The following is a 115343-nucleotide window of genomic DNA, read 5'->3' on the forward strand; positions in this document are numbered from 1 at the left end:
GTTTCGCCTTGTTCCGAAGACCAACGCGTGCGCATCGACAGCGAATCCTTGCCCACGGGGATGGACACGCCCAAGGCCGGGCACAACTCCATGCCCACGGCGCGCACGGTTTCGTACAAGGCGGCGTCTTCACCGGCCTCGCCACACGCGGCCATCCAGTTCGCCGACAGCTTGACGCGGCCCAGTTCGATGGGCGCGGCCAGCAGGTTGGTGATGGCCTCGGCCACGGCCATGCGCCCCGATGCCGGCGCGTTGACGGCGGCCAACGGTGTGCGCTCGCCCATGCTCATGGCTTCGCCGGCGAAGCCCTTGAAGTCGGCCAGCGTGACGGCGCAATCGGCCACGGGCACTTGCCAAGGGCCGACCATCTGGTCGCGGTGGTTCAGGCCACCCACGGTGCGGTCACCGATGGTGATCAGGAAGCGCTTGCTGGCCACGGTGGGGTGGCGCAGCACGTCGAACGCCAGCTTGTCGAGCGACAGGCCGGTCAATTCGACCAGGCCGCCATCGCGCTTCACGCTCTTGACATCGCGGTGCATCTTGGGCGGCTTGCCCAGCAGCACGTCCATCGGCATGTCGATGGGGCGGTCGGCATCGGGGTTGGCCAGGGCCGTGTCTTCCAGCACCAACTGGGGCTCGTCCGTGGTCACGCCCACCACGCCGAAGGGGCAGCGTTCGCGCTCGCACATGGCGCTGAAGATGGGCAGGCTTTCAGGCGCGATGGCCAGGACGTAACGCTCCTGGCTTTCATTGCACCAAATCTCTTTGGGGGCCAGGCCGGACTCTTCCAGCGGTACCTTGCTCAAATCAAAACGCGCGCCTTTGCCCGCGCCATCGACCAGTTCAGGGAAGGCATTGGAGATGCCGCCCGCACCCACGTCGTGGATGGCCAGGATGGGGTTGCTCGCCCCCAGGTTCCAGCAATGGTTGATGACCTCTTGCGCGCGGCGCTGGATCTCGGGGTTGCCACGCTGCACCGAGTCGAAGTCCAGGTCAGCAGCATTGGTGCCCGCCGCCATCGAACTGGCCGCGCTGCCGCCCATGCCGATGCGCATGCCCGGCCCGCTCAACTGGATCAGCAAGGTGCCCGCTGGAAACTGAACCTTGTGCGTCTGCGTGGACGCGATCGTGCCCAGGCCGCCCGCGATCATGATGGGCTTGTGGTAACCACGGCGGATGGCGTCGGCGCCCTCGCCCACGGTCTGCTCGTACACGCGGAAATAGCCCGCCAGGTTGGGCCGGCCGAACTCGTTGTTGAAGGCGGCGCCACCCAGGGGGCCGTCGATCATGATCTGCAGCGGACTGGCGATGTGCTCGGGCTTGCCGACCGGGTTCTGCTCCCAGGGTTCGTTGGTGCCTGGCAGGTGCAGGTTGGACACCGAGAAGCCCGTCAGGCCCGCCTTCGGACGCGAGCCGCGGCCCGTGGCGCCTTCGTCGCGGATCTCGCCACCCGCGCCCGTTGATGCACCAGGGTAAGGCGAAATTGCCGTGGGATGGTTGTGCGTCTCGACCTTCATCAGCACGTGCGCCAATTCAGGCTTGGCCTGGTACTGCGGCGCGTTGGTGTAGCCCGCGGGCATCCAGCGTTCGATCTCGTGGCCTTCCATCACCGAGGCATTGTCGGAATAGGCCACCACCGTGTGCTGTGGATTGAGCTTTTCGGTGTTGCGGATCATGCCAAACATCGACAGGTCTTGCGCCTGACCATCGATGGTGAACTGGGCGTTGAAAATCTTGTGGCGGCAGTGCTCGCTGTTGGCCTGCGCGAACATCATCAGCTCGACATCGGTCGGGTTGCGCTTGAGGCCCGTGAAGGCGTTGACCAGGTAGTCGATTTCGTCATCCGACAAGGCCAGGCCGAAGGTCTTGTTGGCGGATTCCAGCGCGCCACGGCCTTGGCCCAGCACGTCCACATGCGCCATGGGCTGGCCGGGCTTTTCGTCGAACAGGTGTTGTGCCTCGTCGCGCGACAGGGCCACACTTTCGGTCATGCGGTCGTGCAGCAGCGCCGCGGCGGCGCTCAACTCGACCGGTGTCAGGGGCTTGGTGCCCCCGGTGATGGCACCCAGCAAGCCGGCCTTCAAAGTCAGGCGGTACTCGGTGACGCGCTCGACCCGGCGAATCTTCAGCCCGCAGTTGTGCGCAATGTCCGTGGCCTTCGAGGCCCAGGGCGAGACCGTTCCCAGGCGGGGCATGACCACGATCAGATCACCGTCCGTCGTGCCTTGGTAGGGATCGCCGTAAGTCAGCAGGCCCGACAGTGTGTCCGATTCTCCAGCGACCAGTGCGTGGTCGGCAGAAACCCAGTGCACATGGCGGGCGTGCACGCCGGTGATCTTGGGATTGATGGCCTGCAGTTTGGGCAGCAAGGCCTGGACTTGGTGGGGGGCCAGGGCGTTGCCGCCCTCGAAATGCATCAGGTGGTGGGTGCGATCGGTCACGGCGTGGGGCCCTTTGCGGGGCTTTCGGGGCTGTCGTTGGGCGGGCGTGCGAGGAAACCCGGCATTTTAAGCGGCTATGTGCACCCTGCGGCCGGTTTTCTGATGCCCTTGGCTTTTCGAGAGCCCCCTGAAACCGGGATAATCCTGCCCCATGAGCATCACCATCAAAACAGGCGCCGAAATCGACGCCATGCGCCTCGCCGGCCGCCTCGCCTCCGAGGTGCTGGACTACCTCACCCCCCACGTCAAGCCGGGCGTGACCACCGAAGCGCTGGACAAGCTGGCCCACGACTACATGGTCAATGTGCAGGGCACCATCCCCGCGCCGCTGAACTACGCGCCGGGCGGACATTCGCCCTACCCCAAGTCCATCTGCACCTCGGTCAACCACACGATCTGCCACGGCATCCCCAACGACCGGGCCCTCAAAAACGGTGACATCGTCAACCTCGACATCACCGTCATCAAGGACGGCTGGCACGGCGACACCAGCCGCATGTTCGTGGTGGGCGAAGGCTCGATCGCGGCCAAGCGTCTGTGCAACCTCACCTACGAAGCCATGTGGCGCGGCATTGCCAAGGTCAAGCCGGGCGTGCGCCTGGGCGACATCGGCAACGCCATCCAGTTGTTCGTCGAGAACCAGGGCTTCTCGGTGGTGCGCGAATACTGCGGCCATGGCATCGGCCAGCGCTTCCACGAAGAACCGCAGGTGCTGCACTATGGCCGTCCCGGCACGCTGGAAGAATTGAAACCCGGCATGACCTTCACCATCGAACCCATGGTGAATGCCGGCAAGCGCGACATCAAGGCCCTGCCCGACGGCTGGACCATCGTCACCAAGGACCACTCCCTGTCGGCCCAATGGGAGCACACCGTGCTGGTCACCGAGACCGGCTACGAGGTGCTGACCCTGTCTGCCGGCAGCCCGCCGCCGCCTGCGTTCATCACGGCACAAGCCTGACGGGGGCCGCAGTACCCATGGCCCTGGACATCCCGGCGTTACGCACGCAACTTCGCACGGCCAAGACCGATCTGCTGACCCAGTTCGCCAACGCCCGCCCCATCGCGGCCTCGGCCACGCGGCTGCTGCACAACACGGCCAAGGCTGTGGACCGCAGCCTCACACAATTGTGGGAAGCCAGCGCCATGCCCAAGGGCGCCACCCTGGTGGCCGTGGGCGGCTATGGCCGTGGCGAGTTGTTCCCTCACTCTGACATCGACGTGCTGGTGCTGCTGCCAGTGTCACCGTCGGTGGCCGGCGATGAAGGCCTGTCGCAAAGCGTCGAAAGCTTCATCAGCGCTTGCTGGGACATCGGCCTGGAGATCGGCTCCAGCGTGCGCAGCGTCGAGGAGTGCAGCGAAGAGGCCCAGCGCGACGTGACGGTGCAAACGTCCCTGCTGGAAGCCCGCTTCCTGTGCGGCTCCAAAGCCCGGTTCGAGGAGCTGAAAGATGCCACGTACAAGCACCTCGACCCCGCCGCCTTCATGCGCGCCAAGACGCTGGAACTGCGCCAGCGCCACCACAAGTACGAAGACACGCCTTACGCCCTCGAACCCAATTGCAAGGAGAGCCCCGGGGGCTTGCGCGACCTGCAGGTCGTGCTGTGGGTGGCCCGCGCGGGCGGCCTCGGCAAGAACTGGCACGAACTGGCCACCAAGGGCCTGCTGACGTCTTTCGAGGCGCGCCAACTGCACCGCAACGAAGGCCTGCTCAAGCTGATCCGCGCCCGCCTGCACCAGGTGGCCGGCCGGCGAGAAGACCGCCTGGTGTTCGACCTGCAGGCCGGCGTCGCCGAGACCTTCGGCTACACCAACACGCCCGCCTTGCGCGCCAGCGAAGCCCTGATGCGGCGCTATTACTGGGCGGCCAAGGCGGTCACCCAGCTCAACCAGATCCTGATGCTGAACATCGAGGAGCGCCTGCTCGGCTCGCAGGATGCGCCCATGCGCCCCATCAACGACAAGTTCCTGGACCGGGGCGGTTTTCTGGAAGTGGTCAGCGACGACCTGTACCAGCGCGACCGCCACGCCATCCTCGAAACCTTCCTGGTGCTGCAACACGACAACACGATGAAGGGCCTGTCGGCCCGCACCTTGCGCGCCCTGTACAACGGCCGCGACCTGATGGACGCCGACTTCCGCCGCGACCCAGTCAACCGCCAGACCTTCATGGCCATCCTGAAGGAGCCGCACGGCCTGACCCGCGTCATGCGCCTGCTGAACCAGACCTCGGTGCTGGGCCGCTACCTGTGGGTGTTCCGCCGCATCGTCGGGCAGATGCAGCACGACCTGTTCCACGTCTACACGGTCGACCAGCACATCCTGATGGTGGTGCGCAATGTGCGCCGCTTCTTCATCCCCGAGCACGCCCACGAGTACCCCTTTTGCACGCAACTGGCGGCCGAATGGGACAAGCCCTGGATCCTCTACATCGCCGCGCTCTTCCACGACGTGGCCAAGGGCCGTGGCGGCGACCACTCCGAGCTGGGCGTCAAGGAAGTGCACCGCTTCTGCAAGGAGCACGGCATCAGCCCCGAAGACACCAAGCTGATCCAGTTCCTGGTGGGCGAGCACCTGACCCTGTCCCGCGTGGCCCAGAAGGAAGACCTGAGCGATCCCGAGGTCATCATGGCCTTCGCCAAGCGCATGGGCAGCGAACGCGCCCTGACCGCGCTGTACCTGCTGACCGTGGCCGACATCCGCGGCACCAGCCCCAAGGTCTGGAATGCCTGGAAAGGCAAGCTGCTCGAAGACCTGTACAAGCTCACCTTGCGGGCTCTGGGCGGCGCCCGGCCGCACATGGACGCCGAGATCGAAGCCCGCAAGCAGCAGGCCCGCCATTCGCTGGCCCTGTCTTACCTGCCCGACGAGATCGAGAAGGCCTTGTGGAAGACGCTGGACATGAGCTATTTCGCGCGCCACGATGCGCCCGACATCGCCTGGCACACCCGCAGCCTCTGGCAGTCCGTGGAGACCACCACGCCCATCGTGCGGGCCCGCCTGTCGCCCGCGGGTGAAGGCCTGCAGGTGCTGGTGTATTCGCCCGACCGCGCCGACCTGTTCGCCCGCATCTGCGGCTACTTCGACCGCGCCGGCTTCACCATCCAGGACGCGCGCATCCACACGGCGCTGAGCGGTTATGCCCTGGACACCTTCCAGATCATGTCGGCGCCCAATTCCTCGCAGGAAGGCGTGCACTACCGCGACCTGATCGCCCTGGTCGAGCACCAATTGGCCGAGGCCTGCGCCTCCGACCTGCCGCTGCACGAGCCCAGCAGGGGCCGCCTGTCACGCCGGGTCAAGTCCTTCCCCGTGCCGCCACGCGTCAGCCTGCGCCCGGACGAACGGGCTCAGCGGTGGCTGCTCAGCGTGTCGGCCAGCGACCGCTCAGGCTTGCTGTATGTGATCGCGCGCGTGCTGGCGCGCAATCAGGTCAATGTGCAACTGGCCAAGGTCAGCACCTTGGGCGAACGGGTGGAAGACACCTTCCTGGTCACCGGCCCGGGCCTGCGTCAGGACCGCTCTCAGTTGCGGCTGGAAACCGAATTGCTGGAAGCCATCGCCCCCACCAACGCCTAGGCCGGCTCTTTGGGATCGAGCAATCGCTCAAGGCGGGCGATGCGGTCGCGCAGCAACAACCGGCGCTTCTTGAGCCGACGCAAGGTCAACTCGTCCACAGGGGCCTGTTCGGCGGCACGATCGATGAGGCTGTCGAGGTCGGCATGCTCCATGCGCAACTCGATCAACTGGCGATGAGGGGAATGCAGGTTTTCTTGCATCGGGAACGCAACAGTACTCGCTGACAGGCGCCTAAACAAGGGATGACCCGAAGACTCGCCGCCCCTCGGACCCCATCATTTAGGGATTATAGTTTTCCAATGACTCCCACACCGTCCAGTTACCGCCTCGTGGCCGCCACAGGCATCCACAAAGGTGATCGGCCTTACCAGCAAGACCAGGTCGAGATCCTGCCCCACCCGCGGGCATCCGGCTGTCTGCTGGCGGTGGTGGCCGACGGCATGGGCGGCAAAAGCGGGGGCCGCAAGGCGGCCGACCAGGTCATCATGACCTCGCGCCAGGTTTTTGACCGCTACGTGCCCTCCAAGGACGAAGCCGGCCAGAACCTGCAACAGCTGGTCGAGGAATCCCACCTCATGATCAAGCTGACCGCCATCGCCTTCGAGGAAGAGCCCCACAGCACCGTGGCCGCTTTCATCGTCAACCCCGACCTGTCGGCCGTGATGGTGCACGCGGGCGATTCACGCGTCTACCACTTCCGGGGGCCCGAGCTGGTGCACCGCACGATGGACCACTCCTTCGTGCAACGGCTGGTCAACGAAGGCCAGATCAGCGAGGAAGAGGCGAATGTGCACCCGCAGTCCAACCTGTTGACGGGTTGCCTGGGCACGCAGCAGGATCCGCCGACCACCATCCACCACGTGCACCAGATGGAAGTGGGCGATTCACTGCTGGCCTGCAGCGATGGGCTTTGGCACTACTTCACCCCCAAGGAACTCGGCGCCATCGTCCACACCCTGCCCCCGCGTGAGGCCGCCGAAATGCTGGTAGGCAAGGCAAGGCACCGTGCGCGCTCAGGTGGCGACAACCTGTCGTTGGCCCTGGTCAGGGTCGAATCCACTGCCTGACAGAATCAGGTCAGCGAGGTGTCCACCGTGCGTTTTTCTTCGCTCAGGTATTCCTTGGACTGCATCTCGTTCAGGCGCGACACCGTGCGTGGGAACTCGTGCGCCAAGGGACCTTCGGTGTAAAGCGCTTCGGGCGGCACCGCTGCCGAGATCACCAGCTTGACGCGACGGTCGTACAGCACGTCCACCAACCAGGTGAAGCGCCGCGCTTCGGAAGCCAGCCGCACCGGCATGAGCGGCACCTCGCTCAGCACGATGGTGTGAAAGCGCGTGGCCAGCTCCAGGTAATCGTTCTGAGAGCGCGGGCCGCCGCACAGAGTCTGGAAATCGAACCAGACCACGCCACCCGCCTTGCGGCGTGCCTTCAACACGCGGTGCTCGATGTTCAGCGACGGGTCTTCATCCGCCGATTCGGCCAGCTGGTTGAAGATGCCGGTCATTTCCGCCTCGGTCTCCGGGCCCAGGGGCGTCAGGTACAGGTTGGCGAGTTCGAGCGTGCGTTGGCGGTAGTCGGTGCCGTTGTCCACGTTGACCACCTCCAGCTGGCTCTTCAGCAACTCGATGGCCGGCAGGATGCGGTCACGGTGCAGGCCATTGGGGTAGAGCTGGTCGGGGTGGAAGTTCGACGTGGTGATGATGCTCATGCGGTTGCGGAACATCGCGTCCAACAGCCGGTGCAGGATCATCGCATCGGTCACGTCGGCCACGTGGAACTCGTCGAAGCACACGATGCGGTGCCTGCGGCCCATGCGCTTGGCCAGGATCTCCAGCGGGTCGGCCTGGCCTTTCAGCTCCAGCAGTTGCCGGTGCACCTCGCGCATGAACTCGTGGAAATGCAGGCGCGTCTTGCGCTCCAGCGGCACGGCCTGGAAGAAGCAATCCATGATGAAGCTCTTGCCCCGCCCCACCCCGCCGTACAGGTACACGCCCTTGGGCAGATTGGGGTAGCGCAGCATCTTCGTCAGCGCGTTCGAGCGCTGCGACTTGTACACCGCCCACTCGTCCTGGCAACGCTGCAAGGCGGCAATGCCCTTGAGCTGGGCCGCGTCGGCCTGGTAGCCGCGCTCCTTCAGGCTCCGGTAATACAGGTCGGTGACGGTGGTGTTGGATTGCTGCTGCGCTGCCATGAAATGAAGAGGGGCGACCTCGGCCGCCCCTGTCTGTGCTGATCCGCGAGATCAGAAGTTTAAGGTGCGCTTGTCGACGGCCAGGGCGGCCTCCTTGGTGGCCTCACTCAGCGACGGGTGGGCGTGGCAGATTCGGGCGATGTCTTCGGCGCTGGCCTTGAATTCCATGGCCACCACGGCCTCCGAGATCAGTTCGCTGGCCTGCGGACCGATGATGTGCACGCCCAGGATTTCGTCGGTCTTCTCATCCGCGATGAATTTGACGAAACCGGTGGTGTCCCCCAGCGCGCGCGCGCGGCCATTGGCGGCAAAGGGGAAGGAACCGGCCTTGTAGGGCCGGCCCTCCGCTTTCAACGCCTGTTCGGTTTTGCCGACCCAGGCGATCTCCGGGCTGGTGTAAATCACCCAGGGAATCGTGTTGAAGTTGACGTGGCCATGCTGGCCCGCGATGCGCTCGGCCACCGCCACGCCCTCTTCCTCTGCCTTGTGCGCCAGCATCGGGCCACGCACCACATCGCCAATCGCCCACACATTGGGCAGGTTGGTCTTGCAGTCGTCGTCCACCACGATGGCACCGCGTTCATCCAGCTTCAGGCCCACGGCCTCGGCGTTCAAGCCGTTGGTGTTGGGCACCCGGCCGATCGAGACGATCAGCTTGTCCACGTCCAGCTTCTGAGCGGCACCGGCAGCATCGGTGTAAGCCACGGACACGCCCTTCTTGCCGGCCTTGACCTCGGTGATCTTCACGCCGAACTGGAACTTCAAACCTTGCTTGGTGAAGGCCTTCTGGGCCTCCTTGGCCACTTGCTCGTCGACCGCACTCAGGAAACCCGGCAGCGCCTCCAGGATGGTGACTTCGGCCCCCAGGCGGCGCCAGACCGAGCCCATCTCCAGGCCGATCACGCCCGAGCCGACCACGCCCAGCCTCGAAGGTACTTCGCCGACGCGCAACGCGCCATCGTTCGACAGGATCTGCGTTTCATCGAACGGCGCACCCGGCAACTGGCGGGCGTTCGAGCCCGTGGCGATGATGATGTGCTTGCCCTTCAAGGTGTCGGGCTTGTCGCCGGCCACCTCGATTTCATAGCCACCATCGGCCGCTTTGGTGAACGAGCCACGGCCATGGAAGAAGGTGATCTTGTTCTTCTTGAACAGGTAGAGGATGCCGTCATTGTTCTGCTTGACGACGGTGTCCTTGCGGCCCAGCAGCTTGGCCAGATCAAGGCTCAGGCCTTCAACATTGATGCCATGCTCGGCAAAGTGCTTGCCAGCATGCTCGTAATGCTCGGACGATTGCAGCAGCGCCTTGGACGGGATGCAACCCACGTTCGTGCAGGTGCCGCCGGGCGCGGGGCCACCCTTGGCGTTCTTCCACTCATCAAGGCAAGCGACCTTGAAGCCGAGTTGGGCCGCTCGGATGGCGGCGATGTAGCCGCCAGGGCCACCGCCGATGACGATGACGTCGAATTCTTGGGACATGGAATCTCCTGGGTTTGCAAGTCCGGAGCGCGCCCTTGTGAGGCGCGCCCGGCCGCAAAAACAATGGGTGGGTCAGATGTCGAACAGCAAGCGAGCCGGGTCTTCCAGCGCTTCCTTCATGGCCACCAGGCCCAGCACGGCTTCGCGGCCGTCGATGATGCGGTGGTCGTACGACATGGCCAGGTAGTTGATCGGACGGATCACGATCTGACCGTTCTCGACCACCGCGCGGTCCTTGGTGGCATGGACACCCAGGATGGCCGATTGCGGCGGATTGATGATCGGGGTCGACAGCATCGAGCCGAACACACCGCCATTCGAGATGGAGAAGGTGCCGCCGGTCAACTCTTCCAGGCCCAGCTTGCCATCACGCGCCTTCACGCCGAACTCGGCGATCTTCTTTTCGATCTCGGCGAAGGTCATCTGGTCGACGTTGCGCAGCACCGGCACCACCAGGCCACGGGGCGAACCCACGGCCACGCCGATGTCGAAGTAGCCGTGGTACACGATGTCGTTGCCATCGATCGAGGCATTGATGACGGGGTACTTCTTGAGCGCATGCACCGCCGCCTTGACGAAGAAGCTCATGAAGCCCAGCTTGACGCCGTGTTCCTTCTCGAACTTCTCCTGGAACTTCTTGCGCATCTCCATCACGGGCGCCATGTTCACTTCATTGAACGTGGTCAGGATGGCGTTGGTGGCTTGCGATTGCAGCAGGCGCTCGGCGACGCGGGCGCGCAGGCGGCTCATGGGCACGCGCTGTTCGGGGCGATCGGACAGGTTGGGCAGACCAGGCACCTGCACGGCGGGCAGCGAGGTGCTGGGCACGCCGGTGGGGATGGCCTTCGTCGCAGCGGCAGGCGTGGCAGCAGCCGGTGCAGGCGCGGCGGCGGCACCGCCGGCGACGGCTTGCAGCACATCGCCCTTGGTCACGCGGCCGTCCTTGCCGGTGCCCTGCACTTGCGAGGTGCTCAGGTTGTTGTCGGCCAACAGCTTGGCGGCGGCCGGCATGGCCACATCACCCTTGGCGCCACCGGTGGCAGGTGCCTCCGCAGCCGGGGCCGGTGCGGCCACTTCGGGCGGCAGCGCCTTGACCGGCAAGGGGCTGACGGCTTCCGAGCCTTCGGTGTCGATGCGCGCGATCACCTCTTCGCTGGCGACCGTGTCGCCATCGTTGCGGACCAGTTGGACCATCACGCCAGCGGCCGGCGCCGGCACCTCGAGCACGACCTTGTCGGTCTCGATCTCGATCAGGATTTCATCGACCGCGACGGCTTCGCCGGGCTTCTTCTTCCAGTTCAGCAAAGTGGCTTCGGCCACGGATTCCGACAGTTGGGGGACTTTGACTTCAACGAGTGCCATGAATTTTTCTCCAGACGCGGGGGCTGCCTTCGCTCACCTGGCACATCGAACGCGGTGGTTCGACGTGCCCAGCTGTTGCGGTGCACAGGGCCCGCAAAGACTTATTTGGTGAGGACGAAGCCCTTGAGCTTGGCGAAGGCTTGATCGAGCAGCGCCTTGAGCTGCTCCTGGTGCAGGTGCGCGTACCCCACGGCGGGCGAGGCGGACGCCGGCCGACCGGCATAACCCAGTCGCTGGCCTTCCGTCATGTTCTCGTGGATGTAGTGCTGCACGAAGAACCACGAGCCCTGGTTTTGCGGCTCGTCCTGGCACCAGACCAGGTCGGTCAGGTTCGGGTACTTCTTCAACTCGGCCGCGAAAGCTTTGTGCGGGAAGGGATAGAGCTGCTCGACCCGGATGATCACCGTGTCGGTGCTCTTCTTCTCGGCGCGTTTCTTGACCAGGTCGTAATAAACCTTGCCGGAGCAGGCGATCAGGCGCTTGACGTTGGCGTTCTCGATCGTCGCGTCGGTGTCCGGGATCACGGTGCGGAATTCACCGCGCGTGAACTCGGTCAGCGGCGAGGTCGCGTCCTTCATGCGCAGCAGCGACTTGGGCGTCATGATGACCAAGGGCTTGCGGAACATGCGGACCATCTGACGGCGCAACAGGTGGAAGATCTGGCTGGCCGAGGTCGGCTGGCAGATCTGCATGTTGTTGTCGGCGGCCAGCTGCATGAAGCGCTCCAGGCGGGCCGAGCTGTGCTCGGGGCCCTGGCCTTCGTAGCCGTGCGGCAGCATCAGGGTCAGGCCATTGGCGCGGCCCCACTTCACTTCGCCGGAGGCGATGAACTGGTCGATCACCACTTGCGCACCATTGGCGAAGTCGCCGAACTGCGCTTCCCAGATCACCAGGGTGTTGGGGTCGGCGCTGGCGTAACCGTATTCGAAGCCCAGCACCGCCTCTTCCGACAGGATGGAGTCGATGACGACGTACGGAGCCTGGTTGTCGGCCACATGTTGCAGCGGGATGTAGGTGCCGGTGTCCCACTTTTCGCGGTTCTGGTCGTGCAGCACCGAGTGGCGGTGGGTGAACGTGCCACGTCCGCAGTCTTCGCCCGACAGCCGCACCGGGTAGCCCGAGGCCACCAGCGAGGCGAAGGCCATGTGCTCCCCCATGCCCCAGTCGACGTTGATCTCGCCCCGGCCCATGGCCGCGCGGTCGTCGATGACCTTTTGCACCAGCGGGTGCGGCTTGAAGTTGGCGGGCACGGTGGTGATGCGTTCGGCCAGGCGGCGGAACTCGGCCAGCGGCAGCGCGGTGTCGGCGGCGTCGGTCCACTTCTTGTTCAGGTAAGGCGTCCAGTCGACGGCGTACTTGCTCTTGAAATTGGTCAGCACCGGGTCGACCGTGTGCTTGCCGGCTTCCATGGCGGCGCGGTAATCCTTGACCATCTGGTCTGGCACCTCGGCCGCGATCGTGCCCTGGGCCACCAGCTTGTCGCCGTAGACCTTGCGCGTGCCAGGATGCTGGCCGATCTTCTTGTACATCAGCGGCTGGGTCATCGACGGCGTGTCTTGCTCGTTGTGGCCCAGCTTGCGGAAGCAGACGATGTCCACGACCACGTCCTTGTTGAACTCCTGGCGGTAGTCCAGGGCCAACTGCGTGCAGAGCACCACGGCTTCGGCATCGTCGCCATTGACGTGCAGCACCGGCGCTTCGATCATCTTCACCACGTCAGTGCAGTACAGCGTGGAGCGGCTGTCGCGCGGGTCGGAGGTCGTGAAACCGATCTGGTTGTTGATGACCACGTGCACCGTGCCGCCTGTGTAGTAACCACGGGTCTGGGCCAATGCCAAGGTTTCCATCACGACGCCCTGGCCTGCGAAGGCGGCATCGCCGTGCACCTGCACGGGCAGGACCTGGTCACCGGAGGTGTCGCCACGGCGATCCTGGCGAGCCTTCACCGACCCTTCGATCACCGGGTTGACGATCTCCAGGTGCGAAGGGTTGAAGGACAGGGACAAGTGGACCGGACCACCATCGGTGCTCACGTCGCTCGAGAAACCCTGGTGGTACTTCACGTCGCCGGAGGGCAGGTTTTCAGGGGCGGTGTGGTCGAACTCCGAGAACAACTCGGCGGGCTGCTTGCCCAGGGTGTTGACCAGCACGTTCAGGCGGCCGCGGTGGGCCATGCCGATGATGATCTCTTGCACGCCCTTTTCGCCGCCGCGCTGGATCAGTTCGTCCATGCAGGCGATGAAGCTTTCGCCGCCTTCAAGCGAGAAACGCTTTTGACCAACGTACTTGGTGTGCAGGAAACGCTCAAGACCTTCAGAGGCGGTGAGGCGCTCCAGGATGTTCTTCTTCTTCTCGACGCTGAACGAGGGCTTGGATCGGATGCTTTCCAGCTTCTCCTGCCACCAGCGTTTTTCGGTCGGCTCGGTGATGTGCATGAACTCTGCACCGATGGAGCCGCAATACGTTTCGCGCAGGGCCTGCAGGATGTCACGCAAGGACATCTGCTCGGCCTTGGTGAAGTAGGTGTTCGTGGCGCTGAACGTGATGTCCATGTCGGACTCGGTCAGGTCGTAGAACGCGGGCTCCAGTTCGGGCAGCTTGGGGCGCTCCTGGCGCTTCAGGGGATCGAGGTCGGCCCAACGGGAGCCGAGGAAACGATAGGCAGCAATCAACGATTGCACATGGACTTGCTTGCGGGCGACGGCCAGATCAGCACTGCTGGTCTTGACCATGAAGGCGTTGGCCTTGGCGCGCTGGGCAAACGATTCGACGACGGGCGCGTGGGCCACATCTCGGTGATCGGAGCCGTCCGTGGCTGGGACGTTGGACAAGGCGTCGAAGTACGACCGCCAGTTGTCGGGCACGGAGCCCGGGTTGTCGAGATAGGCCTCGTACAACTCTTCGACGTACGGGGCGTTTCCCCCGAACAGGTACGAGTTCGACCTGAACTGCTGCATCATTTCGCTGACCTCACTCCCAGGTTTGCTGGGTTATGGCTGGTTGAAAACCTTCCGCGACACGGCTTGACCGGTTGGCGGATTGCGACCCGCCTTGCTGACTTCTGAGATCCAGAAAGGCGACGGGAAGGGCCTGATAAAAACCGAAGACGACTGTACCACCGCTCAAGCCGCGAAGCGGTATTTGGCACAAAAGCATTTCAATACCAAATATGGCAAAAGGGTATTGAAGTCTTTTCATCAAAACTCGGTCAACAAAAAAGCCGGGCATTGCCCGGCTTGATGACACGCCATCGCTTCAGCGATTCAAGCAAAGTTCTGGGCCGCGAAATCCCAGTTGACCAGGGAGTTCAGGAAGGTCTCGACGAACTTGGGACGCGCGTTGCGGTAGTCGATGTAGTAGGCATGTTCCCACACGTCGATGGTCAGCAGGGCCTTGTCGGCGGTGGTCAGCGGCGTGCCGGCGGCGCCCGTGTTGACGATGTCCACGGTGCCATCGGGCTTCTTGACCAGCCAGGTCCAGCCGGAACCGAAGTTGCCCACGGCGGACTTGGTGAAAGCTTCCTTGAACGCGGCATAGCTGCCGAACTTGGCGTTGATGGCATCGGCCAAGGCACCGGTGGGTTCACCGCCACCATTGGGCTTCATGCAGCTCCAGAAGAAGGTGTGGTTCCAGATCTGGGCCGAGTTGTTGTAGATGCCGCCGCTGGACTTCTTGACCGTGTCCTCGAGCGAGAGGTTCTCGAACTCGGTGCCCGGGATCAGGTTGTTCAGGTTGGTGACGTAAGCCTGGTGGTGCTTGCCGTAGTGGTACTCGAAGGTTTCCTTCGACAGGTGGGGAGCCAGTGCGTCTTGCGCGTAAGGCAGGGGGGGAAGCGTGTGAGCCATGGTGCTTGATCCTCTTCGAGTCGAGTTGAAACGTGAACAACTTTGATTGTAGGCAAACTCAGTCGGCGGCCGTGTCGATCGATCGACTGGACACCTCGACTTGCAGGCGGCCATCGGCCAGGACGACGTCGAGCGCCGATCCTATCGCGGCCTGCGAAGCCTTGGTGATGGCATGACCATTGGCATCGCTGAGCCAGGCATAGCCGCGTTCAAGCACGCGTTGCGGGTCGAGCGCGTGCAGGCGGTTCTGCAAGGCGTCGACGCGGTGATGCGCCTGGGTTTGCCGCTGAGCCACTGCGCGGGTCAACCTTGATTGCCAGGCAGGCCAAGCCTGGGCCGCCAGGCCCAATCGGCGGTGGCCAGCGCTCTGCATGCGCTGCGCCAGCAAGGCCAGGTCATGGCGCTCCCGGCCCAAGGCCTGCGCTGGGCGAGACAAGCGCATCGCGGCCTGGTCAAGGCGCTGCGCCAGGCCATCGAGCCTTTGGCCAATGCGCTGACCCATCACTCGGCCGACCGTGTCCAGGTCGCCCAGGGCCTGCACTTGCGCACGGGCCGCCAGTTCGGCGGCGGCAGTGGGCGTGGGGGCACGCAGGTCGGCGGCGAAGTCGGCCAGCGTGACATCGGTCTCGTGGCCCACACCGCTGATGACCGGGATGGGGCATTGCGCGATGGCCCGCACCACGCGCTCGTCGTTAAAAGCCCACAGGTCTTCGAGCGAGCCGCCGCCGCGGCACACGATGACGGTGTCGAAACATGTGCCGGTGTGGTGGGCCAGCACCACTTGGGCCAAGGCCGACACGATCTGGGGCGGTGCTTCGACGCCTTGCACTGCGCAAGGTGCCACCACGACTTCGACGTGAGGCGCGCGGCGCTGCAAGGCGGTGAGCACGTCCCGCAAAGCCGCGGCTGCCAGCGAGGTGACCACCGCCACCCGGCGGGGAAAATCGCCAATGGGACGCTTGCGCGAGGGGTCGAACAAGCCCTCGGCTTCGAGCTTGGCCTTCAAGCGCAGGAATTGCTCGTACAGGGCGCCAGCACCGGCCCGCTGCATGCCTTCGACCACCATCTGCAATTCGCCGCGGGCTTCGTACACCGACAAGTTGCCGCGCACCTCGACCAGCGTCCCTTCGCCAGGGGTGAAATCGACCTGGGACAAGGCCCGGCGGAAGATGGCGCAGCGCAGGCTGGCCCCGCCATGTTCGTCCTTGAGGGTGAAATAGCCATGGCCACTGGCGGCCCGCGTGAAGCCACTGATCTCACCCCGAACCACGCACTGGGCAAAGCGCGCCGCCAAGGTGTCGCTGATGGCGTTGATCAGCGCGGCCACGCCCCAGACGCGCGCCGTCATGGATTACCCCGAGGACGCAGCGCAAATTCAAACGCCGGGTGGGGGCCGCATCCCCAGCAGACAAGGGCCTCGGGAAGTCCACAACCGCGCCGAACATGGCCCTGAGGACCTAAAACACTGTCACAGAGCCTTAACAATGTCATAAGCATATGATTTACAACGATTTTTATCTGCTTAAAAAAGTGGCAATCTGTCGCGCACCGCGAATTTTCGCGGTTTGGCGGGCCGCCCAACCCGCTTACCCACAAAGTTATCCACAGCTTCGGTGGATGACTGCCGGGTCTCATCGAGATCCGGGCACCGGCCGGAAAGCGCAAAATTCGGCGCCATAATCTGCGGCTTAGCGTGACCTCTGGAGTCTCCGTTGCTGTCGATCTTACAAGCTGCTGGCTGGCCGATCTGGCCCCTTGTGTTGTGCTCCATCGTGGCTTTGGCCCTGATCATCGAACGTTTCCTCAGCCTGCGGGCCTCCCGGGTGGCGCCCGCCCGCCTGGTCGATGAGGTCATGGCCGTGACGCGGGCCAGCCTGCCCACCGTCGACACGGTCAACAAGCTGGCCGAAAACTCTTCGCTGGGACTCGTGCTGGCGCAAGGCCTGCGGACGGCCATGGCCGAGCCCCGCATCACCGACGCCAACCTGCGGGCCTCGTTCGAGACCGCCGGCCGCCAGGCGGTGCATGACATGGAACGCAACCTCAGTGCCCTGGGCACCATCGCCAGTGCCGCCCCCCTGCTGGGCCTGCTGGGCACCGTGGTCGGCATGATCGAGATCTTCGGCGCTTCGGGTGCTTCGTCAGGCACCGCTGGCGCCAACCCCTTGGAGCTGGCCCATGGCATTTCCGTGGCCCTGTACAACACCGCCTTCGGCTTGATCGTGGCCATCCCTGCGCTGGCGTTCTACCGGCATTTCCGCGCCCGGGTCGACTCCTACACGCTGGACCTGGAACAGGCGGCCGAACGCATGGTGCCGCACATCCTGCGGCTGACCTCGAACCGCCGCTGAACGGGTGCCGCCATGTCGATGAATTTTCGAACGCGCCACCGTGAAGATCCCGAGATCAACCTCATCCCCTTCATCGACGTGTTGCTGGTGATCCTCATCTTCGTGATGCTGACGACCACCTACGCCAAGTTCACCGAGCTCAAGATCAACCTGCCGGTGGCCAATGCCCAGTCCACCAAGCCTCGGCCCAAGGAACTGGTCGTGGTGGTCACGGCCGATGGCCGCTATTCGGTGGACAACCGCCTGGTCGAAGGCCGCAGCGTTGAATTGCTGGCGGCCGCCTTGACGGCCAGCACGGGCGCGAGCCGCGACACCGTGGTCGTGCTCACCGCCGATGCCTCGGCCACGCACCAGAGCGTGATCAACGTGATGGACGCCGCGCGCCGCGCAGGCCTCTCGCAACTGACCTTCGCCACCCAGGGCCAGCCGGGCGCGGCCGCCGCCCAGCCTTGATCCGCAGGCCGGCGACGCACTCCCCGCTGATGTCTCCGATCGCGCAGCAGATTGTTCGCAGTTGGTCGTCGCGCGGGCCTTTGCCGCGCTTGCTGTGGCCACTGGCCGCCTTGATGGGCGTGGTGCTCGGTTTTCGCAGGCGGGCCTACCACCGCGGCTGGCTGAAGAGCGAATCCCCTGGCCTGCCGGTGCTCGTGGTCGGCAATCGGATCGCTGGCGGCGCTGGCAAGACCCCGGCCACCATCGCCATCGTCCAGCACCTGCAACAGCGGGGCTGGCACCCCGGCGTGCTGACGCGTGGCTACAAGCGATCAGCTCCGTCCGCCGCCGCACTCACCCTGATCGACCTGTCGTCGGCCGCCTCTCTGAACGCCACCGACGTGGGCGACGAGCCTTTGTTGATCTGGCGCCGGACCCAGGTGCCCGTGATGGTGGGCCGCGACCGCGTGGCTGGCGGACAAGCCCTGCGCCAAGCCCATCCCGGCATCGACATCCTGGTTTGCGACGACGGATTGCAGCACCTTCGCCTTGAACGCCAGATCGAAGTGGTCGTGTTCGACGAACGTGGTGCGGGCAATGGCTGGCTCCTGCCCGCCGGGCCCTTGCGTGAGCCTTTGTCGCCCGCGGCGCCAGCCACCTTGGTGGCGGCTCCCATCGTGCTCTACAACGCCGCCCAGGCCAGCACGCCATTGGCGGGCCACCTGGCACGGCGCGGCATGTCGGCACCGCGCCCGCTGGCCGAATGGTGGTCAGGCCAAGTGGAAGGCGATGCGGTGCAAGCCCCGAAGCGTGGCGCCTGGGCCGTGGCCGGCATCGCCCACCCACCCAAGTTTTTCGCACAACTGGCCCAGTTGGGATTCGACACCCACCACGTCGCCTGCGATGACCACGAGCCCTACACCACCTTGCCCTGGCCCCCCGAGGTCGCCGACGTCATCGTGACCGAGAAGGATGCCGTCAAAATGGACCCTGAACGCCTGCGCCGCGAGCGCCCTGACACGCGGGTCTGGGTGGCGGCACTAGACTTCAGGCCTGACACCGGCTTCTGGCAAGCCCTCGACTCGGCGCTGGCACGGCTGCCCCGCCCTCACCTTTAACGGAATTCACCCGATGGACACTCGACTCATCGAACTGCTGGTCTGCCCTCTGTGCAAAGGCCCCTTGCACCGCAAGCCCCAGGGCCAGGCCCTGATCTGCGCGGCCGACCGGCTGGCCTACCCCATCCGCGACGGCATCCCCGTCATGCTGGAAAGCGAGGCGCAGGCGGTGGAAGAAAACGACGACCCCATCCCCAACGCCGCGCTGCTGACCGGCAAGCCTGGCCACTCGCCAGACGCCGGGGCCGCCTGACATGGGCTTTTCAGTCCTGATCCCTGCGCGGCTGGCCTCCACCCGCCTGCCCAACAAACCGCTGGCCGACATCGCCGGCCTGCCGATGATCGTGCGCGTGGCCCAGCGTGCTGCCTTGAGCCGCGCCCGCCAGGTCGTGGTGGCCACCGATTCGCCGGAAGTCGCCGCGGCCTGCGAAGCCCACGGCGTGCGCGTCGTGCTCACGCGAGCCGATCACCCGACCGGCAGCGATCGGCTGGCCGAGGCCTGTGTGCAATTGGGGCTGGATGGCGACGACGCCGTGGTCAATGTGCAGGGCGACGAACCCCTGATCGACCCCGAACTGATCAACGCCTGCGCCGACCAGTTGGACCAGCGCCCCGATTGCGTGGTCAGCACGGCGGCCCATGCCATCGAGGACGCCAGCCAGTTCGGCAACCCGAACGTGGTCAAGGTCGTGACCGATGCCCTCGGGCGGGCCCTTTATTTTTCGCGCGCCGCCATCCCCTGGTGGCGGGACGCGCCCACGCCCGGGCAAGCCGCCACAGGCGCGGGCACACCGCTGCGCCACATCGGCATCTATGGTTACCGGGCCGGTTTCCTGCGCCGCTACCCACAACTGCCGCCCAGCCCGTTGGAAGCCGTGGAATCGCTCGAACAATTGCGCGTGTTGTGGCACGGTGAGCGCATCGCGGTGCATGTCGCACTTCATCCCCCTGGGCCTGGCGTCGACACCCCCGAGGATCTTGCCCGGGTTCGTGCCCTCTTCTAGGGTTGAACTTGAGGGTTGAATGAACGCCGCGTGCTATCCTGCGCGGCTTGCACGGGCATTTTCGGCGCGAGCCGGCAGGCCCTATCGGAGACACCGAGGAGAACCATGAGACTCATCCTGTTGGGTGCGCCTGGCGCCGGCAAAGGCACGCAGGCCACTTTCTTGTGCCAGAAGTACGGCATCCCGCAAATTTCGACGGGCGACATGTTGCGCGCTGCCGTCAAGGCGGGCACCGACATGGGCCTGGCCGCCAAGAAGGTCATGGACGCTGGCGGCTTGGTGGGTGACGACATCATCATCGGCCTCGTCAAGGAACGCATCGCCCAGCCCGATTGCGCCAAGGGTTTCCTGTTCGACGGATTCCCACGCACCATTCCCCAAGCCGACGCCATGAAGGCCGCCAACGTCAACCTGGACATCGTCCTGGAAATCGACGTGCCTGATTCGTCCATCATCGACCGCATGAGTGGCCGTCGCGTGCACCCCGCTTCGGGCCGCACCTATCATGTCAAGTTCAATCCGCCCAAGGTCGAAGGCAAGGACGACGCCACCGGCGAAGACCTGATCCAGCGCGACGACGACAAGGAAGAAACCGTGCGCAAGCGCCTGGAGGTCTACCACCAGCAGACTCGCCCCTTGGTGGACTACTATTCGCAATGGGCCGCCACCGGCGACAAGGCAGCCCCCCGTTACGCCAAGATCAGCGGCGTGGGTTCGGTGGACGAAATCACCGCCCGCGCCCTGCAAGCCCTGGGGGCCTGACCAGGCACCGTCACAGCCCGTTCGGCTTGACCCGCGGCCCCCTCGCTTTCAAGGCGTCGGGGCCGTTGTTTTTCCTCAGCAGCACCCGCCCGTGATCCCACCGTCATTCATCCAAGACCTGCTGGCCCGCACCGACATCGTCGAGGTGGTGGGCCGCCACGTCACGCTGAAAAAGGCCGGGATCAACTTCAAGGGCCTGTGCCCTTTCCATGGCGAGAAATCGCCCAGCTTCATCGTCAGCCCCAGCCGCCAGACCTACCACTGCTTCGGCTGTGGCGTGCATGGCAATGCCGTTGGCTTCCTGATGGAAAACGAAGGCCTGGGCTTCGTCGAAGCCGTGAAGGACCTGGCCCAGATCCAGGGCATGCTGGTGCCCGACGACGACAGCAAACCCGAAGACCGCGAAAAAGCCAAGGCCCAGAAGGAAAAGCAGACCTCGATCACCGATGTGCAGGCGAAGGCCATGCAGCATTGGCGCCAGCAGCTCAAGGCCACACCGCGCGCCGTGGCCTACCTCAAGGGACGCGGCCTGACCGGTGAGATCGCCGCGCGCTTCGGCATGGGCTACGCGCCCGACAACTGGCGCGGCCTGGCCAGCGTCTACCCCAAGTACGACGATCCCTTGCTGGTCGAGGCCGGCCTGGTCATCACACCGGACGACGGTGAAACCCGCGCCGATGGCGAAGCCAAGCGATACGACCGCTTCCGTGACCGGATCATGTTCCCGATCCGCAACCCGCAGGGCGAGGTGATTGGCTTTGGCGGCCGGGTGCTGGACAAGGGCGAGCCCAAGTACCTGAACTCGCCCGAGACCCCGGTCTTCATCAAAGGCCGCGAGCTTTACGGACTGTACGAAGGCCGCAGCGCCTTGCGCACCAAGGGCTATGCCCTGGTCACCGAAGGCTACATGGACGTGGTGGCGCTGGCCCAATGGGGCTTCGGCAACGCGGTGGCCACCCTGGGCACGGCCTGCTCGGCCGAGCACGTGCAAAAGCTGTTCCGCTTCACCGAACAGATCGTGTTCAGCTTCGACGGCGACGGCGCCGGCCGCCGCGCTGCCGGCCGCGCACTGGAAGCCTCCCTGGCCTTCGCCAGCGACACGCGCCGCATCAGCTTTCTTTTCCTGCCCAGCGAGCATGACCCGGACTCCTACATCCGCGAGTTCGGCCCCGAGGCGTTCGAGGCCTGCGTGCAGCAAGCCATCCCGCTGTCACGGCAGCTGCTGGAGCACGCCAAGGGCGACTGCAATCTGGACACCGCCGAAGGCCGTGCCCGACTGCTGGCCCAGGCCCTGCCCTTGATCGGCCAGTTGCCCGATGGCGCCCTGCGCGGACAGATCGCCGACGAATTGGCCGCCATGGCCCGCACCGCCCCGGAAGAGGTGCGGCGCCGCCTCACGGCCCAGGCCGAGCCCAAATCCAAAGGCGGCGGGGGCGGCCAACGCAGCCGCCACGAAGACCAGGGCCAGCCTTGGGACGATGGCGGTTATTCGGCCATCTCGCATGGCGACGAAGGCAGCTACGGCAGCAGTCAGGATCATTTCGGCGGCACCCAGCAGCCCCGCCGCAGCGGTGGCAAGCGCGAGTGGAAAAGCGATTGGAAGGGCGAAGGAAAAAAGCCCTGGGACGGCAACAGCCGCTGGCAGCGCAAAGGCAGCCCGGTGTTCGACCGCCGCCCCCTGCCACAAGCCGCGCACCGCCTTGATCGCATCGTCTGGCTGATCATCGCCCGCAGCGATTTGTGGGAACAACTCTCGCCCGCCGCGCACGACCTGCTCTGCGAGCAATCCGCCGTCTACGGCCATTTTTTCCGCTGGCTGGACCGCCTGGTGCACGACCAGGGCGCCCTGGCCTCACCGGAGTTGCTGGAACGCATGCGCCACGCCACCTTGGGCGACGACGGCAACCAGCCCGACTCCGACGAGCCAGACCCGGGGTTTTCGGCCCTGGCCAAGCGCATCACCGACTTCCACGATGTCATGACCGGCCAGGAATCGCTCGACGACCTCCTGGGCCAGGTCAAGTTCCTCGAACTCCAGGCCCTTCAAGACGAGCTGGAACTGCTCACCCAGTCCGGGGAACTCTCCGACGCGGCGGAGGCTCGAAAAATGGAGCTGATCCGCCAATCCCTGGCGCTCAAGCTTGAAATCAGCCGGATGCGCCCCACTTCTGCGTCCTAGCCGCCGAATTCGCCCGTCCTGCGGCACAACGCCGTCATGACTATTTTTGACGCAACCCTCTCCATGAAGGATAATGGAGGGTTCGACAAGCCCCCAGCCCATCTTTCGAGGATCCGCATGACCGCGAAGAAGACCGCGAAGACAGAAACCGCGAAAGCCACCCCTGCATCGCAGGCCGCAGAGATGACCGAGAAGAAGGTCGCCAAGACACGCGTGCCTGACAAAGCTGAAAAGAAAGCCGACGCAGCCGAGGGTGCCACCGCGAGCGAGCCCAAGAAGCGCGGACGCAAGCCCAAGGCCGCCGCTGAAGCCGCGCCCGCAGCCGCCAAGAAGGATCCCAAGAAGGCCGCCTTTGAAGAAGAAGACATTGGCGACATCGAAGCTGAGCTCGAAGGCGAGCCCGAGGCCGTAGAAGCCGAGGTCACCGACGGTGGAGAGGGCGACAAGCCCAAGGCCAAGCCCCTGCGCATGAAGGTGTCGCGGGCGAAAGAACGCGCCCTGATGCGCGAGTTCGGCATCGACGAAACCGCCCTGTCCGAAGAAGAAGTCGCCAAGCGCCGTCAGGAATTGAAAACCCTGATCAAGATGGGCAAGACCCGTGGTTTCCTGACCCATCAGGAAATCAACGACCACTTGCCTGAAAAGCTGATCGAGGCCGAAATCCTCGAGGCCATCATCTCCATGTTGAACGACATGGGCGTGGCGGTCTACGAGCAGGCGCCCGACGCCGCCACGCTGTTGCTGGCCAGCGCCACCACCAGCACCGCCACCGAAGAAGAAGCCGAGGAAGAAGCCGAAGCCGCTTTGTCCACGGTCGATTCCGAGTTCGGCCGCACGACCGACCCCGTCCGCATGTACATGCGTGAAATGGGCACCGTCGAGTTGCTGACGCGCGAAGGCGAAATCGAAATCGCCAAGCGCATCGAAGGTGGCCTGCAGGCCATGATGCTGGCCATCTCGGCGTCGCCCACCACCATCGCCGAAATCCTGTCGCTGTCCGACAAGATCCGCTCTGGCGAGATGAAAATCTCCGAAGTGGTCGACGGTTTTGTCTCCGTGGGCGAAGCCGATGACTACGTCGCCGAAGAAGACTTCGACGAGTTCGACGAAGAAGACGACGACGATGGCAATGGCGGCTCCAAGGCCCTGACCAAGAAGCTCGAAGAGCTGAAGAACCAGGCCCTGGAACGCTTCGACACGCTGCGCACCAACTTCGAGAAGATGGCCAAGGCCTTCGAGAAGGACGGCTACAAGTCCTCGCCTTACAACAAGGCGCAGGACGGCATCAGCCAAGGCCTGATGACCATCCGCTTCACGGTCAAGACCATCGAACGCCTGTGCGACGTGCTGCGCTCGCAGGTCGATGACGTGCGCCGCTACGAGCGCGAACTGCGCAAGATCGTGGTGGACAAGTGCGGCCTGCCGCAAGAGCATTTCATCAAGTCCTTCCCGCCCAACATCCTGAACCTGAAGTGGGCCGAAAAGGAAATCGCAACTGGCAAGCCTTACGCCGCCGTGATGCAGCGCAACCTGCCTGCCATTCAAGAACTGCAGCAGAAGCTGATCGACCTGCAGGCCAAGGCGGTCGTGCCGATCGATGACCTGAAGACGATCAACAAGCGCATGAACGAGGGCGAAAAGGCCTCGCGCGATGCCAAAAAGGAAATGATCGAGGCCAACCTGCGCCTGGTCATCTCGATCGCCAAGAAGTACACCAACCGTGGTCTGCAGTTCCTGGACCTGATCCAGGAAGGCAACATCGGCTTGATGAAGGCGGTGGACAAGTTCGAATACCGCCGTGGCTACAAGTTCTCGACCTATGCGACGTGGTGGATCCGCCAGGCCATCACCCGCTCGATCGCCGACCAGGCCCGCACCATCCGCATCCCGGTTCACATGATCGAAACGATCAACAAGATGAACCGCATCTCGCGCCAGCATTTGCAAGAGTTCGGCTTCGAGCCCGATGCGCCCACGCTGGCCGCCAAGATGGAAATGCCGGAGGACAAGGTCCGCAAGATCATGAAGATCGCCAAAGAGCCGATCTCCATGGAAACGCCGATCGGGGACGACGACGACAGCCACCTGGGCGATTTCATCGAGGACACCAACAACACGGCGCCCATCGAAGCGGCCATGCAGGCCGGTTTGCGCGACGTGGTCAAGGACATCCTCGACAGCCTGACGCCCCGCGAAGCCAAGGTGCTGCGCATGCGTTTCGGCATCGAGATGTCCACGGACCACACGCTGGAGGAAGTCGGCAAGCAGTTCGACGTCACCCGCGAGCGCATCCGCCAGATCGAGGCCAAGGCCATCCGCAAGCTGAAGCACCCCAGCCGTTCGGACAAGCTCAGGACTTACCTGGACAATCTCTGACCAGCTTGAGTTTCAAGCCCTTGCAGTGACACAATGCCCGGCACAGCCCGGGCATTTTTCATGGTGCCCTCACTTCCAAAGGTTCCTCTCGGATGACGACCTGGCAAGACGTCCTGCGCCCCGGCGATGCCAACGACTTCTTCACCCGCGTGGCGATGCCCGCCTTCAATCCGGCCACCAGCGAGTACGTCGAAGGCAATGCACTGTGGCTGGCAGAGCTGAGCCGGCTGGTCTACCGCCACGACATCGAGGAAAGCGCCTCGCCACCCCTGCCCACCCGCAGCAGCTTCCTCGACAAAGTTGGCCTGAAACAGCGGCGTTTTTTCCTGTGCGCCGAGACCGACACGCAGGCCATGCTGGTGACCTCAGGTTCGCCGCCTCATTTCGCGGTGCTGGTGTTCCGCGGCACCGACACCCACCGCGACCGCGTCACCGACATCACGCTGGGCCTGCAATTCCTGGCTTTCCACAAACCTGGGCTGCACCGTGGCTTTCGGCGTGCGCTGGATTCGGTCTGGCCCGAGATCGACGCCGAGCTCGCCACGCTGGACTGCCCCATCTTCTACACCGGCCACAGCCTGGGCGGCGCCCTGGCGACCCTGGCAGCCGCGCGCCGCGCGCCCAAGGTGGTCTACAACTTCGGCGCACCGCGTGTGGGCAACTTGGCTTTTGCCCGGTCGGTGCGCCACTTGACCATTCACCGGGTGGTCGACGACATCGACCTCGTGGCCATGGTGCCGCCCGCGCTGTTGGGCTTTGCCCACGTCGGCCAGGCCGTGCGTTTGCGCGCCCCCCCGGGCAACAGCACCCTCAATCCCTTGGGTTGGCGCGCCAACCCACCTGCCCTGCTGGCGGATCACGCGCCAGTCAACTACATTGACCGGATGCCAAACGCAAGCCATGCCTTTGAATTGGCCTCGAAAACCGTGTGATTTTTAACGCCAACGCTTCACAAGCTGAGCCAACATAGCAAGCCATGGGAACCACCAAGGAATGTGCCGTCATGTTCGCCGACCTGCGCGGCAGCACAGCCCTGTACCTGCGGCTGGGCAACAAGGAAGCGGCCACGGTGGTCACCCACAGCCTGGCCATGCTGGGACAAATCGTGGCCAAGGGCGGCGGCCGGGTCGTCAAGACCCTGGGCGATGGCCTGATGGCGGTGTTCGACGACGCCGAGCGCTCGGTCGAGGCCGCAGCCAGCGCGCAGGATTCGCTGGAACGCCTGGCCCCCCTGCCACGCGACGGCTTGCCCAGCAAAGCCACTGCCCTGAAGATGAAGGTGGCCCTGGCCTGGGGCGAGATCGTCGAGGTTGACAGTGATTGCTTCGGCGATGCCGTCAACGTGGCTGCCCGACTGATCGACCTTGCTGGCGACAACGAGACGCTGGCCACCGGCCCCTTGATCCGTGAACTGCCTTCGGATCAACAGGAGCGCTTCCGAAGCATCGACCGCCTGCACCTGCGTGGCCGCAAGGAACCAGTGCCGGTGCTGCGCATGGAAAGCCGCAAGTTCGGCGACACCGAATCCACCATGATGATGGGCGCCGAGAGCACCGACATGCCCGACGGCGTGCGCCTGACCTGGCTCGGCACCGAACGCATCTTCTCCACCGCCAGCATGCCGCTGACCCTGGGCCGCAGTCCACAGGCCTCGTTCTGCGTCAGCGATGCGCGGGTGTCTCGTTCGCATGTGCGCATCGAATCGCACAGTGGCCACATCTACCTGAGCGACTTGAGCTACAACGGCACGCACGTCAAGTTCGACCACGACGAGCAAATCCTGACCCTGCGGCGTGGCACCTGCACCTTGCACGGCAGCGGCGTGATCTGCATGGGGTCGCCCCCCACCGATGCCACCGCCACCCAAATTCATTTTGAAGTGTTGAGCTTTTCTGACACTTTGCCTCAGTGCTGACGCTTAGACACACCAAGTCACGCATGGGTTAGAGTGATTCGTTGCCGTCCCACCCATGACGACCGCATGACCTCCAATGCAGTTCCACCCGATGAGTCCGCGCGACTAGCGCTTTTGAGCGCCAGCAAATTGCTGGACTCCGAGGTCGATCCCGCGTTCGACGCCTTGATGCGCCTCCTGGTCGCGCAGTTGGACTGCCCCGTGGCGATGATCAACCTGATCGACAGCCACCGCGTGTGGGCCATGGCCCGGGTCGGCATCGAACAACGCCAGTTCTCCCGGCTGGACGCCTTTTGCGCGGAAGTCATCGGGCAAGGCGAGGCCCTGATCGTCCACGACGCCTTGATGGACCAGCGCTTCAAGCACAACGCCTGGGTCACCGGGCCGCCCCACGCCCGCTTCTACGCGGGCGTGCCTTTGATGGTGCAGGGCCAAGCCTTGGGCACGGTCTGCGTGCTGGCTCCCACGCCGATCGATTGGTCGGCGCCACGGTTGCAGAACCTCCAGGACATCGCGCTGACCGCCGCGGCCCTGGTTGAGGCCCGCCTCCACACACAGCGCTTCCGCAAGCTGGAAGCCCGGGTGCGCACCGCCAGTCTGGCCGGCAGCGACTGGTTGTGGGAGACCAATGACCAGGGCGTCATCCAATGGGTCTCGGCCAGCCTGATGCAGCACACCGGCCTGAACCCCTCGACCGAGATCGGCCTCAAGGCGCGCGACCTCTACATCCCGCGCGACGATGACACCCGCGCCTCCTGGGATCGCTTCCTGGCCGCCCGTGCCCGACGCGAACCCTTCAGCCAAGCCATCGCCGACCGCGTGACGCCACGCGGCACCATCACCGTCAGCATCAGTGGCACCCCAGTCTTCAACCAGGCCGGGCGTTTCATGGGCTACCGGGGCGCCAGCAGCAACATCACCCGCCAGATCAACGAGGAGCAGCAGAGCCGCCAAGCCGACCTGCTGCTGAGGCAGGCCATCGAATCCTTCAATGCCGGCGTGATGATCAGTGGCCGTGACGGCCGAATCCTCTTGAGCAACAGCAGTTGGCGCCGACGCATGGGCGCCGACGCGGTCGAAGGCAGCTTGTGGCCCGACCTGCTGCGCAGGCGAATCGCCGATGGCATCTACCCCGATGCGGTGGGGCGCGAAGACGCTTTTTTCGAATGGCGCATGGGCATGGTCGACTTGGCCGAGCCGCAGGAAATCCGCTTGAACAACGCCTGGGTGCTGTCGAACGACCAGCGCCTGCCCGATGGCAGCATCGTCCACTTCTCCATCGGCATCAGCGAAACCAAGCGCCACGCCGCCGCCCTGGCCATCCAGCAAAAAGCGCTGGAGGAATCGCAGGCCCGCCTGACCTCGGTGCTGCGCGCCCTGCCTGACCTCTGGTTCGTCATCGATGGGGAAGGCCGCTACGAGGCCGCTCACGAAGGCCATCCCATGCTGGTGCGCCCGTTCACGGAACTCAAGGGCAGGCCCTTTGGCGCGGGCGTGCCGCCCGACCTGGCCGAACGCGAGTCGCAGGCCATTGCCAAGGCCCATGCCACCGGCCAACCACAGCGGCTGGATTACAGCCTTGACATGGATGGCAGCCTCAAGCATTTCGAGGCGCGGCTGACGCCGATGCCCGACAAGCACACCTTGTTCATCACCCGGGACATGACCGAGCGCATGGTGGCCGCCGAGAAGCTGCGCGTCAGTGAAGAGCTTTACCGCTCGGTGGCCTCGTCCATCAGCGATGGCCTGATCGTGGTGCAGCTCGATGGGCGTGTCGTGGCCATCAACCAGGCGGGCTGCCGCATCCTGGGGGTGCAGTCCGCGGAGCTGGTCAACGTCAGCACCCAGGGGCCGCTGGCTTACCAACTGCTGACCGACGACCTGCAATCGGTGCTGCCACGCGAGCAATGGCCCGTCATCGCCACCATCCTGACCGGCGAGCGGCAGGTCGCCAAGGTGCACCCCTTGCGCCGGCGCGATGGCGAGATCGCCTGGGTCCAGATCAGCAGCCACATGCTGCGCGTCAACACGCAGGCCCAACCTTTCGCGGTGGTGGCCACCTTCCGCGACATCACGCAGGAGCGCCAGGCCGCCCAGGCCCTGGCCCTGAGCGAAGAACGCTGGAAGTTCGCGCTGGATGGCGCAGGCGACGGGGTGTGGGACTGGGATGCCGCCGCCAACCGCACCTTCTATTCGCACCGCTGGAAGGCCATGCTGGGATACGAAGACCAGGACATCAGCGACCAGGTGTCCGAGTTGACCGAGCGCATCCATGCCGACGACCGTGCCCCCGTGGTCGCCGCCCTGAGTGCTTACCTGGAACAAGACCAGGGCCTGTTCCAGGCCGAGTTCCGCATGCGCCACAAGCTGGGCCACGATGTGTGGATCCTGTCGAGGGGCAAGATCGTCAGCCGCGATGCCCAGGGACACCCGGTGCGCGTCGTGGGCACCCATTCGGACATCACCCCCATCAAGCGAGCCGAACAGGCGCTGCGCGAAAAACAATCGGCCGAAGCCGCCAGCGCGGCCAAGAGTGAATTCCTTTCACGCATGAGCCACGAAATCCGCACGCCCTTGAACGCGGTGAACGGCTTCGCCCAGTTGCTCAAACTGCAACTGTCCAACACCCCCGGGGCTTCTCAGCACATCAGCTTCGTCGACCAGATCCTGCACGGCAGCCAGCACCTCATGGCCCTGGTCAACGACGTGCTCGACCTGCAAAAGGTGGAAGCCGGCATCCTGACGCTGAAGACCGAAGCACTGCCATTGCTGGGCGAGGTGCAGCAGTGCGTCGCCATGTTGGGGCCACTGGCCTCGCAGCGCGGCATCGCCCTGCAGGTCAATGTGGACCCGGCCTACCAGGTCAACGCCGACCGCCAACGCCTGCGCCAGATCCTGATGAACATCGGCTCCAATGCCATCAAGTACAACCAGGCCGGCGGCACGGTTTGGTTCGACTCCGACCTGCGGGAGGACGGCAGCATGGCCCTGACCATTCGCGACACCGGTCCCGGCATGAGCCCCCAGCAATTGGGGCGCCTGTTCCAGCCCTTCGAACGACTCGGTCGAGAAACCTCATCGATTGAAGGTTCCGGACTTGGACTTATCATCACGCGCTCGCTGATCGAAGCCATGGGGGGAAGCATGGAAATTCGAAGTCAACCAGGCTCGGGGACACGGGTCAACATCGTCATGCCGGCGGCAGCCAATGGCCACATGCCAGAAACCGGTGACACACTGAACACACACATGGACAAACCCGATGGCGGCAACCATGCCGCCAAACAGCACCGCGAGACATCCCGCGCGGAACAGACACCACTTCACGTGCTCTACGTCGAAGACAACCGCATCAACGCGATGTTGTTCGAAGAAGCCCTGCGCCCCTATCCGCAACTCAGCCTCGAAATCGCCGAAGACGGTCAGATGGCCTTGTCCATGGCCCGGGACAAGGCGCCCGATGTGCTGGTGCTCGATGCCCACTTGCCCGGCATGTCCGGATTTGACGTGTTGCGGGCCTTGCGCACCTTGCCTTTGCTGGAAAACACCCCGGCCTTCATGTGCTCGGCCGACGCCATGCCCGACGACGTGGCCCGCGCCACGGCCGCCGGCTTCGCGGGTTACTGGACCAAGCCGATCGACATCCAGCAGGTGACCTCCGTTTTGTGCAAGCTGGCCGACAGGGGTGACAATGCAGCCCCATGACCTTTGCCACTGAACCCCGTTTCGAACACGGACAAGCCAGCCCCAGCACCGGCGTTCTGCTGGTCAACCTGGGCACCCCCGAATCGCCCACGCCAGCGGCATTGCGCCGCTACCTCGGCCAGTTCCTGAGCGACCCGCGCGTGGTGGAAATTCCCCGCGCGGTCTGGTGGCTCATCCTGCATGGCATCGTGCTGCGGGTGCGCCCCGCCAAGTCGGCCGCCAAGTACGCGAGCATCTGGATGAAGGAAGGTTCACCGCTGCGCGTGTGGACCGAAAAGCAGACGACATTGCTGCAAGGCTTTCTGGGTGAACAGGGCCACCGCTTGATCGTCAGGCACGCGATGCGCTATGGCCAGCCCAGCATCGCCCACCAGCTGGATGCCTTGAAGCAGGAAGGCGCCACCCGCATCCTGATCGTGCCGCTGTACCCTCAGTACTCGGGCGCGACCACGGCCAGCGTGATGGACGATGTTTTCAGCTGGGGCCAAGGCATCCGCCACCTGCCCGAACTGCGCAGCATCGCGCGCTTCCACGACGACGCCGGCTACATCGAGGCACTGGCCCACAGCGTGCGCGCCCACTGGGCCAGCCATGGCCGTGCCGGCAGGCTCGTGATGAGCTTCCATGGCATGCCCGAGCGCACCCTGCATCTGGGCGACCCTTATCACTGCGAGTGCCTCAAGACCGGCCGCCTGCTGGCGGAACGCCTGGACCTGAAGTCCGACGAGTACGTGGTCACCTTCCAGAGCCGTTTCGGCAAGGCCAAGTGGATCGAGCCCTACACCGAGCCCACCTTGCGCGCTTTGGCCAAGGCCGGCACCCAACGGGTCGATGTGATCTGCCCGGGCTTCGTGGGGGACTGCATCGAGACCCTGGAAGAGATCGCCATGGAAGGCAAGCAAGCCTTCCTGAGCAGCGGCGGCCAGGAGTTCAACTACATCCCCTGCCTGAACGATCGCTTGGAATGGATCCGGGCCTTGAGCACGCTGGTGGCCAAGCACCTGCAAGGTTGGCCCACCCAAGTCGCCGAGCAACCCTCACCTGCGGCCTTGGCCGCGCAGCGGGAGCGTGCCAAGGCCTCAGGCGCTCAACGCTGAGCGCTGCCGCCGGAAGTGCAGCATGCGGCCCCGGTAGGGACCGGCGCCGGGCACCACGGTGTCCAGGTTGGTCATGCGGTAGTCGAAGCCCAGGGCCTGCATGTGCTGGGTGAAGCGTGAGCGGTGGCCCCGGTTGGGGTCGACGATGACGATCTCGACCGCCTCGGCGGAATGCCGGTCGATGAAGTCCGACAACTGCTGAGGATGGCTGCGCTCGTACAGCACATCGCTGCCGATGATGAGGTCGAACTGGCCCAGGCCAGCGTTGGCGGTGGTCCATTGCCCGGTGAGGTACTTCATCAGGGGCAAGGCGTTGAGCAGCAGGTTGGCGCGCAAAAAAGTTTCGGCCAAAGGGTGGCAATCGCTGGCGGTGACATCGGCCAGGCGGCGGTGGGCCACCAGGCTGGCCAAACCCAGGCCACAGCCGATTTCAAGGATGCGTTTGCCGGCCAGGTCATCGCGCTGCTGCATCGCGCCGGCCAGGTGCTGGGCCGAAGGCCAAAGCATGCCGAACAAGGGCCAGGTGGCCGCCGAGATGCCCTGGGCCAGCGCCGCCCCGTCCGGGTCGTGGAACTGCTGGCGGTCCAGCAGCGAACGGATCTGCAGATCGTCTCCCCCCGCGATGGCGACGGACTGGAACTTGACCTGGTAACCCAGGTCGGGGGCGGCGGCGGTCATGCAAGGCTCCTGGCGCGGCACGGTGGCCGCTGACGTCGGAAACCAATCGTTCGAATCGAACAGGCACGACGCCGTGAACGGGCAATGCAGGACGAGGCGTAAGAGAGGGAAGTAGGAAGAAAGAGGCCCGACTCTACACCCGGCGTTGACGTTGCCGGTAAGCCGCCGGCGTCATGCCCGTGACTTTCTTGAACAAACGGCCAAATGCCACCCGGTCCTGGTAGCCGACTTGCGCGGCGATCTCCTGCACCGGCAGGTGGTCGGACTCCAGCAGGTCCTTGCCACGCTCGATGCGCACGGCTTGCTGGTACTGGATGGGCGTCAGGCCCGTGGCCGCCAGGAAGCGCCGTTGCAGCGTCCGCACACTGACGTGGATTTGGGCCGCGAGTTCATCCAGCGTGAAGCTGTCGGCGTGGTGGTCGGCGATGTAGGTTTCCAGTTTGCGCACCTCGGCATCGCCGTGCTGGCGCCAGCCCTGCGGTGGGGCGTACAAGGCCTGTGGGCCACGCTGCACATCGGTCACCAGCATGCGGGCCAGTTCGCGGGCCGTGTCGCGCCCAGCCATCAACTGCACGACGTACAGGCAGGCGTCGACCGCCGCCAGAGATCCACCCGAGCAGATGAAGTTGCCATCGTGCGTGAGGTTCTCGGCGGGCTGCAATTGCACTTCCGGAAAGCGCGCGTGAAAGCCATCGGCCAGCATCCAGTGCGTGGTGGCGCGGCGTTGGTTCAAGCGTCCGCTGGCGGCCAGCAGGTAGGCCCCAGTGCACATGGTGGCCACCAGCACCCGGGGCGGCAATGCCCGCAGCGCGTCGATCAGCAAGGGTTGGTCGGCCACCGCCGCATCGCCATGGGCCCACAGCGAAGGGATGACCACCAAGGCCATGCGGGCCAGGTCGGCCAAGCCCCCATCGACCGCCAGCAGGCCGTCGGGATGCGGCACGGGCTGGCCATCCTGGCTGATGCGGGACAGCGCGAAACGGTGCGTGCCAGGCAGTTGATTTGCCATGCGGAAGGTGTCGAACACCAAGCCCACGCTCGCCAGACTGTGGTGCCGACACAGCACCACCCCGATTTGGTGGACCTGCCTGGCTGGTTTGACCATATCAGCCTCAAAGATGTCCAAAACGACAATTCTACAGAGGACAGGGACACGGGACAATGCGCGCAAATCGACGAAAGGCCTTCATGAGCGACCTCGTTCTGCACCACTACAACGAATCTCCCTACGCTGAAAAGATCCGGGCCTTGCTGGGCTACAAGGGTTTGAACTGGCGCTCGGTCATCGTGCCGCGCATTGCACCCAAGCCCGACCTGGTCGCCCTGACCGCCGGCTACCGCAAGGTGCCCGTGCTGCAGATCGGCGCTGATGTGTTTTGCGACACGCGCATGATTGCGCTGGAGTTGGAGCGATTGGCGCCTTCGCCCGCCACCCAAGGCTGCGGCTGGAACGACATCGTCGAACACTGGGTGGACCTGACCCTGTTTGGCAAAGCCGTGGCCTACACCTTCGGCAAGAACGTCGATCACCTGCCCGATGAATTTTTGGCCGACCGCGCCGCTTTGCGTGGCGCCCCCTTGAACCGTGAAGCGCTCAAGCGCGCGGTGCCACTGGCCGAGCAGGAACTGGCCATCAATGTGGCCTGGGTGGAAAGCGGCCTGGCCGCGCAGCCTTTCGTCAACGGCGGCACACCGGGCACCGGCGATTTCACCTTGTATTCGACCCTGTGGTTCGCCCGCAATGGCCGCTTCGACTTCACACGCTTTCCCAAGACCGCCGCGTGGATGGAACGCATGAAAGCCTTCGGCCATGGCGAACGCACGGACATGACGGCCGAGGAGGCCATCGCATTGGCCGCAGCCAACCAGCCCGCGCCGCTCACCTACCAAAGCGTGTCGCCCGACGTGTCGGGCCTGGCCTTGGGACAGCTCGTCAGCGTCACGCCCGAATCACTGGGACACGGCACCACGGTCGAAGGCGAACTGGTGGGCATCAATGCCGAACGGCTGACCCTGGAACAGCACAATGAGCGTGTGGGCCACGTCCGCGTGCATTTCCCCCGACTCGGCTACCGCGTTCGGGAGGTCAAGGCATCATGAGCTGGACGCTTTACACCTTTGCCATGTCCCACTACAGCGAGAAGATCCGCTGGACCCTGGAGGTCGCCAACATCGACTACCGCGAAGTGCGCATGACGCCGGTGTTCCACATCGCGCCTGCGCTGATCATGGGCATGCGCGGCAAAACCACCCTGCCCGTCTTGAAGACACCCCGGGCCACCATCCAGGACAGCAGCCGCATCCTGTTGTGGCTTGAAGAAACGCACGCGCCCTTCACCTTGATCCCCAAGGCTCTGAGCCAGGACATCCACGCCGTCGAACGCCGGTTCGATGCCATCGGCAAGGACGTGGCCCGTGCGCTGTACGCGGCCAGCTTCGGCCAGGGGGACGCGCACATCCTCAAGCTGTGGACCGACCACGCCACGCCCTGGCAAGCGGTCTTCGTGCGCCAGGCCTACGGCTTCATCCGCTGGGCTTTCCGGCGCAAACTCAACATCACCGAGCGAGGGGCCGCGCGGGCCCACCAACGCATCACCGAAGTGATCGATTGGCTGGAAGGCCAGCTGAGCGAAGGCCGCACATACCTGGTGGGCCACCAATTCACGGCGGCCGACATCACGGCGGCGTCCTTGCTGGCGCCCATCGCCTGCCCGCGCCAGCACCCAGTCTATGGTGACCCGGTCTACCAGCAGACCATGGTGGATGCCACAGCGCCATGGCGTGACCGGCGTGCGCTGCAATGGGTGCGATCGATGTACGACCTGCACCGCGGACAGTTCCAGGCCGACAGCCAGGTCAGGCAAGCGGCCTGATCAACAAGGTTCAGGCCAGGACGGCTTGCTGCGCCTGAAGCCACTGCCTGGCCACCTGGGCCTCCAGCGGCCGGCTGAACACGAAGCCCTGGATCACGTCGCAGCCGTGCAGGGTCAGCCAGTCCACGCTGTCCTCCTGCTCGACGCCCTCGATGGTCACGGTCAGACCCAGGCGGTGGCCCACGTCGATCATGGCCTTGAGCACCTCCTGCTTGCGCTGTGACTCTTTCAGGTCGGTCACGAAGCTGCGGTCCACCTTCACCTCGTCCAGCGGAAGCTCCTGCAGGATGGCCAGCGAGGAATAGCCGGTGCCGAAGTCGTCCAGCGCGATCTGCACACCGGCGCGCCGCAAGGCCGACAGGATGCCCAAGGCGCGCTCGCGGTCGCTCAGCGCGGCCGACTCGGTCACCTCGAGGATCAGCCGCTCGGGCGGGCAATGCTCTTCGCGCAGAATGGCCAGCACCTGCTCCACGAAACGGGGCGTGGCCAAATCAAACGCCGAGATGTTGACTGACACGCGCACGTCGGGATCGGGCAAGGTCAGCAGGAAACGCGCCGTCTCGCGGATGGCCCACATGGTCAGGCGGTTGATCGCGCCCGTGGCCTCGGCTTCGGCGATGAAGGCGCCGGGCGGGATCATGCCCCGCACCGGGTGACGCCAGCGCACCAGGGCTTCGAAGGACTTGGTCTGGCGCGAAGGCAGGTCGACCTTGGGCTGGTAATGCAGCACCAGTTCGCCGCGCACGATGGCGCCTTCCAGGTCCAGCGTCAGGCCATAGGACAGCTGCTCGCGCTTCATGCGTTCGGCATCGAACATGACCACGCGCTGGTGGGCGTTGCTCCACTGCAAGGCCACCCGCGCTTCATCGATCATGTCGTGGGCCTGGTTCTGCTCGGAAGGCGTGCAGGACACCCCCACGTGCGGGTCCCAGGCGATGAACAGGCCATCTTGCTCGTAGCGGTGCGTGAGGAAAGCCGTGAGCTCCACCATGGCCGCCTTGGGCGGCTGGCCCACCGAGGCAAAAGCCAGGGTGCCGTCATCGAGCGCGACCACGTACAAAGCGTTTTCCACCGTCAACAGGCGCAGGTCGTCCCGCCCCTGCAGCCACTCGGCAATGGTGCTGGCATAGCCTTCCACCAGTTTGGCCAGGCGCTCACGCGGCAGGATGGATTCGAGGAAAGACAAGCGGTTGAGCCTGATCACCCACAGTGACAACACCAAGGGCCTTGGTGTGAGCGTGGCCCGCCGAAGCGCCTCGTCCAGCAAGGCCTGGTTGGGCAAGCCGTAGCGCAGGTGGTGGGTGGCCACGTGCCGCAGTTGCGATTCGTAGGCCAGACGTTGCTCCAGCTCACGGGTGTGCGCCTGCTGCGCTTGAAGCCCCTGCTCACGCTCGACGCGCATGCGGTAGGCCAGCGCCACGGCCAGGCTCATGGCCTTGACCACGCTGGCGAACAAGGCCGACAAGCGGGCCGCGGGGCCCAGCACGCCCAACACCCCTAGCAGCACGCCGACCAGGCCCAAGGCCTGTGCACCCACGCCCACCGCGAGGATGCGCGGCAAGTGGCCGCCGCGCCAATGCCTCAGACACAAGGCCACCAGCAGCAGCAGGTAGCCCAAGGGCAGGACATTGACAGCGGCCCCTAGCGGCTGGCTCATGGGAATCGCCACCGCCAGCAGCATCAAACTCAAGGCGGTGGCCACGACCAGCTTGACCAAGAACTTCTCGATGCGCGCCAGCGGCAGGATGCGATTGACCACCACGGTGCCCGCCATGCAGGCCGTCAAGGTCCACATGAAAGGTGGCAGGTTGAAGGCGGGATGCGCTGGCCACAAGAACTCGAAAGCATCGCCTTCGCCGGCCAGCGTGCCCATCAACAGGGGCACCAGTTCGATCACGAGCAACATGGCCGCGGGGATGCGGTTGACCAGCAGGCCCAGCACACCGCAGCAGATCACCAGCAGCACCGCGCCATAGCCCAGGAACTTGGCCATGGCCATCTTGCGCTCGACGGCCCAGAAATTGGCCGGCTGCCAATACTCGAAAGCCACCAACATGGCGCCTTGGTTGCGGATGTAGCAGCGCACTTCCAAGGTCTCGCCCGAACGCCAGGTCAAGGGCAGGATGAAGCGGGGATGCGGGATCGGGCGCTCGGCGTAAGGCCGGTGGTCGCCCATCCGGTAGGTGGTGGTCTCGCCCCTCGGTGAAGTGACCACGCAATCCACCCAGTCGGCGAAAGGCTCGGTCACCACCAGCCAGCCGGACATCGCCTGCCGGCCCGGATTGGCGAGCCGCGCTCGGGTCCAGACACCTTCATCGCTGAAGCCCAGGGGCCGGATGCCCAAGGCTTGGGGTGCCCAAGGGGCGGCGTCGTCGGGCGGCTCGACGGCCTCGGTGGCGGAGGCCGCCTTGGCAGGGCGCAACATGGCCATGGGCACCTGTTCGCCGCGACCCGGCAACGCCGAGACATCGGCGACGCCAAAGCCAGGCGGGCTGGCCTGGGCCACCGCCATGCCGAACCACAGGAAAACCATCCACAGTATCCGCGCCACCGAGCACCTTGTTGGTTGAAGGCAACCCTTGGTATCGGCAGCCCGGCGGGGAACTTGATCAGGGCAACTCGGGGGTGCCCTCGTCGGCGTCCAGCGGGTTCTCGGTGGGCAGCAAGGCCTGGGCTTGCGCATCGGGCATGGACTCGACGCCCTTGAGCGCGCGCCCCATCATGCGGGTGCGCGTTTCGACCGATGAAATCGTGTTGCCCGCCTCTTCCAGCTTCTTCTTGGTCTTGGCCAACACGTCGCCGAACTTGGCGAACTCGGTCTTGACCGCACCCAGCACCTGCCAGACCTCGGACGAACGCTGCTCCAGCGCCAGGGTGCGGAAACCCATCTGCAGGCTGTTGAGCGTGGCGAGCAAGGTGGTGGGGCCGGCCAGCATCACCCGGTGTTCGCGCTGCAGGGCTTCAAAAAGGCCGGGACGGCGCAGCGCTTCGGCGTAGAGGCCTTCGGTGGGCAGGAAAAGGATGGCGAAGTCGGCGGTGTGCGGCGGCGCCAGGTATTTTTCAGCGATGGTGCGGGCCTCCGCGCGCAGGCGCTGCTCGATGGCCTTGCCGGCCGCCTCGACCGCCGCCACATCGGCACGGTCTTGCGCTTCCAGCAGGCGCTCGTAGTCTTCGCGCGGAAACTTGGCGTCCAGCGGCAGCCACAAGGGGGCCGAGCCTGGTGCGCCACGGCCCGGCAAGCGGATCGCGAACTCGACCCGGGCACCGCTGCCGGGCACAGTCTCGACGTTGACGGCGTATTGCTCGGGCGTGAAGACCTGCTCCAGCAAACCGGCCAGCTGCACCTCGCCGAAGATGCCGCGCGTCTTGACGTTGTTCAGCACCCGGTTGAGCGAGCCCACGTCACTGGCCAGGCGCTGCATCTCGCCCAGGCCGCGGTGCACCAGCTCAAGCCGGTCGGCCACCTGCTTGAAGCTTTCACCCAAGCGGGCTTCTAACGTCGCGTGCAGCTTCTCGTCCACGGTCTGGCGCATCTGCTCCAGCTTCTTCTCGTTGTCGGCCTGCAAGGCTTGCAAGCGCGTGTCGACGGTGGTCCGAACTTCGATCAGGCGGCGCTCGTTGGTGTCGGACAACTGCCTCAGTTGCTCATTCAAGGTGTCGGAAAAGCGCTTGAAAGCGGAATCCTGCGTCTCGCGCGTGGCTTGTGCCTGTTCAGCCAAGGTGGTGGTGGTCTGGCGCAGGGTGTCGCTCAGCGACTGCTGCATCTGAGCCAGCTGCACGCGGAAGCTGTCGAGTTGCTCGTTCTGCGTGCGGACCACGTCGCCCTGCTGCGCGAGCAAGGTCTGCTGGAAATGGGCCAGGGTGGAGCCCAACTCCTGGCGCGTGCCGGCGGCACTGCGGGCCACCTCGTCGCGCAGGTTGCGGTCGAGTTGTTCGCTTTGGCTGCGCAGGTCGTGTTTCAGCTCGTCGGCCACGCGCTTCAAGGGCGCATCATCGCCACGCCGCGTGGCCAGCCACAGCAGCAAGGCCAGGTTCAAGGCCAGCAAAATCCAGGTGATCCAGTTCATGGCCGGCATTGTCTCAGACAGCGACATGCGCGCATGAGAAAGGCCGCCCGCAGGCGGCCTGGTTCAAGGGGCAATGCTCCCCAGCTTTTCAGTCGGCCAACACTGGCGCGCCAGTCTTCTCGCGCACCTGCTCCAGCGTCACATCGGGTGCCAACTCCACGCACTTGAAACCCGCGGGCGTCACGTCCAGCACGCACAGCTCGGTGATGATGCGGTTGACCACGCCCACGCCCGTCAAGGGCAAGCTGCAGGCCTTGAGGAGCTTGTGTTCGTTCCCCTTGGCGGTGTGTTCCATCAGCACGATCACGCGCTTGACGCCGGCCACCAAATCCATGGCGCCGCCCATGCCCTTGACCATCTTGCCGGGGATCATCCAGTTGGCCAGGTCGCCATGTTCGCTGACCTGCATCGCGCCCAGGATGGACAAGTTGATCTTGCCGCCGCGGATCATGGCAAAGCTGTCGTGCGAGCCAAAGATGGACGAGCCGGGGATGGTGGTCACGGTTTGCTTGCCGGCGTTGATCAGGTCGGCGTCGACCTGGTCTTCGGTCGGGAAAGGGCCGATGCCCAGCATGCCGTTTTCGCTCTGCAACCAGACATCGATGTCGGGCGACACGTGGTTGGCCACCAGCGTGGGCAGGCCGATGCCGAGGTTGACGTAGAAGCCATCCTGCAATTCAGCCGCCGCCTTGGCGGCCATTTGGTCGTGGGTCCAAGGCATGGTCAGGCTCCTGCTTTTTCGGTGATGGTGCGCTTTTCGATGCGCTTTTCGGGGTGGGCATTCACCACGATGCGGCTCACGTAGATGCCAGGCAGGTGCACGCTGTCCGGGTCCAGCTCGCCGATCTCGAGCAAGTGCTCGACCTCGACGATGGTGACCTTGCCGGCCATGGCCACCGCCGGGTTGAAGTTGCGCGCCGTGCGGCGGAACACCAGATTGCCCGACTTGTCGGCCTTGTAGGCCTTGACCAGCGACACTTCGGGCAGCAGGGCCCGTTCCATCACGTAGGTGCTGCCATCGAAGTCGCGCGTTTCCTTGCCTTCGGCCACCAGGGTGCCCACACCGGTCTTGGTGAAGAAGGCCGGGATGCCCGCACCACCGGCCCGCAGCTTCTCGGCCAGTGTGCCCTGGGGGGTGAATTCAAGCTCCAACTCCCCGGCCAGGTACTGGCGCTCGAACTCCTTGTTCTCGCCCACATAGCTCGAAATCATCTTCTTGATCTGACGGCTGTTGAGCAACTTGCCCAGGCCAAAACCATCGACGCCAGCGTTGTTGGAAATCACCGTGAGGTCTTTGACGCCGGACGCCGCCAGGGCGTCGATCAAGGCCTCGGGAATGCCACACAGGCCGAAGCCGCCGACCGCCATCAACTGACCGTCCTTGACGATGCCGGCCAGGGCGCTGGCTGCATCGGGATAGACCTTGTTCATCCAATCACTCCTTGTGCATGGGACACGCGGCGCAGCACCGGCGAGCCGGGTTTCGCTGCACTGCAACATTGCCAGCGTACACCGGCTGGCCGTCAAAAATCCAGCGAATTGGACGAAAAACCACCCGCAGAGTTGCTTACCCCGGCAAAGCGGGCGGTGCCTCGGTGCCAGGCAGCGCAGGCACGGGCCCGACAATGGCACGCAGGAAAGGCGGCAGCGGGATGGGCCGCCTTTCCGCCGAGCTGACCCACACCAGGGTGGCCCCGCCTGCCGCGCAGACCTCGCCGGGCTGATCGGTGCGCTCAATGGTCACGAAAGTGTCGAAGCTGGTGCGACCCGGGTTGGCGACGTAGAGTTTGACCAACACCTGCGCGGGGAACTCCAGCTCGCGGTAGAAATTGCAGAAGGTGTTCGCGATCACCGGGCCATCGACCCCGCTGGCAACCGGACCGCTGAGGCTGGCAATCCAGGCCACCCGCACTTGCTCCATGTACCGGAAATAGACCACGTTGTTGACGTGGCCCAAGGCGTCCATGTCGCCCCAGTAAACAGGCAGGGTGACGTGGTGAACGAGGATCTTGTCTTCGGGGATGTCCAGTCGCATGGTTTCTCAGGCGGTCAGGCGGCGGTCATGCCGTCGTCGGCGGAAATGATGGCACCGTTGATGAAATCACTCTGCGGCGCGCACAGCGTGACCAACAAGGCATCCAGGTCTTTGGCTTGGCCCAGGCGCTTGCGCGGCAGCATGTTGATCAACTTCTTCCCGGCTTCGCTGTTGAAGTGCCGCGAGTTCAGCTCGGTCTCGATGTAGCCGGGGCAGATGGCGTTGGTGGTGATGCCGAAACGGCCCCATTCAGCCGCCATGACCTTGGTCATGTGCACCACGGCGGCCTTGCTCATGCAGTACACGCCGATCATCGGCATGGTGCGCAAGCCACCAGCCGACGCGATGTTGACGATGCGGCCACCAGTGAAGGTGCCAGGCGCCGAGCCCTGGGCACGGGCCAGCATGCGCTTGGCCACTTCCTGCGCGGTGAAAAAGGCGCCGCGGGTGTTGGTGTCGAAGATGAAATCGTAGCTTTCGGCGGTCACGTCTTGCAGGCGTTCGGTGGTGCTGACACCCGAGTTGTTGATCAGGATGTCGATCGCACCGACCTCGGTCTCGGCGTGGGCCACGGCGGCGCGGATGCTGTCGATGTCGGTCACGTCCATGCCAACCACGTGCGCATCGCCACCGGCGGCTTCGATCTCGGCGCGCAAGGTCTTGAGGCGCTCGACACGGCGTCCGGCGAGCACGACGGCGGCGCCAGCCTGGGCCAGGGTCAGGGCGAACTGGGTGCCCAGTCCGCTGGAAGCACCGGTGATCAGGGCCACGCGGCCGGCCAAGTCAATGTTGTAGCTCATGCTGGGGCAATTCCTCTGCGAATCTCTCAGGGGGGTTTTATAAGGTGGATGGTTTGAACCTTAGCACGGGGCACCGCATTTGGCCCCGATGCGCAGATTTTCGAACGATCGTGCTTTTTTCCGGCAAAATATGAAACACAGCCCGTTTTAGAATCGCTGGTTCAGTCCAGAACACAACAACATTCATCCGCCCAGTAGAAGGAAGCACGATGACGCCCCAGGAAATCCTTGCCCAGTTTGGCCCACGTGAATCGATGGAATACGACGTGGTCGTCATCGGCGCCGGCCCGGGTGGTCTGGCCACGGCCATCCGCCTGAAGCAACTGGCCGCCGCCGCTGGCAAAGAAGTGTCGGTTTGCGTGCTGGAAAAAGGCTCCGAACCGGGCGCTCACATCTTGTCGGGCGCCGTGATGGACCCGCGCGCCATCACCGAACTCTTCCCCAACTGGAAAGAACTCGGCGCGCCGCTGAACCAGCCCGTCACGGCCGACGAGGTGCTGTTCATGACCAGCGAAACCAGCGTCTTCAAGACCCCGCAGGCCCTGATCCCCAACAACTTCCACAACGAAGGCAATTACGTCATCAGCCTGGGCAACGTGGTGCGCTGGCTGGGCCAGCAGGCCGAGGGCCTGGGCGTCGAAATCTTCCCCGGTTTCGCCGCCGCCGAAGTGCTCTACAACGATGACGGCAGCGTCAAGGGCGTGGCCACCGGCAACCTGGGTGTCGACAAGTCCGGCGAGCCCACCGACAACTTCCAGCTGGGCATGGAACTGCTGGCCAAGTACACCATCTTCGCCGAAGGCGCGCGTGGTCACCTGGGCAAGCAACTGATCAGCAAGTTCAAACTGGACGATGGCAAGGCGCCTCCCAGCTTCGGCATCGGCATCAAGGAACTCTGGGAAATCGACCCGGCCAAGGCACAACCGGGCTTGGTGGTGCACACCGCTGGCTGGCCCATGGACTCCGAAACCTTCGGTGGCGGTTTTCTGTACCACCTGGAAGACAACAAGGTCACCTTGGGCCTGGTGGTCGGCCTCGATTACAAGAACCCTTGGCTGAGCCCGTTCGAAGAGATGCAGCGCTGGAAGAAGCACCCGAGCATCCTCAAGCACATCGAAGGCGGCAAGCGCATCAGCTATGGCGCTCGCGCCATCAACAACGGCAGCCTGCCCAGCCTGCCCAAGACCGTGTTCCCTGGTGGCGCCCTGGTCGGTTGCGACGCTGGCTACATGAACGCCTCGCGCATCAAGGGCAGCCACGCGGCCATCAAGTCGGGCATGCTGTGCGCTGAAGCGGCCTTCGCCGCCGTGACCGCGGGCCGCCAGTACGACGAGTTGAACGCCTACCCCGTGGCCTTCGAGAAGAGCTGGCTGCACGACGAGCTGAACGGCGCCAAGAACTTCAAGACCTGGTTCAAGAAGGGCCTGTACGTGGGCTCGATCATGACCGGCGTCGAACACTGGCTGCTGCCTCGCTTGGGCATCAAGTCGCCGCCGTGGACCCTGCCCAATCCCGCCGCGGACCACACCTTCCTCAAGCCGGCGGCCGAGTGCGCCAAGATCGATTACCCCAAGCCCGATGGCAAGATCACCTTCGATCGCCTGAGCTCGGTGTTCGTGTCCAACACGAACCACGAGGAACACCAGCCGGCCCACCTGACCTTGAAGAACGCTTCGGTGCCGGTGGACATCAACCTGGCCAAGTACGCGGGCCCCGAGTCGCGCTACTGCCCGGCGGGCGTGTACGAATTCGTCAAGAACGAAGACAACACGGACCGGCTGCAGATCAACGCGCAAAACTGCGTGCACTGCAAGACCTGCGACATCAAGGACCCCACCCAGAACATCGTCTGGGTCACGCCTGAAGGTGGCGGCGGGCCGAACTACGCAGGCATGTAAACAGTCGCCGCTCCAGGAAGCCCACCATCATGACCAAAGTAGTAATCAGCGGAACCGGCTTGTTCAAGCCTTCCCAGACCATCACCAACGCTGAGCTGGTGGAGTCCTTCAACGCCTACGTCGAGCTGCAGAACGCCAAGTTCGCCGACCAGATCGCCGCCGGAGAACGCGAGCCGCTCGCGCCTTCCAGCGTCGAGTTCATCGAGCGTGCCTCAGGCATCAAGCAGCGCTACGTGATGGACAAGAGCGGCGTGCTGGACCCGCACCGCATGTTTCCCCGTCTGGCCCCACGTGCTGATGACGAACTGTCCTTGATGGCGGAGATCGCGGTCCACGCCTCCCGCCAGGCCATGGAACAGGCCGGCAAGCAGGGCAAGGACATCGATGGCGTGATCTGCGCGGCCTCCAACATGCAGCGCGGCTACCCCGCCATGGCCGTCGAGATCCAGCAGGCGCTGGGCGCTGGCGGCTATGGCTTCGACATGAACGTGGCCTGCTCTTCGGCCACCTTTGGCATCGAGCAGGCCGTCAATGCGATCCGCGCGGGCACCGCCCGTTGCGTGCTGGTGATCAATCCCGAGATCACCTCGGGCCACCAGGAATGGCGCGACCGCGATTGCCATTTCATCTTTGGCGATGCCTGCACGGCCGTCATCGTGGAACGCGCGGACACCGCCACCAGCAACGACCAATGGGAAGTGCTGGGCACCAAGCTGGCCACGCAGTTTTCCAACGCCATCCGCAACAACTTCGGCTACATGAACCGTTGCGAGGACACCGACCCCAACGCCCGCGACAAAACTTTCCGCCAGGAAGGCCGCAAGGTGTTCAAGGAAGTGGTGCCCATGGCCGCCGCCCACATCGAGGCGCACCTCAAGGACCTGTCTTTGCAGCCCGTGGACGTGCGCCGCTTCTGGCTGCACCAGGCCAACCTGAGCATGAACCAGCTGGTGATCAAGAAGCTGGTGGGTGGCGAAGTCACCCCCGACATCGCACCGCTCATCCTGGATGAGTTCGCCAACACCTCGTCGGCCGGTTCGGTGATCGCTTTCCACGTTCACCATGGCGACCTGAATCGAGGCGCCCTCGGCGTGATCTGCTCGTTCGGGGCAGGCTATTCGATCGGCAGCGTGGTGGTGCGCAAGCTGTAAAACTCAGCGGTCCTCGCCGCCACTGTCGCCGTGGTCGGGCATTTCAATGACTTGGCCGACGGGAATGGGCTCGTCATCCGCGAGCGCCCTGGCCGCATCGCGTTCGGCCTTCAGCTGAGCGCGACGCTCTGCAAAAAATGACTTGAGCAGCCTGGACGCCGGCTCGGCCAGCAAGCCCCCGACAATCTGCGTGTGGTGGTTCAACTGCCGGTTGGCGAACAAATCGAGCACCGAACCGGCCACGCCGGTTTTGGGGTCGGGCGCGGCGAACACCACACGTTTGAAGCGCGCGTGCATCAGGGCCATGGCGCACATGGCACAGGGCTCCAAGGTGACGTAGAGCTCGCAATCCGGCAGGCGGTAGTTTTCCAGCAATTGCGAGGCGTGGCGCAAAGCCACGATCTCTGCGTGCGCGGTGGGGTCGTGCGTGGTGATGGGGCGGTTGTAGCCAGTGGCGATCACCTGCCCTTCCCGCATGATGACGGCACCCACGGGCACCTCGCCCGCCAGCCAGGCGTTGTGGGCCTGGTCGAGGGCGATGCGCATGGCGCTGTCATCGGCGGGGGTGAACCCGCTGTCGGTCTTGTCGTCGTTCACGGCTTGGGGTCGGCTTGCTGTTCGAGGTCCGAGGCACGGTTCTGCATCGCCCGGTTGACATCATCTTGCACCTGCTTTTGCAGTTGCTGGCCTTGCTGGACGGTGTCGACTTGAGGCGCCTTGCCATTCACGGCATCGCTGACCGGAGACGACGAGGCGGTGGCCGCCTTGTGGCTGCCCGAGCCGCTCAACTGGTGCTTGGCGATCAACCCCACGATGGCCAGCACGACCAACAGGCCCACCAATGAAAACAAACCACGCATGTCGGCGTCATCCTTCGGCGTTGTTCGCCGCGCTGGTCCCCGGCTCGGGTATGCGCAGATTATGGCCCGTAGCCCACCCCTACCCGGCGGCTGGCGCCCTTTCGGCGATCAAGGCCCGCAACAAGGCATCGATGTCACTGGGATCAACGGGCTTGGTGAGGTGCCCGGCAAAACCGGCCTGGCGGGAGGCATTCAGGTCGTCGTCCGACCCATAGCCTGACAAGGCGATGCAGGGCATTCGGGGCGCCAGGGCCCGCGCAACTTCTCGGCCACTGCCATCAGGCAAGCCCAGGTCGCTCACCACGGCGTCGAAACCATGCTGCCCCGCTTTGTGCAAGGCGTCCTTGATGCTCATCGCGTGGGTCACTTCGTAGCCCTGCATGTCCAAGGCCATGGACAGCGCCTCGGCGGAATCGAGGTTGTCCTCCACCAACAGCACCGAACGACGCACTGCAACCGATGGCGCGGGCACACTGCCCCGCCCGGATGGCGCGCTGTCGACCTGGTCTTGCACTGCCGGCAATGACAGGGTGAAGGTCGCGCCATGGCCCGGCCCCTCGCTGTCGGCCCGCAGTTCCCCGCCATGGGCCTGGGCCAGGCCATGCGCGATGGCCAGGCCCAGGCCCAAGCCACCAAACTGCCGGGCAATTTGGGGATCAACCTGCTCGAAGGGCATGAACAGGCGTTGCAAGGCGTCGGGCTGGATGCCGATGCCCGTGTCCTGGCAACTGACCTCGACACGCCCGGCGTTCAGGCGGCTGCGCACCGTCAAGCTGCCACTGGGCGGGGTGAACTTGATGGCATTGCGGATCACGTTCCAGAGGATTTGCTGCAGGCGGCTCGCATCACCAGCCACCACCAGCGAGCCGAGCGCGAGGTCTTTGTGGAGCCACAGCTTCTTGCCTCGGATGTCATCGCCCAGCATTTCCAGCACGGCCGAGATCAGCAATTGGATGTCCACTGGTTTTGATTGCAAGTTGAGCTTGCCGTGGTCGATGCTGGTGAGGTCGAGCAGATCGTCGATCAGGCGAGCTTCCAGCGCCACATTGCGCCGGATCATGGTGACGAGGCTCTTCAGGTCGTCGGGCAAAGCCAGGCGACGTTCAAGCACCTCGGCGGCGGCCGAGATGGGCATGAGCGGTGTGCGCAATTCGTGGGACAACACGGCCAGAAAGCGGTCCTTGGCGCGGTTGGCGCGCTCGGCCTCGTCCTTGGCACTCTGCAGGGCCTGCGCGGCCGCCTGCGCTTGCGTCCCATCGCGCACGATCTTCGAGAAACCAATCAGCCGCCCATCATCGCCGTGCACGAGGGTGGTCACGCCAGTGGCAAAAAAAGTGTCGCCGTTCTTGCGCTGCAACCATCGGTCATCGCTGCTGCGTCCCGAGACGGTAGCGTGGTGAAGTTCTTGCTCGAACACCTCCGACTTGCGGTCCTCCTCGCGGAAAAGAAAGCCAGCATGCCGGCCCATCACCTCTTCACGGCGCCAACCGAAGATGGTCTCGGACGCGTTGTTCCAGGCGCGGATGCAGCCACTCGGGTCGATGAGCAGCACGGCGTAGTCGCGCAGCGACTCAACCAGGCGGCTGTACACCGTGTTGGATTCGCGCAGGGCCTGCTCGACGCTGAGCCGCTGGCGACGCTCGCTCACTTCGCGCATGGCGCGCCGCAGCACATAGGGCAAACGCTGCAACCTGGACTTGAGCAGGTAATCGGTGGCCCCGGCCTTCAGCATTTCAACCGCGATCTCCTCGCCCATCACGCCCGACACGATGATGAACGGGATGTTGGGCGACAGTCGCAAGGCCAGTTCGAGCGCTTCCCCGCCCGAAAAGCTGGGCAATGAAAAGTCGGACAGGACCACATCGTGGCCGCCGTTTTCCAGCGCCCGCGTGTAGGCCGCTTCGTCGCTGACCCAGTCAACGGTCACGTCGAGCTCGGCCGAACGCCGCAAGGCTTCGGTCAGGAGCTCCGCATCCATGGGATCGTCCTCCAGCAGGAGGACACGAAGCGACAGCAAGTCGGAAGGCGGTGTCAGCTTGGCCATCGATCAGTCGTGCTTGCGGGCCACGCGCAGGGAGCCCGGCGGGGGCTCATTGAGCACGGCCCAAAAGACGCCCAGGTCGGAAATGGCCGCCACGAACTGCTTGAAATCAACAGGCTTGACGACGTAGGCGTTCACGCCCAGTTCGTAGCTGCGGAGGAGGTCCGACTCTTCCTGAGACGAGGTGAGCATGACCACGGGCATGCTTTTGAGCAAGGACGAGGCACGCACCGCCTCCAGCACTTCGAGGCCACTGACCTTGGGCAGCTTCAAGTCCAGCAAGACCACGGCCGGGTTGCCCTGGGGGCGGCCTGAGTGCTCGCCCTCTTGCAACAGATAGTCCAGGGCCTGCGCGCCATCGCGCACGATGACCACTTCGTTGGCCAATTGGCTGCGCTCCAGCGCCAGCAGGGTCAATTCAAGATCGCGAGGATCGTCTTCAACAAGCAAGATCGGTTTGAGCATGGTCAGTGAGATGTGGCCTCGGGCCGCTCCTTGGGCAAGGTGAACGAAAAGGTGGCCCCCCGGCCGGGCTCGCCGTGGGCGGACACCGTGCCCCCATGGCGCTCGATGACACGCCTGACGTTGGCCAAGCCAATGCCGGTTCCTTCGAATTGCTCCGCGGCATGCAGCCGCTGGAACACCCCGAACAATTTGTTGACGTATTTCATGTTGAAACCCACGCCGTTGTCGGCCACCTTGATCAGGTATTCATCTGGCGATTCCTCGCAAGTGACGGACACATAAGCAGGATCCTTGCCTTGCGTGTACTTCACGGCATTGCCAATGAGGTTGCGCATCGCGATGTGCACGAACACCACGTCGGCCTGAACAACGGGCAAGGGGCCGATGTCCCATTGAATCGAGCGTTCAGGATGGTCGAAGGAAATTTCCTTGACGAAGTCGCGCACCACTTCGTTCAGATCGACGGGGACTTTGCGCAAAGCCGTGCGCCCCATCTTTGAAAAACTCAAAAGCGCATCGACCAGCTCACCTGCAAATCGTGCGGCATCTTTTACATGCGCCAAATGCCGCTTGCCCCGTTCGCTGAGAGCCTCGTGCTCGTTGTCGATGAGCATGTCGGCATAGCCCGAAATGTGGCGCAAGGGTGCCCTCAAATCATGCGAGACCGAATAGGAAAATGCCTCCAGCTCTTTGTTGATGCGGCCAAGTTCGCCGGCCAGTTCGGCCATCTCTTCGGCACGCCTCAGCACAATGGCAAGCAAGGCATGCCGGAGTTGCTCGGCCGCGTCCAGCTCTCCAGGCTGCCACGGAAGGCTGCGGCCACGAACGATCTGCCGCCAGGTGTCGAAACTTTGCCTCGGATGCAGCCGGCCCGTGGACGCGGCCACGACGACGCCCTTGCGGGGATCGCCCGCCCAGTCGATGGTCTGGGCCACCTCCTGGCGGAACCAGATCACCAAATGGCGGTGCACCTGCGAGATCGACACGCTGAGCACGCCACAAGCCACGTCGGCGAACGCCTCGGCGGCCGGGTAGACATCCACCAGCGAATCGCAACTGAACACGCTCTTGCCGTGGTTCAGCAACCAGGTCGCCAGCAACTGCAATTTCTCCGTGTCGGGGACGCGTCCGATGGTGCGGCACTCGTCGTTGTGGACGATGGCCGCGCCGTCGGCATTGGCAAAGCGCAGCAGATCGACCCCCGAGTCCAACAGGCCACCCAGGCTGCCCTTGTCATCGCTCAAGGCTGCCAGCAAAGACACGAGGATGCTGCGCAACTCCAGCCGGTGGCGGATGGCCTGACGCTCCTGTTTGGCCTCGACCTGCAAGGACAGGATCTGCCCCAGGTGCTCGCAAGCCGTCCGCACCTCGAAGCCCACATTGCGCGGCTGGGCGTCGTGGCAAGAGATCAAGCCCCACAGTTCACCTCGGACCACGATCGACACCGACATGGAGGCCAGCGTGCCCATGTTGCGCATGTACTCCAGGTGCACCGGCGACACGCTGCGCAGCACGGCGTGGCTCAGGTCGATGGGCCGGTCATCGGCCACCCCGTTGGCCGGCGAGAGCAAAGGCACTGGTTCGTAGGACGCGCTGGGAATGACCCGGATGCGGTTGAGCAGGTACAACTCGCGGGCCTGGCGCGGGATGTCGCCGGCCGGAAACCACTGGCCCAGGTGCGAGGTGTAGGCCTCGTCCCGGTCCTCGCCCAGCACCTCGCCATGGCCAGCCGCGTCGAAGCGGTACACCATGGTTCGCCCAAAGCCCGTGATGCGGCGCATTTCCTCGGCGGCCAATTGGCACAGCTCCTTGACACTGTCTGCATCCTGCAGACGCGAGACAAAGACCCGCATCATGGGGTAGATCATTGGAAAGCGCCGCGGATCCGCATTGTCCGAAGCCTCCAGCTCGAGGATCAGGCGGCCATCGTGTTGATGGACCAGTGCATTGAAGCGAGGGCCAACCGCCTCAACTTGTCCGACCAGGTAGTTGCCCACCAGATAAGGCGTTTCAGTGACGATGCCGGTTTGCAGGGCATGTGCAAGGTCTTGCACCAGGGCTTCACCGACATGCCGCGCCAGGGGCAGCCGCACCAGGTCTTCCGCGGGGACCTGGAACAGTCGCGGCAGGTTGGCGCTGTATTGAAGGATGCGCAAATCGGCCCTGTCCAGACACATCAGGTAGCCGTGCGGCTGAATGCTGCCTGGGATGCGGATGGGCTCCCGGTCGCAGTCGGTCAAATCGGTCGTGTTGTTTGAGTCATCCATGGCGCAACGCGATCTTGAACCACCGGTTCAAGGCCGAAAAGGTTTGGGTGGCGGCCAGCACGGCCTGGTCCTGCTCAGATTCGGTGGGCAGGTGCTCGCTCAGCAGCGCCTTGAAGCGCAGCCACAAATGGCCGGTCTGGTCACCATGGCCCGCGAAGAAAGAGGCGCCCGACGAGGCGTCCATGCCGAGACGTTCGTTCAGATGGCGGCTGATGTGTCTGGCACCGAGCGTGGAGCCTTCGGTCACGTACAAGGCGCCCAAAGCGGCCGCTGGACTGTCGATGCAGGGCCAGTCGGCGCAGACGGGCAAGCCACGGATGTCGGCAGACGAGAGACCCAGCCGCGCCAGGTCGTGGCTCAGGCGTGGGGCGCGCCAACGGGGCGCCAGTTCCGCGCGGAGCGCCGCCGACAAGGCATGGTCGATGCGTGCCTCGATGCCTGGCCAGAAGCCCTGGAAGGCGCCCAGCACGGTCAGGTAACGCGCGGTCGTGTCGATGCCCATCAACTGCACGACGTCTTCCACCTCGGCATGATCGGCCGCGGTTTCGCGCTTCAAGCGTTCGGGCAAGCTGCAGGGCACGAGGGCCTCCTGGGCGGCTTTGGGAGGGGCTGTGGCAATCATTTTTCAAGTATGCCCGCAAGCCAATTTCAGGGCGTCCTCACGGGACAAAGGAGGCGGCTCCCCACATCAAGCCGGCAGCGGCCAACGCCCGATCACGGTGTACTGGGCCCGGCCCATCAGACTGCGCACGAGCACGAACTCCCGCGCAGACCAGGCGATGGGATCGATGAGTCGCTCGTCCACGGGACGGTCCCCGTACAGCAGGGTCAGGTGCGGCGTGTAGGCCGCCCGCGGGCCTTTGACCAGCCCCGCCTTGATCAGGCCCATCTCCAGGGCCGATTGCAAGGCCATCACGCCGGCCAGGCTTTCATCGCCCCGCAAGACCAGAGGCAGGCGGCCCGGCTTGCCAGAGAAGGTCGCCACGCGGTCGAACCCAAGGACGAAAGAAGGCACCACCAAGCGCGCAGCCACATCGGACGCGGCAACCACGATGTGGGCGGGCAAGCCAACATAGTCGCCCAGGTGGTGCAAGGTGACATGAAGCCGTTCGGCGGGAATCGGCTTGGCGACCAGCCCATGGTCGCCTCGCAAGCGCCGCGTCAGCGAGGCGACGCGGTCCCTGGCAGCGGCCTCGGGCAGCAGCGCGAAGAACAGGCGATCGGTGGGCTCGCTGGGTGCATCGAAGCCATCGAGTGAAATCTGATCCGCCATGGCGCTGCGTGTCCGTTTGTTAAAGAGGTTTACCCGACCACGGGTTGATCAACCACCAAGGGGCGCGTGATGCGCCTGAGGCCGGGATCGAGCGAGAGCTCACGCACAGCCTCATGGCGTTCCTGCGGGGTCATGGCCACGAGCGTCTCGACCTCGCCCCCAACCATCGTGGCCACGGGCACCCCGTCGCGGTACAGCACCCGCGATCCGGCCGTGCGGGGCAGCTTCGGGCCTGGCAGCACCGTGCCGAGCAGGTTGGCTGGGTCGGCTGCAGCCAGGCAGACCAGCCCCGCATCAGGGGGCTGACGCCGCACTTCGCGCATCCGCGCCACGGCTTCGGGCAGCGCGAACTGTTCGCCCGACAGACCGGCGATGAAACGCCCGCCACGCAGTTCGCCCCGTGCCTCCAAACGGCGGCAGACCCGCACCAGCTCACGCCACTTGGGCAGCCAAGCGGCCTCGCGTTCGAGCAAGCGCCAGGCCAGGACACCATGTCGGCGCAACAAGGTGCGCACCAGGTGCTCGAGGTCTTCGGGAGCCGGCACGAGCGCCCCACCCTCCCCGTCCGGCCTTGGCTGCTGGCGCACCAGGGACCAACGCCCGGCATCCTCGATGCCAAACAGCGGCCGATGGCGGTGCCTTGAGCGGCCGGACGAATGGTTGGAGGGCCGTTTCGAGGCGGGCACCATCAGGGCACGCAAGCCGGCGAAGCTGTCGCAGCTGACGCGTCCACGCGCCACCAACTCGGCCAGGGCATCTTCCAGTTCGGACTGCAGCAGGCGGGTCCCTTGCAGCATCTCGTCGAAGAAGGACGCCCCGTGTGCCGACAAGTAGTCGGCCAGGCGTTGCGCGCGCGAGCCCAATTCACCCTCATCGGCAGGCAGTGGCGCCATCCGAGCCCACAAGGCGGCCTGGCGACGGGGAAGCAGCAGCACAGGCGTGAGCCGCAAGGACGCGCCGCCGCCCTTCCCCAGGCCAGCCGCCGCCGTGGATGGGCGCAGCCGCGTCCACATCGTTCGGCCGGCGGTGCACAGGTCGTCCAGCCAGGCGCTTGAATAATCGCGCAGCCGGGCGGGCAGGATCTCGGCCTCCCATTGGCCCGCAGGCGCCTCGTAACCTTCGAGCAAGGCCAGCACCGCCGGCAAGGCCTCGGGCCCCTCGACTTGGCTGTTCGGCCCCACCTGTTGCCAATCGAAAAGGAAGCGCATGAAATCGCGCGGCTCGACCGGCTCGATCTCCTGCCGCAAGCGCTTCAAGGTGTAGCGGTGGATGCGCGCCAGAAGATGGCGTTCGCACCATTCGACGCCCTGTGCGCCTGGCGTGAACCGCCCCTGCAAAACCGCGCCTTCGGTCTGCAGGCCCAGCAAGGCCTGCTCAACCTCGTCGCGCGCCAGCTGAAGCTGCGACATCAAGGCCTCGACCGACACCGGTCCCAGCCCACCCAGCCGCGAGCGCAGCAGATCGCGCAGCAACTCCTCACGGCCACCAACTGGCAAGGCGTATTCGGCCGGCGGCTCGATGGCCGGCTGAGCACGGGCTTCGGGGTACAGCACCCGGGCCTCGGCCAGGCGCTCCGCCGCCGACCACAGCCCATGGGACAAGCGCGTGGCGCGCCCAGAGCGGGCCAGGTCCTGAAGCCAGTCCAGCCAACCTTCGTGATCAGCCGCTTCCTGGTCGGTGAGCACCCCCAGCATGACCAAGGCCTCGTGCATTTCGTCGGCATCGCGCACGCGCGGCCAGGCCTCTTCGCGCACGCTCGCGATGGCCTCAGGATCAAGTTGACCCAGGTCGTCGGCGCTGTCGGGGTCGGCGTAACGGCGGCTTTGCACGGCCAGGGTGCGCCGCTCTTCCAGCGGTGCGTCGTCCAGGAAGGCGTAAGGTCGCGCGTTCAAGGCCTCGGCGGCGATGGGCGACGGGGCGGCCAAGTCACGCGCGATGATGTCAACCTCGCCAGCTTCCATGCGGCGCAGCAGTGCGAGCCAGCCTTCGGCGTCCATGGCTTCGTGCAGGCAGTCGTCCAGCGTCTGTGCCACCAGTGGGTGGTCGGGGATCTCGCGCTCGCCCACGATGTTCTCCAGGCAGGCCACCTGGTCGGGGAACACCGCCGCCAGCAGGTCTTCCGACTTCATGCGCTGCAATTGCGGCGCCACCTTGCGCCCGCCACGGAAGCGCGGCAAGGCCAAGGCGGTGGTGGCGTTCCAGCGCCAGCGCACACCGAACAGGGGCGCATCCAGCAAGGCCTGGATCAGCACACCCAGGGCCGAGTTGCTGTGCAGGTAGCGGGCCACTTCGTCCAGCGGAAAACTGTGGCTCGTGGAGAGCGACAGCACGATCGCGTCTTCGGTCGCGGCCGCCTGCAGCTCAAAGTTGAACTGGCGGCAGAAGCGCTTGCGCAAGGCCAGGCCCCAGGCGCGGTTCAGTCGGCTGCCCCGTGGCGAATGGATCACCAGCTGCATGCCACCCGACTCATCGAAGAAGCGCTCGAGCACGACCCGCTCTTGCGTCGGCAGGACGCCCAAGGCGGCCACGGTGCGCCCCAGGTAGTCGATCAATTGCCGCGCCGCCGACTCGTCCAGCGCCAAGGTGTGGCGGGCCCAGGCCACAGCCTCATCGGGCGTGCCGGCCCGCCATTGCCGTTCGACATCGGCCCGAAGGCGCGACACCGCGAAAGACAACTCGTCGGTGCGGCCCGGCGCCTCGCCCAGCCAGAAAGGGATGTTGGGCGCGGCCCCCTGTGCATCTTCGACGCGCACCTTGCCCGGTTCGATGCGCAGGATGCGGTAACTGGTGTTGCCCAACTGGAAAACATCACCCGCGATGCTCTCGACCGCGAAATCCTCATTGACGGTGCCGATCTTGTCCGCTTGAGGCTCCAGCATGACGGTGTAGTCGCCCGCCTCGGGGATGGTGCCGCCGGACGTCAAGGCCGTCAGCCGCGAGCCCTTGCGCTCCCGCAGTCGATGGTGCACGGCATCACGGTGCACGTGGCCAGCGCGCGGCCCCTGACGGGTGGTGAAGCCCTCGGACACCATGCGCACCACCTCGGCATAGCGCTCGGCCTTCAAGTCGCGATACGGCCAGGCGCGCTTCACCAGGTCGAACAACTCGTCTTCGTTCCACTCCTGGCAAGCCACCTCGGCGATGATTTGCTGGGCCAGCACATCAAGCGGCGCGGGCAGGATGTGCAAGGCATCCAGTTCGCCGCGGCGCACGCTGTCGAGCAAGGCCGTGCACTCCACCAGCTCATCGCGCGATTGCGGGAACAGGCGTGCCTTGGGCGTGCCGCCGACCTGGTGGCCCGACCGCCCTGCCCGCTGCAGGAAGGTGGCGATGGACCGGGGCGAGCCCAGCTGGCACACCAAATCCACATCGCCGATGTCCAGGCCCAGTTCCAGCGACGCCGTGGCCACCAGCACTTTCAGCTCACCGCGCTTGAGGCGCTGCTCGGCCAGCAAGCGCGCCTCCTTCGACAGGCTGCCGTGGTGCGCCGCCACGGCTTCGCGGCCCAGCCGTTCCGCCAAATGCCGCGCCGCCCGTTCGGCCATGCGCCGCGTGTTCACGAACACCAGCGTCGTGCGGTGCGACAGCACCAGTTCAGCCACCCGGCCGTACACCTGCTCCCACTGATCGTTCGACATCACCACGCTCAGCGGGGTGGGCGGCACCTCCAGCGCCAAATCGCGTTGCCGTGTGTAGCCGATGTCGATGATTTCGCAAGGCGCGCCCCCGGTCAGGAAACGGGCCACTTCGTCGATCGGCTTTTGCGTGGCCGACAGACCAATCCTGACGACCGGCTCCACGCACAAGGCCTGCAGACGCTCCAGCGTCAGCGCGAGGTGGCTGCCGCGCTTGCTGGCCGCCAGCGCGTGGATTTCATCGACGATCACCGTGCGGACGGTCGACAGCATGCGCCGGCCAGACACCGAGCCCATCAACACGTACAAGGATTCGGGGGTGGTGACGATGATGTGCGGCGGCCTGCGCAGCACCTGCTGCCGTTCGGCGGCGGGCGTGTCCCCCGTTCGCACCGCGGTGCGGATCGCCACATCGGGCAGGCCAAGCGCGGCCAGTTCAGCCCGGATGCCTTCGAGCGGGGTCTCCAGGTTCAGGCGGATGTCATTGGACAGCGCCTTGAGCGGCGACACGTAGACCACCACCGTTTCATCGGGCAGGCCGCCGGGCGCCAGGCCACGCCTCACCAGCCCATCCAGCGCCGCCAGGAAAGCGGTCAGCGTCTTGCCCGCCCCCGTGGGCGCCGCCACCAGGGTGTGGCTGCCGCGCTGGACGGCAGGCCACGCCGCGACTTGCGCAGGCGTCGGCGCGGGAAAGGCCTGGTTGAACCAGGCCTGGACAGCCGGGTGGAAGGTGTGGAGTGGCACGGGGAAAAGATCGGGACGGACTGCGCGATATCAAGGCATGGTCGCCCATCCTAAATGCACCAATTGAGCGCATCGACGCGCTCATCATCCCTCATCCGGTGCATCGCATGCACCTTCTGTGGGGCATCTAGGGTGGTTTGCCCCTGGAAAATTCTGGCACACCTATTGCATCAATGGCCTCGTGGGCTCGAAGGTACTGTCGCCAGCGCGCACACACATGGTCTCCGCTAACGACGGCGGAAATCAGCCGGATCCCGTGATTGTCATGGAGTTCATCCGGCTGCTTATCCCAAATTGGTTTTGGGCAATCCCGGTGGCTCGGCCACCTGCTTGCCCGCCACCTACTTATCCGTCGGAGTACACATGAAGATCGTCATCGTTGGCCATGGCATGGTTGGCCACAAGTTCCTCGAAAGCCTGGCCGAGACCGGCATCCAGAACGCCGAAGTCACGGTGTTGTGCGAAGAGCCCCGCGCCGCCTACGACCGCGTTCACCTCTCCGAATTCTTCTCTGGCAAAACGGCCGAAGACCTGTCCCTGGTCGAAGATGGCTTCTTCGAACGCACAGGTTTCACGCTCCGACTGGCCGCCCGTGCCGCCTCCATCGACCGCCGCGCCCACACCGTCACCACGGCCGATGGCGAAGTGCTGCCCTATGACAAGCTGGTGCTGGCCACCGGCTCCAGCCCCTTCGTGCCGCCCGTCCCGGGCCGCGACCGCCCCAACTGCTTCGTCTACCGCACCATCGAAGACCTGGAAGCCATGACCGAATGCGGCGCGCGCTCCAAGAGCGGCGTGGTGGTCGGCGGCGGCCTGCTGGGCCTGGAATGCGGCAAGGCCCTGGTGGACCTGGGCCTGAAAACCCACGTGGTGGAATTCGCCCCGCGCCTGATGACCGTGCAGGTCGACGATGGCGGCGGCCGCGTGCTGCGCAACAAGATCGAAGCCTTGGGCGTTCAGGTGCACACCAGCCGCAACACGGTCGAGATCACCGATGGCGCCACCGCCCGCCACCGCATGGTCTTCGCCGACGGCACCTGGCTCGAGACCGACATGATCGTGTTCTCCGCCGGCATCCGCCCACGTGACGAACTGGCCCGCCAATGCGTGCTGGCCATCGGCCCGCGCGGTGGCGTGGTGATCGACAGCGAATGCCGCACCAGCGACCACAACATCTACGCCATCGGCGAGTGCGCCTCCTGGAACGAGCAGACTTTCGGCCTGGTCGCGCCCGGCTACGACATGGCCCGCGTGGCCGCCAGGCACATCGCCGGTCAAACCGACGTCGCCTTCGTCGGCGCCGACATGAGCACCAAGCTCAAGCTGATGGGCGTGGACGTGGCCAGCATCGGCGATGCCCAGGGCAAGACCCCCAACTGCCGCTCTTTCCAGTACGTGGACGAGATCAAGCAGATCTACAAGAAGATCGTGGTGAGCGGCGATGGCAAGCAGTTGCTGGGCGCCGTGCTGGTGGGCAATGCCGATGAATACGGCACCCTGCTGCAGATGGCTCTGAACGGCATCACCCTGCCCGAGTCGCCCGAGTTCCTGATCCTGCCTTCCAGCGATGGCCAGGCCAAGCCCGGCCTGGGCGTCGATGCCCTGCCCGACAGCGCCCAGATCTGCTCGTGCAACAACGTCACCAAGGGCCAGATCTGCGCCGCCGTGTGCGATGGCGCCACCGACATCGGCAAGCTCAAGGCCTGCACCAAGGCCGGCGCCACCTGCGGTGGCTGCGTGCCCCTCGTCACGCAAGTGATGAAGTTCGAGATGAAGAAGCAAGGCATGGAGGTCAACAACCATGTCTGCGAGCACTTCGCCTATTCGCGCCAGGAGATGTACCACCTGATCCGCGTCGGCGAGATCCGCACCTTCGACGACCTGATCGCCAAGCACGGCAAGGGCCTGGGCTGCGATGTCTGCAAGCCCGTGGCGGCGTCGATCTTCGCCTCCTGCTGGAACGACTTCGTGCTGAAGAAAGACCTGGCCGGTCTGCAGGACAGCAACGACTACTACCTCGGCAACATCCAGAAGGACGGCACCTACTCGGTCGTGCCCCGCATGGCGGGCGGTGAAGTCACGCCCGACGGTCTGATCGCTGTGGGCCAGGTCGCCAAGAAGTACGGCCTGTACACCAAGATCACCGGCGGCCAACGCGTGGACCTGTTCGGTGCCCGCGTCGAAGAGCTGCCCTTCATCTGGGAGGAACTCATTGCCGCCGGCTTCGAATCCGGCCACGCTTATGGCAAGTCGCTGCGCACGGTCAAGAGCTGCGTGGGCTCGACCTGGTGCCGCTATGGCGTCGGCGACAGCGTCGGCCTGGCGGTCGAATTGGAGAACCGCTACAAGGGCCTGCGCTCGCCGCACAAGATCAAGTTCGGTGTCTCGGGCTGCACACGTGAATGCGCCGAAGCGCAGGGCAAGGACGTCGGCATCATCGCGACCGAGAAGGGCTGGAACCTGTATGTGTGCGGCAACGGCGGCATGAAGCCCCGCCACGCCGAACTCATCGCCTCCGACCTGAACAAGGAAGAACTCATCAGCCTGATCGACCGCTTCCTGATGTTCTACGTGCGCACCGCCGACCGCCTGCAACGCACCAGCACCTGGCGCGACAACATGGAAGGCGGCCTGGGCTACCTGAAGGACGTGCTGCTCAACGACAGCCTGGGCCTGAATGCCGAGCTCGAAGCGCAGATGCAGCACGTGGTCAACACCTACCAGTGCGAATGGAAGACCGCGGTCACCGATCCCGATGTGCGCAAGCGCTTCCGCTCATTCGTGAACAGCGACAAGAAGGATGAGCACGTGATGTTCGTGCAGGAGCGCGGCCAGATCCGCCCGGCCCGCCCGGAAGAGCAGGCCATCGCCGCGCCGAGCTTCGCACCCACCGAACTCGCCTGATCGATCTTTCAAGGACTTCACCATGACCACCGACACCTTGAACTGGACCGCCGTGTGCGCGGTCGATGACATCCTCCCCAACACCGGCGTTTGCGCGCTGGTCGAGGGCCGGCACGTGGCGGTCTTCCGCGTCGGGCAAAGCCAGTTCTTCGCCATCGACAACGTGGACCCCAAGTCGAACGCCAGCATCAACGCCCGCGGCCTGCTGGGCAACCTGGGCGAGCGCACCGTCGTCGCCTCGCCCATGTACAAGCACCATTTCGACCTGCGAACTGGTGAATGCATCGAATCGCCCGAATACTCGGTGCGCGCCCACGAGGTGCGCGTCGAGGATGGCCGGGTGCTGGTCGCCGTCGAATGAAAATTTGAGGGCTGCCAGCGGGCCGCCGGCACGATGCCGGCAGGGAAATTGCGGACAATGGCGGCTGTGATCCAGCCCCCGCTGTTCGTGAATTTTCCGCCCGCCCATGCAACTGACCGTTTCCCACCTCGTCCTGCGCGCCAAACAACTCGACCTTGAGGCCGTGCAGCATCTGGCCGGGCGCGTCGAATTGGCCGGTGTCATCGGGCAGTTGATCCACACCCTGCAGACCGAGCGTGGCGCGAGCAGCATCTACCTGGCCTCGGGTGGACAGCGTTTTGCCGCCGAGCGACAGGCGGCCGTGGACGAAGCCCGACCCATCGAAGCCACCTTGCGCACCTTGCTGGCCACGCAGTTGGCGCCCGCCCAAGGCGCCACGGCCCGCATGCTCTCCCTGATGGCCTGGGTGCTGCTCGACCTGGACGCCCTGGCCGACCTGCGCCAGCGCATCGACCAACACACCCTCACTGCGCACGATGCCGTGGCCGCCTTCAGCCGGGTGATCGCCGGGCTGCTGGAACTGATCTTCCACGTGGCCGACGCCGCCCTGCACCCCGAGGTCTCGCGCCTGCTGGTGGCCTTTGTTCACCTGCTGCAAGGCAAGGAGGCCGCGGGCCAGGAGCGGGCCGTCGGTGCGCCCATGTTCGCTTCAGGCAGTTGCAGCGAGGCGCAGCAACAGCGCATCGTCCACTTGATCGACGCACAGGAGCGCAGCCTGCAGGTCTTCGAGGAGTTCGCAGAAGCCGCCTTGCGCGCACGCTGGCAGCAGCACCAGTTGACGCCCAAGGTGGCCCACCTGGAACGACTGCGCCGAACCCTGTGCACGGCCAAGCCCGGGGCCTCGCTTGACAAAGCGCTCAGCGACTCCTGGTTCGAGGTCACCAGCGAACGCATCAAAGAAATGTGGCAGCTTCAGAACGAGTTGGTGCAATGCCTTCGTCAGTCCTGCGAGGCCCGCATCCATGCGACCCAGCAAGACCTGCTGGACTCCGAAGGCCTGCTGCGCCAATTGCGCGACAATCCCCCGCCCCACACCAACGCCGTCGACCGCTTCTTCAACGCCACCGAGCAGCCGGAGGCCGCCCCCGTCCTGGGCGCCATCTCAGACGGTTCGGACGCCACCATGTCGTCCTTGGTGGGCCTGCTCGAAACGCAGTCGGCCCGCTTGGCCAGCATGGAGGTCGAGCTGGACGCCGCGAGGCGGGCCTTGCACGAACGCAAGGTGATCGAGCGCGCCAAAGGCGCCTTGATGTCCCGCTTGGGCCTCACCGAGGAAGCCGCATTCAGGGCGCTCCAGAAAACTTCCATGGACCACAACCGCCGCTTGCTGGACGTGGCCGAGGCCACGCTGTCCTTGCCCGACCTTGCTTTTGCAGCCCAGACGCCCAAGACGCACCAGAATTGACCATCGCGCACCAGTTCAGCCCACCAAAGCGACCTTGAGCGCTGAATTCCGGGCACAGAACGTGCATACCCTGTGTCGTCGGGCTAAAGGCGGCTCGGCAACGCACCACGGTGACACACCGTGGTCGCTTTTCTACTCGTGGATAACGGCGTCCCCGTCCCGCATCGCTTCGGCAGATGTGAGGTGGGCACGCCGTTTTTGCTTTTTCGCTCTTCATTTTCCAAAGGAAGTCCCATGGCCTACCTCGCCCCCGCCGAGTTCGTGACCAAGATGGTCGATGCCGGTGAGTCCAAGCTGCTGATGTCCACCCGCGACACGCTGATCCGCTCCTTCATGGCCGGTGCCATGCTGGCACTCGGTGCGGCCTTCGCGGTGAGCATCACGGTGAACACCGGCAATCCGCTGCTGGGCGCCCTGCTCTTTCCTGGCTGCTTCATCCTCCTTTACCTGCTGGGTTACGACCTGCTGACTGGCGTGTTCACCCTGGCCCCGCTGGCCGTGTTGGACAAACGCCCCGGCGCCACCTGGGGTGGCGTGTTCCGCAACTGGACGCTGGTGTTCTGTGGCAACTTCGCGGGCGCCTTCATGGTGGCCGTGTTCATGGCCATCATCTTCACCTTCGGCTTCACCGAGGCGCCCAACGCCATCGGCGTGAAGATCGGCCACATCGGCGAGGGCCGCACGGTGGGTTATGCCGCGCACGGCGCCGCCGGCATGCTGACGCTGTTCATCCGCGGCGTGATGTGCAACTGGATGGTGTCCACCGGCGTGGTGGCGGCCATGATGTCCACCTCGGTGTCGGGCAAGGCCATCGGCATGTGGATTCCCATCGCCCTGTTCTTCTACATGGGCTTCGAGCACAGCATCGTCAACATGTTCCTGTTCCCCTCGGGCCTGTTGCTGGGCGGCAATTTCACGCTCATGGACTACCTGGTCTGGAACGAGATCCCCACCGTGATCGGCAACCTGGTTGGTGGCCTGACTTTCGTGGGCGCCACCTTGTACTCCACGCACTACAAGACCGCGCCCAAGCGCGTCGCCTGAAGACGATGAGCCCACTGGTGGCCTCATGAGCGCACGGTTGCGCGTCACGCTCGGCCAGCATTCGCAGGCCGGGCGCAAGCCCGCCAACCAGGATTTCCACGGGGCGGCAACGCCCTCGGAGCCGCACCTCGGCACCAAGGGCATCGTGGTCGCCCTGGCCGATGGCATCAGCAGCAGCGCCGTCAGCCAGATCGCCAGCGCCGCCGCGGTGCGGGGCTTCCTGGACGACTACTACTGCACGTCGGAAGCCTGGTCGGTGCGGCGGGCGGGCCAACGCGTTCTGCAAGCCACCAATTCCTGGCTCCACGCACAGACCCAACGCAGCGATGCCCGCTTCGACAAGGACCGGGGATATGTCTGCACTTTCAGCGCCCTGATCTTCAAAGGGCGGCAGGCCCACCTTCTGCACGTGGGCGACACCCGCGTCTACAGGCTGCACGCGCAAGCGCTGGAACAGCTCAGCGAAGACCACCGCGTCCGCGTTTCCTCCGTCGAGACCTACCTGGGCCGCGCGCTGGGCGCCGGCCCTGCTGTCGAGATCGACTACCGGAGCTGGGACACCGAGGTGGGCGAGGTCTACCTCCTGGCCACCGACGGCGCCTACGAGTACCTTGACGCGCCCACGGTCCACACGGCCCTGGCGCAGCATCCCGACGACCTGAACGAGGCCGCCAGGTCGCTCACGACCACCGCCCTGGCGCGCGGCAGCCAGGACAACCTCACCGTGCAACTGGTGCGCATCGATGCGCTGCCAGAAACTTCGCCCCAGAACCTGCCGGCCCAGAGAGAGGGCTTGAAGCTCCCGCCCGCCCTTCGCCCGCGCGCCCACTTCGAGGGCTACACCATCGTGCGCGAACTGCACGCCAGCTCACGCAGCCACGTCCACCTGGCCGTGGACCACGCCAGCGGCCAACAAGTGGCCCTGAAAACACCCTCCGTGGACCTGCGGGAAGACCCCGCCTACCTGGACCGTTTCCTCCTGGAGGAATGGATCGCGCGGCGCATCGACAGCGCCCACGTCATCAAGGCCTTCGACACGCCCCGCCCGCGCGAACACCTGTACGTGGCCATGGAGTACATCGAAGGCCAGACATTGGCCCAGTGGATGACCGACCATCCCCGGCCGGACCTGGACACCGTGCGCGGGCTCATCGAACAAGCGGCCAAGGGTCTGCAGGCGTTTCACCGCAAGGAGATGCTCCACCAGGACCTGCGCCCCGAAAACCTGATGATCGACCGGACCGGCACCGTCAAGATCATCGATGTGGGCTCGGCCCACGTGGCCGGCCTGACCGAAGGCACCGCGGAGGCTTTGCCACAGGCCCTGGCCGGCTCCCTGCAATACACCGCACCCGAATACTTCGTGGGGGGCGTTGGCAGTGCACGGTCCGAGTTGTTCTCGCTGGCGGTCCTCGCCTACCAGATGCTGACAGGCCACCTGCCCTATGGCCTGCAGATCACCCAGTTGCGCTCACCGGCAGATCTTCGGCACCTGCGCTACATCGCCATGCGCGAACGCCGCCCCGACCTGCCGCCCTGGATCGATGCCGTGCTGCGAAGAGCGCTCCACCCTCAGCCGTCCAAACGGCAAGAAGCGCTCTCGGAGTTCATCCACGATCTGCACAATCCGAGCACGCAGTACCAAGGCCACCGGTCTTCCCCGCTGATCGAGCGCAACCCAGTCGTGTTCTGGCAGAGCCTCAGTCTGTTGCTGGCGATCGCGGTGCTGGTCTTGATGGGATTGCTGCTGTCTCGCCAGTGACCACGGTTGGGCCTCGCCATCCCTCGGGCCAACACACGGCTTGGGGTGCGAACAGCTCCTTCAAGGCGAGCAAGTCTTCGGGCGTGTCCAGATCGTCGATGTAGGCACGCTGGGTCGCAAGCATGGGCTTGACCAAGTGTGGGTGACCGCGCAGCCAATCCCGGATGCCAGCCTCGGGTGGCGTGCTCAGCACCTGCCGCACAGCCGAGGCTGACAACAGCACCGGATGCCCCCGCACGCCACCGACCACCGGCATCTGTGCCTGGATGCATGCCGGGCGCCCCCGCCAGGCCCTCAACAAGGCATGAACGTCGTGGGCCACCAGCCTGGGCAGGTCGGCCAGGACCAGCAGCAGATCATGGTCGGGGTGCCGCTCAAGGTGGTCTTCAAGCGCCAGGCGCTGCGACCCGACCAGGGTCGAGTCCGGATGGCCATGCATCAGCACCCTTGCATCCGCGCGCTCCACCAGCGGCGCCAGGGTTTCCGGGTAAGCACCGAGCACCACGCTCACCGAGGCCAGCCCGGCGCCACGCAACGCAGCCACCATGCGCTCCATCAGACTGAAGCCACCGATCTCCAAGGCCGCCTTGGGTCGGTGGCCCAGCCTACGCCCCAGGCCAGCGGCCAGGATGGTGGCGGCCACTGGCGCGGCGTTCGTCTTCACGTCACACCAGACAACCGGGCGCAGTGGCCGCATCCTGCCCTGCCAAGGCCTCGTCCGGCAAATCGAAATGATCCCGCAAGCGTTCGCGGCGCGAACTGCTGTTGCGGCGCGAACCGATGGCGCCCACATAGAAGGCTTCGGACTGCAAGGCGTCGATCAAGGCCAGGTCGTCCAGTTTCGGGTCGTGCGTCAAGGCCACCACGGCGGTGCGCGCGTCGGGGCGCAATCGCAAGACCAGGTCGTCGGGCATGTCGTGGCTGAGTGCCACCCCTGGCAGGTCCCAGGTGGCGCGACACTCTTCACGCGGATCACAGACGATGACCTCGAAGCCCAGGCCCAAGGCCATCTGGCACAGGAACCTGGACAGGTCGCCCGCACCGATCACGATCAAGCGTGCCCGGGGGCCGAGCTGGTGGATGAACGCGTTGGGGCCGAGCCGGGGCATGGCTTCGCCCTGCTGACCGGGCGCGAGCTCATTCAGCACCACCTTCCCGGTTCGCAGGTTCAACACGCGCTCGGTGCTGCGCCGCTGCTGGCACCGCGACAGCAGGTCGGCCAGTTGGCTGTCGTGCGAAATGGGCTCCAACACCAATTCGATCGTGCCGCCGCAAGGCAGGCCAAACCGGTGCGCCTCGTCAGCCGACACCCCATAGCGCAGCACCGTTGGCAACCCGGCCTCGCAGACCGCGCCCCAACCTTGCTGGCGGATGCGGTAGATGAGGTCGTCCTCGATGCAGCCGCCCGACACGGAGCCGACTGTTTCACCCCGCGTGTTGATGGCCATGAACGAGCCGGGCGGGCGCGGCGATGAACCCCAGGTCCGCGCCACGGTCACGAGCACCACCGCCTGCCCTTCGGCCTGCCATGCCTGGGCTGTCCGCAGGACCAAGGTGTCAAGGTCTTCCATGCTGGAGGCGCCGTGTCCCATCAAGCCATCATGGGCAAACGGTGCAGCAGCTTGTCGAGGGTGATGGGGTAGTGGCGCACGCGAACGCCCGTCGCATTGTAGACGGCATTGGCCACGGCCGCGGCGATGCCGCACAGGCCCAGTTCGCCCACGCCCTTGGCCTTCATGGGCGAAGAGATGGGGTCGGTCTCGTCCAGGAAAATCACGTCCTGGTGTGGGATGTCGGCGTGCACCGGCACCTCGTAGCCCGCCAGGTCATGGTTGACGAAGAATCCATGGCGCTTGTCCACCGCCAACGCCTCCATCAGCGCCGACCCGACGCCCATGGTCATCGCGCCGATCACCTGGCTTCGCGCGCTTTTGGGATTCAGGATGCGCCCGGCCGCGCAGACGGCCAGCATGCGGCGCACCCGGATCTCGCCGGTCGCGGCGTCCACACCCACCTCCACGAAATGCGCGCCGAAAGTCGATTGCTGGTACTGCTTGTCGAGGTCGCCGAACTCGATCGAGTCCTCGGCCACCAGGCCTTGCGGCCCTGCCGCGTCGGCGAGGGGCACGGCACGCTGACCATCGCGCACCAAGCCTTCCGAGAACACCACGTCGGACAAGGTCATGCCCAGCTTCTTCGCTACCGCTTCGCGCAGCTTCACACAGGCCGCGTAAACGCCTGAAGTCGAGCTGTTGGCACCCCACTGGCCACCGGAGCCCGAGGACACCGGGTGGTCCGAGTCGCCCAGGCGCACGGCCACCTTGTTGAGCGGCACCCCCATCATCTCGGCCGCCGTCTGCGCAATGACGGTGTAGGAGCCGGTGCCGATGTCCGTCATGTCGGTCTCGACCGTGATGACGCCCTGCTGGTTCAGCCGGACGCGCGCGCCCGACTTGGTGACCAGGTTGTTGCGGAAGGCGGCGGCCATGCCCAGGCCGACCAGCCAGCGCCCGTCGCGGACTTGCGCCGGCCGGGGGGCGCGCCGGCTCCAGCCAAAACGCTCAGCGCCAGTGCGCAGGCATTCGACCAACTGGCGCTGGGAAAAGGGTCGAGCCGGTTTTTCCGGGTCCACCTGGGTGTCGTTGCGCACCCTGAACTCGACAGGGTCGAGGCCCAGCTCCTCGGCCACCTCGTCCATGGCGATCTCCAGGGCCATCATGCCCGAGGCCTCACCGGGCGCCCGCATGGCATTGCCTTCGGGCAAGTCAAGCTCGGCGAGGCGCGTGGCGGTCAGGCGGTTCGGGCCGGCGTACAGCAAGCGGGTCTGGTTGACCGCGGTCTCTGCCTGGCCACCTGGTAAGTCGCCCGACCAGCCCTCGTGGGCCATGGCGGTGATCTTGCCATCGCGGGTGGCACCGATGCGGATGCGCTGGATCGTGGCGGGGCGGTGGGTGGTGTTGTTGGCCATCAGCGGCCGCTGCAAGGCCACTTTCACAGGCCGCTTGGCCGCCCGGGCCCCCAAGGCCGCCAGCAGGGCATCGGCGCGAACGAACAGCTTGCCGCCAAACCCTCCTCCGATGAACGGCGAGATCAACCGCACCTTTGACTTGGGGATGCCCAGGGTCTTGGCCACATCGCCCACACCCCAGGCGATCATCTGGTTTGACGTCCAGACCGTGAGTTGATCGCCCTTCCAGACGGCGACCGAAGCGTGCGGCTCCATCATGGCGTGTGACTGGTCGGGCGTGGTGTAAGTGGCATCGAACTGGACTGGCGCCGACGAGTAAGCCCCCATGAAATCACCCACCTTGGTATCGGGCGGGCCAGAAAAATCGGTGGCCTTCGGCGCGGGGGCGGCCTCTTTCTGGGCGCTCAGGTCGAAACGGCCGGGCGCCTTGGCGTACTCGATCCGGATCAAGCTGGCCGCCGCCCGTGCCTGTTCGAAGGTGTTGGCCACGACCAAAGCCAAGGCCTGGTGGTAGTGCTGGATCTCGGGCCCGCCCAGCAGCTTGGCCGTGTTGAAATCGCCCTGGCCCAGCTTGCCGGCGTCGCGGGCGGTCACGATGGCGACCACGCCGGGCGCTGCCTTGGCGGCCCGCAAGTCCATCGAAGCGATGCGCCCCTTCGCGATGCCAGCGCCCAGCACGTAGCCATAGGCGGCATTGGGCGCGACATCGTGCCGCTCGTAGGCATAAGGTGCCCGTCCCGTGGTCTTGAGCGGGCCATCGATCCGGTTCGTGGGTTGGCCGATGACCTTCAGTTGGTCGATCGGGTTCGTCGTGGCGGGTGTGTCGAACTTCATGCCATGGCCCTCGCTTGCGTCAGGGCTGCGGCCAGCGTGCGCTCGGCCAGCAATACCTTGAACGTGTTGTTCTCGGTCGGCCGGGCCCCGGCCAGAAGCTGGGCCATCACCGCCTGGGCCCCCCGGGGCATGGCCGCCTCCGCTGCCTCGACCCGCCAAGGCTTGGGGGCCACGCCCCCCAGCGCCACCCTGCCCGACCCGTCACGCTGCACGATGGCGGCCACAGACACCAGCGCGAAAGCGTAGGAAGCACGGTCACGCACCTTGCGGTAGACGTGCGTGCCGCCCACGGGCTTGGGCAAAGACACGGCGGTGACCAATTCATCCCGCGCCAGCACCGTCTCGATGTGCGGCGTCTCGCCCGGCAAACGGTGGAACTCGGCGATGGGGATGACACGCCGGGCGCCGTCAGCGCGCACCGTTTCCACCACCGCGTCCAGCACGCGCAGGGCCACGGCCATGTCGCTCGGGTGGCTCGCGATGCACTGCTGGCTGGTGCCGATCACCGCATGCTGCCGCGTCACGCCACCCATGGCCGTGCAACCGCTGCCAGGCTGCCGCTTGTTGCACGCCTGGTCGGTGTCGTAGAAGTAGGGGCAACGCGTGCGCTGCAACAGGTTGCCGGCGGTCGTGGCCTTGTTGCGCAGTTGGCCCGAGGCCCCTGCCAGCAAGGCTCTCGCGAGCACCGCATGGTCACGCCGCACGCGGGGATCGGCCGCCAGGTCGGTGTTGCGCACCAGGGCGCCGATGCGCAAGCCACCGTCGGGGGTCGCCTCGATCTTGTCCAGGGCCAATCGATTGACATCGACCAGGTGGGTGGGCGCTTCGATTTGCAGTTTCATCAGGTCGAGCAGGTTGGTGCCCCCCGCGATGAACTTAGCGCCAGGATGGTTGGCGACGGCGGCCGCGGCTTCGGCGGGCGACGAGGCCCGTTCGTAGGTGAAGGGTTTCATGCCTGTGCCCCCGCCACTTCGGTGATCGCGTCGACGATGTTGGAGTAAGCACCGCAGCGGCAGAGGTTGCCGCTCATGCGCTCGCGCAACTCTTCGGCCGAAAAGATCGGCCTCGCCACGAGGTCCGCGCTCACATGGCTGGGGATGCCACGCTTGATCTCATCCAGGGCACCCACGGCCGAGCAGATCTGGCCAGGTGTGCAGTAGCCACATTGGTAGCCATCGTGCCTGACAAAGGCGGCCTGCAAGGGGTGCAGGCGCTGGGGGTTGCCCAGGCCTTCGATGGTGGTGACCTGTGAGCCCTCGTGCATCACGGCCAGCGACAAGCACGCGTTGATGCGCCGACCGTCCGCGATGACGGTGCAGGCACCGCACTGCCCATGGTCACAGCCCTTCTTGGTGCCCGTCAGGTGCAAGTGCTCTCGCAAGGCGTCGAGCAGGGTCGTGCGGGTATCGAGCTCAAGGGCGTGCTGCTGTCCGTTGATGGTCAGTGCAATTTTTGCCAGGGGCACCGGCAAATCCGACACCACCGAGTGCGCCGCCGCCGTGGCCGGGGGCGTGGCCACCGCAGCGGCCGAGGCCGCCCCCACGATGAGCAAATCACGGCGGGAAATCGTGGCGGTCAGGTCGTGTGGGGCGTCCATGTCGGTTCCCGTGATGAGGTCCCCGACGGATGGCAATTGGCGTGCCGCCGCGCCCTCGGCCAGCTACTCCCGGAAATAAACGATCTGGTGGGTGCTGGCCAGCAGTTGGCCACCATCGCTCCAGACCTCGGCGCTTTGGTCGTAGTAGCCATGACGGTAGTTCAGCGCCCGCGCGCGGCCCAGCACGTGGCGCTCGGCCTGTTCCGCCAGCAGTTCGGCATCGGCGTGGAAGTAGATGGTCAGAGACACGGTGCCGATGGGCGTGGGTGCTCGGCGGCGGATGAAGATGCGCGGGAAAAAACAGTCGCAGATGGCGGCCAGCGCGGCGAAGTCGAGTGGCCTGGCCGGCTCGTCACGCACCCACAGCCGGCTGTTGGAGTGCGCCTGTTCCTGGCCATCGAAAGGGCCTGGTTGTTCACCATCGGCAAAGCGCATGTCGTAGCGCTGCACCCAGGCCGGAAAGCCGGGCATCGACACCGTGGCCAGGTCCTTGGCCGCCGGCATGCCTTGTGGGGGCTCGGCTTCGCCAGCCGACCAGGTCTTGCGCCGGGCCGCGAAGACCGCCGAAGCCGTGGCGGCCACGACGCCGCCCTGGGTGAGTTGCAAGCTCCAATGTTGCGTTGAACGGTTGGTGCGCACCGGGGTCGCTTCGATCTCGAAGGCCCCATCGGCCAACGCCCCTGCAAAGTTCACGGTCAGGGAAATGGGTTCGCCCAACACCTGAGGGTGTTGCAACACCGCGTTCAGCAGGACGGCGCTGGTGGTGCCGCCAAAGGGCCCGACCATGTTGGCGTAACCCGCGTGGGTCGCGCCGGTGAACCGGTTTTCGCCGACCGACATGAGTTGAATGGCGGTGTCCAAGGTGTGTGGCATGCAAATGTCTCCTGTCCGTGCACGAATGACGACATGATAGCTTGATGCAGAATATTATTCTGGAATCACTGCGCCATGCTCAGCGCCGATCTCGGCTGGGCCGGCTGCTGGCGGCCCACGGCCTGTTCAAGATCCCGGAGGAGGCGCGCCTGCACGAGAATCCCGAGTTCGCGGGCTGTTGACCTTCCTCATGATGATCTTCATCAACCATTCATGCAGACGGTGAGACGAACTATTGAACACTGCCGCAGCGAACCTTTGCTCCATCGACTCCTTGAATGAAACCGGAAAGAGCGTCCGAACGGTGCTTCGGATGGCTGGAAAGTCAAAAGACTCGGCGCGCTCATGAATGCGAGAACTTGACGCTTTGAGTCTCTGGATCAAGAGAGGAAGGTCATCGTGCACCATCCGTCCTTCCCGTTTGACGATGTCACCATCCACCATGACGGTGTCGATGTTGCTGACATTGGCGGAAAGCACAACGGCATTGGTTGCATTCAAGACAGGCACCATGTTGATGTCGCTCTTGCGGATCATTTGGATGTCAGCTCGTTTTCCAACCGAAAGGCTGCCAACCTCAGCATCCAGATTCAAGGCACGTGCACCATCGATCGTGGCAGCACGCAGGATGTCACTGGTCGACCAACTGAGTTGATCTGGGAAAAGCCCCTTTCTGGCCAGTGATGCGTTTTCAAGGCCTCGGACCGTCTGCAGTGCCAGTCGCATTTGCGTGAACATGTCGGCACTGTTGTTCGACACAATGTCGATGCCCAGTGCGGCCCGGCCACCCTCGCGACGAAATCGGCCAACCACCGGAAATCCCATGGCCATTTGCATTTCTGTTTCTGGCGTGGCCACCACTGAACTGCCCGCGTCACTGAGAAGTCGTAACTCCTTGTCGCTGAGTCCCCATCCATGCACGAAATGCAAGTCTGGCGCCAGCGCATTTGACTTGGCCAGTCGCTCAACGAAGCGGGTGTGCTGACTCGATGATCCCAAACCGGCATGGATGCTGATTTTGTGAGAGCCGAGAACACGTGCAAGCTTCAACTCGCGCAGGGTGTGCTCAATCGGGAACCACTCCAGTTCAGTCAATGCGGTCCCAAAGCGGATCCGCCCAGAATCTGAGAAGTGCTTGACTCGGATCGCGCGTGCCTCGTGGGCCATGCGATCCGCTGGGGAGAAAAGTCGTTGCAGGTCATCGGGCTTGTGCATCTCCGGGTTTGGGAAAAAACCATAGCCGAAAACACCCCTGGCCATCGAATCCTTGAATGCAAGAACAGCCTGCTCTGAGTGTTCCAGGCTGTTCATGATGTGGCAGTGGTCGATCAACGTCGTGCACCCGGCATGGAGTGCGTCCAGGTAACCCATCAAGATGCCGATGTAGACATCGTCGGGGTCATAGCAAGCACTGAAGACAGACCTGATTTCGGCACCGTAGTCGAGCAAGGTCCCATTGCCCATCCGGGCACGCATCTGGGTTTGCCACATGTGCCTGTGCGCATCGACGAAACCTGGCAGGACGATGGCGTCAGAGCCATCGATGATCAAGGCATCATCGACCTCGATATTGGGCGCGATGTCTTGGATTCGACCTGAATCGATCAGGATGTCTGCGCAGTGGATTTCACCGAGCCTCTCGTCCATGGTCAAGAGGTGCCCACCGCGGATCAGAATGCGTTGCTGGTTCATGAAGATGGTTGAAGCAAGGCCTGGCGCCTGAAGTGATCGAGCTGCCCGATGGGGCCGCTGTATTTGGCTGTTTCCAGCCCCCATTCACGGTACAGGGTGCAAGCCGATGTGAACAAGCGCTCGGGCGCAAGCCATTTGGCAAAAGGAGCCCTGCGGAAGGCCTTGGATTCAAGGCAGCGGCGTGCCGCATCATCAACATTGACACCTTGTGCGGCCAGCGGAGCCAATTCCGAATGCAGCCAATCCCAATAGTCGATCTGACTTTGAACATCGGCCAGTGTCGCCAATGGCCCATGCCCCGGAACAATGACGTCCACGTCCATGGCCTGAATTTGCCTCAACGCTTTCGTGATGTTGGCAACAGGCCCGGCCCAAGCCACCGGGGTCACGCCAACAAACAGGATATCGCCGGTGAACACGACACGCCGATCCGGAACATGCACGACGCAATCGCCGTTGGTATGCCCAGGCCCCACCTCATGAAGCTTGAATGCCACGCCGCCAACGTCCATGGACATCTGGCCAGAGAACGTTTGACTGGCCCCCACGACCTTGATGCCTGAAAACCTGTAGGGACGCAACATGTCGCCCATGTAACGACCAAGTGCATCAACGCCATTGGCGGGAACGCAACTGAACAGCTTGCTGCTCCACTTGAGGGCAGACAACTGCGCGGGCTTGTGGTGATGGATCTGATCTGCGCAGGCTTTCGTTGAATAGATGGGCAGGCCATTGAAAAGCTGGTTGCCCCAGCAATGATCGCCATCAGCATGGGTGTTGATGACGCCATGGATCGGGGCTTCCTTCAAGACAGCGTCGGCATGCTCCAGCATGTCACGCGTGTGGTGCAAATCCCAGCAAGTGTCGATGAGCATGGTCTTGTCACCACAGCGGACGAGGCCCAGATTGGTTTCGCCCCAGCTGCCATTGGGAACCAACCAGGCGTAGGTGTCTTGGGCAATTTCGTACAGGCCCTCTTCGAAGACCGGTATCGCGCCAATGCGGGTCGTTTTTCTACCCGTTGGGGAAATCAGTTTTACCCTTGATGCGGCAGTGCGTATCACGCGAGGATTCATGGACGAAAGTTCAGAAGCGGAACAAGTGTTCCAAACAGGATAGCACGAGCGGAACACATGTTCCACCCCCTTGAGCATCGCTCAAAAGCGTCCGCAGATATTGGCCAAATTTCCAAACTCTGCTTCGCCTTTCGCGCCCCCAGTCGCTGTCGACAATGTCGAAGCACGCCTCGAGCACTCAGCGCTCGGGGTGGGCCGATGCCTGCTCGCTATGACTGGTCCTCGCCAGTCCAACTCAGCGATTCAAGGGCGGCTGCCACATGGACCAGATTCTGTTCCAATGGGCGGGGCAGCAGTTCCTGGGCACGGGCCAGCCGACGCAGCAAGGTGTTGCGGTGGGTGTGCAGCAACTCCGCAGCCTTTGTGAGGTTCGAACCCGTGTTCAAGAATACGAGCAAAGTCCGCCGCAAAAGCGGGTTGGCAGTGGCCAGGTTGCCCAAGGTGTGGGCCAAAAACTGCTGATTGGCCTCGGCATCCCGTGTCATCAATGACACCAGGCGGACCATGTCGAAACTGACCACGCGCGCGCTGGAATGCACCCGGCCCAATACTCGCTGAGTGGTGAGCGCATCCAGGTGGGTTCGGCGAAAGCCTTCGATGCCCTGCCCACTGAAGCTGAGCGTCATCCGCACACCTGGAAGGCTTTTGAGGGCCAGGCGCAGTTGCGCCAGGTCGATGGCTTGAGCGCCGTTCGTCCAGACCCACAGCGTGGCGGCGTTGGCGATCACCGTGAGCGTGTTGCCCGTGCCAGTGCCCGCGCAGAGCGCCAGCGCTTGCGCGGCACGCTCGAGTTGGCTCAGCTCCGAATCGGCCTCTTCGCTCCAGATCACCGCCGCATGGTGGGTCTGGTCCAGCAAATAGCCTAAGCGGTGACCCGCCGCCTGGGTGCTGACCGAGGCGCCCTCCAGGATCCGAGCCACCAGCGCCCGGCGGTCCACGTGTGTGCCGCGCATCAGTTCTTCGTGCTCGGTTTTCATGAACACTGTCATGGCGTCTATGGTGGCATCCATGAAGGTCCCGATTGAACGCGAAGACACCTCCAGCAGTTCCTGCAACTCGGCCTGATCGGAGGCGAGCGCAAATGCGACGGACATCAAACGCTGCCAAGCCGCTCTTTCGCCTGCCCGCATAACCTGGAACCAGGTGTCCATGGCGCCACGCCGCACCAACTCCCGCGTAGCGCTCAGCATGTCCACGGTCAAGTGGGCCGACACGGGTGCGCCGGGATTCTCCACGTTGGCTGAGGCCCAGTGGATCATGCTCATGTGCGTCGCCCGTCTGGAGGCGGCCAGCAGCACCGGGTCTTCGGCGAACACCTTCCTGGCGCCAGCCGTCAAACTGGCTTGGTCGATTTCATCGATCCATTCTGGTGGAGCGTTCAGCGCCATCTCCGCGCCCTGCCGAAGCAACTCGCGCACTCTGGGTGAGGGCTCAGGCCACTTGGCTGGAAGCCTGTCATCTGATTTGGTTGGCAGCAAAGCGTGTCGACGTCGCATCAAAATGCACCAAGGCATGTTCAATATGGTGCATTTTATACCTTCCCTTAAGGATGATTTGTCCACAACATGGCATCTATCGTGAATTGCCGTGTTGTCAAAAAATGAGTTTCCTCAGATCCGTCCATCCCTTTCCCGCCATCGAACACATGGAGGTCCTGATCATTGGGGCCGGTCTGTCCGGCATTGGTGCGGCGTGCTACCTGCAGAAGCAACACTCGTCCAAGTCCTACGCCATCCTGGAATCTCGGGAAGCCACGGGGGGCACCTGGGACCTGTTCCGCTACCCCGGCATTCGCTCCGACTCCGACCTGCACACCTTTGGCTACGAGTTCAAGCCCTGGGTGAACGACCAGTCCATCGCCGGCGCGAAAGACATCCTGGCCTACCTCCGGCAGGCAGCGGCCGAAAACGGCATCGACCGCAAGGTGCGTTTCCAGCACAAGGTGGTGGGCGCGGCCTGGTCCAGCGCGGAAGCGCGTTGGACCGTGGACATCGAACGCCTGGACACGGGCGAGCGCCACCAGATGAGCTGCCGCTGGCTGTTCTGCGCAGCTGGCTACTACCGCTATGACGAAGGCTACACGCCGAAGTTCGAGGGCATCGAGCACTTCAAAGGGCAGGTGCTGCACCCCCAGCAATGGCCCGAGAACCTGGACTACACCGACAAGCGCGTGCTGGTGATCGGCAGCGGCGCCACCGCCGTGACCATGGTGCCGGCGATGGCCGATCAAGCCTCGCACGTGACCATGTTGCAGCGCACCCCCACCTATGTGATGAGCCTGCCATCAAGGGACCCCATTGCCAATGCATTGCGCAAGGTGCTGCCCGACACGTGGGCCTATGCGGTCACGCGGCGCAAGAACATCGCCTTGTCGCGCGCCATCTGGCGCCTGTGCCAGAAGCACCCAAAAACCATGCGCAAGCTGATCCGCTCGATGAACCAACGCGCCCTGCCCAAGGGCTACCCGGTGGACGAGCATTTCAACCCGCCTTACAACCCCTGGGACCAGCGCCTTTGCGCAGTGCCCGATGGCGATCTGTTCAAGGCCATCTCGGCCGGCAAGGCCTCCGTCGTGACCGACCACATCGCCACCTTCATCGAGCGCGGGGTGATGCTGAAATCGGGCCGCGAATTGCAGGCCGACATCGTCGTCACGGCCACGGGCCTGAACCTGCAGTTGTTTGGCGGCATGGCCCTGTCGGTCGATGGCGAGGCGGTTGACCTGTCTCGCAAGGTGGCCTTCAAGGGGATGATGCTGGACGGCATCCCCAACTTCGCTTTCGCCATCGGCTACACCAATTCGTCGTGGACCTTGAAGGTGGGCCTGCTGTGCGAGCACTTCAGCCGCATCCTGTCGCACATGGACCAGAACGGCCACGCCATCTGCCGCGCCGAACTGCCATCGCCCACCATGCCGACCCGCCCCTTGCTGGACTTCGGCGCAGGCTACGTGCAGCGTGCCTTGCAACACTTGCCACGCCAGGGGCTGGGCGCGCCGTGGCTGATGTCGATGGACTACCAGCTTGACGCCAAGGTGCTGCGCGAAGGCCCGGTGCAGGACCCCTTCCTGCATTTTGGCAAAGCCGAGCGGCGCGCGGGGATCTGGTCGGCCAAGGGCCAGCACGCGGTGGAAGCATGAGCATGGACCAATTCTGCGATCTGCCCAACGGCTTCCGGCTCTGCTACCGAACCCACGGACATCCAGATGGCGATCCCCTGCTGTTGATCGCTGGGCTGGGCCTGCAGCTGACCTACTGGTCGCCCTTGATCACCGAAGACCTGGCGCGGCGCGGCTACCGCGTCATCACGATGGACAACCGCGATGTGGGCCGCTCTTCGCGGGCCACGGGCAAGCCACCGGGCCTGTTGCGCAGCCTGTCCAAACGGATCGAAGCCTCTGCTTATGACCTCGACGACATGACGCGGGACACGGCGGGCTTGCTGGCCCACCTGCACGTCGACCGAGTTCACGTGGTCGGCATGTCCATGGGCGGCATGATCGCTCAGAACCTGGCTGCGCTGTACCCGGACCAGGTTCGTTCACTGACCTCGATCTTCTCAACCACCGGCGCTGGCCGCGTGGGCCAGCCCGCGCTGTCGACCTTGCTGCGGTTGGCCAAGGCGCCGCCACGAAGCCGCGAAGAGGCCGTGGCCGGTTACCTGCGCATGATGCGGCACATCGGCTCCACAGGGCATTTCTTGGATGAGCAAAGCCTGCGCTCGTATGCCGAACAGGCCTGGGACCGGGGCCATGGCGCCAACGCCCACGAAGGCATGGCCCGACAGGTGGGCGCGATCATGAAATCGGGCGACCGCACCGCGCGCTTGCGCGGCGTGCGTGCACCCACGCTGGTCATCCACGGCGACCAAGACCGGATGGTCGCGCCCAGTGGCGGACAAGCCACCGCCGATGCCATTCCCGGTGCAGTCCACCTCACAGTCCGGGGCATGGGCCACGACCTTCCGGATGACGTGATTCCCTACCTGGTCGATCTGATCGACGGCCACGCCGAGCGCCACTCGGAAGCGCTGAATCCATCGAGCTTGACGCTGGCGCGCCAAGCTTGAGACCTTGCCCACTGAACCCCGGAACGGCCGCATGCAAAACTTCGAGAACAAAACCATTGTGATCACCGGTGCAGGCTCCGGCATGGGCCGCGCCTATGCCTTGGAGTTCGCCCGACTTGGCGCCAAGCTCGCGCTCAACGACTTCGACGCCAGGAGCCTCGCCGAGACCGTGACCCTGCTCAAGGGCACGCCCGCCAGGGCAGTCTTCAGCCAGGCCTTCGACGTGGGCGACAAGCAAGCCATGAACGCCTTTGCTGCAGAGGCGAAAAGCCGGCTCGGCAACGCGCACGTGGTCATCAACAACGCAGGTGTGGGCGGTGGCGGCAAGCCTGTGTGGGCCATGGACGACGACGTGTACGCACGAACCCTGCAGGTCAACTTCTTTGGCGTGCTGTATGGCACACGCGCCTTCCTGCCGCAACTCCTGGCCAATGGCGAAGGCGCGGTCGTCAATGTGTCCAGCGTGTTCGGCCTGGTGGGCACGCCCAACTCGTCCGACTACTGCGCCTCGAAGTTCGCGGTGCGCGGTTTCACCGAGTCGCTGATGGTCGAGCTGCAAGAGTCACCCATCTCAGTGCACTTGGTGCACCCCGGTGGGGTCAAAACCAACATTGCCAGTGGCGTCGAGGGTGGCGAAGAATTCACCCAAAAGTATCTCAAGACCGACCCACGCGACGTGGCGGTGCGCGTGATCAGCTGCATACGCTCTGGCAAGCAACGCATTGTGTGCGGCCACCAGTCCTCACGGCTGTGGCTGGCCTCATGGGCCATGCCACTGGAGCAGCGCAACCGTGTGTTGCACCGTGAAATGAAGGACCTGCTGGATCCGGTCCATTACAACTTCCTGAACACCCATTCCTAAGGAGACCCCATGTCATCATCCCCCAGCATCATTCCTCGCGAAAAGCTCGACTTCGGTCTGCAAGGCGACATCCCCCGCTTCTGGTTCGGTGGGGATCCGTTCAAGACACGCTTCGTCGACGCGATGTCCACGATCTTTCCGGAGGGCGAACGCTACTTCATCACTTGCGTTCGCGACTTTCGGGATCAGGTCACAGACCCGAAGCTCAAGCAAGAGGTGACGGACTTCATCCGTCAGGAGGGGCAACACGGCATCATCCACAGTCAGTTCAACGAACGCCTGAAGGCGCAAGGCATCGATGTGGACAAGCTGGAAGGCATGACCCGATCGTTCCTGTTCGGCTTCATGCGCCGCTTCATGCCCAAAAAACACACGCTGGCTTCCACCGCCGCCTGCGAGCACCTGACGGCGATCATGGCGCAGACGTTCTTCGAGCGCAAAGAGATGTTGGCCTCGGCCGACCACCGCGTTCACGCGATGTACGCCTGGCACGCCATGGAGGAAATGGAGCACAAGGCCGTGGCCTTCGACGTGATGCAGAAGGTGGCCAAGGTGGGCTATCTGCGCCGCGTCTACACCTTGGTCGAAGTGACCTTGGGTTTCAACCTGCAGATCCTGATCTACACGCGCCTCATGCTCAAGTCAGATGGCTTCTCGCGCCTGCAGCGCCTGAAGATGCTGGCCAAGGGCCTGTGGTGGATCTATGGCCCAGGCGGCATGTTCACCGGCAACCTGAAGCCCTACTTGCACTATTACAAGCCTGGATTTCATCCGTGGCACGAGGCCGAAACGCCCAGCTACCACCGGTGGCTGGAGGCCTTCAACCGCACGGGTGACCCTATTGAAGCAGGCCGAGCCGTTTTTGCGGGGGGCATCTGAGCCCAACCCAAAATTCAGAGGCCTTTAAAGCCGCGGTTAACTTTTGAACTGTTTGAATGTTTGGAAGCGACTCATGTGCCTTTGTCTTGCTCGCCGCCCTTGAGCGCATCAGGCCTGCGTCGCATCGCCTAGCGTGGCCAGCATCCATTGCTGCACATCGTCGCGCCATTCGTCGTAGTGCTTCATCGCGCAATGGTCATCGTCGGGATAGAGCTTCAACGTTGCGAGCGGTGCAACAGCGGCAACATCGACCGAATCTTGCGTGCTGAGGAGTGAATCGCTGTCGCCATTGAGGACGAATAGGGGAATGCGGATGTCGCCATACATTTCCTTGAGCGTCAGCGCGTGAAGCCTCTTCCCCAAATCGGCTTGATGACGTGCACCGGTGGTGTACACCATCGCCCGCACGATGATTTCCGGCAAGCCAATGGCACCAGCAGGCGTGAACGAGCGATGCGTCGGTGCGCCATTGGCCACTGAGCACCGGAGCTTCTTGCTTCTTGCGGCGAGGCGCACCGCCCAATAGCCCCCAAAGCTGACCCCGACAAAACCGATGTTCGCGGGATCGACGCGCACGTCATTCTGAATGTGGCTCAAAACATCTTCATAGATCGCCTCAGACTCGGCCGTCATTCGACTCTTGTAGGCGTACGTGCCCGGCATCTCCATGTAGAAGTGCGCCACGGCCATCGACCGGTATTTGAGCTGCGGAATCGCCAGTTCCTGCACGGTGCCTTCAAGGCCGTTGGAGATCAACACCGCGGGCAGACGCGCCGCAGACGGTGGGACCATGGCGTGAATCTCCACCATTTCTCCGTTCGAATAGACCATGTGCTTTTCCAGCCGTACGCCGACCGTTGGCCCGACCAATTCCATGAACCACTCGAACAGCCGCCTGGACTCTCTGTACGCCTTCATTCGGCGAGGCGTCTCTCCGGGAAAGGCACTCACCTGGTAATAGGTGATGGCCTTCAACAACGCCTTTGCTGTGGCGAATGCGGCCTCTGCGACTCGCCCACTTTCTGGCGACAGCGACGCCTCAGAAACCTGTCTGGCGAACTCCCCAGCACTCGTTGAAGCAGGCTGCGCCAGCAGATCAACGAGTTCAAGAGGCAAGGTGCCAAGTCGCTCGTTGAACTCGGGAACGGCCCGAGGCGGTCCGGAGCGGACCTCTCCCTCGGCCTGTGCCGGGTCTCCAATCACCACCCGCAGTCCAGCCAGCGCAGACTCCACATGCCGGGCAGCGATCGCGTCCCAATGATCACACCAACCGGAGTCGGTGAACGATCGTGCCGCATCGAGTTGTTGCGAGAACTCATCCCGATCAAGGCCGCCCATGTTTGCGTAGCGAAGAACAAAGAGCGCCGGGAGAAACGCCCTTGCGCCCATCCGACGTGTGAAAAATTCGGTCGTTCGCGTGATCAAACAAAAAGTTGTGAACCATCTTTTCGCTGCAGTCGTCATCTCTGATCTTCCATTTTGTTGCTTGTCACTTTGACCGTGACAGCCCACGGCTTCACCAATCCGGAACAAGTGTTCCAGATAGAATAGCACGACCGGAACAAATGTTCCAATCGCTGCTGAAACACGATGACACGCCCACCATTGAGCGCCCGAGACTTGCCGTCAGACGAGCCAACCACGCCCCCTGCAAACGCAGTACTGGGTGTCCGTGAGCGATTGCTGGATGCCGCAGAGGCCCTGTTCGCCGACCATGGTTTCAACGGCGCGCCGATGCGGGACATCACCAGCAAAGCTGGCACGCGGCTGGCCAACGTCAACGATCAATTTGGAAGCAAGGAAGCTCTTTTTCAGGAGGTGATTGCCAGACGCGCCCGCCAGATCAACGCCGATCGATTGGAGCGATTGGCCCATGTGCCTGCATCCCGCAGCAAGGCGGGAGAGATCCAGTCCTTGGTGGAGGCGTTCGCTGCCCCTTTGCTTGCACGAAGCATGGAGAGCCAGGGCTGGAGAAATTACCTGCGTTTGCTTGCCCAACTGACCAATACCCGGTCGCTGGTCCTGGCATTGATCGCCGGGCATTTCAATCCAATCGGGGAGACATTCACTGAGAGGATTGGGCAAGTCTTTCCCGGCATGAGCCGCCGGCAGCGGCTGAATGCCTACCAGCTGATGGTCTCTTCCGCCATGGCGGTCTTTGCCGACAATGGGCGGATTGACGTGATGTCAGAAGGTCTGGAGAAGTCGTGCGAGTTTGCCGCGCACTATGAGGACATGGTCAGTTTCGTGGTCGGGGGCATTCTGCGGCTGGCGCGGCAGTGACCACGAAGACGCTTGCATCCCGCTAGGGCAAGGTGTCGCGCTTGGCGAAGATGCCTTGCATTTCCGCCATGTGCTCGGTTCCCCAGGTGCACAGCGGGACGATCGCGTCAGCCAAACTGCGCCCGAGTGGCGTCAGCGCGTAGTCCACGCGGGGCGGCACCTCCTTGTAGTCGGTCCGCGCCAGCACGCCATCGGCCTCCAGTTCCTTCAAGTGCTGGATCAACACTTTGTCGCTGACGCCCTGGACCAGGCGCTTGAGCTCGCCGTAGCGCCTTGGGCCGTCGCGCAGGAAAAAGAGGATCAGCGGTTTCCACTTGCCCGAGATGATGCGGAGCGTGGCGTCAAGACCGCAGGAAAAGCCGCCGGTGCCGCAGCTTGGGTGAGAAGGCGTCGTCATTTTTGATACTTACCAAAAAGTGCATACTTGTTCTTAGGTTATCAGAACCGCATACTTGTTTTCAAGCAAGCAGTTCCTTGCTTCCTGACCACCCAACCAAGGATGCATGACATGACGAGACTGAATGGAAAGACCGCCGTGATCACCGGTGGCGCGACCGGCATCGGCCTCGCCGCAGCAAAGCGCTTCATCGAGGAAGGCGCCTTCGTCTTCATCTTCGGCCGTCGACAGGAAGCGCTCGACACCGCCGTGGCCGACCTCGGGCCCAATGCCCGTGCAGTGAAAGGCTCGGTCTCCGAACAGGCCGACCTCGACCGACTCTACGCGGCGGTGAAGGCCGAGCGCGGAGCCCTCGACATCGTCTTCGCCAATGCCGGCGCGGGAAGCCAGCTACCGCTCGGCAAGCTCACCGCCGAGCACATTGACGACATCTTCGACACCAATGTGAAGGGGTTGATCTTCACGGTCCAGAAGGCGCTGCCTTTGATGGGCCCAGGCGGTTCGGTCATCTTGACGGGATCGAGCGCTGGCACCACGGGCGCCCCGGCATTCAGCGTCTACAGCGCGAGCAAGGCGGCAGTGCGCAACCTCGCGCGGACCTGGGCGGAGGACCTGAAGGGCAGCGGCATCCGGGTCAACGTGCTGTCGCCCGGGCCGACCGCGACCGAACTTGCGAAGGCAGCGCTGGGTGAGGAAGGCATGAAAGTCTTCGCTTCGATGAATCCACTTCAGCGCATGGCCGATCCGGCGGAAATCGGGGCGGCGGCTGCCTTTCTCGCGTCGGACGACAGCAGCTTCATGACCGCCAGCGAGCTCGCCGTCGACGGCGGCTTGGCGCAAATCTGATCCGCCACATCCGAAGGAGAAAACCTATGAGCTACGCCATCATTGGCTTTGGCCAGGTCGGCCAGGCGCTTGCCAAGGCGTTTGCCAGAAACGGCATCGACGTGTCCGTTGCCACCACCCGCGCGCCGGAAAGCTTTGCATCTGCTGCAGCCTCGATCGGACCTGAGGTCGTTCCCAAGACACTGGCAGAAGCCCTCACGGCGGACACCGTCTTTTTGGCGGTCCGTTTCGAGTCGCACCAGGGTGTCGCGAAAGCGCTGCCGACTTGGCAGGGAAAGACCGTCGTCGATGTAAGCAATGCCTACGGCGTGTCCCCTGAGGAGCTGGGAGGGCAGCCTTCTTCCAAGGTTGTCGCGCAGGCCTTCACTGGTGCAAGACTGGTCAAGGGCTTCAACCATTTGGTCGCAGCCGTCCTTGCCCAAGATCCGGCCGTGCACGGTGGCCGGAGAGTCGTGTTCCTGGCCAGCGACGATGATGGCGCAGCAGCGGAGATCGGTGCGCTCGCGAAAAAACTCGGTTTCTCGCCGATCGAACTTGGCGGGCTTTCGGAAGGTGGCCGGCTGGTGCAGGCACGCGGAAACAGCTGGGGTCAACTGATCTTCAAGGACTTGGTCAAGTTCGACTGATGCATGAATTGCTGCAGCCTTTGCACCATTCGGAAATCAAACGGCCTTGATCTACTGACCACTGGCGCTTCGTTGGCACGTTAAAACGGTGCCGGCATGCAGGTTGCCAGCCATGAGGCCGCATTCATCTGAAGGACTCCCATGAGCATCACCACCAACTGGTTCGCACGCGATCTGAAGATGCGGCCGGGCATGATGGCGTCGCTGTCCGGTGGCCTGGCCACCATGGGGCCGGGCGTTCCCTGTGCGATCACGGCCAAGAATGCCAAGGCCGACTTGGACGCGCGTGACATCGTCATCGCTTCGGCCAAGGAGTGGTGGGCCAGTGTCTTTCCAGCCAGGGAACGCCCTTGACGGCGCCCGCCTCGCCCCAACCCGCCCGGCCCGTGGCGGTCTACGGGGCCATTCTGGCCAATGTCGGCATTGCCGCCACCAAGTTCACCGTGGCGGGGTTCACCGGCAGTTCGGCCATGCTCTCGGAAGGCATCCATTCCGCGGTGGACACCTTCAACGGCGTGCTCTTGCTGGCCGGGCTGAAGCTCAGCAAACGGCCCGCCACCGCCGAGCATCCTTTCGGCCACGGCAAGGAGCTGTACTTCTGGAGCCTGATCGTGGCCGTGCTGATCTTTGGACTGGGCGGGGGAGTCTCGCTCTACGAGGGCATCACCCACATCCGCCGCCCAGTCGAGATGACCGACGCCACCTGGAACTACATCGTGCTCGCCGTGGCAGCCCTGTTTGAAGGGGCCAGCTTTACCATCGCCATGCGTGAGTTCAGCGCCCAGAAGGGCAATGCGACCTGGTGGCGGTCCATTCGCCGCAGCAAAGACCCGTCCACCTACACCGTGATCGCCGAAGACGCCGCCGCCTTGACGGGGCTCGGCATCGCAGGCCTGGGCATCTTCCTCAGCCATCACTACGGCATCCCCGAACTTGACGGCGTGGCGTCCCTGTTCATCGGCTTGCTGCTGGTGGGGGCGGCGGTCCTGTTGATCCGCGAGGCGCGGGGCCTGTTGATTGGCGAAGGTCTTCGGCCTGAGACCGCCGAGGCCATCAAGCGCATGGCGATGGGCCATCCTCAGGTGCAAGGCACGGGGCGCGTGCTGTCAATGTACCTGGGTCCGGATGAAGTGCTCGTGAGCATCGAAGTTGCTTTCACAAAGGGCACCGACGTCGCCCAGGCGGCCAGCACGCTCGCGGCGCTGAAGACCCAGGTGCAGGCCCGCTACCCCATGGTCAAGTGGTTCTTCATGGACGCCACCGGATCGCCCCCTACCCTTCAACCAGGAGCCCACCATGAACCAGACGAGCACCCCACCCTCCGAGCCTTTGAACCCCGGTGACGAAGCCCCACCCGGCACCCCTGGCACAGGAGAAGGCATCTGCCGCGTGTGCGGCGGCAGCGGCCGCACCGACCAGGGCCCCTGCCAGGAATGCGGTGGCACCGGCAAGGTGATCGAAGGCATCGGCGGCGCCTGAACAGGCCGGACCACCGCTCGCGATTCACCATCCACCAGCCCACCAAGACCGGCAGGCAAGGTTTTGGCGGTGTATTCCACCACATGATGGCCTTCCCATGCCTGCGCAGGAATGCAGTTTGCTGGCTCAAGTGCCATGTCGATCCACACCGTTCAGCACGTCTTGATGTACTTCTTGGTCCCGCTGTGGATCGCCGTGGGCTTTGCCGACGCAATGTGCCACCGCCGTTCGGACATCGAGCACACTGCCGGCCCCAAGGAGTCCGTCATCCACCTCCTGATGTTCGTCGAGGTGGGCATTCCCTTGCTGGCAGCGCTCTTCCTGGAGATCAATGCCCTGGTCATCGGCGTGATGCTGGTGGCCTTTCTCGTGCACGAGGCCACGGCGCTGTGGGACGTCAGCTACGCGGTCAGCAAGCGGGTCGTGTCGCCCTGGGAACAGCACATGCACAGCTTCCTGGAAATGATTCCCTTGATGGCGATCCTGTTGGTGTCCTTGATGTACCAGGACCAGTTCGCCGCCCTGTTCGGGCTGGGCAGCGAAGCCCCCAGTTTCAGCCTGCGCTTGAAGGCCGATCCCATGCCAGTGCCTTACCTCGTCATCCTGTTCACCGCCATCGCGCTGTTCTCCGCGCTGCCCTACGTGACCGAGTTGTGGCGAGGCTTGAAAGCCCATAGATCGACACCACCCCACTGAGAGGAACTCCACCATGAACATCCCGAGCGCCAGCCTTGGCCTGGCCATCATCGCGGCCCTGTCCACCACGCCCTCTTGGGCCGAAGAAACCATGCCGCCACTGGCCGCCAGCAAAGGCTGCGTCGCCTGCCACGACATCGCCACGAAGAAAGTGGGCCCGTCCTACCGCGACGTCGCCCAGAAGTACGCGGGCCAGAAGGATGCGGTGGCCAAGCTGACCCAGAAGGTGTTGGATGGCGGCAGCGGCGTCTGGGGCCAAGTGGCCATGCCACCGAACAAGGCCATGGGGGTGTCACCCGCGGATGCCAAGCAGCTTGTCACCTGGATTCTGTCCTTGAAGACCCCCACTGCCAACAAGAAGTGACTGCACCAAAGGGACGAGTCATGGACCAGCCTTCAAGGCGACGCTCCGCGGCCACCATGTCCAACAGTGCCGCCCCACTGATCGGCGCCCGACATGGTGTTCAATTGCTTGGAGGCTGATCGGATTGAACGCCTTGGCGGCTGGCGCCCAATCGCCATTGCGATGGCGCTTCACCTTTGCTGCGCTTGAACGCTCGGGCAAAAGAGGCGGCATCTGCAAAGCCGCTGGCCTGGGCAATCTGGCCGACCGTCTTGCCACTGTCCAGCAGCAGCATTTCAGCGTATTCCACACCCACCTCCGTGCGCAACTGAGGCAGCGTGACGCCTTCTTCCTTCAAACGGCGGCTCAGGGTCCGAGGCGCCATGGCCATGGCCGAGGCCAAGGCGTTCGCATCCAGCACTTGCTTTTGCTTCAAGGCCCGTTGAAGCTGGCGCTTGACTTCACTGGCAATGGGCATCGTGTCGGTGCGAGTCAAGCTTTGCTGGTCCAGCGTCGCCTTCATGAGCAGGTTCGAGGCCCGGCTTGGCGTGACCAGGGGGATGGACAATTCCTGACGGGGCAACACGATCTTGTCTTGCTGGGCATTGAACAGGAACTTGCAACCAAAGAACGCTTCGTACTGGGCAGGATCGCCCAAGGGAGGGTGCCTCAGGTTGATCACGATGCCAGAAATGGGCCGTGTCAGGAAATGGACAATGCGCGAGAACGCCATCACCACGGTCTCTGTGAAAAAATCATTGACGTCATCGAAGTCGTGCTGCCCTTCGATGACCAGATGGACTTCATCACGCAAGTCCTCCCGCCGCATGCGGAACGCGGGCATGACCAACGGCGCGTACTTCAAAGTGCCTTGCAGGGCATCACCCAGCGTGGCCGATGTGATGGCCAACATGCCGACAGGCCCATGGGTGGTCAATGGGAAATGCGCCATGAAGGTCACCACTGGCGGCGCCCCTGCCGGGCACAAACGCAGGATGTACCGCAGCGCGGATTGCATTTGCCAGCCGTCGATGGTCTGCCAGGGCAAGAAAGCGCCGGCGCGATCAATGCCGCATGATCGATAAAACGATTCGGCATCTTGTCTTTGCGCTCGGGCCAATGACTCCACCGCCTCCAGGTACTGGGCGGGGAACGTCAAGCCTTGAAGTTCGCGTTTCGAACCAGCCATGTGAAACCTTGGGTCAACGGGCTTGTCTGCCGTGCGTGGCCTGCGAATAAATGGCATAGACAAAGCCGGCCATCAGAAGAAACCATCCGCCCGCCTCGGCCATGCGGAAGACATGGCCAGTTTGCACGAAGCGCGCATCAAAGCCAAATCCGCCCAACATGGGCAACTGCCAGTAGAAACTGGGAGTGGCGACCAGGCAGATCAAGACAAAAATCGCCCACTCCTTGGCCCATGCATGGTGTCCCCGGGCCAAGGCAAACGCCAACAATAAGGAGAACAGCAAGGCGATGCCGCCGCCGAACAAGTTCATGGCGCCACCGGCCAGTTTGGCAAAGCTCGGCATGCCCATCTGCAGTCCCCAATGGAGCAGCAACATGCCCACCACCACACCGCATGCAGCCAAGATCCAGAGGCCTATTTTGGGAAGGGCACCTGGGACTTGCTGCTTCACAAAGCCTGTCCACAAAAAAACGATGCCTAGCAGGCAACCCAACAGCGTCGCCGCCGCGAACAGCAGGCGTGCGGGTGCTTGGTCTGCGACCACTGCATCGTGCATGGCGATGACACCTGCCGGGATCAAGGTCGAGGCACCGGTGGCTTGGCCCATGCCTGGCGCCAAAACAAAGTGCTGGAGGGTGCTGATCGATGCCGCGGCCAGGACCAGCAGGCCGCCGATGGCCACCCACCTGCCCAATCGCGAATGCGGCTTGAAAGCCATGGCCACTTTCTCGGTGGCCGAAGCGGAACGCACCGGCTGCAACCACCGATTGACCGTGAACAGGCCGTAACCCATCATCAAGGTCAGTTGAATCAGCACGCCCGAAACTGCGTAGTTCGCTTCCAACTGGCGCAAGTGTGGCGCCACTGCACCGAAGGCCACCCAGCCATAGCGTTGCACGGGCGCGGTCAACAACAAACCGTAGTTCAAGCACATCCAGGCCTGGTGCTGCGCGATCTGCTTGCGCCACAGCGAATAGATGGACATCCACAGGCTGACCGTGACCATGATGGCCAAGCCCCATAAACCCACGTAGAACGTGAGTTGGTCGTAAATGTCAGCGATGGGCGTTCGCGCCAGGTACACCATCGAGAAGACCATGGCCACCTGGGCCGAGACCAGGTAGACGCCCCCGAACGCACGGTGCCACTTGGGGTAGCGCCTTCGAAAGGCAGGCCAGAACTGCAAGGCACCAAACAGCATGCAGGTGCCCCCCAGCATGGAATGCAGGGACAGCGTGATGCCATTGACCTTGGGCATGGTCGCATAGTGGATGAGCGGCTCGCTCAAGCCATCCTTGCCATACGCATATTGGGGGGACGTGGTCTTTGAGAGGATGCCGATCAAAGCGCTGGAATGTCCTGTGATCTCGGCGAAACCACCCGCACTCCGGCCCTCCTCGGCGGCACCTTGCATCGCGATGCGCTTGGCGGCCACCTCGGCGTTGCCCGCGCCTCTGAAATTGACGATGCCCGCATCGATGGCCGCCAAGCCATAGAGCAGTGTGGCCAGGACCAGCGACATCGCGAGCACACGCCGAAGCCAAGCTGCCCAAGGCACAGGCAACTGCTGGAGGTGGGTCATGGAAGGGTTCATCGCAGACTTCGGAGGACCATGGAAGACCCGATGGTGCCCAGATTGACTTTGCCCTTTTCGCCATTGTCATGCCGGAGACGCCAATAGAAGGCGCATGGGTAGCCCGAAAGCCATGGTCGGTGCAGTCACGGCAAGGGCCGCTGCCCAATGCTTGGGTACTCGATGCTGCCAAAGTAGAGAGACGCCCCCCGCTCCCTCACACTGGTGATGGGTGCATAAGCACCATCCGTTGCATCTTGCAGATCTGCGACGACCTTGCCGTTGAGGTCCAACTTCAACACGCGGGCATGTTTGGCGGCCTTGGGCCGAATGGCCTCGGGAATGCGGTACACCGCCTTCAGCAGCGCCGGGTAAGGCAGGATGCGGTCGAAGAGCTCGTCGCGGGGCGCAAAAATCGCCAGCCAGAAGCCATCTCGACCGTTGTAGCTGATGTTGTCAGGAAAGCCCGGCAGGTTCTCGATGAAGGGCTCGAACTGCCCGGCCTTGGGCCCCTTGAGCCAATAACGCATCACGCGATACTGGAGCGTCTCTGAAACCAGGACGTAGGCTTCATCGGGCCCCAAGGTCACACCATTGGCCACATGGAGGCCCGAGGCCAAGGTCTTGGTCTTGTGGGTTTGAGGGTCGTGGCTGAGCAAGCGACCATAAGCACCATGCTCGAAAACATCGGCCATCATCTTGTCCAGCCCGTACTTGGACGATGCATCCGAGAAGTAAATGATGCCCGACTTGGCTTGAACCACATCGTCGGTCAATCGGAATGGCACCCCATCGGATTCGTTGGTCAGCAACTCGACCTTGCCTGGCGTGACACGCAACAAGCCCTTGACCGCGTCGGCCACCAGCACCGCGCTGCCATCCTCGGCGGCAAAGGTGCCCCAAGGGCGACCACCCGTGTTGGCGAGTTCTTCATGCGACTGTCCATCGGCGGAAAACCGCACAACGCGGCCGTCCACATAGCCCGCATAGATGCGCCCGGCGGCGTCAAATGAAATGCCCTCGGGCCCCACGCCCACATTCAGTCCAATCCGCTTGATGCCCTTGAGCGCCTGGTTCCTTGCGGTCTCCTGGGTCGGCGTTGGTGGCACCCAGGCGGTCGGCTCGATCTCTACAGGCCAGAACGACAGGTAGGCGATGGCGGCGACCAACGTGGCGCCAATGACGGATGATATTTTCATGCTCGAAGGTGTAAGGGGTTGGCGGGTCAGTTGCGCTGGTCTTCAGACGGCTTGGCCTCGGCTGGGTTGTTCCAGGTTTGGCGAGGAACCACGGAGCCCGATCCGCTGAGCTGCAACTTGGCTGCCGACACCACGTTTTGAACGGCGGACGTCAGCAATTTGTGCGGCATGGGGCTTTCCGGCTGCGCGCGGGCACTGCGCTCGGCGGGATCGTGGTGAGGCAAGATGAGGGGAAAGGCCGCGCCTTTGAGCGGCCCGCCCTCTTTCGAGTCATGGCGAAAATGAATCGGCATGCGTTTGGCAGACGGCTGGTACGTGACATCGTCGCCGGTCCAACGCAAGGCCAGCGCCCGGCGCCGCCGGGTGCGTGAGGTGTTGCCATAGGAGCCGTGCAAGGTGAGCGGGTGGAAGATCAGGATGTCGCCCGGCTCCATGTCCCAGTGCAGCAACTCGTACTGGTCCAGGTTGGCGTTGATGTCCGGGATGTCGTCCATCTTCTCGTCGATGATGGCCGCGACATAGTCCGGCGACAGCGCCTTGAAGCGCTGCGGCCACTTGTGCGAGCCCTTGACGTAGAGCAGGCCGCTGCTGTCCTTGTTGACCGGGTCCAGCGGAATCCAGAATGAGGTGACCTGCTCGCCACGGATGGGCCAAAAGCTCAGGTCCTGGTGCCAGGGTGTGGGCGCGTCCGTCCCGGGCTCCTTGACGAACATCTGATCGTAGAAGAAGCGCACTTCTTTCGACTGCATCAGGTCTTGCGCCCACCGGGCAAATGGGCCGTAGTAAATCAGGTCACGCAGGACATCGATGCGCTTCCACAAGAAGATGTCCATCTTGTAGCCCTCGACTTTTCTCGACATGAACTTGCCAAGGATCGATTGGTCGCGGATGGCATGTTCAAGTCCCTCTTCGACCATGGCAACCCAGTTCGGGTCAAGGGCTTGGCGCAACATGATCACGCCGTCTTCGTCATACCGTTGGACTTCTTCAGCGGTCAGCTGGCGGATGGGATGGGCAGGAAAACTCATGTGCACCTTTCATAACTGATAATTTCATCAACTATGATTTTACAATCAATCATGCGCAATAACGTTAACCCTCGGTCCGTCAAAAAAACGGGGCTTCAGCGCACGGGTGGTAGGCTTGAACGCATGAATGCAAAAGTGCCCGCCGAACTCGCGGCCCCTGTCTCAGTGCCTGAAACCAAGGCGCCCCGCGGTGCCAGGCGCAAGCGCGACACCCGCGCAAAATTGCTGGGCGCCGCACTTCACCTGATGGCGTACCGAGGCGTTGCCGGCGTGCGAATCAACGAGATCACCGAGCAAGCCGACGTCGGGTTTGGCTCGTTCTACAACCACTTCGAATCGAAGGAGGCCATCTATGCGACCCTCATCGACGAGGTGATCGGGCACTTCGCCGTGGCGCTGGACAAACTGGGTGAACAACTGAACGACCCTGCCGAAAAAATCGCGGCATCAACCCGCTACACCCTGCTGCGCGGCCAAGCCGACCCGGTGTGGGGGCGGTTTGTGTTTCAAACCAATTTCAGCCGCGACAGCATGAGCCACGGCCTTGGCAGGTACCTCCTGCAAGACATTGGCAGCGGGGTGTCCGCGGGGCGGTTCACTGTGGCCGACCTGCCTTCGGTGTACATCGCGGTCGGCAGCACGATCCTGGGCGGCCTGGCGGCCTTGTCAGACCGGACGCTGCCCGACCATGAGCCAGACATTTTGGGCGATGCCCAGGGCTTGTCGGTGCGAATCGCGGCCATCTTGCTGACCATCCTTGGCTTGAGCACCCAGGAAGCACAAGAGATCGCCAACCGCCCCTTGCCCCAAATCGAGTTGCCCGCCAATCCCTTTGCCCAGGTTTGACCGCGGCAGCCCTGTCAGCTCTTGGCCACGAGGTTTTCGATCCAGCGTGGCGCCAGCCGCATCATCCAGGGCAACCAGCGCGTCTCGCCTGGGTAGACTTCCTCTTGTCCGCGCATGGCAGCGGCCAACGTCAGTTCGGCCACGTGCTGTGGCGAGATCTTCTTGCCCTGGTAGCCCAATGCAGCGGGGGTGTCGACAGCGGGCGGTGCCACGTCGGTGATGGTCACGCCCTGCCCCTTCAACTGGCGCCGCAGTGCCTTCGTGAAACTGCGCAGGCCTGCTTTGGATGCCGAGTACACGGGGGCACGCGTGACGGGCACCAAGCCGTATCCCGAGCTCACCATGATGATGTGCGAAGGGGAAGACGCGCGCAACATCGGCAACAAACCGGCCGTCAGGTTGATGACCCCTTCGAGGTTGGCACGGATCTCCTGGGTCAGGTCCTGGCGCAAGAGATCGGGTTGCGTGAAGTCCAGCTCGCGCATGCCGCCAGCGTTGTTGATCAGCAGCTTGATGTCATGGTGGACAGAAGACACCAGGTCCACGAAAGCCTCGACCGATGCCTTGTCCCCCACATCGCACAGGTGGGTGTGGATTCCGGGAAAGTCTTTGGCCAGGCCAGCGAGTTTGCCCGCATCGCGGCCACAGGTCACGACCTGCCAGCCGCCGCGGTGCAGAGACGCCACGAAGGCCCGGCCGATGCCCGATGAACCGCCGGTGACAATGGCGGTGCGCTTGGGGCTGGTGATGTCTTTGCGCAAGAGCGCTCCTTGGTGTTGACGGTGGTCGCACACGCCGGTGCGGGCAGCTCAAGTGGCGCCGACCACCTTGTTGCGTTGCACGCCCAGGTCAATGGCGCCATCCGGACTTTGAATCCGCGCTTCAACCACATCGCCGGCCTTGAGGTATTGCTGGCGGCCCTCTTGCACCTTGTTGAAAATCGCCCATTTGGTGGCTTCGGGCAGCAGGGCACCCATGCGTTGCTTGAATGGCGACGGGACCGACAAAGCGCATCCTGCGGGGGTCCCCGTGGACAACAAGTCCCCCACATGCAGGTCCTGCACGCCTGAGAGTTCGGTCAAGGTTTCGGCCGGGCCAAACACCAGGTTGGCGGTGGTGTCCTTTTGCCGCACCTGGCCGTTGACGGTCAGTGTCAGTTGCAGCTTGCCCAGGTACTTCATGTCCTGCGGCGACAAAAGGCACAGGAACGGGCCGACCGGGCCAAAGGTGCGAAAGCTCTTGCCTTTGTAGAACTGCGTCTGCGGGATCTGGATGTCCCGTGCCGAGTAGTCATTGACAATGACCAGCCCCGCCACGAATTCATGCAAGTTGGCGTCAGTCACCACGGTCCTGGCCAGCACATCGCGCTTGAGGATCAGGCCCAGTTCGATCTCGTAGTCCAGAAACCGCACATGCGCCGGTTTGACGAGGTCGCTGTGGGCCGGCACGATGCAGCTCGTCGCCTTGGTGAAGATCATGTTGTAGGACTTGGCATCCGGGTCCATGCCTGACTCGATCATGTGCTGGCGATAGTTGGCCCCTTGGCAAAGAAACTGCTGATTGCGCGTCAATGGCGACAGGATCTGCACCTCGTCCAAGCGCAGGGTCGCGCTGCCTGCCGCGCTTGATGCCGCGAACTCCCGCAATGCGCCCACCTCGTGGCCACGGATGAAGTCAGCGGTCGTGGCGAATTCGCCTGGCAGCGGCGTGATGAGGCTCTTGGACACCAAGCCCCATTGGATGCGACCTTGATGAGAGAAGCGAACAGTGTGAATCGCCATGGGACGTCCCCTTGCTGAAGATTTGGAGGGTGGCTGAGCGCCGGCACCGCTGACCAGGTCTGCCGGCGCGGCTGAGGATGGCGTGGGCAAGGACGCGGAACCCAGCATGGCGGCCCCTGCCTTGAACACGCGGCGGCGAGATGGCTCGTCCATGCTCAAACCTGCTCATGCCGAAAGATGTACTGGTCCAGGCGCGACTTGAGCGCGGCCACGTCGCCATTGGCCTGCCACCGCAGCACCAGCCCCAGCTTCATATCCTGCTCGGCCTTGCCACTGACGCCACGCACATCCAGCTTGGCGGCTTCTTCCATGAAGACGGATTCCACCTCTTTCTGGATGAGCAACGGCTTGAAGATCTTCCCGATCGCCGTGGTGGGCAGGATGTCCACGATCCGGATCAGCTTGGGGTGGGCCGCGCGTTCGGCGATGGTCGACCGGGCATGGGCCATCAAATCGTCCTCGGTGGCCTGGCAGCCCGGGCGCAACTGCACATAGACCACGGGCACCTCACCGGCATGGGCGTCTGGCCGGCCAACCGCCGCCGCCATGCCCACCGACGGGTGGGTGCACATCGGTTCCTCGATCATCTTGGGATCGATGTTGTGCCCGCCCCGGATGATCAACTCCTTCTGGCGGCCCGTCAGCCAGAAATAGCCATCGCCATCCACCCGTCCCAGGTCGCCGGTGTTGAGCCAGCGCTCTGGCTGTCCATCATGGCCAGGACGAGATACCCACAGGCCCTTGTTGTGCGCGGGGTTGAGGTAGCCCTTGAACAGATTGGGCCCCTTGATGATGATGGTGCCCACTTCGTCCACCTCGGCGTCGCGAAGGTAGTGGCCATCGGGCGTGATGAGGGCCACACGCATGTCCTGCCAGGGCATGCGCAGCCCGATGGAGCCGATTCTTGGCGGGGCATGGAGTGGCGTCAGGCTGGACACGCAGCCGGCTTCGGTCAGGCCGTAGCCTTCAAGGACCTTGAGCCCCAGCTCATGCTGAACCCGGTTGAACATCTCGACAGGCATGGGCGCCGCGCCGCAGACACCAAAGCGCAAGCTGGACAAGTCATGTCCCTGGCGAGGCACCTGCAACAAGGCGGCGTACACCGTGGGCACCCCTGAGAACGACACGATCTTGTGATGCGCCACCAGTTCCCAGAACCGCTTGACCACGTTGTCGCCACGGTAACCTTGAGGGGTGGCCAGCAGCACATGACCACCTCGGGCCCACAAGGACAGTCCCGTGCCGATCTGTGCATTGACGTGGAAGAGCGGCAACCCGCAGAACACGGTCACGCCAGGGCCATCCAGTTCGGAGGCGGCCACGGCTGCCAGCTCCAGGGCGTTGGCCACCTCGGTGCGGTGGGTGCGCACGGCGATCTTGGGCATGCCGGTGGTCCCACCCGTGCAGAAATACGATGCCACATCGTCCAGGCAGGGAGGCGCAAAGCGCAGGGTGGCACCATCCTGGCCCGCCAGCTCCCGGTGGAAATCCAACACCGGCACAGTCCCCAGCCGGGTCGGTGTCTTGAGCCGGTTCATCAGGCGCAAGACCGGCGCCAAAGGGTGACGCAGATAGCGCAGCGGACTGATGCTCAGCACCCCTTTCAGCCCATGCACCTGGGGCGCGATGCCAGCCACCTTCTCCCACAGATCCGCGCCTGGGGTCGGCGCCAGGGTCACGATCCACTTGGGCTGCGCGGCCTTGAGCAGCTCCAGCATCATGGCGGGCTCCAGCAAGGGGTTGATCGCCAACACGATGCCGGCGGCCTCGCCGCCCCAAATGGTCCAGTGCGTCTCTGGCAGATTGGGCAACACAAAGGCCAGCACATCGCCACGCTGCACCCCCAATTGCCTGAACATGTTGGCGGCCTGGGTGATCTTGGCCATCCACTCGCGGTGCGTCCAGACGTAAGGGCGTTGGTGGTCCTCGGTGCGCAGGAAGAAGGAGAGCGCTGCCGCGTCGGGCCTGACTTTGGCGCCCTCGGAAAGCAGCGCATAAGTGCTTTGCTGTCCAGCCATGACATCAGGCAGGTGAGCCTCCATGGCTTCGATGTCCTGTAGGTTGCGGAGAGGGCTTGCGGCGAGAGCATTCATGCGAGGAGTTCCAGACTCGGTGAGTCAACTGGTCGGGGATGGCTTGTGCAGGGTGCGCACCAGCAGGGATTCGGAAGGGAGTTGCACGGGCTGGATGGGCTTGTCCACCAGCTTGCGGGCGGCGGCTCGGGTCATGCCCAGTCCAAGCAGGATGTGGAAGGTGACCTCCCGCGGGTAGGCGTCCGTCAGGTCGGTGCGCGTGCTGAGTGAAAACAGGGCGGCGCTCGTGGTGCCCACCACCAGGTCCAGGCCCAGCATCGGGTCGGCCAGGTTGAAACGCCCGGCCTCGGAAGCTTCGAGCAAGTCGCGCAGAACGTAGCCCAGCGCTGGCAGATGGCCCAGGCTGCGACTCACCCCCACGCGAGAGATGAAGCGTCCCGCGTGCGGGAAGTGCCTCGCCGTCTGAAGCACCATGCGCACGCCGCAGGCCAGGCGCTCCGCAGGGTCTGTGCGATCGGCAATGGCCAGGTCGACCTGGGACAACAGTTCGTTGCCAACCATCTGCAGCACCGCGGCCATGACCTCGTCGGTGGTTCGGAAGTAGTTGTAGAAAGTGCCGCGCGAAACCTGGGCTTGCTCGATCAGATCCTCGATGACGGTCGCATCAACCCCCCTTGAAGAAAAGACCTCCATGGCGGCCTCGATGAGGCGGGTGCGCATGCGCTCGCGTTTTTCTGCCGCAACGCGGGTGCGGAAATCGGGTGTGCTCATGGCGACAGGTTAGCGGATCTCGATCCGGGAAAACGACACGATTGTCATAATGACTTTTTTGTCATTATCATGCAAAATGCCGGTCATCAGCAAGCCCCATCAGCTCAGAACAAACACCCATGAGTCACAACAAGGTCTTGAGGGCCCCGCCCGAATACCCAGAAAGTGCATTGCCAGCGCATGTGCGCAAGCTCGCACGACCCGCAGCCTGGCAAAAGGCCACCCAGTTGGCCTTTCTGCGCTTTGACAAAACCGACCTTGACGAAGCGCAGCGCTTCTGGACCGACTTCGGGCTGATCACCGCCTCTCGCACGCACGACAAGCTGGTGATGCGCGGTGCTGGCCCGGCACCCGCGATCCTGATGGCGCGCCAAGCCAAGGTGTCTCGCTATGTGGGGGCTGCGTTCACCGTGCCGCCTGACACCGATTTCGCGCGCCTCCAGCGTGAAAGCGGTGCGCAGCCATTGGCGACCCATGCCGTGCCCGGAGGCGCCCGCGGCGTCAGCCTGGTCGATCCGGATGGCAACGAGGTCTGGTTGATCACCGATTGGGGCACGGTAGCCGCCCTGCCCTTGCGCGAGCCCAAGCATCAGCGCATGAATGCATTGGGGCAATCGCCTCGCGTGAACGCGACCGTGCGCACCGACATCGAACCGGCCACCGTGGGCCGCCTGGGGCACCTGGTGTTGCAAACCACGGACTTCCCCACCATGGCCGACTGGTACATGCGCCACCTGGGCCTGATTCCCTCGGATGTGCAGTACCTGGAAGACGGTGTGCCCTTCCTGACGTTCTTCCGCCTGGATCTGGGTGACACCCCAGCCGACCACCACGCCCTGGTCATCGCCGGGGGGCTCGAGGCCTGCTACGAACACAGTGCCTGGGAGGTCACCGACCTCGATGCCCTGGGACAAGGCCAGCAGGTGCTGCGGGTCAATGGGCACGATCACATGTGGGGCATTGGCCGGCACTTGTTGGGCAGCCAGCTGTTTGATTACTGGCGCGATGCCGATGGATTCGCATTCGAGCACTACACCGATGGCGACGTCTTCACGGCCGACCGAGAGCCCCATTACGGGCCGTTCACCACCAACAGCCTCTGGGCCTGGGGCGACGACGTTCCCGCCAGCATGTTCCCGGCGAAGACGCCTGCCATGTTATGGCGCGTCATCAAGCTGCTGCGATCGGGCCGCGTGACCCTGAAGCGCCTGCTCCAGATGGGCAAGGTGGTCGATACACCAGCGCGCCCGTGGCTTTGACGCCCGGCCCTTTTCAAAATCCCATTCAATCAAACGAGTCCGACATGGCCACTTCAGTTGTTCGCTTCACATTGCCAGGCCAAACAGAGCAGGCCCATTGGGGCGTTCTGTTTGCACGGCGCATCGCACCGTTGGCAGGCACCTATGCCACCACGGCAGACCTTGTCAGGCACGGACAGGCCGAGGCACGCGCCATGACCGCTGCCCAGACCACGGTCGGTTTTGACGAGGTCAAGGTCCTGTCGCCCATCACGACGAACCAGCAGTTTCTTTGCCAGGGCGCCAATTACGGCAGCCATGTGCGGGAGTCCGGCAAGGATCCCTCCGACATGCCCTTCAACACCTTCTTCACCAAGGCATCGTCGTCACTCACGGGGCCTTACGACGACGTGGTTCGCCCTGCTCACGTCAAGTTGCTGGACTACGAGATCGAACTGGGCCTGGTGCTGGGCCGAGACCTGACATCGGGGGTTCAGGTCAAGCCGGACCGGTTGCACGAGGTGCTGGCCGGCATCACCATCGTGAACGATGTGTCTGCCCGCGATGTGCAACTGCCCCAAGGCCAGTTCTACAAGGGCAAGAGCTATCGGACGTTCGGGCCTGCAGGACCCGTGCTGCTCTTGCTGGAGCCGGCCGAGTGGCAGCGTTGGCCCGATCTGCACATGCAGTTGAGCATCAATGGCCAGGTTCGTCAGGAAGACTACTGCGGTGACATGCTGTACAAGCCGCACCAGACCGTGAGCGAGTTCTCGGCGCTGCAAAACCTCCAGGCAGGCGACCTGATTGCGACCGGGACCCCAGCCGGCTGTGCGGCCAAAGCCCCCGGCAAGTTGTCCATGTTTGTGGGCAACCGCATCTTGTCCGAGCAGACCAAGTGGAAGATGTTCATCAAGGGCGGCCTGCGCAACCCGCTGTACCTGCAGCCCAATGACGTGATGACCCTGAACATCCGCACGGATGACGGCGCCTTGGATTTGGGCCAGCAACGCAATGTGGTGGTTTCCGCATGAGCGTTGCGCAACAACTGCTTTGTCTTGCACCGGGGAACCCCGCACAGTTCGCGCTGCGACCACGCCAGCTGCCTGCATTGGCTCGCGGGCAGGTGCTGGTGCGGGTCGAGGCCAGCTCGGTCAATCCCATCGATGCCAAGCGCTCGACGGGTTATGGACGGCGGGTCCTGGCGCTCATGGGCGCGGCGAGCTTCCCGTTGGCCTTGGGCAATGACCTGGCCGGGGTCGTTCAATCCGTGGGGCCCGGCGAAGCCACCTGGAAGCCAGGCGACAGGGTGTTCGGCTTGGTGCCCACGGGGCCTCAAGGCGCACATGCCAGCCATGTTCTGGTTCAATCCAAGCACCTGAGGGCCGCCCCCGCGCACTGCACGTCGCTGGAACTCGCCGCCCTGCCCTACACCTTCACCACGCTCTGGCTGGCGCTTCAAAGCGTCGGACTCGATCAGCACAACGCCAAGGGCAAGGAGGTGCTGGTTCACGGCGCCTCTGGTGGGCTCGGACAACTGGCGCTGCAGGTTCTGAACCACTGGGACGCACGGGTCACCGCCATCTGCAGTACAGCGCATGTCCAAACATGCCGCGACCTGGGCGCCGCCGTGGTCGTGGATCGAACGCGTCGGGCTTTGTCGACCTTGCCAAGCGCCTATGACGCGAGCTTCAACTTCGCCACCTGGCAAGACGAAGCGACCTTGATCAGCCGCCTCAAGCGGGGCGCCATGGGCCACGCCACCACCGTGCACCCCTTGCTGGACAGCATGGATGTGCATGGCTGGATCAAGGGCGGATGGAAGGCCTACCGCGCTTGGTCAGCCATGCGTGGTTTGGCCGTGACCACAAAAGGGCGTGGCACCCACTATGCCTGGACCATTTTTCAGCCCAACGGCCAGGCTCTGGACGCATTGCAGGAACTGCTGGCCGCCAATGCCGGACTGCACCTGCCCATTGGTCTGACTGCCCCGCTGTCACAAGGCAAGCAAGCCTTTGCGCACGTCACCCAGCAACGCGCAGGCCGCGCCATCATCACGCCTGCCTGAGCGCAGGCCGGAGTACCCATGTCTCACCTACCTTCCGAAATTGATGTCCTCATCGTTGGCATGGGGCCCGTCGGGGCGGCCTTGGCACAACTGCTAAGCCGCCATGGCACCAAGACCTTGGTGATCGACAAAGCCAAGGACATCTTCCTGGCGCCTCGCGCGATCGCCCTGGACAACGAAGCCCTTCGCGTGCTGCAAATGTGCGGCCTGGAAGAAGATGCGTTCGACAAGGTGGCCATTCCCGAGGTGCGCATGCGTTCGCCACTGTTTGGCCAGTACAGCCGCGCCGTCACGGCCGGCTCCGTCGATGGGCACCCCAAACTGGTCACATTTTTCCAGCCTCAGTTGGAGCAGGTGCTGCGAGCCCGCCTGGAAGGCAGCCTCCATGTGACAGTCGCCTTGGGTGTGTCCCTGATGTCGCTGGTCCAGAATGCCAAAGAGGTCATCGCAGAACTGCAAACCGAGGATGGCCAGACACACCAGGTTCGTGCGCGCTACATGGTGGGCGCGGATGGCGCCAACTCCCTGGTTCGCCGCCTTTTGGGGCAGGAGTTCAAGGGCAAGACCTTTGCAGAGGACTGGCTGGTGGTCGATGCCAAGCAATTGCCCACGCCCATCGACCACGTCGAATTCATCTGTGACCCGCACCGCCCCACCCCGCACATGGTGGCGCCGGGGGGACGCCAACGCTGGGAGTTCAAATTGAACCCGGGCGAGACCCGGGCGCAGATGGAGCACCCGGACACGGTCAAACGCCTGCTCCACCCTTGGACCAAAGGCCAGGACATCGAGATCGAGCGGGTGGCCGTCTACCGCTTCCACGCGCGGGTCGCCGAGAAGTTCAAGGTGGGGCGCGTTCTCCTGGCCGGAGACGCCGCCCACATCACGCCACCGTTTGTGGGCCAAGGCCTGGTGTCAGGCTTGCGCGATGTGGCCAACCTGGCCTGGAAGCTGTCGTGGGTCTGCCATGGCCGGGCTCAGCCTGGCTTGCTCGACACCTACGATCAGGAGCGGCGCCCTCATGCCAAGGCCATGATCGACTTGGCCAAGATGATGGGCCGTCTGGTCATGCCCAGCAACCACGCAGCGGCATTCCTGACCCATGGCCTGATGAGCATGATGACCCGCATCCCTCGGCTGAAGCGCCTGTTCGAGAACCTGGAAATCAAACCGCCCAACCGCTTCAAGGTCGGCTGCTTCGTCAAGCCCTTGCGTGGTGCCAGCCTGTGCCGTGGTGCGCAGATGCCGCAAGTCTGGCTCAAGCCTCGGGCCGGTGGTGAGGTGGTGCTGAGCGACGATGTGCTTGGCACCGGACTGGCCATGGTGGGCTTCGGAGTCGACCCCTCGGCTGGCCTCGCGCCTGCCCTGGCTCAGGCATGGGCCGCCAGCGGTGGCCGCTTCATTCAGATCAATCCGCGCGGACAAATGGCGCGTACTTCTACATTGAACCTTTGGGAAGACCTCAGTGGTGGCCTGATGCCCTCCGTGGTGCCAGTCGGCTGGGTGGCCATTGTCAGGCCCGACAAAGTCGTGATGCATGACGGCCCCAGCACAGAAGCAGCAACACTGCTCACGCATGCGATGAGCTTGTATGGCCACCTGTTCGGGGAGAACGCCGCCATCTTGGCCGCAGCGCAGGGGTGATGCGCGCATGTCGTTCAAAGAGTCAGGCGGGAAAACACCCGTCGTGGCCTGAAAACAAGATGCGTACAATCGTTCTCATCTTGTTTTGGAAGATCGCTCATGACAAAGCCAAGCCATGCCTCGATGGAGCGCCGCCGCGCTTTGACGTCCACACTCGCACTGGGGGCGGCCGCTGCGCTCGGGGGACTCGCACCTTTGACGGCCCGGGCTGGCCCGGTGCCCTGGCGCATCGACGTCCACGCCCACCTGATCCCCGACTTCTACCGCGCCGCGCTGAAGACCTACGACGTGGCCAGTGATGGCGGCGTACCGGCGCCCGACTGGACGCCAGAGGCGGCGGTGCGCTTCATGGACAAGTTCGGCATCCAGGCTCAGGTGGTTTCCCTGTCGGAGCCGGGCTTGCGCTTCTTGCCCGATGCCGGATCGCGTGATCAGATGGCCCGCCAGATCAACGACTACATCCGCCAGTCATTGATTGGCGCCCCGGCTTATTCGAACCTCTATCGGCGATTTGGCGGCTTCGCCTCGCTGCCCCTGGGCCGGGCTGATGACCCGCAAGAAGTCACGCTGTCTGCGCAAGAGGCGTTGCGTGCATTGAATGCGCTGGGGCTGGACGGCGTCGGGCTGTACTCCAACTACAACGGCATCTACCTGGGCGATCCCCGCCTGGACCCGTTGATGCAGACCCTCGACAAGCTGGGGGCCATGGTGTTCATCCACCCCGTGGCACCGCCAGCGGGGCCGGACCTGTCCATTCCGAACTTCGTGCTCGAATTTCCTTTCGAGACCACGCGGGCCGTCACCAGCATGCTCTACAAGGGCATCTTCTGGCGCTACCCCAACATCCGCTGGCTGCTGCCCCACGCCGGGGGCACCATCCCCTTCCTCTCCTACCGCAGCGCCCTCCTGGCGCTCAACCTCAATCCGCGCAAAAGCTCATACGCCAAGCTTTTCTTCGACACCGCCTTGTCGGCGGCGCCCCCGGCCATGGCGGCGGTCAGACAGGTCACCGAGGTCAGCCACGTGCTTCTGGGCACCGATTACCCGTACTCGCAGCTGACCTACGCGCTCAAGCTGCCTGGCGACCCGAACTCGGAGTTGAACGACACCTTCAATCCCACGGAGCGGCAGTTGGTCGACCGCGGCAACGCATTGGCTCAACTGCCGCAATTGGCCAAACGCCTGGGCACCCAGTGATCAACCAGAAAGGAGCATGAGATGAAGAAGCTGTTTTTGCTGGGCGTGATTGCCACCTGTCAGGTGCAGGCTCAAAGCCTGCCCCCCGCACTGTTCCTGCCGGAGTTGGTGTTGCCCCGCGAGGTCGTGGGCACGTCCACGTCGCCGGTCGCCTTGCCCACCGCCGCACCCAAGGCGCCGATCTCCGCCTTGCGCTACACCTACGAAGGCGTGAGCAAAAGCCTGTCGCAGTACCAAAGCGAGGCCAAGGTCCGCGCCATGCTGGTGATCAAGGACGGCAAGATCGTGTACGAGTACAACCAGTTCCCGTACACCAAGACCTCGCTCCACCAGTCGTGGTCCATGGCCAAGCAGGTGCTCTCGGCCTTGGTGGGCATCGCCATCGAAGAAGGCACGATCCGCTCGGTGAACGACAGGATGGACGCCTACGAGCCAGCACTGGCCGTCAACGGTTTTGCCGGCGTCACCTTCAAGCAAGCCTTGCAGATGTCCTCGGGCGTGGCTTACAGCGAAGAGGCCGATCGCTTCAAGCTCTTTCTGGACACCATCACGGATTACTACACGCTGGGAAGCTCGGGCCAAAGCCTGAGAGAGAAGACGACAGACGCCTCGTTGACGCCAGCGTATGCCCCGGGCAGCAAGTACCAATACGCCAGCATCAACTCACAAGCCATTTCAATGGCGCTGGAGAAAGCCGTCGGGATGCCCTACCAACGCTACCTGGAACTCAAGCTGTGGAAGCCCATGAGGACGGCCAACAGCGCCAAGGTGCTCGTTGACCGCGGCGGCGATGCATTCACCTTCTGCTGCCTGTACGCGACCACACGCAGCTACGCGATGTTCGGCCTCCTTTACGCGCAAGAGGGGCGCCTGCATGGCCGGCAAATCGTTCCAAGCGATTGGGTTCGCCGATCCACCACCTTTGCAGGTGACACCACCAACTGGCACGCCGTGCCGGTCAACGGCAACAAGTTGGGTCTCTATGGATTCGGCTACCACTGGTGGACACTGGAAGGCGAGCGCGGCGACTTCTCAGCCTTGGGCGTTTTTGGCCAGGCGATCCACGTGCTGCCCAAGCAGAACACCGTCATCGTGCGCATCAGCGGGGACTTCGACACCCCGGGCGCCCACATCGAAGAAAACGTGGTGATGGGCCGCGCGCTGGCAGACTATCTGGACTGAGCGTTTGGCGCGAGCGCACCGCCGATGATCCAGGCGAAGGACAACTGGGCACGCGCCAAGATGTCCTCGCGCTGGTCAGGGCGCTCGATGTAGTCGATGCACAGGCCAAAGCTCTGGTCGATCACCATCTCCAAGGCCCAGTCCATCCTTGGCGGCAGCTTGGTCGGCAAGTGGCCCAGCGCGCCAAGTTCCGACAGCATGTCCTGGCGAATCGCCTGCAAATTGTTCTCCAAAGCCGTTCTGGCGGCACCTGGGGGACCCACGCGCTGGCGCATTGACAGAACAAAGACGTCCTGGTGCACCAGTGCAAAGTCCAGCAACCACGACACGACCGTCAGTGCAGGCGTTTGCCCGGGAGGGACTGCCTTGCGCGCCTGCCTCAAGCCTTCGCGCAACTCCCGACTGAAGTCGTCCATCAGCTCGGGAATCATCTCGTCCACGCTGTTGAAATGACGGTAAAGCGAGTTGTGGCCCAGGCCTGCTTCTTTGGCCAATTCGCGCAAGCTGAAGCGCGTGTGCCCTTCTCTCGCGGCCAGGCGAGTCACCGCCTCCAGAAGTTTGCGTCGGCCTTGGCCATACTCGCTCTTGAAGGACGAAGTGGCTGGCTCTGCTGCCGCAGCTTTTGGACTTTTCTTGCGGGGGGCTGAACGACCTGACATTTGGCAATTTTAGGGCAGCCACTGAACGGCACTGCCCAGAGATTGCAATGGCATATTTAATCGTATATCGTCATATGGGCTGGCCAAGTTTCATCTGAACCTTGCACAAATGACCAAATCTTCCCCGCCCCTCGATCAAGCCTCAGCGGGCGCCATGCCAGACGCGGAGCCACGTTATCGAGCCTTGTTTCACAACCGCACCGTGGCCATTGCCCGGTGTCGCATCATCGCGGACGAACTGAGTCACCCAATCGACTACGTGATCGAGGAAGTCAACGAGGCCTATGAGCGCATCGTCGGCATCAAGAAGGCAACCATCGAGGGCCGCCTGGTGACCGAGGTTTTCCCGGGTATCGAACGCTTTCAGTTCGATTTCATCGGCAATTTTGGCAGGCTGGGCCTGCATGGCGGCGAAATGGACTGCGAGGTCCAGTTGCCTGGCACCGGCCAATGGCTGTCGATCCATGCCTATGGCTCGGCCAAGAGCGAATGCACGGCCATCTTCACCGACGTGACCGCTCAGAAAAAAGCCGAAGCGATCCTGCGGCGACAGCAAGCCCAGCTACAAGCCATCATCGACAACTCACCCGTGTTGATCTCGATGAAAGATCCGAAAGGCATCGTCATCCTGGCCAACCGGGCCTTGCTGGACATGGTCGGCGCGCAAAGCCCCGATCAGTTCGTGGGGCGCAGCGTCTTCGATCTTTTTCCGTCCGACGTTGCGCAGCAGTTGTGGGCCAATGACCTGGCCGCGCTGGAAAGCAATGCGCCCAGACGATCCGAAGAATTGGTTCAAGACAAGGAAGGCTGTTGGCGCAGTTACCTCACCGTCAAGTTCCCGGTGCGCGACAGCATCACCGGCGAACCCTATGGCGTGTGCGCCATCTCCACCGACATCACCGATCAAAAGCGGGTTGGCGCCGACCAAGAGCGCCTTGAGCGGGCGCTTCAGCAGTCCCACCTGGACTTGGAGGCACATGCCCAGCAACGGTCAATGGAGTTGACACAAGCCAAGCTGACAGCAGAAGTGGCCAACAAGGCCAAGTCAGACTTTTTGACGATCTTCAGCCACGAGATGCGCACGCCGCTCAACGGCGTGCTGGGTTTGAGCAACCTGTTGTTGATGAGCCCCCTGGAAGAGAGCAAGCGTCGCCATGTCGAGCTGATCAACCGGTCAGGCGAGGAGCTCATGCGCCTGCTGAATGATTTCCTGGATTTTTCCCAAAGCGAAGTGGGACTGATTGACCTGGCACCGAGCGAGTTCGACCCAGCGGCAGAGGCTCGGCAAACCTTGTCGGTGGTGCAATCCCTGGCAAACCAGAAGGGACTGATGCTGCAAAGTTCGATCCATGCGCCGAGGCGAGTGTTGGGCGACGCCGCCCGGCTCAAGCAGATTCTGCTGAACCTGTTGACCAATGCGATCAAGTTCACCAAGCATGGCGAAGTCGCCCTGCATTGCGCACAGATCGCCCAGCATGGCCAGCAGGTGACACTTGAGTTCACCGTCACGGACACAGGCATCGGCATGGACGCCAAGACACAGGCCACCTTGTTCCAGCCATTTGCCCAGGCCAACGCCACGACCGCCCAGCGCCTGGAAGGCAGGGGCCTTGGCTTGGCCACCTGCAAGCGTTTGGCCGAAGCCATGGGTGGACAGGTAGGCGTCAGGAGCATTCCCGAGCAGGGCAGCAGCTTCTGGGCAAGGCTGCCATTCGAGGTCATTTCAAACACAGGCTTGCACCACGCTCTCAAGCCCGATGGACAGGTGAGGGCAAGGACCGCGCTGGCCCGAGTCCTGGTCGTCGACGACAACGACACCTGCCGACAGGTGGCCGGTCAAATGCTGGGAGTGTTAGGACTTCAGTTTGATGTTGTGCGTGACGGGCAAGAGGCGCTCAACGCCATGAAGCAGCAAGCCTACGACCTGATCCTCATGGACTGTGAGATGTCGGTCATGGATGGACTTGAAGCCACCCGGCGCATCCGCGCGGAAGAGTCCGGCGACGGTCAACACCACGCGCTCATCGTTGCTTGCACAGCCTCGGTCATGAAAGGTGATCTGGAAAAGTGCTTGGCGGCCGGCATGGATGACTTCATCTCCAAGCCTTTGAAAATAGAAGAGATCGGACGCGTCATCGGCAAATGGTTGACGTGAGACCGACCGGCATGGACTGATCGCCAGCCAATCGGGTCCACGCAGCGCGTCCCCGGCTTCCACGCGAATCTTGGCGATTAAAGGGCGAGGAAGTGCTGAACGAGCAGATGCGGAAATTGCCAAAGCTGAAAAAATGAAAAACTGCAATTGTGGAAAAGTACGCCATTTCTTTCGAGCGCCGAATTCAGATAAGCATAACAATTCGGACATGAGCCCGCTAGCCATGCGCTGCTTTTTTGCCTTTTCGGCCCTAGCAATGACGTACCCATCATGATCTTCAGAAATGCAACTGTTCGTGCCAAACTGACTTTGGCGTTTGGCGGACTGGCCTTCATGGTCCTGCTCATTGCCGGCCTGTCCTTGCGATCGTTGTCCGAGGCCAACGCCCGGTTTGAAAGCTACGTCAATGGCATCAGCGCTCGAGCAGCCGTGGCCAGCCAGATCAGGACCGCCGTTGATCGGCGAGCGATCGCTGCGCGCAACTTGGTGCTGGTCAGCAAACCGGCCGATCTGGAGGAAGAGAAGGTTCTCGTCAACCAGGCCCATGAAGACGTCAAAGCCAACCTGGACAAGCTGAACAAGATGGTTGATCGCAGTGACGTGCCTCAAAAGGTTCGCGATCTCGTCCAGGAGATCGACCGCGTCGAACAAGCCTACGGCCCTGTGGCCTTGTCCATTGTCAACCTGGCTTTGAACAAGCAGCACGACGAAGCCATTGCCAAGATGAACGACGAATGCCGACCGCTTCTGGCTGCCTTGGTCAAGGCAACGACAGCGTATGCCGAGCACACCGCGGGCCGGGCCCAACAGCTGACGATCGATGCGCAAGAACAGTACTTAACGCAAAGAAACTGGCTGATGGCCGGTTGTGTCGCGGCCCTGCTGGGTGCGGTGATTGCGGGCGTTCTGATCGTCAAAAGCCTCACCCGTGCACTGGGTGCTGAACCCACCGAGTTGGGACTTGCTGCGCAGAAGGTCGCCTCTGGGGACCTCAGGCCCGTGGTCGGGGCCGAGGGTGCGCACGCCGGGAGTGTGCTGGAGTCATTGAGGTCCATGCAGGAAAGCTTGGCCAATGTCGTTGGCCAGGTTCGGGGTGCGTCCGACTCCATCGCCACCGGATCTGCCCAGATCGCCACTGGAAATGCAGACCTGAGCCAACGAACTGAAGAGCAGGCGAGCAATCTGGAGCAGACGGCAGCCTCCATGGAGCAACTGACCAGCACCGTCAAGAACAATGCGGACACCGCCATGAAGGCAAGTCAATTGGCCGCGGGCGCTTCAAACGCCGCGGCCCAGGGCGGAGAAGGTGTCCACAAGGTGGTAGCAACCATGCAGGACATCACCGCTTCGTCCAAGAAAATCTCGGACATCATCGGGGTGATCGATGGCATTGCCTTCCAAACCAACATCCTGGCGCTGAATGCCGCTGTGGAAGCGGCGCGGGCGGGAGAGCAAGGACGGGGTTTCGCCGTTGTGGCCAGCGAGGTGCGCACCCTGGCGCAGCGCTCGGCCAGCGCCGCCAAAGAGATCAAGACCTTGATTGTCAGCAGCGTCGAGCAGGTTGAACTGGGTGCCCAACAAGCCAATCAAGCGGGCCAATCCATGGGTGACATCGTGGCCCAAGTCCAGCATGTCAGCCAGCTCATCGAAGAGATTTCAAGGGCCACGGCCGAGCAGACCAGCGGCATCAGTCAGGTCGGAGATGCGGTGAACCAGCTCGATCAGGTCACTCAGCAAAATGCGGCCTTGGTGGAAGAAAGCGCCGCAGCGGCGGAAAGCCTTCGCCGCCAGGCGGCGAAACTGGCCGAAGTGGTGAGCGTGTTCCAACTCGGCTGATGGCAGGAGTACTTCAGGGCCGACTAAATCCGAGGGGACGTCAGAAACAAAAGCCCTTGAATCAAAGGCTTAAGTGACAAAAATTACTCCCACTCGATCGTCGCAGGCGGCTTGCTCGACACGTCATAAGTCACGCGGTTGATCCCGCGCACCTCATTGATGATCCGCCCCGACACCTTCTTGAGCAGGCTGTAAGGCAGCTCCGCCCAATCCGCCGTCATGAAGTCGCTGGTCTGCACCGCGCGCAGGGCCACCACGTAGTCATACGTGCGGCCATCGCCCATCACGCCCACGCTCTTGACGGGCAAGAACACGGTGAAAGCCTGGCTGGTCAACTCGTACCAGGTCTTGCCCGTGGCCGGGTCGATCGCATTGCGCAGTTCTTCGATGAAGATGTGGTCAGCACGGCGCAGCAGATCGGCGAAATCCTTGCGCACTTCGCCCAGGATGCGGACACCCAGGCCAGGTCCCGGGAAAGGATGGCGGTACACCATGTCGGCCGGCAGGCCCAAGGCCACGCCCAGCGCGCGCACTTCATCCTTGAACAGCTCACGCAGCGGCTCCAGCAGCTTCAAGCCCAGCTTCTCGGGCAAGCCGCCCACGTTGTGGTGGCTCTTGATGGTGGCCTTCTTGCTGGCCGTGCCGCCTGATTCGACCACGTCGGGGTAGATGGTGCCCTGGGCCAGCCACTTGGCGCCCTGGTTGCCCTCGCCCTTGAGCTTGCTGGCTTCGGCCAGGAAGACCTCGACGAACTCGCGGCCGATGATCTTGCGCTTGGCTTCGGGATCGGTCACGCCCTTGAGGTGGCCCATGAACTGGTCGGTGGCCTCCACATGCACAACCTTGGCGTGCAGGCGGCCGGCGAACATCTCCATCACCGCCTTGCCTTCGTTCAGGCGCAGCAGGCCATGGTCCACGAACACGCAGGTCAGCTGGTCGCCGATGGCGCGGTGGATCAACGCAGCGGCCACGCTCGAATCGACGCCGCCACTCAGGCCCAGGATGACTTCTTCATCACCGACCTGCTCACGGATCTTGGCCACGGCTTCTTCGATGTAATCGCCCATGATCCAGTCGCCCTTGCAGCCCGCGATGTCGCGCACGAAGCGCGTCAGCATCGCGTGGCCCTGCACGGTGTGCGTCACCTCGGGGTGGAACTGCACGGCGTAGTAGCGCTTGGCTTCGTTGGCCATGCCGGCGATCGGGCAGCTGGGTGTCGAGGCCATCAAAGTGAAGCCTTCGGGCAAGGCCGTGACCTTGTCGCCGTGGCTCATCCACACCTTGAGCATGCCGTGGCCTTCGGCCGTGGTGAAGTCTTCGATGCCATCGAGCAGCTTGGTGTGGCCTTGCGCGCGAACCTCGGCGTAGCCGAACTCGCGGTGGTCGCTCCACTCGACTTTGCCGCCCAGTTGCACGGCCATGGTCTGCATGCCGTAGCAAATGCCCAGCACAGGCACGCCCGAGTCCCACACGGCCTGCGGCGCACGCAACTGGTGGTCTTCGTAGGTGCTGGCGTGGCTGCCCGACAGGATGATGGCCTTGGGCGCGAAGGACTTGATGAAGTCGTCCGACACGTCGTTGGGATGGATCTCGCAATAGACCTGGGCTTCGCGAACACGGCGCGCGATGAGCTGGGTGACTTGAGAGCCGAAGTCAAGGATCAGGACTTTGTCATGCATGGTGAAATCTCGGAAAAATCAATCAGACCACGGTCGCCGGGCTGGCATGCGCACGGTGGTGGTTGCGGCTGAAGTAGCGCAGGCCAATGATGGCCGCGGCGCCCTGAATGGCAGCACACAGGTAGAACGGAGCCCCCACGCGCCAATCGCCATGGGGATAGTGGGACACCGCCGCCAGCAGCGGCGTGCCCAACAAGGGCCCCAGCACGGCCGCCACGCTGTTGATGGACGACACGGCGCCCATGCTTTCGCCCTGGCGGCTGGGATCGACCGCATTGGACACCAGGCTTTGCAGGCCCGGCTGCACCATGTAGCCAAACACATTGGCCACCACGATGACGAACAGCATCCAGCCCAGCGGCACCAGGCCATAGCCGGCGAACGCGATGGTGGACGAGACCAGGCCGAAGATGACCAGTCGGGGCAGCGGGATGTACTTTTGCACCACCCGCATGAGGCCGCCCTGCACCAGCACCGCCATGCCGCCCACGGCCAGCAGCGACAAGCCGTTGTCCATGGGTGTCCAGCCGAACTTGAACTCGGTGTAGAGGAACCAGCAGGTGTGCAGGCAGAACTGCGCCAGGATCGACAGGCCCATGATCCACATCAGGGTCTCGACGCCTTTGAGGTCGCGCAAGCGGGCCAGGGCCGTGAAAGGGTTGGCCTTGGCCAGTTCGAACGAGCGGCGTTTGTCGAGCGGCAAAGACTCGGGCAACACGAAATAGCCATACAGGCAGTTCAGCAATGACAGCCCGCCTGCCAGCAAGAACGGCCAATGCAGGTCATGGTTGCCCAGCACGCCACCCAATACCGGACCCAGGATGAAGCCCAGGCCAAACATCGCGCCCAGCAGGCCATAGTTCTTGGCGCGCTCTTCCGGCACGGTGATGTCGGCGACATAGGCATTGGCCACCGCGATGTTGGCGCACACGGCGCCACCCATCACGCGCACGGCCAGCAACATCCAGAACTGGGATGCCAGCGCCGTGACGAAGAAATTGATGCCCATGCCCAGCAGGCCCAGCAGCAGGATGGGCCGCCGACCGTAGCGGTCGGACAGCGCCCCCAGCACCGGCGCGCTGAAGAACTGCGCGATGGCAAACGCCGCCTGGGCCGCCCCATACGCCACCGAGGTGCTCGCCCCCGAATCCATGAAGGAGCCGATGAGCTTGGGCAGCACGGGGGCAATGATGCCGATCGACATCATGTCGAGCAGCACCGTCACCATGATGAAAGGCATGGCCGCCTTGCGGCCGGAGGCGTTCATCACTCCATGCGGTAGTTGGGCGCTTCCTTCGTGATCTGCACGTCGTGGACGTGACTCTCGCGAATGCCCGCGGCCGTGATCTCGACGAACTCGGCCTTGTTGCGCATGTCTTCGATGGTGGCGCAACCACAGTAGCCCATGGAGGCGCGCAAACCGCCCGCCATCTGTGTGACGATGCTGATCATCGAGCCCTTGAAAGGCACGCGGCCTTCAATGCCCTCGGGGACCAGTTTGTCTGCGTTGGGGTTGGTGGTTTCGTCGTTTTCCTGGAAGTAGCGGTCGGCCGAGCCGGCCTTCATGGCACCGATCGAGCCCATGCCGCGGTAGCTCTTGTAGCTGCGACCCTGGTACAGGATCACTTCGCCCGGCGCTTCTTCGGTGCCCGCGAACATGCCGCCCATCATGACCGTGCTGGCACCAGCCGCGATGGCCTTGGCGATGTCGCCCGAATAGCGGATGCCGCCATCGCCGATCAAGGGCACGCCCGTGCCTTGCAGCGCCGTGGCCACGTTGTCGATGGCCATGATCTGCGGCACCCCCACGCCCGCGATGATCCGCGTCGTGCAGATGGAGCCGGGGCCGATGCCGACCTTGACGCCATCGGCGCCGGCTTCGACCAGGGCCAGGGCCGCCGCGCCGGTGGCGATGTTGCCACCGATGACGTCGACCTGCGGGTAGTTTTTCTTGACCCAGCGCACGCGCTCGATGACGCCAGCACTGTGGCCGTGGGCCGTGTCGACCACCAGGGCATCGACGCCGGCGCGCACCAGCAATTCGACGCGCTCTTCGGTGCCCTCGCCCACCCCGACCGCCGCGCCCACGCGCAGCTTGCCGTGCGAGTCACGCGCGGCATTCGGAAAATTGGTCTGCTTGGTGATGTCCTTGACCGTGAACAGGCCACGCAGCTCGAAAGCCTCGTTGACGATCACCACGCGCTCCAGCTTGTGCTGGTGCATCAGGGCCTTGGCTTCTTCTTTGGAAGCGCCATCCTTGATGGTGATCAGGCGCTCGCGCGGGGTCATGATCTCGCGCACCGGCGCGTCAAGGCGGGTCTCGAAACGCAGGTCGCGGCCGGTGACGATGCCGACGACGCGGCCCTCGTCGACCACCGGGAAGCCCGAGATGCCGTGCTGCTGCGACAGCGCGATCACGTCGCGGACGCGCACGCCCGACGAGATCGTGATCGGGTCTCGCAACACGCCAGACTCGTAGCGCTTGACGCGCGAGACTTCCGCAGCTTGCTGCTGAGGCGTGAGGTTTTTGTGGATGATCCCGATACCGCCTTCCTGGGCGATCGCGATCGCCAGGCGGGCTTCCGTGACCGTGTCCATGGCGGCAGACACCAAGGGCAGGTTCAGGGTGATGTTTCGGGACAGACGGGTGGCCAGCGACGTGTCACGGGGTAACACTTGTGAAAACGCGGGCACCAGCAGCACATCGTCGAATGTGAGTGCTTTACCAAGCAGGCGCATGAACAGGCTCCAGACGCAAAAGACGATTATACGCGCTGCGAAGGGGCCCTGTCGAAGCGGAGATTTACCGTGACGAATGGGCGTTTTCGGGGCCATTGCGGCCGCCAAGCCGGACTAAACTCCGCGTCATGAAAAGCACCAGCCCTCATTCCGCCCTGCTCGCGTCCCTGATCCTGGCCAGCTCGGCGTTGGTGGCCACGCCCTCGCAGGCGGCTACCCAGTGGAAGTGGAAAGACGCGTCTGGGGCTGTGCAATACAGCGACCGCCCACCTCCGGCCGGCACGCCCGACAGCAGCATTCTTCAGCGCCCTGCCACCTCACGCACGGTGCAACTGGCCAAACCGGCTTCCGAAGTGGACACAGCGGCTTCCGCGGCCAAACCGCCGGCCGCCAAGGCGTCCGAATCCGAGCTGGACGTGAAGCGCCGCAAGGCCGAAGAAGACAAAGAGGCCCAGCGCAAGGCCGACGAAGCCAAGGTGGCCAAGACCCGCGCCGACAACTGTGCCCAGGCCCGTGCCTACCAGCGGACGCTGAGTGACGGCATCCGCATCGCCCGCACCAACAGCAATGGCGAACGCGAGATCCTGGACGACAAGGGCCGCGCCGACGAACAACGTCGCACGCAGGAAGCCATCGCCAGCAACTGCAAGTAAATGGCGGCTTCTTAGTCCGAAGACTCAGGCGCTGGCCTGACCTTGGACCGGCTCACGCCCTTGGGCAGTTTTTCCCGATGAGCCTTGTAGCGCACCCGCCGAGCCTCCTTGGGATCAACGATCAGGCCGCGGTAGGCCTCCACCCGATCCCGGTCCTGCAGCACCTGGCCCAAAGTGGTTCGGCGCCCCCAGATGCCCAGGCTCAGGCCTTGCACACGCTCCAACAAGCCCGCGCCCTGCAAGGCGTCGTGGACGGTGCTGCCTGCTGGCAAGCTCACGGTGATCGATTCGACCTGCCGCGAAGCGGGGCTGAAAACAACCTCCACCTGGATCGCCCTGGGCCCATCAGCGGGTTCAACGGGGGCCATGCACCTGCTCGGCACGCTTGACGAAGGCATCGACAAAGGTGTTGGCGATGCGGTCGAACACCGGACTGATCACCAGGGCCAGGGGACGGCTGGAGAAGTCGTAGCTCAAAGAGAACTCGACCTTGCAGGCCGTGGCTTCAGCCGGCAGCCCGCCCGGCGCGCTGGCGGGTGAGCCGGGCTTCTGCAGGGCTGTGAATTTCCAGAGGCCTTCCAATTTGGAGAACGGCCCGTCCACCAGCCGCATGTGGACTTCGCTGCCATCGACATTGGTATTGCGCGTGGTGAATGCCTGCCGTATTCCGGCAAACGAAATATGCAGACGCGCGGTCACGCCATCGTCGTGCTGCTGGAGCACTTCGGCGCGTTCACACCAGGGCAGGAACTTCGGATAGTCCTCGATGGCGGTGACCAGCGCGTACATCTCGCGGGGCGAATACCAGAGCAGGACGGACTTGTTGACTTGCTTCATAGAATCCCGCCATTTTAAGGACGCTGTATCCTTCTGACCCATGACCATTGCCGAAAATAAAAAAGCCTTTTTCAATTACCACATCGAAGAGCGTTTCGAGGCCGGTGTGGTGCTGGAAGGCTGGGAAGTCAAGGCGATCCGCGAAGGCCAGGTTCAGTTGACCGATGGCCACATCATGATCCGCAATGGCGAATTGCACCTGATCGGCCTGCGGATCAATGCGCTGCGCTCGGCGTCAACGCACGTCAAGCCCGAAGCCGACCGCACCAAGAAGTTGCTGATGCACCGCGCCGAGATCCGGCGCCTGATCGGCAAGACCGAACAAAAAGGCTACACCCTGGTGCCGCTGAACCTGCACTTCAAGGGCAGCTATGTGAAGGCCGAGATCGCCCTGGCCAAAGGCAAGGCCGAGCACGACAAGCGCCACACCATCAAGGACCGCGAATGGGAGCGCGAAAAGGGCCGGATGATGCGTCACAAGGTCTCGTCCGGCGGCAAGGAGTGACCAAGGGCTGACTAGGCGGCCAGCGCCGCCAGGGCCTGCTCCAGATCATCGACCAGGTCTTGCGGATCTTCCAGGCCGATGGCCAGGCGCACCAGCGTTCCTTGCGGCGCGGTGCCCGCAGCGCGCATGCTGGACAATTGGTAGGGCACCGCCAGGCTGACCGGACCGCCCCACGAATAGCCGATCTTGAACAGGTTCAAGGCGTCGATGAAGGCATCGACCTGCCGGGGGCTGTATCGCCCATCAAAAATGACCGACACCAGGCCGGCCGCCGATGTGCAGGTGTGCGCCCAATGGGCGTGGCCGGGTGATTCGGGCAAGGCGGGATGCAGCACCTGCGTCACTTCGGGCCGGGTCTTCCACCATTGGGCGATCTGGCGCGCGGCGGCATCGTGCGCCGCATAGCGCAAGGGCAAAGTCGGCAGGCCGCGCAGGACGGCTTCGACATCGTTGCCGCCAACCCCCAGCCCCATGCGCATGTGCGTCATCTTCAATTGGATGTGCAGGGCTTCGTCCCGCGTGGTGATGGAGCCCATGAGCACGTCGGCGCCGCCGGACGGGTACTTCGTCAGGGCATGCACCGAGATGTCAACGCCCTGCGTCCCTTCATCGCCGTCATCGAATGAAAACGCATCGAACGCCAGGCCCGCCCCCCAGGTGTTGTCCATCGCGACGACCAATTGCGGATGCTGGCGTGCCACGCGCAGCAGGCCCACCAGGTCGGGAAACTCCAAGGTCACCGACCCGGCGGCTTCCAGCCAGATCAGCTTGGTTCGCGGGGTGATGCGGCCGGCCAGGTCCTCGGCGCGAAGCGGGTCGTAGAACTGGTGGCTGATGCCCCAACGGGCCAGTTCACCCCGCGCCAGGTCCTTGTTGGGGCCGTAGGCGTTGTCGGGAATCAGCACCTCGTCGC

At 63.8% G+C, this 115343-nt stretch carries 98 protein-coding genes (1 of these 98 running past the window's edge); 47 read left to right on the top strand and 51 right to left on the bottom strand.

The window, feature by feature from the left end; translation table 11 throughout:
* A partial coding sequence (gene purL, locus ACREB4_RS06420) for a phosphoribosylformylglycinamidine synthase (RefSeq protein WP_431587497.1) occupies window positions 1-2417 on the bottom strand: 2417 nt, incomplete at its 3' end.
* A gap of 175 nt (window positions 2418-2592) precedes the next feature.
* On the opposite strand from purL, the gene map reads away from it, so the two are divergent.
* Window positions 2593-3402: a methionyl aminopeptidase gene (gene map / locus ACREB4_RS06425; protein WP_431587376.1), complete on the top strand. Its 810-nt coding sequence runs from the start codon at window positions 2593-2595 to the stop codon at window positions 3400-3402.
* Window positions 3403-3419: 17 nt separating this feature from the next.
* A complete protein-coding gene (locus tag ACREB4_RS06430; protein WP_431587377.1) occupies window positions 3420-6020 on the top strand; it encodes a [protein-PII] uridylyltransferase in 2601 nt (866 codons plus the stop codon).
* On the opposite strand, the gene ACREB4_RS06435 is transcribed toward ACREB4_RS06430, so the two are convergent.
* Window positions 6017-6220, bottom strand: coding sequence for a DUF465 domain-containing protein (locus ACREB4_RS06435; RefSeq protein ID WP_431587378.1), 204 nt, complete (start codon window positions 6218-6220; stop codon window positions 6017-6019). The genes ACREB4_RS06430 and ACREB4_RS06435 overlap by 4 nt on opposite strands.
* 99 nt (window positions 6221-6319) lie before the next feature.
* Between ACREB4_RS06435 and ACREB4_RS06440 the strand changes: the two genes are divergently transcribed.
* Window positions 6320-7087 (top strand): PP2C family protein-serine/threonine phosphatase, encoded by a 768-nt coding sequence (locus ACREB4_RS06440; protein ID WP_431587379.1) that lies wholly within the window; start codon window positions 6320-6322, stop codon window positions 7085-7087.
* Window positions 7088-7092: 5 nt separating this feature from the next.
* Here the strand turns inward: ACREB4_RS06440 and zapE are convergent, their stop codons facing one another.
* From zapE to xseA, 7 genes are all read right to left on the bottom strand, one after another.
* Window positions 7093-8214: a cell division protein ZapE gene (gene zapE, locus ACREB4_RS06445; protein WP_431587380.1), complete on the bottom strand. Its 1122-nt coding sequence runs from the start codon at window positions 8212-8214 to the stop codon at window positions 7093-7095.
* Between the two features lie 51 nt (window positions 8215-8265).
* A complete protein-coding gene (lpdA, locus tag ACREB4_RS06450) occupies window positions 8266-9693 on the bottom strand; it encodes a dihydrolipoyl dehydrogenase (protein WP_431587381.1) in 1428 nt (475 codons plus the stop codon).
* Window positions 9694-9765: 72 nt separating this feature from the next.
* Window positions 9766-11055, bottom strand: a complete 1290-nt coding sequence (odhB, locus tag ACREB4_RS06455) for a 2-oxoglutarate dehydrogenase complex dihydrolipoyllysine-residue succinyltransferase (RefSeq protein WP_431587382.1) — start codon at window positions 11053-11055, stop codon at window positions 9766-9768.
* A 101-nt stretch (window positions 11056-11156) separates the two neighbouring features.
* Entirely contained in the window at window positions 11157-14015 is a 2859-nt protein-coding gene (locus ACREB4_RS06460) for a 2-oxoglutarate dehydrogenase E1 component (protein ID WP_431587383.1), read from the bottom strand.
* 10 nt (window positions 14016-14025) lie between these two features.
* Complete coding sequence (locus ACREB4_RS06465) at window positions 14026-14253, bottom strand: hypothetical protein (RefSeq protein WP_431587384.1); 228 nt, start codon at window positions 14251-14253, stop codon at window positions 14026-14028.
* Between the two features lie 65 nt (window positions 14254-14318).
* A complete protein-coding gene (sodB, locus tag ACREB4_RS06470) occupies window positions 14319-14900 on the bottom strand; it encodes a superoxide dismutase [Fe] (RefSeq protein ID WP_431587385.1) in 582 nt (193 codons plus the stop codon).
* A gap of 58 nt (window positions 14901-14958) precedes the next feature.
* Entirely contained in the window at window positions 14959-16248 is a 1290-nt protein-coding gene (gene xseA / locus ACREB4_RS06475) for an exodeoxyribonuclease VII large subunit (RefSeq protein WP_431587386.1), read from the bottom strand.
* 364 nt (window positions 16249-16612) lie between these two features.
* On the opposite strand from xseA, the gene ACREB4_RS06480 reads away from it, so the two are divergent.
* The 12 genes from ACREB4_RS06480 (at window position 16613) to hemH (ending at window position 31839) form a co-directional block, all read left to right on the top strand.
* A complete protein-coding gene (locus ACREB4_RS06480; protein WP_431587387.1) occupies window positions 16613-17251 on the top strand; it encodes a MotA/TolQ/ExbB proton channel family protein in 639 nt (212 codons plus the stop codon).
* 18 nt (window positions 17252-17269) lie between these two features.
* Window positions 17270-17704, top strand: a complete 435-nt coding sequence (locus ACREB4_RS06485) for an ExbD/TolR family protein (protein ID WP_431587498.1) — start codon at window positions 17270-17272, stop codon at window positions 17702-17704.
* Window positions 17705-17733: 29 nt separating this feature from the next.
* A complete protein-coding gene (gene lpxK, locus ACREB4_RS06490; RefSeq protein ID WP_431587388.1) occupies window positions 17734-18801 on the top strand; it encodes a tetraacyldisaccharide 4'-kinase in 1068 nt (355 codons plus the stop codon).
* A 13-nt stretch (window positions 18802-18814) separates the two neighbouring features.
* Window positions 18815-19054, top strand: coding sequence for a Trm112 family protein (locus tag ACREB4_RS06495; RefSeq protein ID WP_431587389.1), 240 nt, complete (start codon window positions 18815-18817; stop codon window positions 19052-19054).
* Between the two features lies 1 nt (window position 19055).
* Window positions 19056-19805, top strand: a complete 750-nt coding sequence (gene kdsB, locus ACREB4_RS06500; RefSeq protein WP_431587390.1) for a 3-deoxy-manno-octulosonate cytidylyltransferase — start codon at window positions 19056-19058, stop codon at window positions 19803-19805.
* 105 nt (window positions 19806-19910) lie between these two features.
* Window positions 19911-20567, top strand: coding sequence for an adenylate kinase (gene adk, locus ACREB4_RS06505; RefSeq protein ID WP_431587391.1), 657 nt, complete (start codon window positions 19911-19913; stop codon window positions 20565-20567).
* Window positions 20568-20658: 91 nt separating this feature from the next.
* Complete coding sequence (dnaG, locus tag ACREB4_RS06510) at window positions 20659-22746, top strand: DNA primase (RefSeq protein WP_431587392.1); 2088 nt, start codon at window positions 20659-20661, stop codon at window positions 22744-22746.
* Between the two features lie 117 nt (window positions 22747-22863).
* Window positions 22864-25122 (top strand): RNA polymerase sigma factor RpoD, encoded by a 2259-nt coding sequence (gene rpoD, locus ACREB4_RS06515; protein ID WP_431587393.1) that lies wholly within the window; start codon window positions 22864-22866, stop codon window positions 25120-25122.
* Window positions 25123-25214: 92 nt separating this feature from the next.
* The gene (locus tag ACREB4_RS06520; RefSeq protein WP_431587394.1) at window positions 25215-26054 is read left to right on the top strand and encodes a lipase family protein; all 840 of its coding nucleotides are present in this window, start codon (window positions 25215-25217) and stop codon (window positions 26052-26054) included.
* A gap of 44 nt (window positions 26055-26098) precedes the next feature.
* Complete coding sequence (locus tag ACREB4_RS06525) at window positions 26099-27037, top strand: adenylate/guanylate cyclase domain-containing protein (RefSeq protein WP_431587395.1); 939 nt, start codon at window positions 26099-26101, stop codon at window positions 27035-27037.
* Window positions 27038-27103: 66 nt separating this feature from the next.
* Window positions 27104-30742 carry a PAS domain S-box protein gene (locus ACREB4_RS06530; RefSeq protein WP_431587396.1) on the top strand — a complete coding sequence of 1213 codons (3639 nt, stop codon included), beginning with the start codon at window positions 27104-27106 and terminating at the stop codon, window positions 30740-30742.
* On the top strand, window positions 30739-31839 hold the full coding sequence (gene hemH / locus ACREB4_RS06535) for a ferrochelatase (protein WP_431587397.1): 1101 nt from the start codon (window positions 30739-30741) through the stop codon (window positions 31837-31839). The genes ACREB4_RS06530 and hemH overlap by 4 nt, the downstream gene beginning before the upstream one ends.
* On the opposite strand, the gene ACREB4_RS06540 is transcribed toward hemH, so the two are convergent.
* On the bottom strand, window positions 31822-32517 hold the full coding sequence (locus ACREB4_RS06540) for a class I SAM-dependent methyltransferase (protein ID WP_431587398.1): 696 nt from the start codon (window positions 32515-32517) through the stop codon (window positions 31822-31824). The genes hemH and ACREB4_RS06540 overlap by 18 nt on opposite strands.
* Window positions 32518-32650: 133 nt before the next feature.
* The gene (locus ACREB4_RS06545) at window positions 32651-33622 is read right to left on the bottom strand and encodes a GlxA family transcriptional regulator (RefSeq protein WP_431587399.1); all 972 of its coding nucleotides are present in this window, start codon (window positions 33620-33622) and stop codon (window positions 32651-32653) included.
* Window positions 33623-33705: 83 nt separating this feature from the next.
* Between ACREB4_RS06545 and ACREB4_RS06550 the strand changes: the two genes are divergently transcribed.
* Together ACREB4_RS06550 and ACREB4_RS06555 are read left to right on the top strand one after the other, a co-directional pair.
* On the top strand, window positions 33706-34617 hold the full coding sequence (locus ACREB4_RS06550) for a glutathione S-transferase family protein (protein WP_431587400.1): 912 nt from the start codon (window positions 33706-33708) through the stop codon (window positions 34615-34617).
* Window positions 34614-35390, top strand: coding sequence for a glutathione S-transferase family protein (locus ACREB4_RS06555; RefSeq protein ID WP_431587401.1), 777 nt, complete (start codon window positions 34614-34616; stop codon window positions 35388-35390). The genes ACREB4_RS06550 and ACREB4_RS06555 overlap by 4 nt, the downstream gene beginning before the upstream one ends.
* A 10-nt stretch (window positions 35391-35400) precedes the next feature.
* Here ACREB4_RS06555 and ACREB4_RS06560 read toward each other — a convergent pair whose 3' ends face one another.
* From ACREB4_RS06560 to ACREB4_RS06585, 6 genes are all read right to left on the bottom strand, one after another.
* Window positions 35401-37923, bottom strand: a complete 2523-nt coding sequence (locus ACREB4_RS06560; RefSeq protein ID WP_431587402.1) for an EAL domain-containing protein — start codon at window positions 37921-37923, stop codon at window positions 35401-35403.
* A gap of 76 nt (window positions 37924-37999) precedes the next feature.
* Complete coding sequence (gene rmuC, locus ACREB4_RS06565; RefSeq protein WP_431587403.1) at window positions 38000-39457, bottom strand: DNA recombination protein RmuC; 1458 nt, start codon at window positions 39455-39457, stop codon at window positions 38000-38002.
* 88 nt (window positions 39458-39545) lie between these two features.
* Window positions 39546-40178 carry a CoA transferase subunit B gene (locus ACREB4_RS06570; RefSeq protein WP_431587404.1) on the bottom strand — a complete coding sequence of 211 codons (633 nt, stop codon included), beginning with the start codon at window positions 40176-40178 and terminating at the stop codon, window positions 39546-39548.
* 2 nt (window positions 40179-40180) lie between these two features.
* Complete coding sequence (locus ACREB4_RS06575; RefSeq protein ID WP_431587405.1) at window positions 40181-40888, bottom strand: CoA transferase subunit A; 708 nt, start codon at window positions 40886-40888, stop codon at window positions 40181-40183.
* Window positions 40889-41024: 136 nt separating this feature from the next.
* A complete protein-coding gene (locus tag ACREB4_RS06580; protein ID WP_431587406.1) occupies window positions 41025-41492 on the bottom strand; it encodes an acyl-CoA thioesterase in 468 nt (155 codons plus the stop codon).
* Window positions 41493-41506: 14 nt separating this feature from the next.
* On the bottom strand, window positions 41507-42292 hold the full coding sequence (locus ACREB4_RS06585; RefSeq protein WP_431587407.1) for an SDR family oxidoreductase: 786 nt from the start codon (window positions 42290-42292) through the stop codon (window positions 41507-41509).
* Window positions 42293-42501: 209 nt separating this feature from the next.
* Between ACREB4_RS06585 and ACREB4_RS06590 the strand changes: the two genes are divergently transcribed.
* Both ACREB4_RS06590 and ACREB4_RS06595 read left to right on the top strand, forming a co-directional pair.
* The gene (locus ACREB4_RS06590) at window positions 42502-44190 is read left to right on the top strand and encodes an electron transfer flavoprotein-ubiquinone oxidoreductase (RefSeq protein WP_431587408.1); all 1689 of its coding nucleotides are present in this window, start codon (window positions 42502-42504) and stop codon (window positions 44188-44190) included.
* Window positions 44191-44219: 29 nt separating this feature from the next.
* On the top strand, window positions 44220-45341 hold the full coding sequence (locus ACREB4_RS06595; RefSeq protein ID WP_431587409.1) for a beta-ketoacyl-ACP synthase III: 1122 nt from the start codon (window positions 44220-44222) through the stop codon (window positions 45339-45341).
* A gap of 3 nt (window positions 45342-45344) precedes the next feature.
* Here ACREB4_RS06595 and tadA read toward each other — a convergent pair whose 3' ends face one another.
* The 8 genes from tadA to ACREB4_RS06635 all read right to left on the bottom strand — a co-directional run bounded on the left by tadA (window position 45345) and on the right by ACREB4_RS06635 (window position 56626).
* Window positions 45345-45887, bottom strand: coding sequence for a tRNA adenosine(34) deaminase TadA (gene tadA, locus ACREB4_RS06600; protein ID WP_431587499.1), 543 nt, complete (start codon window positions 45885-45887; stop codon window positions 45345-45347).
* A gap of 47 nt (window positions 45888-45934) precedes the next feature.
* On the bottom strand, window positions 45935-46201 hold the full coding sequence (locus ACREB4_RS06605) for a hypothetical protein (RefSeq protein WP_431587410.1): 267 nt from the start codon (window positions 46199-46201) through the stop codon (window positions 45935-45937).
* Window positions 46202-46280: 79 nt separating this feature from the next.
* Complete coding sequence (locus ACREB4_RS06610; protein ID WP_431587411.1) at window positions 46281-48245, bottom strand: response regulator; 1965 nt, start codon at window positions 48243-48245, stop codon at window positions 46281-46283.
* Between the two features lie 3 nt (window positions 48246-48248).
* On the bottom strand, window positions 48249-48707 hold the full coding sequence (locus ACREB4_RS06615; RefSeq protein WP_431587412.1) for a response regulator: 459 nt from the start codon (window positions 48705-48707) through the stop codon (window positions 48249-48251).
* Window positions 48708-48709: 2 nt separating this feature from the next.
* A complete protein-coding gene (locus ACREB4_RS06620; RefSeq protein WP_431587413.1) occupies window positions 48710-50974 on the bottom strand; it encodes an ATP-binding protein in 2265 nt (754 codons plus the stop codon).
* A complete protein-coding gene (locus tag ACREB4_RS06625) occupies window positions 50967-51554 on the bottom strand; it encodes a biliverdin-producing heme oxygenase (RefSeq protein WP_431587414.1) in 588 nt (195 codons plus the stop codon). The genes ACREB4_RS06620 and ACREB4_RS06625 overlap by 8 nt, the downstream gene beginning before the upstream one ends.
* 108 nt (window positions 51555-51662) lie before the next feature.
* Entirely contained in the window at window positions 51663-52247 is a 585-nt protein-coding gene (locus ACREB4_RS06630) for a 2'-5' RNA ligase family protein (RefSeq protein WP_431587415.1), read from the bottom strand.
* Window positions 52248-52276: 29 nt separating this feature from the next.
* Entirely contained in the window at window positions 52277-56626 is a 4350-nt protein-coding gene (locus tag ACREB4_RS06635) for a DEAD/DEAH box helicase (RefSeq protein ID WP_431587416.1), read from the bottom strand.
* Between the two features lie 363 nt (window positions 56627-56989).
* On the opposite strand from ACREB4_RS06635, the gene nirB reads away from it, so the two are divergent.
* The 5 genes from nirB to ACREB4_RS06660 all read left to right on the top strand — a co-directional run bounded on the left by nirB (window position 56990) and on the right by ACREB4_RS06660 (window position 64102).
* Complete coding sequence (gene nirB / locus ACREB4_RS06640) at window positions 56990-59530, top strand: nitrite reductase large subunit NirB (protein WP_431587417.1); 2541 nt, start codon at window positions 56990-56992, stop codon at window positions 59528-59530.
* 22 nt (window positions 59531-59552) lie between these two features.
* Window positions 59553-59891 (top strand): nitrite reductase small subunit NirD, encoded by a 339-nt coding sequence (gene nirD / locus ACREB4_RS06645; RefSeq protein WP_431587418.1) that lies wholly within the window; start codon window positions 59553-59555, stop codon window positions 59889-59891.
* A 106-nt stretch (window positions 59892-59997) separates the two neighbouring features.
* Window positions 59998-61296 (top strand): nitrate- and nitrite sensing domain-containing protein, encoded by a 1299-nt coding sequence (locus ACREB4_RS06650; RefSeq protein ID WP_431587419.1) that lies wholly within the window; start codon window positions 59998-60000, stop codon window positions 61294-61296.
* 234 nt (window positions 61297-61530) lie between these two features.
* Window positions 61531-62340, top strand: coding sequence for a formate/nitrite transporter family protein (locus ACREB4_RS06655; RefSeq protein WP_431587420.1), 810 nt, complete (start codon window positions 61531-61533; stop codon window positions 62338-62340).
* 25 nt (window positions 62341-62365) lie between these two features.
* The gene (locus tag ACREB4_RS06660; RefSeq protein ID WP_431587421.1) at window positions 62366-64102 is read left to right on the top strand and encodes a protein kinase domain-containing protein; all 1737 of its coding nucleotides are present in this window, start codon (window positions 62366-62368) and stop codon (window positions 64100-64102) included.
* Here ACREB4_RS06660 and ACREB4_RS06665 read toward each other — a convergent pair.
* The 9 genes from ACREB4_RS06665 to ACREB4_RS06705 all read right to left on the bottom strand — a co-directional run bounded on the left by ACREB4_RS06665 (window position 64041) and on the right by ACREB4_RS06705 (window position 74530).
* Window positions 64041-64766 carry a nucleotidyltransferase family protein gene (locus ACREB4_RS06665; protein ID WP_431587422.1) on the bottom strand — a complete coding sequence of 242 codons (726 nt, stop codon included), beginning with the start codon at window positions 64764-64766 and terminating at the stop codon, window positions 64041-64043. The two genes, ACREB4_RS06660 and ACREB4_RS06665, sit on opposite strands and share 62 nt — an antisense overlap.
* A gap of 1 nt (window position 64767) precedes the next feature.
* The gene (locus ACREB4_RS06670) at window positions 64768-65673 is read right to left on the bottom strand and encodes an XdhC family protein (RefSeq protein WP_431587423.1); all 906 of its coding nucleotides are present in this window, start codon (window positions 65671-65673) and stop codon (window positions 64768-64770) included.
* 20 nt (window positions 65674-65693) lie between these two features.
* A complete protein-coding gene (paoC, locus tag ACREB4_RS06675) occupies window positions 65694-67904 on the bottom strand; it encodes an aldehyde oxidoreductase molybdenum-binding subunit PaoC (protein ID WP_431587424.1) in 2211 nt (736 codons plus the stop codon).
* The gene (locus ACREB4_RS06680; RefSeq protein ID WP_431587425.1) at window positions 67901-68857 is read right to left on the bottom strand and encodes an FAD binding domain-containing protein; all 957 of its coding nucleotides are present in this window, start codon (window positions 68855-68857) and stop codon (window positions 67901-67903) included. The genes paoC and ACREB4_RS06680 overlap by 4 nt, the downstream gene beginning before the upstream one ends.
* Window positions 68854-69501 carry an aldehyde dehydrogenase iron-sulfur subunit PaoA gene (gene paoA / locus ACREB4_RS06685; RefSeq protein WP_431587426.1) on the bottom strand — a complete coding sequence of 216 codons (648 nt, stop codon included), beginning with the start codon at window positions 69499-69501 and terminating at the stop codon, window positions 68854-68856. The genes ACREB4_RS06680 and paoA overlap by 4 nt, the downstream gene beginning before the upstream one ends.
* Before the next feature lie 63 nt (window positions 69502-69564).
* Window positions 69565-70374: an acyl-CoA thioesterase gene (locus ACREB4_RS06690; RefSeq protein WP_431587427.1), complete on the bottom strand. Its 810-nt coding sequence runs from the start codon at window positions 70372-70374 to the stop codon at window positions 69565-69567.
* A 126-nt stretch (window positions 70375-70500) separates the two neighbouring features.
* A complete protein-coding gene (locus tag ACREB4_RS06695) occupies window positions 70501-72066 on the bottom strand; it encodes an amidohydrolase family protein (protein ID WP_431587428.1) in 1566 nt (521 codons plus the stop codon).
* Window positions 72063-73142 (bottom strand): MBL fold metallo-hydrolase, encoded by a 1080-nt coding sequence (locus ACREB4_RS06700; protein WP_431587429.1) that lies wholly within the window; start codon window positions 73140-73142, stop codon window positions 72063-72065. Before ACREB4_RS06700 ends, ACREB4_RS06695 begins: the two co-directional genes overlap by 4 nt.
* Before the next feature lie 209 nt (window positions 73143-73351).
* Window positions 73352-74530: a PucR family transcriptional regulator gene (locus ACREB4_RS06705; RefSeq protein ID WP_431587430.1), complete on the bottom strand. Its 1179-nt coding sequence runs from the start codon at window positions 74528-74530 to the stop codon at window positions 73352-73354.
* Window positions 74531-74742: 212 nt separating this feature from the next.
* Between ACREB4_RS06705 and ACREB4_RS06710 the strand changes: the two genes are divergently transcribed.
* Genes ACREB4_RS06710 through ACREB4_RS06725 form a run of 4 tightly spaced genes read left to right on the top strand, consistent with a single transcriptional unit; the run spans window position 74743 to window position 78951 of the window.
* On the top strand, window positions 74743-76281 hold the full coding sequence (locus ACREB4_RS06710) for a flavin-containing monooxygenase (RefSeq protein WP_431587431.1): 1539 nt from the start codon (window positions 74743-74745) through the stop codon (window positions 76279-76281).
* Entirely contained in the window at window positions 76278-77210 is a 933-nt protein-coding gene (locus ACREB4_RS06715) for an alpha/beta fold hydrolase (RefSeq protein ID WP_431587432.1), read from the top strand. The genes ACREB4_RS06710 and ACREB4_RS06715 overlap by 4 nt, the downstream gene beginning before the upstream one ends.
* Before the next feature lie 31 nt (window positions 77211-77241).
* Window positions 77242-78072 carry an SDR family NAD(P)-dependent oxidoreductase gene (locus ACREB4_RS06720; RefSeq protein WP_431587433.1) on the top strand — a complete coding sequence of 277 codons (831 nt, stop codon included), beginning with the start codon at window positions 77242-77244 and terminating at the stop codon, window positions 78070-78072.
* 9 nt (window positions 78073-78081) lie between these two features.
* The gene (locus ACREB4_RS06725; protein WP_431587434.1) at window positions 78082-78951 is read left to right on the top strand and encodes a metal-dependent hydrolase; all 870 of its coding nucleotides are present in this window, start codon (window positions 78082-78084) and stop codon (window positions 78949-78951) included.
* 108 nt (window positions 78952-79059) lie between these two features.
* Here the strand turns inward: ACREB4_RS06725 and ACREB4_RS06730 are convergent, their stop codons facing one another.
* Window positions 79060-80415 carry an alpha/beta hydrolase family protein gene (locus ACREB4_RS06730; protein ID WP_431587435.1) on the bottom strand — a complete coding sequence of 452 codons (1356 nt, stop codon included), beginning with the start codon at window positions 80413-80415 and terminating at the stop codon, window positions 79060-79062.
* A 156-nt stretch (window positions 80416-80571) separates the two neighbouring features.
* Here ACREB4_RS06730 and ACREB4_RS06735 point away from each other — a divergent pair, with 156 nt between their 5' ends.
* Window positions 80572-81234 carry a TetR/AcrR family transcriptional regulator gene (locus ACREB4_RS06735; RefSeq protein ID WP_431587436.1) on the top strand — a complete coding sequence of 221 codons (663 nt, stop codon included), beginning with the start codon at window positions 80572-80574 and terminating at the stop codon, window positions 81232-81234.
* A 22-nt stretch (window positions 81235-81256) separates the two neighbouring features.
* Here ACREB4_RS06735 and ACREB4_RS06740 read toward each other — a convergent pair whose 3' ends face one another.
* Entirely contained in the window at window positions 81257-81631 is a 375-nt protein-coding gene (locus ACREB4_RS06740; protein WP_431587437.1) for a winged helix-turn-helix transcriptional regulator, read from the bottom strand.
* A 111-nt stretch (window positions 81632-81742) separates the two neighbouring features.
* On the opposite strand from ACREB4_RS06740, the gene ACREB4_RS06745 reads away from it, so the two are divergent.
* The 7 genes from ACREB4_RS06745 to ACREB4_RS06775 all read left to right on the top strand — a co-directional run bounded on the left by ACREB4_RS06745 (window position 81743) and on the right by ACREB4_RS06775 (window position 85642).
* Window positions 81743-82477, top strand: coding sequence for an SDR family NAD(P)-dependent oxidoreductase (locus ACREB4_RS06745; protein WP_431587438.1), 735 nt, complete (start codon window positions 81743-81745; stop codon window positions 82475-82477).
* Between the two features lie 26 nt (window positions 82478-82503).
* The gene (locus ACREB4_RS06750; protein ID WP_431587439.1) at window positions 82504-83103 is read left to right on the top strand and encodes an NADPH-dependent F420 reductase; all 600 of its coding nucleotides are present in this window, start codon (window positions 82504-82506) and stop codon (window positions 83101-83103) included.
* Between the two features lie 141 nt (window positions 83104-83244).
* Window positions 83245-83457 (top strand): hypothetical protein, encoded by a 213-nt coding sequence (locus tag ACREB4_RS06755; protein ID WP_431587502.1) that lies wholly within the window; start codon window positions 83245-83247, stop codon window positions 83455-83457.
* Window positions 83454-84446, top strand: coding sequence for a cation diffusion facilitator family transporter (locus tag ACREB4_RS06760; RefSeq protein WP_431587440.1), 993 nt, complete (start codon window positions 83454-83456; stop codon window positions 84444-84446). Before ACREB4_RS06755 ends, ACREB4_RS06760 begins: the two co-directional genes overlap by 4 nt.
* Complete coding sequence (locus ACREB4_RS06765; protein WP_431587441.1) at window positions 84400-84582, top strand: hypothetical protein; 183 nt, start codon at window positions 84400-84402, stop codon at window positions 84580-84582. Before ACREB4_RS06760 ends, ACREB4_RS06765 begins: the two co-directional genes overlap by 47 nt.
* A 135-nt stretch (window positions 84583-84717) precedes the next feature.
* Complete coding sequence (locus tag ACREB4_RS06770; RefSeq protein ID WP_431587442.1) at window positions 84718-85278, top strand: diguanylate cyclase; 561 nt, start codon at window positions 84718-84720, stop codon at window positions 85276-85278.
* A 13-nt stretch (window positions 85279-85291) separates the two neighbouring features.
* Window positions 85292-85642 (top strand): c-type cytochrome, encoded by a 351-nt coding sequence (locus ACREB4_RS06775; protein WP_431587443.1) that lies wholly within the window; start codon window positions 85292-85294, stop codon window positions 85640-85642.
* A 100-nt stretch (window positions 85643-85742) separates the two neighbouring features.
* Here the strand turns inward: ACREB4_RS06775 and ACREB4_RS06780 are convergent, their stop codons facing one another.
* From ACREB4_RS06780 to ACREB4_RS06795, 4 genes are all read right to left on the bottom strand, one after another.
* The gene (locus ACREB4_RS06780) at window positions 85743-86810 is read right to left on the bottom strand and encodes an AraC family transcriptional regulator ligand-binding domain-containing protein (protein WP_431587444.1); all 1068 of its coding nucleotides are present in this window, start codon (window positions 86808-86810) and stop codon (window positions 85743-85745) included.
* Between the two features lie 13 nt (window positions 86811-86823).
* Complete coding sequence (locus tag ACREB4_RS06785) at window positions 86824-88392, bottom strand: DUF2306 domain-containing protein (protein WP_431587445.1); 1569 nt, start codon at window positions 88390-88392, stop codon at window positions 86824-86826.
* Window positions 88393-88529: 137 nt separating this feature from the next.
* Entirely contained in the window at window positions 88530-89582 is a 1053-nt protein-coding gene (locus tag ACREB4_RS06790) for an SMP-30/gluconolactonase/LRE family protein (protein ID WP_431587446.1), read from the bottom strand.
* 26 nt (window positions 89583-89608) lie between these two features.
* A complete protein-coding gene (locus tag ACREB4_RS06795) occupies window positions 89609-90610 on the bottom strand; it encodes a phytanoyl-CoA dioxygenase family protein (RefSeq protein ID WP_431587447.1) in 1002 nt (333 codons plus the stop codon).
* Between the two features lie 123 nt (window positions 90611-90733).
* Between ACREB4_RS06795 and ACREB4_RS06800 the strand changes: the two genes are divergently transcribed.
* A complete protein-coding gene (locus tag ACREB4_RS06800; RefSeq protein WP_431587448.1) occupies window positions 90734-91456 on the top strand; it encodes a TetR/AcrR family transcriptional regulator in 723 nt (240 codons plus the stop codon).
* Window positions 91457-91470: 14 nt separating this feature from the next.
* On the opposite strand, the gene ACREB4_RS06805 is transcribed toward ACREB4_RS06800, so the two are convergent.
* From ACREB4_RS06805 to ACREB4_RS06820, 4 genes are all read right to left on the bottom strand, one after another.
* Complete coding sequence (locus tag ACREB4_RS06805) at window positions 91471-92217, bottom strand: SDR family oxidoreductase (RefSeq protein WP_431587449.1); 747 nt, start codon at window positions 92215-92217, stop codon at window positions 91471-91473.
* A 48-nt stretch (window positions 92218-92265) separates the two neighbouring features.
* Window positions 92266-93237, bottom strand: coding sequence for a fumarylacetoacetate hydrolase family protein (locus ACREB4_RS06810; protein ID WP_431587450.1), 972 nt, complete (start codon window positions 93235-93237; stop codon window positions 92266-92268).
* 155 nt (window positions 93238-93392) lie between these two features.
* Complete coding sequence (locus ACREB4_RS06815) at window positions 93393-95330, bottom strand: acyl-CoA synthetase (RefSeq protein ID WP_431587451.1); 1938 nt, start codon at window positions 95328-95330, stop codon at window positions 93393-93395.
* A gap of 24 nt (window positions 95331-95354) precedes the next feature.
* Window positions 95355-96041, bottom strand: coding sequence for a TetR/AcrR family transcriptional regulator (locus ACREB4_RS06820; protein ID WP_431587452.1), 687 nt, complete (start codon window positions 96039-96041; stop codon window positions 95355-95357).
* A 119-nt stretch (window positions 96042-96160) separates the two neighbouring features.
* Between ACREB4_RS06820 and ACREB4_RS06825 the strand changes: the two genes are divergently transcribed.
* The 6 genes from ACREB4_RS06825 (at window position 96161) to ACREB4_RS06850 (ending at window position 103367) form a co-directional block, all read left to right on the top strand.
* Window positions 96161-97300 (top strand): VOC family protein, encoded by a 1140-nt coding sequence (locus ACREB4_RS06825; RefSeq protein ID WP_431587453.1) that lies wholly within the window; start codon window positions 96161-96163, stop codon window positions 97298-97300.
* Window positions 97301-97344: 44 nt separating this feature from the next.
* The gene (locus ACREB4_RS06830; protein WP_431587454.1) at window positions 97345-98310 is read left to right on the top strand and encodes a fumarylacetoacetate hydrolase family protein; all 966 of its coding nucleotides are present in this window, start codon (window positions 97345-97347) and stop codon (window positions 98308-98310) included.
* Complete coding sequence (locus tag ACREB4_RS06835) at window positions 98307-99344, top strand: alcohol dehydrogenase catalytic domain-containing protein (RefSeq protein WP_431587455.1); 1038 nt, start codon at window positions 98307-98309, stop codon at window positions 99342-99344. Before ACREB4_RS06830 ends, ACREB4_RS06835 begins: the two co-directional genes overlap by 4 nt.
* An 18-nt stretch (window positions 99345-99362) precedes the next feature.
* Complete coding sequence (locus ACREB4_RS06840; protein WP_431587456.1) at window positions 99363-100988, top strand: bifunctional 3-(3-hydroxy-phenyl)propionate/3-hydroxycinnamic acid hydroxylase; 1626 nt, start codon at window positions 99363-99365, stop codon at window positions 100986-100988.
* Between the two features lie 99 nt (window positions 100989-101087).
* A complete protein-coding gene (locus ACREB4_RS06845) occupies window positions 101088-102185 on the top strand; it encodes an amidohydrolase family protein (RefSeq protein WP_431587457.1) in 1098 nt (365 codons plus the stop codon).
* A gap of 21 nt (window positions 102186-102206) precedes the next feature.
* Entirely contained in the window at window positions 102207-103367 is a 1161-nt protein-coding gene (locus tag ACREB4_RS06850) for a serine hydrolase domain-containing protein (RefSeq protein ID WP_431587458.1), read from the top strand.
* Here ACREB4_RS06850 and ACREB4_RS06855 read toward each other — a convergent pair.
* On the bottom strand, window positions 103355-103912 hold the full coding sequence (locus ACREB4_RS06855; protein WP_431587459.1) for a TetR family transcriptional regulator: 558 nt from the start codon (window positions 103910-103912) through the stop codon (window positions 103355-103357). The genes ACREB4_RS06850 and ACREB4_RS06855 overlap by 13 nt on opposite strands.
* A 223-nt stretch (window positions 103913-104135) precedes the next feature.
* Here ACREB4_RS06855 and ACREB4_RS06860 point away from each other — a divergent pair, with 223 nt between their 5' ends.
* On the top strand, window positions 104136-106181 hold the full coding sequence (locus ACREB4_RS06860) for an ATP-binding protein (RefSeq protein WP_431587460.1): 2046 nt from the start codon (window positions 104136-104138) through the stop codon (window positions 106179-106181).
* A 270-nt stretch (window positions 106182-106451) separates the two neighbouring features.
* The gene (locus tag ACREB4_RS06865; protein WP_431587461.1) at window positions 106452-108017 is read left to right on the top strand and encodes a methyl-accepting chemotaxis protein; all 1566 of its coding nucleotides are present in this window, start codon (window positions 106452-106454) and stop codon (window positions 108015-108017) included.
* An 83-nt stretch (window positions 108018-108100) separates the two neighbouring features.
* Here ACREB4_RS06865 and guaA read toward each other — a convergent pair whose 3' ends face one another.
* Genes guaA through guaB form a run of 3 tightly spaced genes read right to left on the bottom strand, consistent with a single transcriptional unit; the run spans window position 108101 to window position 112435 of the window.
* A complete protein-coding gene (guaA, locus tag ACREB4_RS06870; RefSeq protein WP_431587462.1) occupies window positions 108101-109696 on the bottom strand; it encodes a glutamine-hydrolyzing GMP synthase in 1596 nt (531 codons plus the stop codon).
* A 22-nt stretch (window positions 109697-109718) separates the two neighbouring features.
* Window positions 109719-110963: an MFS transporter gene (locus ACREB4_RS06875; RefSeq protein ID WP_431587463.1), complete on the bottom strand. Its 1245-nt coding sequence runs from the start codon at window positions 110961-110963 to the stop codon at window positions 109719-109721.
* The gene (gene guaB / locus ACREB4_RS06880; protein ID WP_431587464.1) at window positions 110963-112435 is read right to left on the bottom strand and encodes an IMP dehydrogenase; all 1473 of its coding nucleotides are present in this window, start codon (window positions 112433-112435) and stop codon (window positions 110963-110965) included. The genes ACREB4_RS06875 and guaB overlap by 1 nt, the downstream gene beginning before the upstream one ends.
* Window positions 112436-112563: 128 nt before the next feature.
* Here guaB and ACREB4_RS06885 point away from each other — a divergent pair, with 128 nt between their 5' ends.
* Window positions 112564-113088: a DUF4124 domain-containing protein gene (locus ACREB4_RS06885; protein WP_431587465.1), complete on the top strand. Its 525-nt coding sequence runs from the start codon at window positions 112564-112566 to the stop codon at window positions 113086-113088.
* An 11-nt stretch (window positions 113089-113099) separates the two neighbouring features.
* Here ACREB4_RS06885 and ACREB4_RS06890 read toward each other — a convergent pair whose 3' ends face one another.
* Together ACREB4_RS06890 and ACREB4_RS06895 are read right to left on the bottom strand one after the other, a co-directional pair.
* Window positions 113100-113456, bottom strand: coding sequence for an RnfH family protein (locus ACREB4_RS06890; protein WP_431587466.1), 357 nt, complete (start codon window positions 113454-113456; stop codon window positions 113100-113102).
* A complete protein-coding gene (locus ACREB4_RS06895) occupies window positions 113443-113925 on the bottom strand; it encodes a type II toxin-antitoxin system RatA family toxin (RefSeq protein WP_431587467.1) in 483 nt (160 codons plus the stop codon). The genes ACREB4_RS06890 and ACREB4_RS06895 overlap by 14 nt, the downstream gene beginning before the upstream one ends.
* A gap of 40 nt (window positions 113926-113965) precedes the next feature.
* Here ACREB4_RS06895 and smpB point away from each other — a divergent pair, with 40 nt between their 5' ends.
* Window positions 113966-114430 carry an SsrA-binding protein SmpB gene (gene smpB, locus ACREB4_RS06900; RefSeq protein WP_431587468.1) on the top strand — a complete coding sequence of 155 codons (465 nt, stop codon included), beginning with the start codon at window positions 113966-113968 and terminating at the stop codon, window positions 114428-114430.
* 11 nt (window positions 114431-114441) lie between these two features.
* On the opposite strand, the gene ACREB4_RS06905 is transcribed toward smpB, so the two are convergent.
* Window positions 114442-115343, bottom strand: partial view of a PLP-dependent transferase gene (locus ACREB4_RS06905; RefSeq protein ID WP_431587469.1) — the 3' portion only. 304 nt of this gene lie beyond the right edge of the window; the window shows 902 of its 1206 coding nt (coding positions 305-1206); the start codon falls outside the window, past its right edge; the stop codon is at window positions 114442-114444.

It is taken from the genome of Aquabacterium sp. (assembly GCF_050725395.1).
In the GTDB taxonomy this organism is placed as follows: domain Bacteria; phylum Pseudomonadota; class Gammaproteobacteria; order Burkholderiales; family Burkholderiaceae_C; genus Aquabacterium.

Coding starts and splice junctions, on each gene's coding strand:
- ACREB4_RS06620 (WP_431587413.1), bottom strand. CDS start 50,974: ATGGATGACTCAAACAACACGACCGATTTGACCGACTGCGACCGGGAG.
- ACREB4_RS06700 (WP_431587429.1), bottom strand. CDS start 73,142: ATGAATCCTCGCGTGATACGCACTGCCGCATCAAGGGTAAAACTGATT.
- ACREB4_RS06860 (WP_431587460.1), top strand. CDS start 104,136: ATGACCAAATCTTCCCCGCCCCTCGATCAAGCCTCAGCGGGCGCCATG.
- ACREB4_RS06785 (WP_431587445.1), bottom strand. CDS start 88,392: ATGACCCACCTCCAGCAGTTGCCTGTGCCTTGGGCAGCTTGGCTTCGG.
- smpB (WP_431587468.1), top strand. CDS start 113,966: ATGACCATTGCCGAAAATAAAAAAGCCTTTTTCAATTACCACATCGAA.
- ACREB4_RS06720 (WP_431587433.1), top strand. CDS start 77,242: ATGCAAAACTTCGAGAACAAAACCATTGTGATCACCGGTGCAGGCTCC.
- ACREB4_RS06595 (WP_431587409.1), top strand. CDS start 44,220: ATGACCAAAGTAGTAATCAGCGGAACCGGCTTGTTCAAGCCTTCCCAG.
- ACREB4_RS06495 (WP_431587389.1), top strand. CDS start 18,815: ATGGACACTCGACTCATCGAACTGCTGGTCTGCCCTCTGTGCAAAGGC.
- ACREB4_RS06435 (WP_431587378.1), bottom strand. CDS start 6,220: ATGCAAGAAAACCTGCATTCCCCTCATCGCCAGTTGATCGAGTTGCGC.
- paoA (WP_431587426.1), bottom strand. CDS start 69,501: ATGGACGCCCCACACGACCTGACCGCCACGATTTCCCGCCGTGATTTG.
- ACREB4_RS06840 (WP_431587456.1), top strand. CDS start 99,363: ATGTCTCACCTACCTTCCGAAATTGATGTCCTCATCGTTGGCATGGGG.
- ACREB4_RS06725 (WP_431587434.1), top strand. CDS start 78,082: ATGTCATCATCCCCCAGCATCATTCCTCGCGAAAAGCTCGACTTCGGT.
- ACREB4_RS06525 (WP_431587395.1), top strand. CDS start 26,099: ATGGGAACCACCAAGGAATGTGCCGTCATGTTCGCCGACCTGCGCGGC.
- ACREB4_RS06465 (WP_431587384.1), bottom strand. CDS start 14,253: ATGAAAAGACTTCAATACCCTTTTGCCATATTTGGTATTGAAATGCTT.
- tadA (WP_431587499.1), bottom strand. CDS start 45,887: ATGCGCATCGCCCTCGACCAGGCCCACAACGCCTGGCTGGCGGGCGAG.
- ACREB4_RS06745 (WP_431587438.1), top strand. CDS start 81,743: ATGACGAGACTGAATGGAAAGACCGCCGTGATCACCGGTGGCGCGACC.
- ACREB4_RS06890 (WP_431587466.1), bottom strand. CDS start 113,456: ATGGCCCCCGTTGAACCCGCTGATGGGCCCAGGGCGATCCAGGTGGAG.
- ACREB4_RS06780 (WP_431587444.1), bottom strand. CDS start 86,810: ATGGCTGGTTCGAAACGCGAACTTCAAGGCTTGACGTTCCCCGCCCAG.
- ACREB4_RS06775 (WP_431587443.1), top strand. CDS start 85,292: ATGAACATCCCGAGCGCCAGCCTTGGCCTGGCCATCATCGCGGCCCTG.
- ACREB4_RS06670 (WP_431587423.1), bottom strand. CDS start 65,673: ATGGAAGACCTTGACACCTTGGTCCTGCGGACAGCCCAGGCATGGCAG.
- odhB (WP_431587382.1), bottom strand. CDS start 11,055: ATGGCACTCGTTGAAGTCAAAGTCCCCCAACTGTCGGAATCCGTGGCC.
- ACREB4_RS06740 (WP_431587437.1), bottom strand. CDS start 81,631: ATGACGACGCCTTCTCACCCAAGCTGCGGCACCGGCGGCTTTTCCTGC.
- ACREB4_RS06825 (WP_431587453.1), top strand. CDS start 96,161: ATGAGTCACAACAAGGTCTTGAGGGCCCCGCCCGAATACCCAGAAAGT.
- ACREB4_RS06605 (WP_431587410.1), bottom strand. CDS start 46,201: ATGCGTGGTTTGTTTTCATTGGTGGGCCTGTTGGTCGTGCTGGCCATC.
- ACREB4_RS06850 (WP_431587458.1), top strand. CDS start 102,207: ATGAAGAAGCTGTTTTTGCTGGGCGTGATTGCCACCTGTCAGGTGCAG.
- ACREB4_RS06655 (WP_431587420.1), top strand. CDS start 61,531: ATGGCCTACCTCGCCCCCGCCGAGTTCGTGACCAAGATGGTCGATGCC.
- sodB (WP_431587385.1), bottom strand. CDS start 14,900: ATGGCTCACACGCTTCCCCCCCTGCCTTACGCGCAAGACGCACTGGCT.
- ACREB4_RS06570 (WP_431587404.1), bottom strand. CDS start 40,178: ATGCCTTGGACCCACGACCAAATGGCCGCCAAGGCGGCGGCTGAATTG.
- ACREB4_RS06695 (WP_431587428.1), bottom strand. CDS start 72,066: ATGAACCAGCAACGCATTCTGATCCGCGGTGGGCACCTCTTGACCATG.
- guaB (WP_431587464.1), bottom strand. CDS start 112,435: ATGCGCCTGCTTGGTAAAGCACTCACATTCGACGATGTGCTGCTGGTG.
- ACREB4_RS06835 (WP_431587455.1), top strand. CDS start 98,307: ATGAGCGTTGCGCAACAACTGCTTTGTCTTGCACCGGGGAACCCCGCA.
- kdsB (WP_431587390.1), top strand. CDS start 19,056: ATGGGCTTTTCAGTCCTGATCCCTGCGCGGCTGGCCTCCACCCGCCTG.
- guaA (WP_431587462.1), bottom strand. CDS start 109,696: ATGCATGACAAAGTCCTGATCCTTGACTTCGGCTCTCAAGTCACCCAG.
- ACREB4_RS06575 (WP_431587405.1), bottom strand. CDS start 40,888: ATGAACAAGGTCTATCCCGATGCAGCCAGCGCCCTGGCCGGCATCGTC.
- ACREB4_RS06770 (WP_431587442.1), top strand. CDS start 84,718: ATGTCGATCCACACCGTTCAGCACGTCTTGATGTACTTCTTGGTCCCG.
- ACREB4_RS06520 (WP_431587394.1), top strand. CDS start 25,215: ATGACGACCTGGCAAGACGTCCTGCGCCCCGGCGATGCCAACGACTTC.
- ACREB4_RS06820 (WP_431587452.1), bottom strand. CDS start 96,041: ATGAGCACACCCGATTTCCGCACCCGCGTTGCGGCAGAAAAACGCGAG.
- ACREB4_RS06765 (WP_431587441.1), top strand. CDS start 84,400: ATGAACCAGACGAGCACCCCACCCTCCGAGCCTTTGAACCCCGGTGAC.
- ACREB4_RS06660 (WP_431587421.1), top strand. CDS start 62,366: ATGAGCGCACGGTTGCGCGTCACGCTCGGCCAGCATTCGCAGGCCGGG.
- lpxK (WP_431587388.1), top strand. CDS start 17,734: ATGTCTCCGATCGCGCAGCAGATTGTTCGCAGTTGGTCGTCGCGCGGG.
- ACREB4_RS06755 (WP_431587502.1), top strand. CDS start 83,245: ATGAGCATCACCACCAACTGGTTCGCACGCGATCTGAAGATGCGGCCG.
- ACREB4_RS06710 (WP_431587431.1), top strand. CDS start 74,743: ATGAGTTTCCTCAGATCCGTCCATCCCTTTCCCGCCATCGAACACATG.
- xseA (WP_431587386.1), bottom strand. CDS start 16,248: ATGACGGCGCGCGTCTGGGGCGTGGCCGCGCTGATCAACGCCATCAGC.
- map (WP_431587376.1), top strand. CDS start 2,593: ATGAGCATCACCATCAAAACAGGCGCCGAAATCGACGCCATGCGCCTC.
- ACREB4_RS06885 (WP_431587465.1), top strand. CDS start 112,564: ATGAAAAGCACCAGCCCTCATTCCGCCCTGCTCGCGTCCCTGATCCTG.
- nirD (WP_431587418.1), top strand. CDS start 59,553: ATGACCACCGACACCTTGAACTGGACCGCCGTGTGCGCGGTCGATGAC.
- rpoD (WP_431587393.1), top strand. CDS start 22,864: ATGACCGCGAAGAAGACCGCGAAGACAGAAACCGCGAAAGCCACCCCT.
- ACREB4_RS06865 (WP_431587461.1), top strand. CDS start 106,452: ATGATCTTCAGAAATGCAACTGTTCGTGCCAAACTGACTTTGGCGTTT.
- ACREB4_RS06585 (WP_431587407.1), bottom strand. CDS start 42,292: ATGAGCTACAACATTGACTTGGCCGGCCGCGTGGCCCTGATCACCGGT.
- rmuC (WP_431587403.1), bottom strand. CDS start 39,457: ATGAACTGGATCACCTGGATTTTGCTGGCCTTGAACCTGGCCTTGCTG.
- ACREB4_RS06555 (WP_431587401.1), top strand. CDS start 34,614: ATGAGCTGGACGCTTTACACCTTTGCCATGTCCCACTACAGCGAGAAG.
- paoC (WP_431587424.1), bottom strand. CDS start 67,904: ATGAAGTTCGACACACCCGCCACGACGAACCCGATCGACCAACTGAAG.
- ACREB4_RS06750 (WP_431587439.1), top strand. CDS start 82,504: ATGAGCTACGCCATCATTGGCTTTGGCCAGGTCGGCCAGGCGCTTGCC.
- adk (WP_431587391.1), top strand. CDS start 19,911: ATGAGACTCATCCTGTTGGGTGCGCCTGGCGCCGGCAAAGGCACGCAG.
- ACREB4_RS06590 (WP_431587408.1), top strand. CDS start 42,502: ATGACGCCCCAGGAAATCCTTGCCCAGTTTGGCCCACGTGAATCGATG.
- nirB (WP_431587417.1), top strand. CDS start 56,990: ATGAAGATCGTCATCGTTGGCCATGGCATGGTTGGCCACAAGTTCCTC.
- ACREB4_RS06440 (WP_431587379.1), top strand. CDS start 6,320: ATGACTCCCACACCGTCCAGTTACCGCCTCGTGGCCGCCACAGGCATC.
- ACREB4_RS06630 (WP_431587415.1), bottom strand. CDS start 52,247: ATGGCGGATCAGATTTCACTCGATGGCTTCGATGCACCCAGCGAGCCC.
- ACREB4_RS06530 (WP_431587396.1), top strand. CDS start 27,104: ATGACCTCCAATGCAGTTCCACCCGATGAGTCCGCGCGACTAGCGCTT.
- ACREB4_RS06815 (WP_431587451.1), bottom strand. CDS start 95,330: ATGAATGCTCTCGCCGCAAGCCCTCTCCGCAACCTACAGGACATCGAA.
- ACREB4_RS06560 (WP_431587402.1), bottom strand. CDS start 37,923: ATGGTTTTCCTGTGGTTCGGCATGGCGGTGGCCCAGGCCAGCCCGCCT.
- ACREB4_RS06845 (WP_431587457.1), top strand. CDS start 101,088: ATGACAAAGCCAAGCCATGCCTCGATGGAGCGCCGCCGCGCTTTGACG.
- ACREB4_RS06895 (WP_431587467.1), bottom strand. CDS start 113,925: ATGAAGCAAGTCAACAAGTCCGTCCTGCTCTGGTATTCGCCCCGCGAG.
- ACREB4_RS06795 (WP_431587447.1), bottom strand. CDS start 90,610: ATGAGTTTTCCTGCCCATCCCATCCGCCAGCTGACCGCTGAAGAAGTC.
- ACREB4_RS06730 (WP_431587435.1), bottom strand. CDS start 80,415: ATGACGACTGCAGCGAAAAGATGGTTCACAACTTTTTGTTTGATCACG.
- ACREB4_RS06800 (WP_431587448.1), top strand. CDS start 90,734: ATGAATGCAAAAGTGCCCGCCGAACTCGCGGCCCCTGTCTCAGTGCCT.
- ACREB4_RS06550 (WP_431587400.1), top strand. CDS start 33,706: ATGAGCGACCTCGTTCTGCACCACTACAACGAATCTCCCTACGCTGAA.
- ACREB4_RS06680 (WP_431587425.1), bottom strand. CDS start 68,857: ATGAAACCCTTCACCTACGAACGGGCCTCGTCGCCCGCCGAAGCCGCG.
- ACREB4_RS06485 (WP_431587498.1), top strand. CDS start 17,270: ATGAATTTTCGAACGCGCCACCGTGAAGATCCCGAGATCAACCTCATC.
- ACREB4_RS06460 (WP_431587383.1), bottom strand. CDS start 14,015: ATGATGCAGCAGTTCAGGTCGAACTCGTACCTGTTCGGGGGAAACGCC.
- ACREB4_RS06580 (WP_431587406.1), bottom strand. CDS start 41,492: ATGCGACTGGACATCCCCGAAGACAAGATCCTCGTTCACCACGTCACC.
- ACREB4_RS06430 (WP_431587377.1), top strand. CDS start 3,420: ATGGCCCTGGACATCCCGGCGTTACGCACGCAACTTCGCACGGCCAAG.
- ACREB4_RS06715 (WP_431587432.1), top strand. CDS start 76,278: ATGAGCATGGACCAATTCTGCGATCTGCCCAACGGCTTCCGGCTCTGC.
- lpdA (WP_431587381.1), bottom strand. CDS start 9,693: ATGTCCCAAGAATTCGACGTCATCGTCATCGGCGGTGGCCCTGGCGGC.
- ACREB4_RS06810 (WP_431587450.1), bottom strand. CDS start 93,237: ATGGCGATTCACACTGTTCGCTTCTCTCATCAAGGTCGCATCCAATGG.
- ACREB4_RS06540 (WP_431587398.1), bottom strand. CDS start 32,517: ATGACCGCCGCCGCCCCCGACCTGGGTTACCAGGTCAAGTTCCAGTCC.
- ACREB4_RS06615 (WP_431587412.1), bottom strand. CDS start 48,707: ATGCTCAAACCGATCTTGCTTGTTGAAGACGATCCTCGCGATCTTGAA.
- ACREB4_RS06830 (WP_431587454.1), top strand. CDS start 97,345: ATGGCCACTTCAGTTGTTCGCTTCACATTGCCAGGCCAAACAGAGCAG.
- ACREB4_RS06650 (WP_431587419.1), top strand. CDS start 59,998: ATGCAACTGACCGTTTCCCACCTCGTCCTGCGCGCCAAACAACTCGAC.
- ACREB4_RS06545 (WP_431587399.1), bottom strand. CDS start 33,622: ATGGTCAAACCAGCCAGGCAGGTCCACCAAATCGGGGTGGTGCTGTGT.
- hemH (WP_431587397.1), top strand. CDS start 30,739: ATGACCTTTGCCACTGAACCCCGTTTCGAACACGGACAAGCCAGCCCC.
- ACREB4_RS06790 (WP_431587446.1), bottom strand. CDS start 89,582: ATGAAAATATCATCCGTCATTGGCGCCACGTTGGTCGCCGCCATCGCC.
- ACREB4_RS06875 (WP_431587463.1), bottom strand. CDS start 110,963: ATGAACGCCTCCGGCCGCAAGGCGGCCATGCCTTTCATCATGGTGACG.
- ACREB4_RS06690 (WP_431587427.1), bottom strand. CDS start 70,374: ATGCCACACACCTTGGACACCGCCATTCAACTCATGTCGGTCGGCGAA.
- ACREB4_RS06705 (WP_431587430.1), bottom strand. CDS start 74,530: ATGGCGCTGAACGCTCCACCAGAATGGATCGATGAAATCGACCAAGCC.
- ACREB4_RS06610 (WP_431587411.1), bottom strand. CDS start 48,245: ATGGCCAAGCTGACACCGCCTTCCGACTTGCTGTCGCTTCGTGTCCTC.
- zapE (WP_431587380.1), bottom strand. CDS start 8,214: ATGGCAGCGCAGCAGCAATCCAACACCACCGTCACCGACCTGTATTAC.